We start from the raw sequence: 111,643 nt of genomic DNA, 5'->3' as shown, positions 1-111,643 counted from the left end.
CGAGCTTGCTCGCGAAGGCTGACCGTCATTCCCGAGAGAAAGTGGCTGACTGTCCCGGCCTCTTCGTGAGCAAGCTCACTCCTAAAGGTCCCGCAGCGTGACCAAAATCCCGAGTCGATCACCGATCCCGTGGGAGCGAGCTTGCTCGCGAAGGCTTAATTCCAACCGCTGAAGATCCAGCGGATGTACCGGCCTCTTCGTGAGCAAGCTCACTCCCACAGGTCCCGCAGCATGACCAAGATCCCGAGTCGATCACCGATCCGGTGGGAGCGAGCTTGCTCGCGAAGATTTAATTCCAACCGCTGAAGATCCAGCGGATGTATCGGCCTCTTCGTGAGCAAGCTCACTCCTACAGTTCATCTGCCGGCAGGTGACAGTCTGCGCTGCGCGCTATCGTGGAAACACCAGCCCGAAACAGATCCGCCCCGATGTCGGTTGGTTGACCGTCACTTCGCCGCCATGCAGCTGCATGATCGCGGCGACGATCGCCAGGCCCAGTCCGTTGGAGTCGGAGCTCTGGTGGCGTGAGGCATCGCCGCGGTAGAAGCGGTCGAACAGTTTGCCCAGGGTCGCGTCGTCCAGCGTCGGGCCCTGGTTCTCCACTTCGATGCGGCAGTGCCTGGCACTTTCAACCACACGAACATCGATGACGCTGCCTTCATCGGCGTAGCGAATCGCGTTCGCCACCAGATTACTCAGCGCCCTGCGCAGCAACAGGGGATCAGCCTCAATCCGAGCGTCGCCTTCGGTGTGCAGGGCGATGTCCCGTTCTTCCGCCAGCCCTTCGAAATAGCCCGTAACCCGTTGCATCTCGTCCGCCAGGTCCAGCGTCTGGCGATTGAGCGCGGCTTGCGCTTCATCGGCGCGCGCGAGGAACAGGATGCTTTCCACCATCCGCGAGATGCGTTCCAGCTCCTCCAGATTCGAGGCCAGCAGCGCCTGGTATTCATCCTCTGTGCGCGGTTGCCGCAGCGCCACCTGGCAATGCCCCATCAGCGAACCTACTGGCGTGCGGATTTCATGGGCCAGGTCGGCGGAAAACTGAGTCAGCCGCTGATAGCCATCGGCAAGCCGGTCGAGCATCGCGTTGTACGCCTCGCCCAGTTGCTGCAGCTCGACCGGCGTGTCGCGGTTGTCCATGCGGCTGTCCAGCTGCGCCGGAGTAATGGCCGCAGCGTGGCTGGCCATCCTGCGCAGCGGCCGCAGCCCTCGGCGTAGCAACACATAACCGAGCACCGCCGTGAGCACGAAGGCCAGCGCCACGGCGAACAGGATGCGGTTACGGAAGCCCGCCAGGGTGGCCATTTCCTTGACCGCGATGTGCGCCGCCGTCAGATGCACAGTCTTGCCGCGGGACACGGCTTCAACCGTAGCCGCGCGCATCGGCACCCCTGAGTCCAGCATGCCGCTACGCATGTCGGCCACGCTCAGCGGCCTGTTGGCCTGCACCACCGGCATCTCCGGCAGCGGCGCGTGCAGCGGATTGACCATGATCACCGCCGGCTTGCCCGGCTCGGCGATGATGAAAATGTCGTCCTCGCTGTCGAGCATGTTCTCGAAAAGCTGCGGGCTGCTTTGCAGCGTGGTCAGGGTCAGGTCGTACTGCAGCAGTTTGCGAAAGTGGTCCAGCCGCGCCAGCACCGCATGGTCGCTGCGGGTCATGACCGCGCCCTTCATGGTCTCGTAGAGGTACATGCCGGCGCTGGCGACGGCGAGCATGGCCACCACCGAAAACGCCAGGGTCGCGCGCAGGGTCAGGGATGGCTGGCGTCGGGCTCGCATGGCCGCACCTCGCAGACGTAACCGATGCCGCGCACGGTGTGGATGAGTTTGATCGGGTAGGGCGTGTCGACCTTGCTGCGCAGGCGCTTGATCGCCACGTCGACGACGTTGGTGTCGCTGTCGAAATTCATGTCCCACACTTCCGAAGCGATCTGCGCCCTCGACAGCACGTCACCCTCGCGGCGCAGAAACAGATGCAGCAGCGCGAATTCCTTGTTGGTCAGGGTAATGACCTGTTGCTGGCGCGTGACCCGACGGCGCAGCAGGTCGAGTTCCAAATCGGCCAGATGAAAATGATCGGCCTCGCGCACCACGCCGCGACGCAGGATGGTGCGGATGCGCAAGAGCAATTCAGTGAAGGAAAACGGTTTGACCAGGTAATCGTCGGCGCCCAGTTCCAGGCCCCGAATGCGGTCCTGCAACTGATCCCGGGCGGTGAGAAACAGCACCGGCACATCCTGCTTCGCCCGCAGGATTTCGATGATCTGCCAGCCGTCGATGCCGGGCAGCATGACGTCGAGCACCAGCAAATCGTAGCTGTGCTCAAGGGCCATGTGCAGGCCGTCGGTGCCGTGCTGGGTCCAGTCGACTTTGTAACCGGACTCGGTAAGACCTTTCTTCAGGTACTCGCCGGTCTTGGTGTCGTCTTCGATAAGCAGAATGTGCATCGTCGGTCAGGCTCGCTTCACGTCATTGGCAGCGTCGCCGGCGTGGGGTGTCGGATGATTCATCAGATTGGGTCAGAACAGGCGCGAAGGGCTGCAGGCCGCGCCGGATGTGGAGTGTAACCAACGGATGGCGCGCGGTCGGTTACATTTTTGTCATTGATCGGCGCAGTGACGAACCTGCCGCCCGAATGACAAAAATGTAATCGGGCGGTCATTGTCGGGTGCCGGTTACGGGTACAGGATGGTGGTCATGCAACACATGACGTTCAGCTTCAACTTTCCCAACTGCCTGAAGGAATCCACCGATGAAGATGAAGACAGCCCTGACCACTACGTTCGGCATGCTCATGCTCAGCGCCGCCGTCATGGCCTCTGCCGCCGGCATGGCGGCGGGTGACATGCCTGTGGTCAAGCCACTGCGCGGGACGGTCGACAGCGTCGACAGCAACACCCTGAATTTCACCACCCGTTCCGGCGCCCATCAGAGCATCGGCCTGACCGACAAGACCGGCATCCGTCTGGTCTCCAAGACTGACATCGCATCGATCAAAGCGGACAGCTTCATCGGCTCCGCCGCGACCCCACAGGCCGACGGCACGCTGAAAGCCCTGGAAGTGACGGTGTTCGAACCCAGCCTGAAAGGCAGCGGTGAAGGCCACTACGGTTGGGAAAACGCGGACGGCAGTACCGGCACCATGACCAATGGCACCGTTGGCAAGCTGAGCGGCAAGGCCAACGGTCGTACCTTGAGCGTCGGCTACAAAGGCGGCGAGAAGCAGCTGGTCGTGCCGGAAGACGTGCCCATTGCCTACGTGCAGCCGGGCAAGGTCGATGAGCTGGTCAAGGGCGCGAAAATCGTCGTGTTCCCGGGCGAAGACGGCAAGACCGCACGCGGTGTCGCGGTCGGCAAAGACGGCTTCCAGCCGCCGATGTAAGCGGGTTGCGGCGTCTCACGGCGCCGCTTTCACCGAATCCGTGATGAGTCTCGCCCCATGAAAAAAACCAGAATTCATCCATGGCCCATCCGCCTGACCCACTGGATCAATGCCTTCGGCATGGTCTGCATGTTCATGAGCGGGTGGGGCATCTATAACGCTTCGCCGCTGTTTCGCTTCTCCTTCCCCCGGGATTTCACCCTGGGCGGCTGGCTGGGTGGCGCGCTGGCGTGGCACTTCGCAGTGATGTGGCTGTTGGTGATCAACGGCCTGATCTACGTGCTGTATGGCCTGTTCACGCGGCATTTCAAGCGCGACTTCCTGCCGGTCACCCCCACAGCGGTCAAGCGCGACATGCTTGACGCGCTGCGTTTTCGTCTCAAGCACGAGAAGGGCGTCTACAACGCCGTGCAGCGCCTGATGTATTGGCTGGTGCTGGCCGCCGGCGTGTTGATCGTGCTCACGGGGCTGGCGATCTGGAAGCCGATTCAGTTGCAGGAATTGACCGCTGTGTTCGGCGGATACGACTTCGCCCGTTACGTGCATTTTGCGGCGATGGCGTTCATTGGCGCGTTCGTGGTGGTGCATCTGGCCCTGGTGCTGATGGTGCCGAAAACCCTGATGCCGATGATCACTGGCGGTACGCGTGGGATTGAGAGCGGGAAGGTCGAGCATGATTGAGCCTAAAAAACGCGCCATTGCGCGCATCAAACTGGAGCCAGCCCAGCAGATCCAGCTGGAGAGCCTGCAGCGTCGGCATTTCCTCAAGGGCGGGCTGACCGTGGGCGCGATGGCGATGCTCACCGGTTGCAACCTGCAGGACGGCGATCAGGTGGATAAGGTGCTGTGGAGCATGTCGCGCTGGAACGACCGGGTTCAGGCCTGGCTGTTCAGCGGGCAGAAACTGGCGCCGACGTTCAGCAAGGATCAGGTCCGTAATCCGTTTCCGTTCAATGCGTTTTACAGCGAGGATGATATTCCGGAGCTGGACACGGCGGACTGGAAGCTGGGTGTGTCGGGGCTGGTGCGCGACAAGGCGCCGTGGACGCTGGAGGGGTTGCGCAAGTTGCCCCAGCGCAGCGATATCACGCGCCTGATCTGTGTTGAGGGGTGGAGCGCGATCGGGCAGTGGGGCGGTGTGCCGTTGCGGACGTTTCTGGAGCATGTGGGGGCGGATACGACGGCGAAGTTTGTCGGGTTCAAGTGCGCGGATCGGTATTACTCGAGTCTGGATATGCCGACGGCGTTGCATCCGCAGACGCTGCTGGCGCTGGATTTCGCCGAGGTGGCGTTGCCGCCGGAGTATGGCTACCCGTTGCGGGTGAGGGTGCCGACGAAGCTGGGCTTCAAGAATCCGAAGCATATTGTCGAGATTGTGGTGAGTAATGAGAATCCCGGGGGGTATTGGGAGGATCAGGGGTATAACTGGTTTAGCGGGATATGATCCCGCGTTTTTCAGGATCAAGATCAAAGGCGTCTACCTGGGGGCAGACTGTTTCGCCTTCGGCGAGTTACTTGGAAAAGCACCCCAAGTAACCAAGGGTGCTTGCTCCTGGTTAGGCCCTTCGTTCCTCAGGGTTCCTTCACTCCGGTCTCGCTCCGTGGGCCCGCCGCCATCCGCCATCCATGGCGGGGGGCGGCTCTCGCGGCATCCATGCCGCTCGGCCCACTGCGCGACACCTCCGTTCAGCCTGCACCCAAGTCGCGATTTGTGTCGTCTGCACTTCCTGCATACGAAGATCAAAAGCAGATCAAAAGCGGATCAGAAGCAAATCAGAAGCAGATCAAAAGCGGACCAAGGGTGGATTGCGGGCTAAGGATGCTGGGGACTTGTGGGAGCGAGCTTGCTCGCGAAGGCATTGGTACATCCGCCGAATATTGGGTGTTTGAAATGCAGCATTCGCGAGCAAGCTCGCTCCCACAGGATGGGTGTGCGATCAGCAAAAATGCTGGCGCCTGGGCTGGCCTCTTCCCGGCTGAAGCCGGTCCTACTGAATGCACCGCGTACACCCCGTGGGACCTGCTTTGCTGATCGTGCCCTCGCTCCGCGTGGGTATGCATCCCAGGACGCTCCGCGTCCATTCCCGGCTGAAGCCGGTCCCACTGAATGCACGCCGTGTCCTGTAGGACCTGCTTCAGCAGGGAAGGCGTCGATCGTCACGCCGCAAACTGATTGCGAACAATCCGGCCTCTTCCCGGCTAAAGCCAGTCCTACAAACACCGCGGTCACCGTAGGACCGGCTTCAGCCGGGAAGCCCTTGATCTGCCCTTGATCTGCTCCTGATCTGCTCTTGATCTGCTTTTGATCTTCGGACACAAAAAGCTCAAACACCGCCAATCGCGACTTGGGTGCAGGCTGAACGCAGGTTTCGCGGAGTGGGCCGAGCCGCATGGATGCGGCGAGAGCGCCGTCAGGGCATGGATGCCCGTTCGGCGCGGGCCCACGGAGCGGGACCGGAGTGAAGGAACCCCGACGGAGGAGGGGCCAAACCAGGAGCACGGCCTTTTTGGTTACTTTTTCGGCTGTTGGAAAAAGTGACCCGCCGTAAGGGCGGAACCCTAATTCACGTACACACAAATAATGGATAGAGCGCCATCCAACAACCGGCGTGCCCATGAAAAAGCCCGCCTGCCGATCTCTCGGCAAGCGGGCTCTTGAGTACCTGACGAATCAGTTCAGGCCCAATTTCCCGCGCATCTGCGACAGGTCTTCAGCCAACGTATTGACCGGACCTGCCAACGCCTTGCGATCCTGCTCCTTCACCTTATCGTACGTCTCGTAGCCACCGTCCTTGGTCTTGTACTTCGCCAGGATCTTGTCCACGGTCGCAAAGTTCTTCTCGACCTTCGCCACGAACGCCTTGTCCGACTGCTCCAACTGCGGCTTGAACAGATCAACGATCTTCTTCGAACCGTCAACGTTGCCCTGAAAGTCATACAGATCGGTATGGCTGTAACGATCTTCCTCGCCGGAAAGCTTCGTCGCCGCCACTTCTTCCATCAGCGCAGCAGCACCGCCCACGACTTTCTCTGGCGGGAAGGTGATGCCAGCGATACGCGATTGCAGCTCTTTCACGTCAGCCAGCAGCTTGTCCGCGAATACGCCCTGATCTTTGGTGGTGTTCTGCGAGAACAACGCATATTCCAGACGGTGGAAACCGGTGAAATCGTCGGCCTTCACGCCGTTTTCGTGATCGTCTTCGCGGGAGTCGATCGACGCGTCCAGGTCGCTGAACAGTTCGGCGATCGGCTCGATCGATTCATAGGACAGACGCGTGGTCGGGAACAGCTTTTTCGCCGTCGCCAGGTCGCCCTTCTTGATCGCGTCGGTGAACTTCTGCGTGTCGGCGGCCAGGGTGTCGACGTTTTCGGTCACGTAGATCTTGTAATCCGAAACCGGCGTGACCAGGTCCAGCGGCGCGGTGGCGGCGAACGCGGACATCGATGTCTGCAACAGGCCAAAGGTCAGCAACAAAGCGAGGGGCGACTTTTTCATAGAGCTCTTCCTGTGAGGTAAGGGTTGTCAGGCAGTTTTTGTTGTGTGGGCAGAGGCGGCCAGCAAGGACCGGCCAATGAAATCATTGCTGTCGACCACGCCCGGCAGGGTGAAGAAATACCCGCCGCCCACCGGCTTGAGGTACTCCTCAAGCGGCTCGCCGTTGAGGCGCGTCTGCACAGTAATGAAGCCTTTCTCCAGGTCCGCCTGATAGCAGATGAACAGCAGACCCATGTCCAGCTGACCGTTCTTGTTCACGCCGTTCGAGTAGTTGAACGGGCGACGCAGGATCAGGTTGCGCTGGGTTTCGGCCGTGCGCGGGTTGGCCAGGCGGATGTGGGAGTCCAGCTTGGTGATCTTGCCTTCCGGATCGTTCTGGAAATCCGGGACGTCGGTTTCGGTCTTGCCATGCATCGGCGCGCCAGTGGTTTTGACCCGGCCGATGATCGATTCCTGCTCCTGCAGCGGGGTGCGGTCCCAGCGCTCGACGAAGTTGCGGATGATGCGCACCGCCTGATAGCTGCCGTTGGCGGCCCAGGCCGGTTCGTCGCTGCCCGGTTGCACCCAGACCAGCTCGTTCATGGTCTTCTGGTTGTTCGAATCGGGGTTGGCCGAGCCGTCGCGGAAACCCAGGAAGTTGCGCGCGCTTTCCGGCGGCTGGCCCGGTTTCAGCGGGGCCTGGGCGGGCACGGTGCCTTCCTGTTTCCAGCGCACCAGCAGCAGGTCCGGCAGGTTTTTCACGATGTCGCGCAGGGCGTGAATGTTGCTGTCCGGGGCGTTCGAGCAGAACTGAATGCTCAAGTCGCCGTGGCAGCAATCGGCTTCCAGGGCGTCGTTGGGGAAACCGACCATGCGCTGCAGACGCTTGGGCTTGACGGGTTCCAGACCAAAGCGGTCGTCGAACAGCGAGTCACCCACTGACACGGTAATGGTCAGGTTGTCCGGCGTGACCACCGGGCCGAGGATGCCGGAATCCAGCGGTGGCAGTTTCGGGTCGACCTGGGGCACGGGGCCGCCGGTCATCAGAAACGCAATGCGCTCGTTCAGCGTGCGGAACATGCGCTCAAGATCTTCGCGGTCCTGGGCCAGCACGTCGAAGGAGACCATCATCCCGGCGGTTGGGCGCGGGGTGACGATGCCGCTCTGATGCGGGCCGTGGAACGCGTTGTGGTCCTGGGTTTTTTCGCTTTTCGGTGCTTCGGTGACCTGCGCCGGCGCGGTGGCGGCGAACGCGTTGCCGGTCAGGCTGGCACCGGCCACCGCTGCGCCCGCAGCGCCAAGGCCCAGCAGGACGCGGCGACGGTCAGTGGAGATCGGCGCGTTTTTTGAATCGGAGTCTTTCATGTGAATGCTGTCTTCGCTCTGGTTTCAGGGCCGGGCGGGTGCATGGGGCACCCGCCTGGGCACGCTCACAGGCCTGAGAGGCCGAGGGCCGGATCGATTCCATCGAGTGCGTCGGCCAGTGCCTTGGCCTTGTCTGCTATTTGTTTTCGTTGTTCGGTGCTGACCTGGTCGTACGGCTTGAAGCCGTCGGCGGTCTTGAGCATCAGCAACTGGTCATCCAGGGCGGTGCTCGCGGTGTCGATCTTTTTCAGCACGTCGCCGGAGGACTTGGCCAGCAGCGGACGCAGCAGGTCGATGACCTTGCGCGTGCCTTCCAGGTTGGCGGCAAAGCCGTTCACGTCGAGGTGGCTATAGCGTTCTTCTTCGCCGTTGCTGCGGACTTCGGCGATGCTGCGCATGTTGCGCACGACCATGCTCGCCAGTTGTTCCGGGGCAATGCTCTGGGCCAGCAATTGCTGTTTCAGGCTGGCGATGTCGGTTTGCAGCTTCTGCACGACCGGCGTCAGGCCATCGACGGATTTCTGCGAGAACAGGCCGAATTCCAGGCGGTGGAAGCCGCCGAAGCCCGGGTCCTGTTCGCGTTTTTCGTAGTAATCGGCGCGGGCGTTGATCGCGTTGTCCAGCTCGGACAGGCGCTGGGCCGCAGGGGCGATGCGCTGATAGGCAGCACGGGCCGGCGCGTAGGCTTTCTGCGCTTGGGCCAGATCGCCGCTGTCGATGGCTTGTTGCAGATCGTTGACCGCGCGGATCAGCGCGCTGCTCTGGGTGCTCAGGTAGACGCGGTATTCGGACAGCGGGCCGATGAAGGCGACCATCGACGGACGCGCTTTGGCAGCGGCATCGGATTCAGCGGTCGGCGTCACGTGCAGGGTGCCGCGCGGGTTGCTCAGCAAGCCGCAGGTGATGGCGTAGTCGCCCGGCTGCAGGTTGGCGTTGATGATCTGGCTCAGGCCCGGAACGATGTTTTCGCGTTCTTCCACCACGAGCACGCCGTCGAGGATTTCCCATTCCACGGCGCGATCCGAAGCGTTGACGATGCGGAAAGCGTTCTTTCCGGCCGGCACGGTGATCGAATTCGGCTCGCAGCTTTTAGCGTTGATGGTCACGACGGTTTCATTGCCGCTGTTGGCGATGCGCTTTTGCTGCGCGGCCTGGGAGGCGAAATAAAACATGGCGCCGGCGGCGATCATCAAAATCACCGAGCCTGCAACGGCGAACTGCAAGGCGCGAGGGGGCTTGGCTTTCTTGGGAGGAAGGCCGTTGGCAGTGGAGTTCATGGGAGCCCTTATTTGTTCGTAACTGAATGCGTAACCGAAGAAGTGTGACCGTGTTCATGGGCCGGGCGGGTGGGCAGACTCACCACCCGCGCCTGGGGCTTGAAGAACAGGAACAGCGCAAAGACCAGGTAAGCCAGGTACGCCACCAGCACGCTGACGGTCGGCGCATCCTGATAGCCGAACATTCCGGCCAGCACCGAACCGGTCGGGCCGTCCATCGGCAGGATCGCGCTGATGTCGAACACCACGTCCTGGAAGTGGTTCCAGACCCCGGCTTCGTGCAGCGAACGCACGGAGTTGGCCAGAATGCCCGCCGCGACGACGAGGATGAACAGGCCGGTGTAGCGGAAGAACTTGCTCAGGTTCAGGCGCATGCTGCCTTTATAGATCGCAACGCCGATGCACACCGCGATGATCAGGCCGAACAGCGCACCCAGCGGGCCGGACACGCCTTCGCTCTGCTGGAACACGGCGAGCAGGAAGAACACGGTTTCGAGGCTTTCACGGGCGACGGCGAAGAACACCATGCCGATCAGCGCGTAGGTCTGGTTTCTCGACCCGGCCAGAGCGGCGTCCAGGGACTGGTGCAGGTCATGCTTGACCGAGCGCGCGACTTTTCGCATCCACACGACCATCGAGCTGAGGATGACCACGGCGACGAGGCCGACGATGCCTTCGAACAGTTCCTGCTGCTTTTGCGGGAATTCAGCGCTGACCATCTCCAGACCACCGCCGACGAACAGCGCCAGGGCGACCGCCAGAAACACGCCGATCCACACCGCAGGCATCCACTCGCCGCGGCCGGTCTGTCTCAGGTAACTGGCAATGATGCCAACGATAAGCGCGGCTTCAATCCCTTCGCGCAGCATGATCAAAAAAGGAACGAGCATTTATCACCGGTGCATATCTGATAGGGTGTGCGACGTGAATGCGTCGGGTAGCCATTCGCATTCAGCCACTGTGTAACATAATGATACTCATTATTGAATGCGTGCACTGGTTTTTTTGCAAAACCCTGCTTGTTGTGCAGGTGTTCAGCCGGGGTTCAGGCAGTGAGGGAGCTGGAAGCTTTAAGCGCGCAAGCGGCCAGAGCGTTTTAGCGTTCACAGTGCGGTTTTCAGGGTCTCGACGAAGCGCAGCGCTGCCGGGCTCGGGTCCGATCCAGCACGGGTAATCAGCCCGATCTCCCGACACACGCCAGGATGCTCGACCCGCACCTGCGTCAAATCGCCGCGGCCTTCGTCGGCGGATTCCGGCAGCAGCGTCATCCCCAGGCCCTGCCGCACCAGCGCCATGACCGTCGACATGTAGTTCGCTTCCAGCCCGGGCGTCAGCACAAGCCCTTCTTCGGCAAATAACTGCTCCACTCGCTCACGCACACTGCTGTCAGTCCCTAGACGCAGTATCCACCTGCGTCAACGTGATCCGATAACTTCTTAACTCATCGCCCTCCGTGACATATTCTTTACTGAAGTATCGGTAGACTGCGCCTTCCACTTTTATCCCTACACCATTGGGGGTGTCCTCGATAGAAACGTCGTTTAAGGCACTGTCCGTGATCAGGAATTCACTTGCCTTATTAAGCTGTTTGAGGACTTCCAGGTCATCGCCATCGAGCGGTTTGCTAATAAAAAAACGCAAAGTGTCCACGTCAGTTGCCATCGCGCCATAGCGTGTAATGTATAACCAATCGCCCTGAGGCAGTTGCCTTTTGAGGACTAACTCATCAGCGCCACTGCCGAAGTTAAAAAAATCTCCAAACAATGCATTGATAATCAAAATCACTACAAGAGCCCAGAAGGAGTGCTTATAGGTGAGTCTGAAATTAGTAGCCTTTGGATTTTGCATACAAGATCCCCATCTTTATCCATTTCTGGTCTTTGGGGTCATCCCCGTAGGGAGGCAGCCAGAACCAGTAACCCCACTTGTGATCGGCTTTTTGTGTCTTGGCTGCTTTTTGCGCGTATCCGGCCGCCCTCAGCAACAGCTGTTCGGTAAGTTGCCCAGCAGTGCCAACAGCACCGTAGTGGAAATTGCCAAAGTTTTCCCATTCGGGATTCTGCTGTTTATAGTCCCACGGGGCGCGGTTACGCACTTTGTAGTAGAACCAGCTCATAAATGCACCGGTCGCCGGATCTCGTTTCCATTGATCGTTTGCAAGCTTCATATGGACGTCTACATTGACACCCGGAGGAATAGCTGCTGGCATTTCGTAGTTCATCGCTTTTCCCTGCGAAATTTTGAGTGGTTATGAAAATATCTTATTGCTGATGGCATCCCACCCGCCAGCAATCTGCCCCGCGCTCTGTCCTGTCTTTCGATTTTGTTTGGAATAGATGAGTTGAATTCTTCCATAGTTCAAAGCGATAAGCTCGCTCGGGAAGCTGTTGTCCTGCTCACCATTGCCTGTTAATGAAAATGAACTGATGATCACTTCTTCTAGTTTTATCTCGAGGTACTTAACTTTGGGGTCTCCGGCGCGGAATAGATGCACAGAAACCTGCTTGAAGTGCTTTCCGCTACAGCATGCTTCATGCAGCTTCGGCGTGGCGTTGTCGACAGCTTTTTTGACAAGCATGTCGCTCATGTAAGCTCGACCGGAGCTCGCGCCCCCAGATGAGGTGGAAGTAGCGGAGGCTGTCTGGCTGGCAGAAAGATCGAAGTCTTGCAGTTCAATCCAGTTTTCGTAGGCCTCCGTGAGCGCTTCACCGGGAACCCCTTCAATCTGCAGATATGCTTCGAGTGACATCGTTAATTCCTTTTAATACGATTTTGGGCTCCGGATGGTACACGGAAGCAATTCCTGATGGGAGTCTCGACGCTGACTCGAGACTTCGCTGCCACTGTCACTCTGGCCTGCTGTCTTTGGCGCATACGGCAGCAGTCCTCGTGCAAACCGCTCAAGGTTTTTGCCGTTCCAGCGCGTTTTTCATTGTTTCGACGAATCGCCGGGCTGCGGGGCTCAGGCTCACAGCCGTTCGGGTAATCAGCCCGATCTCCCGACACACGCCAGGATGCTCGACCCGCACCTGCGTCAAATCGCCGCGGCCTTCGTCGGCGGATTCCGGCAGCAAGGTCATCCCCAGGCCGTGCCGCACCAGCGCCATGACCGTCGACATGTAGTCCGCTTCCAGCCCGGGCGTCAGCGCAAGCCCTTCTTCGGCAAATAACTGTTCCACCCGCTCGCGCACACTGCTGTCGCGACCGGTGAGGATGATCGGCTGTCCCGCCAGGGCCTGCAGGGTGACCGAACGCTCCCGTGCCAGCGGATGGTCAGCGGGAACGAACAGGCTCAGCCGGTCGACCATCACCACCTCGAACGCCAGCCCGTGGCCCATGCGCGCCCTCACTCCCAGCCCGAAATCCACTTCGCCCTCGCGCACCAGCGCATCGATCCGCTGCGCGACAACGTCACGCAAGCGCACTTCGACGCCGGGGAACTGCTCGCGGAAGGTTTTCAGAATGGGCGGCAGCGTGCCGGAACACATCGACGGCAGGGCAGCGATGGTCACCACGCCCCGACGCAGCGCGGCCAGATCCCGGGAGCCGCTGACGATGTTGTCCAGGTCCAGCAGCAGTTTCTCCATGGGCCCGCGATTGTTCTGACCCGCAGCGGTCAGGCTGACCTGGCGCGGGCTGCGCTCCAGCAGGGCAACGCCGAGCCATTCTTCCAACTGCTGGATCTGCACGGTCAGGGCGGACGGCGACAGGTTCAGCTCCAGCGCCGCCTTGGCAAAGCTGCCGGTGTGGGCAACGGTCAGGAACGCGCGGATGTGCTGAATCGAGTTCTTCATGGCGCTGATTTCCAATGCTTCTTGTGGTGGCGTCATCCGGTTTTTCCGAACGCAGGGCGCCGAACATTTCAATTTACAAAGTGTACCCCCGTTTCGATACTCGCTGAAAACAACAACAGCTCGTCCCGCCGCCCGCCGGTCAGGGATGACGAAGGATCAAACCATGCTCGCCACCCTTGGTGTCATTACCATCCTCTGCCTGCTCGCCGCTGTCATGAGCAAGCGCCTCTCGCCCCTGGTCGCCCTGATTGCCTTGCCCATCATCGCCGCATTGATCGGCGGATTCGGCCTGCAAACCAGCGGCTTCATCATCACCGGCATCAAGAACGTCGCCCCGGTGGTCGGCATGTTCGTGTTCGCCATTCTGTTCTTCGGCGTGATGACCGACGCCGGCATGCTGGACCCGATCATAGATCGCATCCTGCGCACGGTGGGGACGCGTCCTACACGAATTGTCGTCGGCACCGCGCTGCTGGCGTTGCTGGTGCACCTCGACGGCTCCGGCGCGGTGACCTTTCTGGTGACGATCCCGGCGATGCTGCCGCTGTACACGCGGCTGGGCATCGACCGGCGGATTCTGGCCTGCGTCGCGGCGATGGCGGCGGGGGTGAATTTCCTGCCGTGGACCGGGCCGGTGCTGCGCTCGTCGGCGGCGCTGCATGTGCCGGTGTCAGAGCTGTTCCAGCCGCTGATTCCGGTGCAGATCGTCGGCCTGGCGTTTGTCTTCTTCTGCGCCTGGATGCTCGGGCGGCGTGAGGAAAAGCGCCTGGGGCTGGGCCGCTTTCAAACCACGGCCGAGCACATCGACGTGGTGCCGCAGCGTGTGCTCACCGAGCAGGAAGCGGTGCTGCGCCGGCCGCGTCTGTTCTGGCTCAACCTGGTGCTGACCATTGTGGTCATGGCGGTGATGATTTCCGGCTGGGTCGATCCGGTGGTGATGTTCATGGTCGGCACGGTGCTGGCGCTGTGCATCAACTACCCCAACGTCGACGCCCAGCGCGCGCGCATCGATGCCCACGCCAAGACCGCCCTGACCATGGCCAGCATTCTTCTGGCGGCGGGGGTCTTCACCGGGATCATGCAGGGCACCGGCATGCTCAAGGCCATGGCCGAAGTGGCGGTGGCGCAGATCCCGGCTGGCCACGGCAAGTTGATTCCGATGGTGGTGGGCTTCCTGTCGATGCCGCTGAGCTTGTTGTTTGATCCCGATTCCTTCTATTTCGGCGTGATGCCGGTGATTGCCGAAGTCGGCCGCTCCCTGGGCGTTGATCCGCTGCAAGTGGCCCAGGCCTCGCTGCTGGGCGTGCACACCACCGGTTTCCCGGTCAGCCCGCTGACGCCGGCCACCTTCCTGCTGGTCGGGCTGTGCAAGGTCGAACTGGCCGACCACCAGCGCTTCACCATTCCGTTTCTGTTTGCCGCATCGGTGCTGATGACCCTGACCGCACTGTTGCTGGGAGTGTTTTAAATGAAGACATTACGTATCGGCTCTGGCGCTGGTTATTCCGGTGATCGCATCGAGCCTGCGGTCGAACTGGCCGAGAAGGGCGAGCTGGATTATCTGGTTTTCGAGTGCCTGGCCGAGCGCACCATTGCCCTGGCACAACAAGCGCGGCTCAGCGATCCCGAAGCCGGTTTCGACCCGCTTTTGAGCGAGCGCATGCGTCGCGTGCTGCCGTTTGTGGGGCGTGGACGGGAAGCAGGTCAACGACGGCTTCGGCTGATCAGCAACATGGGCGCGGCCAATCCGCTGGCGGCGGCGCGGGAAGTGCGGCGCATCGCGGTCGAGTTGGGTTTGCATGGGCTGACGGTCGCGGCGGTGACAGGGGATGACGTGCTCGCTGTTCTAAAGGCGAGTCCTGAACAGATGCTGGATAACGGCGCGCCGATTGTTTCGTTGGGTGATCGGTTGATTTCGGCGAATGCCTACCTGGGTGCCGAGGGGATTGTCGAGGCGCTGAAGGCCGATGCCGATGTGGTGATTACGGGCCGTGTGGCAGACCCTTCATTGTTTCTCGCGCCGCAGGTCTTTGAGTTCGGTTGGGCCAACGACGACTGGACGCGGCTGGGACGCGGCACCTTGATCGGCCACTTGCTGGAATGCGCCGGGCAGATCACCGGCGGCTACTTTGCTGATCCGAGGGTTAAGGAGGTGCCGAATCTGGCGCGACTGGGGTTCCCGTTGGCGGAAGTCGACGCCGAGGGCAGGGCAGTGATCAGCAAGGTCGCCGGCTCCGGCGGGCGGATCGACACCGCCACCTGCACCGAGCAAATGATGTATGAAGTGCACGACCCGGCGGCGTACCTGACCCCGGACGTGACGGCGGATTTTTCGGGCGTGTCGTTTAGCGTTGTTGCCTCTGACGAGGTGCGGGCTGAGGGCGCCGATGGCCGCGCGCGACCCGAGACGCTCAAGGTCTCGGTTGGCTATCTCGACGGCTGGATCGGCGAAGGGCAGATTTCCTATGGCGGCCCCGGCGCACTGCCCCGCGCGCAACTGGCGCGGGACGTGGTGCTGGAACGTCTGCAACTGACCGGCGTGGTCTTCGATGACGTGCGCGCCGAGCTGATTGGCGTCGACGCATTGCACGGTGCGGCGCTGGGTTCGCGGACGGCGGCCGAGCCGTGGGAGGTGCGCCTGCGGGTCGCGGCGCGCTGTGCAGACAAGGCCGAAGCCGTGCGCATCGGCAATGAAGTCGAAACCCTCTACACCAACGGGCCTTATGGCGGTGGCGGCGCGACCAAGGGCGTGCGGCAAGTGGTGGCCGTGGCGTCGCTGCTGATGCCGCGGGATGCCGTCAAGGCGCAGGTTCATCTGGAGGACGCACCGTGAGCACCGTGAAATTGCGCGAACTGGCCCATTCCCGGACCGGCGACAAAGGCGACACTTCGAATATTTCGGTCATCGCGTTCAAGGCGGAAGACTACCCGCGATTGTTGGAGGTGCTGACGGTCGAGCGGGTGGCACAGCATTTTGCCGAGTTGCTGGGGAGCGATGCCTCGCGGGTGCTTCGGTATGAACTGCCAAACGTGCACGCGCTGAATTTTGTGCTGCCGGGGATTTTGAAGGGGGGCGTTACACGGTCATTGGCGCTGGATGCCCACGGCAAAGCGCTGGGGGCGGCGTTGCTGGATATTGAGGTTTAGGATCGAGAGTGTTGCTATAGCGGCCGACGCCTTCCCGGCTGAAGCCGGTCCTACGGGGTGCCCGCGAGCCTTTAGTGGGACCGGCTTTAGCCGGGAATGCGTCAGGCGTCACACTGCAGAATGTTCGGTGCTCACACCGGCCTCTTCCCGGCTGAAGCCGGTCCTTGTGAATCGATAAGGCTTGGCCGATGAATAAAATGGCATTTGTGATAGTTAACGAAAAACTTACCATCGGCGACCGAGTAATCGATTTTCCGCATCCTGTAGAAGAGGCGCTTGCTTACCGTGATTCGATCATCGTTCGAGTTGAACCACCGGCCGGCGTCATTTTCAATAGTAACGTTTATGGAGTTAGCCATGAGGGCAAAGTTCTCTGGCAGATAGAAGAAAGCCCCCATGGCACTCAAGAAGACAAGCCGTATGTGAATATCTACATAGGTCAGAATGACGATCTGATTGCAGGTAACTGGAATGGGGTGAGTTATCTGGTGAACCCTGAGAATGGAGAAATTACGGTTGTATCGTTCGACAAATAGTCAGACGGTTGCAGCGTGCGTCCATGACTCCGATCGTTCCCACGCTCTGCGTGGTAACGCCGCTCCGGACGCTCTGCGTCCAGCAGGCGACGCGCATTCAATCTCGAGAAGGTGACGCGGAGCGTGGGGACGATCATTACTGATTGCGTGCATTGAGTTCGTGGGACCGGCTTTAGCCGGGAAGGCGTCAGGCGTCACACTGCAGAATGTTCGGTGCTCACACCGGCGTCTTCCCGGCTGAAGCCGGTCCCACTAGGGGTGATCCTCGTCACCACCCCTTAGAGATCCGTGATCTTCACCGCCCCCGGCGCCAACCGCGCAGGCAGCTTCAATTGCGCGCACAAGCCGCCGCCTTCGCGGTTGCTCAGGGTCAACGTTCCGCCCAGTGCGATGGTCAATTGCTGTGCAATCGCGAGGCCCAGCCCGGTGCCGCCGGTGTCGCGGTTGCGTGAGCTTTCTATGCGGTAGAAGGGTTTGATCACTTCCGGCAATTCCCCTTCGGCAATTCCCGGCCCGCGGTCGAGCACTTGCAGCGACAGGCTCTGGTCGGCGTGGGTGACCACTTGGATTTTTGCCGCGCCTCCGAATTTCAACGCGTTGTCAGTCAGGTTGACCAGCACCCGGCGCAGGGCGTGGGGGCGGGTGTCGATGACGGCGCCGGTCTTGCCGTTCAGCTGCACGTCGCGGCCGACGTCTTGATAGTCGAACACCAGGCTGTCGAGGAATGAATCCATGTCCACACGCCGCGCTGTCTCGGTCGAGGTGTCCATGCTTCGCGCATAAGCCACGCCTTCCTGGACCAAGTGCTGCATCTCGCTCAGGTCGCTCCAAAGTTTGTCTTTCTCGACGCCATCGTCCATGAACTCGGCCCGCAGTTTCATGCGGGTGATGGGGGTTTGCAGGTCGTGGGAGATCGCCGCCAGCAGTTGCATGCGCTCTTTCACGTAGGTCGAAATTCGTTGCTGCATGGTATTGAACGCCACGGCGGCGAAGGCCACTTCGGTCGGTCCGCTTTCATCCAGGCGAATGCCTTCGCCGTTCGGGTCAAGGTTTTCGACCGCATGGGACAGGCGCGTCAGCGGGCGAATGGCCGTGCGTACGGCCAGCCAGGTGCAGACAAACAGCAGCACGAGTTGGCCAATCAACAACAAAGGCAGCCAGGGGGACAGCGGGGTGATCTGCGGGCGTACGTCAATCGTCAGCGGGTTGCCATCCTTCAGCGTCAGATGCGCCTGATAGTGCGGGCGGCTGTCGGCGATGTTATTGAACGTCAGTTCGTAATCGTGACCGAGGCTTTCCTGCATCGAATGCACTGACATCGGCGCCTTGTCCATGTCCACCGGTGTCCCGGTCTGGCCGGCACCGAGGATGTAGCCGTAGGTCGGGTGTTCGAAGCGTGGGAGCCAGGCCTGACGTTCGTCGGCCGGCAGGCGCTCAAGCACGGCGACGGTGGTGCTGAGGTCGCGCTTCATATTGCCGAGCATCGTGGTCATCGCGCTTTCATAGCGCTCATAGAATTGCAGGCCGAACGACAACCCGTGGGCCAGCACCAGGCTGATCAGAAAAATCAGCGAGAGCCGTGACGCCAGGGTGCGCGGCCATCCGACGCTCAGCTTCATGGGCTTTCCCCGAGAATTTCCACGGCGTAGGTGAACACGTAGCCCTCGTTGCGCACGGTCTTGATGTAGGCCGGGTCGCGGGCGTCGTCGGCCAGGCGCTGACGCAGACGGCTGACCAGCAGGTCGATGGAGCGATCGAACAGATCGGCGTCACGGCCCTGGGTCAGGTTCAGCAGCTGATCGCGGCTCAAGACCCGCTGCGGGTGATCGAGGAAGGTGCGCAGCAGGCGGTATTCCGCGCCGCTGAGGGTAACGACCGTGCCTTGGGCGTCGAGCAAGTGGCGGGCGGTGGTGTCCAGTTTCCATTTGCCGAACGCCAGCATGCGACCGGCTTCGGTGACGATCAGGTTCGGCGGCAGCATGCGGGTGCGGCGCAGCACGGCATTGATCCGCGCCAGCAGTTCGCGGGCGGCGAAGGGTTTGACCAGATAATCGTCGGCGCCCATTTCCAGGCCAATGATGCGGTCGGTTTCGTCGCTGCGGGCGGTGAGCATCAGCACGGGGGTGGTCTTGTGCTTGCCGGTGCGCAGCTCGCGGCACAGCAGCAGGCCATCGTCGCCCGGCATCATGATGTCGAGCACGATCAGGTCGACGGGCGTCGATTCCAGAAACGAACGCATCTGCCTGCCATCCGCCACCACGGTGGTGCGCAGACCGTTCTTCTTCAGGTAATTGCCCACCAGCTCTCGAATCTCGCGATCGTCATCGACAATCAGAATGTGATCGACGTGCTCCATTGCCCCAGCTCCCGTATTCATGTTTGTGGCGCATCTTAACCAGTCGCGCGTGACTTGCCTGCCGGGGTTTGTATTCCACTGTATCTGGCGCTGCCGGGCATACATGCGCATGCAAAAGGCGGGGTTTTCAGCGCGAATGTATCGCTGTGTATCTGCAGCGGGCTCTGACACGTAAGGATGATTTTCCGGCCGTTCGCGACACAAGCGAGATACCTGCGGGGCGTTCAATGGGACCCATCGAGACGACAGACACACACCGCCTCGAACCCCAACCGAACAACCTTGGATACCGGAGAACACCATGAACTGGAAGAACCTCAGCATCGCCACCCTGTTTGCCGCCATGAGCCTCGGCGCCCTGACTGCACACGCCCAGCCCGTCGCCCAAGCTCACACTTACATGTACGGCGACCACCTGGACATCGCCAAGGCGCTGTCCACCGAAGTCGACTCAACCCCGACCTGCGGCGTGGTCAATGCCCATCTGCGCTACCTCGATTCCCAGGGTCAGCAACAGACCCTGAACTACCAGACCGTGGCCCAGAACTGCCCGCAGGACAACTGAGTCCAGGCTCGGGCGGGTGACGTGTCACCGGCCGCCCGGTTCGCTCATTACCGTTGAAGATTTCATGAGGATCACACCATGACACCGATCAAGACCACCCTGTCCGCCGTTGCTTTCGCACTCGCCGGTTTCGCCATGCACGCCAACGCAGCGGTGCAGCACACAAGCGCCGACGACCGCGCCTGCTTCCAGCTCGCTCCCAAAGTCGCCGAAAACGGCTCCGACAAAACGCCGCTGGTGATGTGGATCGAAAGCCGCGGACAGATGGTCGCGGAAGGCGGCTCCGAACACACCCGCGCTGGCATGGCGGGTGAGCAGCAGAGCCGGGTGTGAGGCCCGATTCAGGCGGCGGTCTTACGGGCCGTGCGTGGTAACGGCGACACGCAAGTGGGCGGTGATCGGGCGGCAGGAGTAAGCTGTGATCCTTTTTGACTGCCCGCGCCCACGCGCCGCTCAGGACCTGACGCCCGCAATGAGATCACCCGCTGCCTTCGCGCCACCGCCGTCGCTGTTTCTGCCCCTGACCAAAGAGGTGTGCAAGGGCCTGGCCGCTGGCGAATCGCTGGACGATTTCCTGAGTCAAGCCGGCCGGCCGCAACTCGCTGCGCTGATGCTGCTGCTCAATCTCAACGCACTGGTCGCGCAAAACACCGCCGTCGAACAGCTCGAACGCATGCTCGATGATGTCCTGCGCGCGGCCGCTTCCGTCGAAGAAGCGGGCGGTCGATTTGCCGATCTGGTGCGGGGCAGGTTCACCGCCGACCATCTGGCCGCAGGGCTCTCGGTGCTTGAAATTGCCGGCGTCAGTCTGCTCGACGACGCTGATATCGAGCAGCAGGATTACCTCGACGGGGAAGGGCAGTGGGACTTCGGTTTTGGCCTGCGTCATCGCGCCAAACTGGAGCCACTGACCCGCGACATCGTGATGCCGTCCGGCGACGTCCTGCGCCTGAGCGATCAGCAGAGCCGGATCTTCGACGAGTTCAAGGTCTGCAACGAAGAGTCGTTCCACCTGCAGGCCTATGCCGGGGTGGGCAAGACCTACCTGCTGGCGAAGTTCTTTGAGGTCCTGGTCCCGGAAAAGACCTTGCTCATGGCGACCTTTCCGGGTCAGGTGAGCGCGCTTCAGGCGCGGGTGCGCCAGGCCAACCCCGACGCGCGGATCAACGCGTGCACCTTCGGCCATATGGCCAACCTGCTGCTTAACCGCGATCTCACGGCGCGCGGCTGGCGCAACACCGATATACAACGCACCGGCGCCAGCTCGCTGGTCGATGACCGGCAAGTGGCGCAGTGGCTGAATTTGCAGGCGGTGGGCAAGTTGCAGCCCCGTGACGTGGCGCGGGTCTGCCGCAGCACCGTGCACAGTTTCAGCCTGTCGCCGCTGGCGAATATCGAGGCGCGGCACTTGCCGTCGTTGGGCCACGCGGCGAGTCAGGCGGACATCGCTCTGCTGCTGGAATACAGCCGCCTGCTCTGGCGCGAGACGGTCAGGCCGTCGGCGCCGCACATTCGTCTGCCGATCCGCAACAGCCACCGGATCAAGTTTCTGGCGCTGACCAGCGAAGTGATCCCCGAGAATTACAGCCACATCATCATCGACGAAAGCCACGAACTGACGGCGCCGATGGTGCAGATCCTCGACCGCAGCCCCCAGGCGGTCATTACGTTGGGGGACGAATTCCAGCAGCTCAGCGGCAAGACCCCGCGCCACGGCGGCTTCATTCGCCAGCGTTTCATGACCCAGTCCATCCGCGCCGGCAAGCAAATGGCCGACTTGCTCAATCCGATGATTCAATTGCACCCCAGCGACATCAAGGAAGGTTTCGTCGGCCGCGCGCCGCACCCGACGCGGATCATTGGCCACGGCATCATGCCGATTCCGGAAAAACCCACGACGATTCTGGTCGCCAACGAATGGGGCCTGTTTGCATGGTTCAAGCGCCTGACCGAAGCCGGCGCGCGCTTTCAAATGCCCCTGCGCACCTTTGAAAGCCTCACGCTGTTCGTAAAAGGCCTGGACCTGCTCTACCGCGAAGACCTGCGCCCGCAGCACCGGCTGATCTTCCGGTTTGCCTATTGGGACGCGTTGGCCTCGGCCATGGGCGGCAGCCACGAATTCAAGGCGATGCACGAGTGGCTCGGCCAAGGCAACCGCCTGCAGGACTTCATCAACACCGCCCAGCGCTTCTGCAATGACCCGACCGCCATCCTCAAACTGGCGAAAGTCGAAGACGTGAAGAACCAGGAATTCGACTCCGTGCTGCTCTCCCGCGACCTCATGCGGCCACCGCGCGAGGGCTCGACCCATTCACTGGCCAGCGTATGTTCCCTGCTATACACCGCCAGCTCCCGCGCCCGGCACGAACTGCTGTTGCCGGGGAACATGAATGACTGGTTGCAGGATTTGGGGCGTAAGTAGGGGGCGCTTCTGATCCAGACGCCGCGCTGCCCGCTGGAACTGATTTACCTGTGGGAGCGAGCTTGCTCGCGAAGACGGCAGTTCAGGCACTGAAGATGTAACGGCTGTTCCTGCCTCTTCGTGAGCAAGCTCACTCCCACAGTCCCAGCGAACCGACCAAAATATCGAGTGAATCCACTATCCCGTGGGAGCCGAGCTTGCTCGCGAAGGCTTCCTGTCAGTCACCAGATAAGGTGGCTGAATGTCCGGGCCCCTTCATGAGCAAGCTAACTCCCACATCACGGTGCTGTCTGGGAAAACAAGGAAAGCCGGCCGCCAGCGTTTCAAACCCGGCAATCACCCCCACGCCACTGCTTCGGACTCACCCCGAACCATCGTTTAAACGCCCGGGAGAACGCACTGGTTTCCGAGTAGCCGAGCAGCGAGGCGAGCTGGGTGATGCTGAGGTTCTGCTGTTTCAGGTGATTCAGGGCCGAGTCCTGGCGGATCTGGTCGACCAGTTGCGTGAAGCTGAAGCCGTGTTCGCGCAGTTTGCGCTGCAGGGTCCATTCGGACAGGCCGAGGGTGTGGGCGATGTCGTCCAGCGCCGGTTCGCCCAGGTGCAGGATGGCGAGGATGGTCTGGCGGGCGCGGTCGAGGAGCGTGGCCTCGGGGCTGTTGCCCGTGCCGCTGCCGTTATCGCCCAGTTGGCGGATCGCGTCCTTGATCAGCATCAGCAGAATCGGGTCGCTGCCGGGCATGGCTTTGCCCACGACATCGCGCTTGGGGATCAGCAGTGAATTGCAGCTCTGCCCAAAACGCACGTCAGCGCGGAACACGTCGCGGTGTTCGTGCCAGCCCTGGGGTTTGGCGTGTTCGAATGCCACTTGCCGAGGTGCCCAGTCCGGGCCGAGCACGTGCCGCACCAGGTTCAGCGCCATGCCCATGGTCAGCTCGGCGTCCTGGCGGCGTTCGTTGATCGCGCCGTGGCGCACCTGATAATCGAAACGGTAGCACTCGCCTTGATCCACCAATTCGATCAGCGTGCTGTGCTGATGGAACGGGAAGGCGGCGGAGAAATTGATCAGTGCGTCTTCCAGCGTCGCCGAGCACAGGCCGATGTAGCCCAGCAGGCCCAGCGCCTGGGGCCGGAATTGCTGGCCGTAACGCAGGCCGAAATTGTCGCAGCCGGTCTGGCTCGCGGCTTCTTCCAGCACTTTGCAGTAGTTGGTCAGCGGCAGGCTCAGGGTCGGGTGCAGCAGCTGCTCGGGGTCGATGCCGGAGCGGCCGAACACCCGGTCCAGATCACCGCCGTGTTGCACGATAAAGCCATCGAGCCCGTTGGCCGCAGCCGACAGCACGCCGCGATTGCTGGCGGCGGGCGAGTTCGATGCGGCGGCGGGGACGAGGGTCTGGAGCATGGGGGTGAGGGCTCTGACGGTGTGTAGGCCTATCGTGCAAGCAAATGTCGTACCTTGTGTCAGCCACATGCATCGTCGGGGGGAATCAACGGTCCTGTGGGAGGGACCGGGGCAGCGCTCCACCTTGCTCGCGAAGACTGCATTCCAGCCGCTGCATACTCGGCGAATGTACCGACCTCCTCGCGAGCAAGGTGGAGCGCCACCCCGGTCACTCCTACATGGGCACCGGTGCTACTCGACGACTCATCTGCTGCCCAAGCTGTTGGGAAGTCTGGTGCCACTGCGGTCAGCAAACACAGGCATTGCGTGACCCTCAATAAAGCACCGGGCCGTTTTCACGCGCCAGTGTGGCGCACCCCCGGCAGATACCCGGAAAACTTGACCGCAGACGACAGACCGCGCGCCGTACGGTCAAGCCTTGGCCTGTCAGCTGTGACTATGCTCGACGTCAGACAAATACCGTCGCCTGGCTACCGGGGTACACGCTCATGACTGCATCACAACTCAAACCCACCTTGGGAACCCTGCATTTGTGGGGGCTGGCCGTCGGCCTGGTGATTTCCGGCGAATACTTCGGCTGGAGTTACGGCTGGGGCACCGCCGGGACGCTGGGCTTTCTGGTGACCACGCTGATGGTGGCGGTGATGTACACCTGCTTCATCTTCAGTTTCACCGAACTCACCACCGCGATTCCCAACGCAGGCGGGCCGTTTGCCTACAGCCTGCGCGCCTTTGGCGTGACCGGTGGGATGATTGCGGGCCTGGCAACGCTGATCGAGTTCGTCTTCGCCCCGCCCGCCATTGCGATGGCGATCGGCGCTTACCTTAACGTGCAATTCCCGTCCCTTGATCCAAGGGTTGCGGCCATCGGCGCGTATTTCGTGTTCATGACCCTGAACATCCTGGGCGTGAGCATCGCAGCGACCTTCGAACTGGTGGTCACCATTCTGGCGGTGGCCGAACTGCTGGTGTTCATGGGCGTCGTCGCGCCGGGCTTCAGCTTCAGCAATTTCGTCCTCGGCGGCTGGGCCGGTTCCGATACCTTCGGCCTGCCGGCCATCAGCGGCATGTTCGCGGCGATCCCGTTCGCCATCTGGTTCTTCCTCGCCATCGAAGGCGCCGCCATGGCGGCCGAAGAAGCCAAGGACCCGAAACGCACCATTCCGCGCGCTTACGTGGGCGGCATCCTGACGTTGGTGGTGCTGGCGATCGGCGTGATGATCTTCGCCGGTGGCGTGGGCGACTGGCGTACGCTGGCGAACATCAATGACCCGTTGCCCCAGGCGATGAAAGCGGTGGTTGGCGGCAACTCCAACTGGATGCACATGCTGGTGTGGATCGGCCTGTTCGGTCTGGTGGCGAGTTTCCACGGCATCATCCTCGGCTATTCGCGGCAGTTCTTCGCCCTGGCACGGGCGGGCTTTCTGCCACCGAGCCTGGCGAAACTGTCGCGCTTCCAGACGCCCCACCGTGCGATCCTCGCGGGCGGTGTGATCGGCATCATCGCGATCCTCAGCGACGGCGTGATCAACCTGCAGGGCATGACGCTGACCGCCGCGATGATCACCATGTCGGTGTTCGGTGCCATCGTGATGTACATCATCAGCATGCTCAGCCTGTTCAAGTTGCGCCGCAGCGAACCGAACCTTGAGCGCAGCTTCCGCGCGCCGGGCTATCCGATCGTGCCGGGCATCGCCCTGGTGCTGGCGGTGGTGTGTTTGGTCGCCATGGTCTGGTTCAACCTGCTGATCTGCGCCATATTCATCTGCCTGATGGCCGTGGGCGCGGTGTTCTGCAAAATGGTCCGCGGGCGCAGTGCGGCGGTCGCGGTCGCCGGTTAATCACGCGGTTCGATAAAAGAGGTGTGCATGAGTTTTTCCCACAGCATCGGTGGCATGGTCTGGCGCTTCGACAGCCTGCGGGAACTCATGGCCAAGGCCAGCCCCGCACGCTCCGGTGACTTTCTCGCAGAAGTGGCCGCCAGCAGCGATGCCGAACGCGCGGCGGCGCAAATGGCCCTGGCCGACGTGCCGCTCAAGCAATTTCTCACCGAAGCGCTGATTCCCTATGAAGAGGATGAAGTCACCCGCCTGATCGTCGACAGCCATGACCGCGCCGCCTTCGCCCCGGTCAGCCATCTCACGGTCGGCGGCTTTCGCGACTGGCTGCTGGGGGACGACGCCACCGAGACCAGCCTCAAGGCCCTGGCACCGGGCTTGACCCCGGAGATGGCGGCGGCGGTGTCGAAGATCATGCGCGTGCAGGATCTGGTGCTGGTGGCGCAGAAAATTCGTGTCGTCACCCGCTTTCGCAACACCGTCGGCCTGCGCGGGCGCATGTCCACCCGGCTGCAACCCAATCACCCCACCGATGACCCGGCCGGCATCGCCGCCAGCGTGCTCGACGGTTTGCTGTACGGCAACGGCGACGCCATGATCGGCATCAACCCGGCCACCGACAGCGTCAGCGCTATCAGCGAACTGCTGAAGATGCTCGACGGCGTCATTCGTCATTACGAGATTCCCACTCAGTCCTGCGTGCTGACCCACGTCACCTCATCGGTGGCGGCCATCGAAAAAGGTGTGCCGCTGGACCTGGTGTTCCAGTCCATCGCCGGTACCGAAGCGGCCAACAGCGGGTTCGGCATCAGCCTGGAAATCCTTCGCGAAGGCTACGAAGCCGGGCTCAGCCTGAAGCGCGGCCCGCTGGGCGACAACCTGATGTACTTCGAAACCGGGCAGGGCAGCGCCTTGTCGGCCAACGCGCATCACGGCGTCGATCAACAGACCTGCGAGGCCCGGGCCTACGCGGTCGCGCGGCATTTCAATCCGTTTCTAGTGAACACCGTGGTCGGCTTTATCGGCCCGGAATACCTGTACAACGGCAAGCAGATCATTCGCGCCGGGCTTGAAGATCACTTTTGCGGCAAGCTGCTCGGCGTGCCCATGGGCTGCGACATCTGCTACACCAACCATGCCGAAGCCGATCAGGACGACATGGACGTGCTGCTGACCTTGCTCGGCGTCGCGGGCATCAACTTCATCATGGGCATTCCGGGGTCCGACGACGTGATGCTCAACTACCAGACCACCTCGTTTCACGACGCTTTGTATGCACGCAAAACCATCGGCCTGCGCCCGGCGCCGGAGTTCGAGGAATGGCTGACGCGCATGGACATCCTGCGCCAGGACGACGGCGGCGTGCGGCTGGGGCAGGGCGTGCCGCCGTTGTTCCGCAAGGCGCTGGCGCAACTGAATTAGTCGCTGATCAGCAGTTCCAGACAAGGGCTTGAGCCATGAGCGATGACAAGAAATCACCCGCACACGCCGATGCCTGGCAGCAGTTGCGGTCATTGACCTCGGCGCGAATCGCCCTCGGGCATGCGGGCACGAGTTTGCCGACGGCGGCGCAGCTGGATTTCCAGTTTGCCCACGCCCAGGCCCGCGACGCTGTGCACCTGGCGTTCGATCACGGAGCGCTGGCCGAGCAACTGGCGGGTCGGTCCCGCGAGACGCTGACCCTGCAAAGCTCAGCCACCGATCGCCATGTGTACCTGCAACGGCCTGATTTGGGGCGGCGTTTGTCCGAGGGGGCGGCTGCCCAGCTGAAGGATTACGCGGCGGCGCATCCTGACGGATTTGATCTGGCGCTGGTGGTCGCAGACGGCTTGTCTGCGCTGGCGGTGCAACGCCACAGCCCGGCGATGCTGGAGCGCATCGACGAAATGGCAGCGGCGGAAGGTTGGAGCCTGGCGCCGGTGGTGCTGGTGGAACAGGGCCGCGTCGCCGTTGCCGATGAAATCGGCGCACTGCTCAAGGCGCGCATGGTGGTGATCCTGATCGGCGAGCGGCCGGGCCTCAGTTCGCCGGACAGCCTCGGCCTGTACTTTACGTACGCACCGCGCGTGGGCCTGAACGACGCCGCGCGCAACTGCATTTCCAACGTGCGTCTTGAAGGCATGAGTTACGCGATGGCGGCGCACAAGCTGCTGTACCTGATGCGCGAGGCCTGGCGTCGGCAGTTGTCCGGCGTGAGCTTGAAAGACGATGCGCAAGTGCCGGTGCTGGAAGCGGGCGAGGGCACCCGGCCGGGGAATTTTCTGCTGGGACCTTGATCGTGCCCACGCTCCGCGTGGACATGCCTCCGTGACGCTCGGCGTCGCCTTGTGAACGGCTTGAATATTCGGTGTGTTCTTTGACGCCTTCCCGGCTAAAGCCGGTCCCACATTTTAGGTCACCGCCAGTTTGACAGGATGCGCGCGGTGCTTTTAGTGGGACCGGCTTCAGCCGGGAAGAGGCCAGTGCATCCGCTGAATCTCCTGCGGCAGTTACGCCCCCTTCGCGAGCAAGCTCGCTCCCACATAATCGTTGTCGACGCCGGATCTGAGCCAGCCTGCAGAACCTGTGGGAGTGAGCTTGCTCACGAGGAGGCCAGTGCAGCCACTGCATTTCTGACAATAGATACACCGTCTTCCCGGCTAAAGCCGGTCCCACATTTTAGGTCACCGCCAGTTTGACAGGATGCGCGCGGTGCTTTTAGTGGGACCGGCTTCAGCCGGGAAGAGGCCAGTGCATCCGCTGAATCTCCTGCGGCAGTTACGCCCCCTTCGCGAGCAAGCTCGCTCCCACATAATCGTTGTCGACGCCGGATCTGAGCCAGCCTGCAGAACCTGTGGGAGAGAGGTTGCTCACGAAGAGGCCAGTGCAGCCACTGCATTTCTGACAATAGATACACCGTCTTCCCGGCTAAAGCCGGTCCCACATTTCAGGTCACCGCCAGTATGACTGGATGCATGCGGTGCTTTTAGTGGGACCGGCTTCAGCCGGGAAGAGGCCAGTGCATTCGCTGCATCTCCAACGGCAAACACGCGGGCTTCGCCCCCCCTTTTAGACTCTTTTGCTAGGCTGCTCACACCACTCCCGAGAGCGCTGCCCCATGCCGATTGCCCAGTCCGACACTGCCTGCACGCATTTCCTGCGCGAATTCTGGTTGGCCCTCGGCGGGCCGCCTCGCTATCTTGACCATCTCCAGACCATCGGCGAAGGCGCCCTGGCGTCGACATTCCCGGTCACCGATTTCGCCACTGCCGCCGTCGCTGCCGCGCATCTGGCGGTGGGCGAATTGATTGATCAGGCCCACGGCACGTTGCCGCTGGTTACGGTCGATCGGCGCCTGGCCTCGTTCTGGTTCGCAACGTCCCTTCAGCCCCAAGGCTGGTCGCTGCCGGCGCAGTGGGACGCGGTGGCAGGGGATTACCGCGCGGCAGATGGATGGATCCGGTTGCACACCAACGCACCGCACCATCGTCAGGCCGCGCTCGCTGTGCTGAAAACCGCTCCCGAGCGTGATGCCGTCAGCCAGGCGGTGCTGGGCTGGAAGGCCAGTGAGCTGGAAAGCGCGGTGGTCGACCATCACGGTTGTGCCGCCGCCATGCTCAGCGCTTCGGCCTGGCACGAACATCCTCAGGGTCGCGCCGTCGCCGCCGAACCTTTGCTGCATCGTGCGCCGGCCACAGCGGCACCGGCTTCATCGCATCAGTCAAACCCCGCACGACCCGAATGGATCGTCCCGCGTGAACGGCCCTTGCGCGGCATTCGCGTGCTCGACCTCACGCGTATTCTGGCCGGCCCCGTGGCGACGCGGTTTCTCGCCGGGTTCGGCGCCGAGGTGCTGCGCATCGACCCTCTTGGCTGGGACGAGCCCGGCACCGTCCCGGAGGTGGTGCTTGGCAAACGCTGCGCGCGGCTGGATTTGCGCGACCCCGCCGATCGCGCAGTGCTGGAGGGCCTGATCCGCGAAGCAGACGTGATGATCCATGGTTACCGCGCCGACGCCCTCGCGCGACTGGGCCTCAGCGCAGAACGCCGCCGCGCGCTCAATCCGGGTCTGGTGGATGTATCGCTGAACGCCTACGGCTGGACCGGCCCATGGCGGGAGCGACGGGGTTTCGACAGTCTGGTGCAAATGAGTTGCGGCATCGCCAACGCTGGCATGGTCGCAGCGGGCGGTGACCGGCCGGTGCCGTTACCCGTGCAGGCGCTGGATCACGCCACCGGGTATCTGATGGCGGCGGCAGCAGTGCGCGGTCTGACCGAGCGACATATCACCGGACAAGGCGTTCAAGTGCAGGCATCCCTGGCGCGCACCGCGTTATCGCTGATGTCGTTCGCCCAAACCGAGGCCCAGCCTGCAGCGCTGTTGCCGTTGAATCCGAGCGACTACTCCGACGCCATCGAGCACACCGCGTGGGGCCCGGCGCTGCGCCTCAAACCCGCCGGGCAGATCGACGGCACGCCGACCCACTGGGATTTACCAGCGAGCGGACTGGGCAGTGGCGACGCGAGATGGCTGTAACGCGCGTCAGCCACCCGCAATCATCAGATCCAGATTCTGCACCGCCGCCCCGGCCGCGCCCTTGCCCAGATTGTCGAACACGGCGGCCAGCAGTACGTGGCCGTCGTGCTCGAACACCATCAGCCGCAGGTTATCCGTGCCGTTGAGCTGGCGGGGGTCGATCCCGCTCAGCGCGCGCGACTGCTCCATCGGCAGCACTTCGACAAACCCGCTGCCTCGATAATGCTCAGCCAGCGCGGCATGCAGCGTCGTGCCCGTCACGCCGTGGGGCAGCAAGCGCGTTTGCAGCGCGATGGTCAGCACGATGCCCTGACGAAACGCGCCGTAAGCCGGTACGAACACCGGCCGCTCGCTCAGCCCGCTGTACTGCTGGATCTCCGGAACGTGCTTGTGCGCAAGGCTCAGGCCGTAGACCTGAAAAGGCACCGCCTGAGCAGCGTCCGGCCCTTCGAATTCGTCGACCCCCGCGCGGCCTTTGCCCGAATAGCCCGACACCGCATTGATGCTGATCGGGTAATCGCGCGGCAGCAGTCCCGCCTCCAGCAACGGCCGCAACAGACCGATCGCCCCAGTGGGATAGCAGCCTGGATTGCTGACGCGGCGGGCTGTGGCGATGCGTTGTTTCTGTGCTTCGCTCATCTGCGCGAAACCGTAGACCCAGTCGGGATGGGTACGGTGCGCAGAGCTGGCGTCGATCACCCGCACGTCCGGGTTGGTGATGCTCGCCGCTGCGTCGCGGGCGGCCTCGTCGGGCAGGCACAGCACCGCGATGTCGCAGGCGTTGATCGCGGCAGCTCGGCTTTCAGGGTTTTTGCGGTGTTCGGCGGGCAGCGTCACCACCTGCAGGTCGGTGCGGCCTTGCAGGCGCTGGTGTATTTGCAGGCCGGTGGTGCCTTGGTCGCCGTCGATGAACACGATAGGCTGGGGCGCTTGTTTTAAAGACATGGCATTTGAATTCCGCAGAAGGTCGTCAATGCCAGCCATCTTCCAGTCCACTCGTGGATAGAGAAAGTTGAATTTGTTGACGGTACACTTCAGCTTTTCTGAAGGAGGGGCATCAGGGTGCGGGAAATCAGTCTGGATCGTTTGCGCACTCTTGTGGCCATCGCCGACCACGGCTCATTTGCTGAAGCCGCACGGGTGCTCAACCTCGCGCCGCCGACGGTGAGCCTGCACATCGCTGATCTGGAGCAGCGAGTGGGCGGCGTGTTGCTCTCGCGCACGCGGGGCCGGGTTCAGCCCTCGGCCATCGGCGACACCCTGATCGAGCGCGCGCGGCGTCTGTTGGCCGATGCCGAGCAGGCGCTGGAAGACGTCGAGCGCCAGGTTCAGGGACTGGCCGGGCGGGTGCGATTGGGTGCATCAACCGGCGTCATCGCGCAATTGCTGCCCCAGGCGCTGGAAACCCTGGAGCAGTTACACCCGGGCATCGACGTGCAGGTCGCGGTGCTGACGTCGCAACAGACGCTGCAAAAGCTCGCGGACGGCAGCCTGGACATCGGCGTGATTGCGCTGCCTCAAGCGCCGGTGAAGGGCTTGTCGATTCAGCCGTGGCGCCGGGACCCGGTGATGGCGTTTTTGCCGGCGCGCTGGGACTGCCCGTCGGTCATCACCCCGAGTTGGCTGGCGGGTCAGCCGTTGATTCTCAACGACGCCACCACGCGGCTGTCCCGTCAGGTCGCCGAATGGTTTGCCGGCGAGGGGCCGCAGCCGACGCCGCGCATTCAGCTTAATTACAACGACGCGATCAAGAGTCTCGTGGGGGCGGGCTATGGCGCGACCTTGCTGCCCCATGAGGCGTCCACGCCCGCGCCGGAGAGCCGCATTGTCATGCGTCCGTTGCAGCCGGCGCTGTGGCGGGAGTTGGGCATTGCGCACCGGGCCGGAAGCGTCGAACGCTCGACCCGTTATGTGCTGGAGGTGTTGCAGGAGTTGGAAGCGTTGTAGGGCAACGGGAGTTAAAAACAGACGTGTAGCCGACCGGGGCTTGATCCTGTCAGGCGCCCGGTCGGTTACAACGTTGGAGTCATGCCATCAGAATTTGAACGCCTGGCGCCCGATCAGCAGCCAGTGGCCTTTCTGTTTCTGCCAGACCTGAAAGTTTTCGATCTCGGTCGGCACGACCTTGCCGCTGTTCACGGCTTCGGCGGAGAAGTGGTTGCGCACCAGGGCAGTGTCGCCGTTCATGTTGATTGTCTGGTTTTTCATTTCCAGGGTATTGAAGCCGCTGCGACCGGTTTCGATGTCGGCGATGAATTCATCCTTGTTCTGCACCTTGCCGCTGGAGTGCCCGTAGGTGACGTTGTCGGACGTCAACGCTTTAAGGCCGGCGATGTCCTTGTGCAGCATCGCCTGGGTCATGTTGTCGACGGCCTTGGCGACGGCTTGTTCATCGGCAGAAGGGGCGGCGGCCACGAAGCCTGAAAACAGGCACAAGAAGCCGAGGGTCAGTTTGAGTCGGGTCATGAGTGCATCCTTTTTTATTGTTGATGGAAGCGGCATGCAGGGCCATTTTCGTCGAAAAGTGGCTTTGTACGTCGTCGTACAACTGCGCCGCTCAGGCTAGCCCACAACGAGAGAGTTGGAAAGCGCGCCGTGGAAAGATGCTGTTCGACAGCGCGTGATGTGACGCACTCGGCCTAAATACTGCTTTACTGAGGGCTCGCTGCGGCACGTTCAGGCGCTCGGTTCTACGCCTGTGCCCGTTGAACAATCGATGAGGATGCGCACAGATGACCCGTCTCACCGCCAAAGACTTCGCCCCTGAATTGCTTGAGCTTTACGACTATTACGTTCACGGCAAGATCAACCGCCGGGAGTTTCTGGATCGCGCGGCGGTGTTCGCCGTGGGCGGGCTTGCCGCCACGACGATTCTGGCTTCGCTGAGCCCCAATTACGCGCTGGCCGAGCAGGTCAAGTTCACCGACCCGGACATCATCGCCGAGTACATCACCTATCCATCGCCCAAGGGCAATGGCCAGGTGCGCGGGTATCTGGTGCGGCCGGCGAAGGCCGATGCCAAACTCGCGTCGGTGCTGGTGGTGCATGAGAATCGCGGCCTCAATCCCTATATCGAAGACGTCGCCCGGCGTGTGGCCAAGGCCGGTTTTATCGCCCTGGCACCTGACGGTTTGTCTTCGGTCGGGGGCTATCCGGGCAACGATGACCAAGGTCGCGAGCTGCAGGCGAAGGTCGATCCCGAGAAGCTGATGAATGACTTTTTCGCCGGCATCGAGTGGCTGATGGCTCATCACGCTTCCACCGGGAAAGTCGGGATCACCGGGTTTTGTTACGGCGGGGGCGTAGCCAATGCTGCTGCCGTGGCTTATCCGGAGTTGGCGGCGGCGGTGCCGTTTTATGGCCGTCAGCCGAGGGCCGAGGATGTCAGCCGGATCAAGGCGCCGTTGTTGTTGCATTACGCAGAGCTCGACAAGCCGATCACCGATGGCTGGCCGGCGTATGAAGCGGCATTGAAGGCGGCGGGCAAAACGTATGAGGCGCATATTTACAAGGGCGCCAACCATGGTTTTCATAACGATTCGACGCCGCGGTATGACGATGCTGCTGCGACGTTGGCGTGGGACCGGACGGTCGCATGGTTCAAAAAGTATCTGGTTTGAGGTGAGGCTGGCAGAAGGTCAAGAGCGTCTGCCTGGGGGCAGACTGTTTCGCCTTCGGCGAGTTACTTGATAAAGCCCCAAGTAACCAAGGGCTTGTGCTCCTGGTTGGGCCCTTCCTTCGTCAGGGTTCCTTCACTCCGGTCTCGCTCCGTGGGCCCGCGCCGAACGGGCATCCATGCCCTGACGGCGCTCTCGCCGCATCCATGCGGCTCGGCCCACTGCGCGAGACCTGCGTTCAGCCTGCACCCAAGTCGCGATAGGTGTCGTCTGGGCGTTATGTGTTGAAGATCGAGATCGAGATCGAGATCGAGATCAAGATCAAGATCAAGATCAAGATCAAGAGCAAGAGCAAGAGCAAGAGCAGATCAAAGGCTTCCCGTCTAAAGCCGGTCCCACTAGGTGATCGCGGTGTGCGGCGGGCACCAAAACCCTGCACGCCGTTCTTTTTTGTTGCGCACGATTGCTCCTCCAATCATCTGAAAACCACCCGCACCCCCTGCGCACCGGGCCTCCCATCGCCATGGCCCGGCTTTTGCTTCTGTTGAATCCAAACTTGGATACAAGATGGAAGCCTCCCATGCATGACCTCCAACACCCCCATATCGGCTGGACGATCAACGAATGGCTGACGGCCTATCAGGCCGGGCAGTTGTCCCCGGAAGTCCTGCTCACGCTCTCCAGCGCTTACCCGGAAACCGATACCGCGTGGATCGCCCGGGCCAGTCAGGCGCAGGTTAGCGAGCAGCTCGAAGCCCTCGCCGAGCGGCTCGCGGCGTTGAACGGCGATATCAGCCAACTGCCGCTGTACGGCGTGCCGTTCGCGATCAAGGACAATATCGACGCAGCGGGCTGGCCGACGACGGCGGCGTGCCCGGAATTCGCCTACGCCGCGAGCAAGGACGCGACTGTGGTGGCCCGACTGCGCGCAGCCGGGGCGATTTTGATGGGCAAGACCAACCTCGATCAGTTCGCCACCGGCCTGGTCGGCACGCGTTCGCCCTACGGCGCCGTACCCAACAGTTTCAACCCTGATTACGTCAGCGGCGGCTCCAGCTCTGGATCGGCGTCGGTGGTGGCGCGAGGATTGGTGGCGTTTTCGCTGGGCACCGACACCGCAGGCTCTGGCCGGGTGCCGGCGGGCTTCAACAACATCGTCGGCCTGAAACCGACCAAGGGCCGTTTGCCCAACACCGGGCTGGTGCCGGCGTGCAAGACGGTGGACTGCATTTCCATCTTTGCGCTGACCGTGGACGACGCGCAGAAAGTTGCCGATCTCGCTGAAGGCTTCGATGGCGATGACGCCTATTCCCGCCACAACCCTGGCACAGCGCCGGTAGGCTTTCGCGCAGCAATGAAGCTGGCGGTGCCGGATACTCTGGAGTTCTTCGGTGATGCGCAGAATCAAGCCGTGTTCGAACAGGCGCTGCGCCGTTTGAGCGGCATGGGCGCCGAGATCACCCGCATCGACTTCGCCCCGTTCAAGGCCCTGGCGGAGCAGTTGTATTACGGCCCGTGGGTCGCCGAACGCACGGTGGCCCTGACCTCGATGCTGGAAACCAACCCCGACGCCATCAATCCTGTAGTGCGCGGTATTGTCGAAAGCGGCCTGGCTTACAGCGCCTGTGACGCCTACCGCGCCGAGTACCTGCGCGCCACGCTGAGCCGGCAGATCAATGACGCCTTGGCCGGGTTCGACGCACTGGTCGTGCCCACTTCCGCGACCTTGCGCACCCTGGCGGAAATGGCTGTTGAGCCGGTTCTCTACAACTCCCAGTTCGGCTTCTACACCAACTTCACCAACCTGGCGGACCTCTCGGCCCTAGCGTTGCCTGCCGGTATGCGTGCCGATGGCTTGCCGTCGGGCATCACCTTGATTGCACCGGCGTGGCACGACACCGCACTTGCCCGGTTTGGCCAGCGCTGGCAGGAAAGCGTCGGCTTGCCCATGGGCGCAACCGGCCGAGCAATGCCAGCGTCGCCAGCGCCGACACCTTCGCCAGCGACTGCACCGCGCGGCAGTGTGCGGGTTGCCGTGGTGGGCGCGCACCTGACCGGCATGCCGCTGAACGTGCAGCTCACCCGCCGCGATGCCGTACTCGTCGAACAAACCCTGACCGCAGGCGACTACCGGCTCTACGCCTTGCCCGGCACCGTGCCGCCCAAACCAGGGCTGGTGAAATCCCCAGGCGGAGCGTCGATCATCGTCGAGTTGTGGGACATACCGCTGGCGCGCTTTGGTGAGTTCGTGGCCGAGATTCCTGCGCCGCTGGGCATCGGCAACCTGACGCTGAAGGACGGTCGCAGCGTCAAGGGTTTCATCTGCGAGCCTTGGGCGATTGATGGCGCGCTGGACATCACCTCGTTCGGTGGCTGGCGCGCGTACATCGCCAGCCTGAAAAAAGCCTGAGCCGCCGCCTGACGCGGTCCCAGGAAAACCACTGCGTCACGCCCCACCATTTTTCGAAGGAGCACCCAGGCCATCATCCCTTCACAGAAACCCAAACTGCGCCCGGACAATATGGCCGAGCGCATCTATCAGCAGCTCAAGGAAGACATCTTCGAGTTCCGCCTGCTGCCGGGGGATCGCTTCAGCGAAGGCGAGGTGGCCGAGCGCGTGCAGGCCAGCCGCACGCCGGTGCGGCAGGCGCTGTATCGGCTGGAGCGCGAAGGTTATCTGGAGGTGTATTTCCGCAGCGGCTGGCGGGTGAGGGCGTTCGATTTCACTTATTTCGAAGAGCTTTACGACGTGAGGATCGTGCTGGAATGCGCGGCACTGGCGCGTCTAGAGACATTAGATCTGGAGCAACACCCGGTCATCGACGAGCTGAAATGCACTTGGCTCGTCACGCCCCCCGAGCGCCTGCAAGATGCCCAGCAGGTGTCAGCGCTGGATGAGCGTTTCCACTGCGCACTGCTGGAGGCGGCAGGCAACACCGAAATGGCGCGGCTGCACCTGGAGATCACCGAGAAGATACGCATCATTCGCCGCCTGGATTTCACCCAGGCGGCGCGCATCGAGGCGACCTACGATGAGCATGGGCAGATTCTCGACGCCGTGCTCAACGGCCGCACAGGGCAGGCGCAGCAGTTGCTCACGCGGCACATCGAAGTCAGCAAGCAGGAGGTGCGCAAGATTACCCTGCACCGGCTCCATGTCGCCCGGCCTTGAGCTGACGTCTGGACCTCACATCAACGGCAAACGACGAAGCACTCAGCGCGGGTTGCGCCGCTCCGCCACTTCGGCCAATACCGCCAGGTCCATCTCGCCCTGACCATGGTCGATGGCGTCCTGCAAGTGGGCGCGAATCATCTCGGCGCTCGGCATCTCTACCGACACCTGACTGGCCGCCGCCAGCACCAGATCCACATCCTTCAATCCAAGCACCGCCTTGAACGCGGCGGGCTCGTATTTGCGTTCGCCGATCAACGCGCCATAACCGGCGTACACCGGGCCGGGGAAGATCGTCCCCGCCGCCAGTTCCACCAGATCGGCCGATTTCAGGCCGTGGCGGGTGACCAGCACGGCCGCTTCGCTCATCGCCTCGATGGCCGAGACCAGCATGAAGTTCATGGCCAGTTTCATGGCGTTGGCGCTGGAGGGTTTGTCGCCCATGCACCAGGTCTTGCTGCCGATCAGGTCGAACAACGGCTGCACTGTCTCGATGACTTCAGCGGAGCCGGCAGCCATGATGTTCAGCTTCGCGGCGGCAGCCATGTTGGGGCGGCCCATCACCGGCGCGGCGATGTACTCGATGCCCTGCGCGGCGTGCAACTCGGCCAACTCGTCGGCGAAGGTCACGGAAATGGTCGCCATGTTGATGTGGATCAGCGGGCCCTGGAGTGACTTGAGAAGACCGGAATCCAGCAGCACTGCGCGCAAGGCCTTGTCGTCGGCGAGCATGCTGAACACCACGTCGGCGGCGAACGCTTGCGCAGGCTCGGTGACTGCCGTGGCGCCTTGCTCGACCAATGGCTTCGCCGCCTCGGGAGAACGGTTCCAGACCAGCAGTTCATGACCGCCTTTCAACAGATTGCCAGCCACGGCCTGACCCATATTGCCGAGGCCCAAAAAGCCGATTTTCATGGGGATGCGCTCCAGTAGAAGGTGGGGTGTGCGGCGCACACCCGTATCACCCACTTGAGACAGTTGTCTTGGCGAAAACGACGCTATGGGTGACAAACGGCTGCATTGGCCCAGCATTCCAACGCTTGGAGGTCACGCGCCGTTGGGTGGCCTGAAGATCGTCAGGGCTACAGGCGCCGCAAGTCAGTGCCAGGCCCTATCGATTCAGCGCGGGACGAACGTCGCTTTTCCGGGAGGCGCTAATCGTATTTTCCGGTCCTGTGGGTCAGGGCAAGAATGAAGTCCACCAAGTTGGAAAATCCCTTGTGTTCTTTACGCGCAGGGAGGTAGAGCAGGTGGACCTGCAGCGGCGTTGGGCGATGATCGCGTAGCACTTCCACCAAACGGCCGGTGGATAAATCATTGATCACTGATAGTTCGGGCTGCAGTATCAGACCTGCGCCGCCCACTGCGGCCTGACGCAGAGCATGACTGTCGTTGGAAGCAAAGCATCCATCTCCCGTCCAGCAGTAGCCGTCAGCGTTGTGTAACGGCCATTGAATACAGCCATAGACAGACAAGTGTCCAAGACACGAGTGGCGCTCCAGGTCGCGGGGGACCTGCGGCGTGCCCCGTTGCAACAAGTAGTCCGGCGCTCCGCAGATCACCATTTGGTAGGGCGGAAGCCGGCGTGCGACCAGCTCTGAATCGGCCAGCGTCCCTACCCGAACGACTAAGTCAAATTGGTCATCGATCAGGTTCACATAAGCGTTGCTCAGAATGAGTTCGATTTTCACGGCGGGATAGAGGCGTAGATAGCGGGTAACCAACGGAGCAATCCATGTGGCTCCCACGCTGTGTGGCGCGCTGATGCGGATCATGCCTCGCGGATTCGCGTGCATGGATTCAATGGTGTTTTCGGCCAGTTTAATCTGGTTGAGTACCCCGCGAGCTGTCTCGCAATACACCTTGCCCGCCTGGGTCAAGCGTTGGCTGCGAGTGCTTCGTTCCAGCAATCGCATGCCGAGTAACTCCTCCAACTGCCGTACGTGCTTTCCCACCATGACCGCAGACAGACCCAGACGGCGAGCGGCGGCACTGAAGTTGCCCGCGTCTACCACCTCAAGCAGCACCTGCATCGACTGCAATTTGTTCATATTCCTAACCACCCGTTACAGATGCTCGAACGCTACAGCGCTTTTTCCTTCTTAACCAGCGCTCTAATCTTCGGTGCGTCGCCATTGTTGCCGATGATGACCCAGGCACTTTAGCGGCCTGGAACCGAATGCTGCCTCATGGCTAGCCTTAGAAGTGTTGTGCGCAAAAAAAGGAATGGACCTGTGAAAATCGTTATTGCTGGAGTGACTGGTTGGGTCGGGCAAGCTATTTTTCGTGAAGCAATCAAAACGCCTGGCGTTGAGGTAGTGGCAGGTGTCTCTCGCAGCCGTGCCGGTGAAGACATGGGTACTGCTCTCGGTTTACCCCCCACCGGTATTGCCATCGTAGGTACGCTCGATGAAGCGTTGAACCTGCCATCGGATGTGGTCATCGACTACACGAATACCGAAGGTGTTCGTGCTCACGCGCCCGCTGTCATCAGAGCGGGGAGAGCGCTTGTGATCGGGACCAGTGGCCTCGACGAAATCGAGCTCCAGGCGTTGGATGCTTTGGCCCGGCAGCACGGTGTTGGTGTGGTCGCTGCGGGCAACTTTTCCATCAGCGGCACGCTGTTGAAACGCTTCGCGCTCGAAGCGGCGCGCTATCTGGCTGACGTAGAAGTTGTCGAGTACGCCAGCGCGCGTAAACAAGACGTCCCTACGGGCACCGGTCGGGAGCTCGCAGAAGCACTTTCCGCACTGCGCCAGGCGCCCACCACGATCCCGCTCGAAAAATTGAAAGGCTTGGTAGGGGGCAGGGGGGTGCCAATCGGTTCTGGCACTCATGCAGTCCAATTGCACAGCGTGTATCTGCCTTCCTATGTTCTCGCAGTCGAAAGCATCCACGCGACAGAAAGCGAGCGACTTGTCATCCGCCACGAGGCTGGCTCCAGTGCCCTGCCTTATGTCGCCGGCACTCTGCTTGCCGCGCGCGCTGCGCTGACTTTAAAAGGTTTGCTGAGGGGGCTGGAGTCGCTGATTTGATGGGCGACCACGAGCCAGCTGTCGCTTTGATTTGTCGCGATAACGTGATGAGCGATGCGCGGGACCGGCCGTTTCATAACGCCTGCCGCGCCTCGCCGCGTATCACCAGACCGATGCCGACCCCCGAGACCGCCATGCCCAGGGCCATCAGCCACGACAGCGGTTCGTCGAACATGGCCCAGGCCAGCAGCAGCGTCAGCGGCGGGCTGAGGTAAAGGACACTGGCAACCCGCGTTGGCGTGGCACGACGCAGGCACATCCAGTACAGCCCGTAACCGCCGACCGTCGACACCGACGTCCATAGCACACTCATCGCGAAGCCTGAATTGGGGACGGGGGCGAGACTTCCGTGCAGTCCCGCAACGAGGGCAAACACGAAGGTCGAGACGAAGCACTGCAGCCACAGGTTGGGCAGCAGGCCCAGCGCCTTCGGGTCCGGTGAATGTTTTTGCCACAGGGTGGCGACCGCCAGCGACAGCATGCCCAGCACCGGCAGGGCGTAGGCCCATGGGGGTGCGCTGCCCCAGGCCAGCGCGTCGTGGGTCGCCAGCATTACGCCCGCCAGGCCGATGAGCAAACCGATCCATACGCTGCGGGCCAACCGCTGGCGCAGCACCACGGCCGCGAGCACGGCCATGCCGATCGGCAGCAGGTCGGCGAACAGCGCTGCCAGCCCGGCGGGCACGCCAAGGGCAATCCCCTCGGTCACGCCGAACAGATAACCGGCCATGGCCAGCAGGCCGATGCCGGCGTTTTTCAACAGCACCGCCGGCGGCGTCTGGCGCAGTTGCCGGGCGACGAAGGGAAACAGAATCAGCGTGACCAGGAGGCAACGCCAGAACACCACCAGCGAAGCCGGCGCGAAATCGATGGAGAAGCGCGCGCCGATGAAGCCCGAGCTCCAGATGATCACCAGCCCGGCTTCGAGCAGCGGCAAGGGCATTGCCCGGCGTCGCGACGGAAGGGGAAGGCTCACGTTGGTCATGTCGTTTGAAGTGTTCATGGACCCAACGTACCCAACCGACGTAATCTAATAAATCAAAATAAACGACAGCAGTGCTTCGGGATCGGTAAACCATGAGCGCCATTTTGGATATCGAACAGGTCCGCACCTTTCACGCCGTGGCGCGCATTGGCAAGTTCAGCGCGGCGGCGGAACAGCTGCACAAAAGCCCGGCGGCGGTCAGCGTGCACGTGCAGCGGCTGGAAGCGGTGGCGGGCGGGCGACTGCTCAACCGCGACAATCAGTCGGTCTCGCTGACGCCGCTGGGGAAGCGGTTTCTGAGCTCCACCGCTGCGCTGCTGAGCACCCACGATCAAGCGCTGGCCGAGCTGCAGGGCACGCAGCTGGCGGGGCGCATCACCCTTGGCGTGCCGGATGAATACGCCACGCACCTGATTCGCGACGTGCTGCCGATTTTCACCGCCGCGTGGCCGAATATCGTTCTGGAGTTGAAGACCGCGCCCAGCTTCATCTTGCGCGAGCAGGTGCGGCGGGGGCGGCTGCAGGTGGCGGTCATCGCCCTGCCCGAAGGCCAGTTGGGTGCGGACGATCAACTGCTGATGCCGACGACCCCGGTGTGGGTCGGCGCCGCACATCACTCGGGGGATTTACCGGACCCATTGCCGCTGGCCGTGCACGCCGCGCAATGCTCGTACCGGCAAGCGATGATCGAGTCACTCAAGCGCAGCGGCCATCGCATGCGCATCGTGCTGGAGAGTTCGTCCAATCAGGCGGTCAAGGCCTGCGTCGAAGCAGGCTTGGGGATCAGCGTGATCGACCGCGCCCGGGTCACCGACGGCATGCGCATTCTGGACGGCCTGCCGCTGATCGCCGACCACGACATCATCGTCGTGCGCTCGTCTGCTTCCCACGGCGATGACGCGGTGGACCTGCTGCGGCGGGCGATCGGGCAGTATTTCCGCCTCTGACGGCGGCGAAGGTCAGTCCTCGGAGCCCTCGCAGAAACGCAGGCGGTTGCCGAACGGATCGGCGATTTCCATGACCTTGCCCCAGTCGAGGTCCTGAATGCCGGGGCGCGAATAGCCGTAGTTTTTCGCCAGCAGTTCGAGCTGCAATTCAGCGATGTCGCTGACCGGCACGAAGATCGTCGAGCCCGGCGTCGCGTCGCCATGGTGTTCGGTCAGGTGGATGACCAGATTGTCGCGGCGGGCCTGGGCATACAGCGGCAGATCTGGTTCAAAGCGGTGCTCCCAGTCCAGGCTGAAGCCGAGAAACTCGACATAGAACTCTTTCGCCTTGGCTTCGGAAAAAATACGAATCAGCGGTATCGCCGGGGACATCTGCACAGGGGTTCACTCCTTGATGGTCTGAGCGGGCGATTCTAGCCCAGAGTGCAATAATGGTTGGTGTTTACACGGCCCTCTTCCCGGCTAATGCCGGTCCTACTGACGGATTGCGTGTTCCCGTAGGACTGGCTTTAGCCGGGAAGGCGTCAGATGCCACGCTGCAAAATTGAGGGTGTTTACACTGGCCTCTTCACGGCTAAAGCCGGTCCCACTGACGGATTGCGTGTTCCCGTAGGACTGGCTTTAGCCGGGAAGGCGTCGGATGCCACGCTGGAAGATTGATGGTGTTCACACTGCCCTCTTCCCGGCTAAAGCCAGTCCTACTGACTGATCGCATGCACTTGTAGGACTGGCTTCAGCCGGGAAGGCGTCGGATGCCACGCTGCAAGATCGAGGGTGTTCACACTGGCCTCTTCCCGGCTGAAGCCGGTCACTGACGGGAAAGGCGCCAGGCAGAAACAAAAACGGCGCCGTGCTGAAGATCAGCAACGGCGCGCGTCGGAGAAGCGAGGGTTGAAGCGAATTAGCTGCGCAGGTCTTTCTTGATTTCGTCTTCGTCTTTGTGAGGCGCCGCTGTCGGCAGCTCGGGAGGATAGAACTCACCTTTGAGATTCAGTGCGGCAATGCGCGTCTTGAGCTTTTCGATGACCAGGTCGATGTCCTGTTGATCATCAAGGTCGTCCACCCGCAGCCACAGGTGCGGAAGGTTTTCAAAGTACACGCCGTCGATTTCCACATCGGAGGTCATCTCGCGATCCTGGCGCCACAGGCACTTGCGGTGGACCGTCGCCGGGTCTTGTGGCCAGGTTTCTGACGTGGTCAGCCAGACCTCGTGGTAATCCTGCAGATCGATTTCTTCAACTTTGTCCAGTGGGATAAACGTATTCACATATCACCTGTCAGCCAAGGGGACCGGGCGAGGTCGTTGCGCTGCAGACTGCCCCAGGTCCCATACCGTTTCAAAAAGCGCATACCACTATGGCCGCCGTTTGGCGGACGAGTTCAACGCCGCGCGCTATTGCCGCACGGCCAAGCCACGTCAACGCAGCGATATCAATGCAGCGCCGGTTCGCGACTGAACGCGTCAACCGCGCGCACCAGCCCTTTGGCGGCCAGCGCCACCAGTTCTCCACCCTTTTCCGGCGTGGCTAGCGCAGGGTCAGAGCCCATACGCCCGTCGGGGAAGCGCGCGCGAAAATCCTTCGCTTCGCGGATCGGACCGGTCGGGGCAATCTGCGGCGAGTAGTCCGCTGATTTGATCGACTCCGGGTAGGCCCACTGGGTCACCGCGATCTCGGACGGCGTCGCGTGGGAGCCGTGGCCCACCGGGAACTGCCGATGGGCGAGTTCACCAACGCCTTCCAGGTCCCACCAGTTGGTCAGCTTGAGCGCAAAGCCGGCAGACCGTCCGGCGAAACTGGCCTCGGCATACAGCTCGGAAAACGCTGCCTCGATCGACGCGACGTTGCCGCCGTGCCCATTGAGGAAGAGGATTTTTTCGAAGCCATGACCCGCCAGCGAGCGCGCCCAGTCACCAATGGCGGCGATGAACGTCGAGGGGCGCAGCGAGATCGTCCCGGGAAAGCCCAGATGGTGCTGCGCCATACCAATATTGAAGGTCGGCGCGATCAGGATATCGGCGCTCTTCTGCGCTTCGTGGGCGATGATCTGCGGGCACATCCAGTCAGTGCCGAGCAGGCCGGTGGGGCCATGTTGTTCGTTCGAGCCGATGGGCACGACGATCGTGCGGCTGCGTTTGAGAAACTGCTCGATCTCGATCCACGTGGACTGGTGCAGAAGCATGTCAGGTGCTCTCCTCAGGGAAGGGGGCTTCAGAAAACCGGGTGATGGCGAAAAATCAATGTGCAGCGCAGCGCCGCCGGGTGGCCGCGCCGAAATCGGCAATCGGCGCTCAGGCGGGCGGCTCAGAAGGAAAACGCGCGATGAAACAGGTGCCCAGTTCCGCCGATGAGCTCACCGTCAGGATCCCGTCATGGGCAGTGGCGATCTGTGAGGCGATGTACAGCCCTAGTCCCAGGCCTTCCCCGCGACCACCGGCTTCGGATCGGGTGAAGGGCTCGAACAGCAGCGGCATCAACCGTGGCGAAATGGGCGCGCCATAATTCATGACGGAAATGATGACTTGATCGCATTCCTGCCAGACGTGCAGATGGATCGGCGTCGTGGGCGACCCGTGGGTGACGGCGTTGCCCAGCAGGTTGGACAGCAACTGACTGATGCGCAGCGGGTCGCAGTAGACGGTGCCGCTGAGGTCGATGGCCTCGATGAAGCTCGCCTGCGGGTGCGACGCGCGGATCTCGTCCACCGTCGCTGTCAACACCTCGGGAAGTTCGTCGGTGATGTGGCGTTTCACCGGAATCCCGCCGCCCATTCGGCCCCGGGCAAAATCCAGCACGTTCTCGATCAGTACGCCCATGCGGATCGAGCTCTGCCGGATGGCCGCCACCAGCCCCAGCGAGCGCTTGTCTTCGGTTTTGGTCGCCAACAGGTCGGCGCTCATGCGGATCGCACTCAACGGCGTACGCAGGTCGTGGCCCAGCACCGCCATGAACTGTTCGCGCAGCCGGCCGTGTTCGTTGGCGTCGGTCAGCTCGGCGCGGGCGGTCTCCAGGTGACCCTGGGTGTCCAGGCTCATGGCGATCAACTGCGCGAACAGGGTCAGCGTCTTGACGATGGCAGGATCGCCCAGATTGGCCGGCACTGAATCGATCGCGCACAGCGTGCCGAAGAAGCGGCCGTCGGCCAGAACGATGGGGATCGATATGTAGCTTTCCAGCCCGTAGATGTTGGGCGTGTGATGGGTGGCGAACTGCGGGTCGGCGCTGGCGTGGCCGAAGACCACGGGTTTCTGATGCTGCCTGATCTCATGGCAGATGGTCGATTCCAGCACCAACTCGCCGCCCGGCTTGAGGCCGAAATTGATCGAGTCATCGACGGCGCAGGCCACCCAGTTGCTTTCCGTGACCCTGGCGATCGCCGCGAAGCGCATGCCGGTGATGTGCTTGACCATGCTCAGAATGACGGGCACGGCAGGGATCGCACTGATCGCCTCAACATCCAAAGCAAACTCTGGGCGGTTCATCGGATCTGGCTCTGGGGTGGTGGGAGGGCAGCGTAGCTAAAATCGGCCGATATGGCTAACCCCTCGGCCCCGTACGCGACGTGTCGGCGCAGATTATTGAACCCTGAGCCTCGCGCAGTGGTCGTTTTATTGGTGCCCCAAGGGCAAATGTGATTTGCGTCCCATGAGCTGTTTGCTGTCGGTCGACGTGGCGATACTTGTCAGCCTTATGTCTCTTGAAGCGTTTGCTTCTCCCAGCTTCTAATTCTCAAAACAATGGGCCCATGGATGGCCGCCGCGAGGTTGAACGATGATTGCGATGCACCGATTTGCACTGCTGATGACCACTGCTGCGATGCTCAGTGCCTGCGGCGAGACCGCCAAGCTGCCGTTCCAGGCGGGTGTAGGCGCGCAGCCGCAACTGCCCGAGCCGAACAGCACGTTGATTCCGACGGTCAAGGTGTCCAAGGCCATCGGCTGGAAGGGCACCGACACGCCCAAGGCCGCCGAGGGCTTCAAGGTCAGCGCGCTGGCCGAGAACCTCGATCACCCGCGCTGGCTGTACAGCCTGCCCAACGGCGACATCCTGGTGGCCGAGAGCAACAAGCCGCCCAAGCCTGAAGGTGCGACGGACGGCGGGCCGGGCGTGATGGCCTGGATCAAGCGCACCGCCACCGGGATCGTCATGAGCCGGGTGGGCGCCGAAGCCGAGAGCGCCAACCGCATCAGCATCCTGCGCGATGCCGACGGCGATGGCCGCGCGGAAATGAAGAAGGTGTTCATCAGCGGCCTGACTTCGCCGTTCGGCATGGTGCTGGTGGGCAACGAGTTGTTCATCGCCAATGCCGACGCGGTGGTCAAGGTCCCGTACAACGACGGCCAGACCGAAAGCACCGCCAAGCCGGTGAAAGTCACCGACCTGCCGGCGGGCATCAATCACCACTGGACCAAGAACATCATCGCCAACCGCGAAGGCACCAAGCTGTACGTCACCGTTGGCTCGAACAGCAACGTGGGCGAGAACGGTCTGGAAGCCGAAGAAGGTCGCGCGGCGGTCTGGGAAGTTGACGTCAAGACCGGGCAGAAACGCCTGTTCGCCAGCGGCCTGCGCAACCCCAACGGGCTGGCCTGGAAGCCGGGCAGCAACGAGCTGTGGACGGTGGTCAACGAGCGTGACGAAATCGGCAGCGACCTGGTGCCGGATTACCTGACCTCGGTCAAGGACGGCGCGTTCTACGGCTGGCCCTGGAGCTACTACGGCCAACACGTCGACAGCCGCTTGCAGCCGCCGCGCCCGGACATGGTCGCCAAGGCCATCGCCCCGGATTACGCCCTCGGCACCCACGTCGCGCCGCTGGGCCTGACCTGGTCCGACCCGCGCGGCATGCCGGCCAAATTTGCCGACGGCGTGTTTGTCGGCGAGCACGGTTCGTGGAACCGCAATCCCCAGGCCGGCTACAAAGTCGTCTTCGTCGGCTTCAAGGATGGCCGCCCAACCGGCCTGCCGGTGGACGTCCTGACCGGCTTCCTCAACGCCGACGGCGACGCGCAGGGCCGTCCGGTCGGCGTGATCCTCGACAAACAGGGCGCGTTGCTGGTCGCAGACGATGTAGGCAACAAGGTCTGGCGCGTCAGTCAGGCCAAGTGATGGCGCAGCGATGAAATGAAAAATGCCGGTGATGATTACCGGCATTTTTTGTTCGAGGGCATCTTTCTACCTTTCGCCCAAGGGGAGCAAATAAGGTTGAACGTCACCCACGACCTGGCGTCGTATTTTCTATAGGGCGGCGCCTCTATGGGACGCTCAGGCTTTGTTGAAGCATCGGTAAAGGTGTTTCTCACTCCGCCTACCATTCCTGAAATCGATAGTGACCATCACGGTAGGCGAGTTCTCTTTTTCTCGGAAGAGAGGAGGATGGCCCCATACCGAACTTGCTTGAGAAGGACGCCACGCGATGAAAATTTCAACCCTGCTGACCCTCGTCGCCGTGCTGTCCAGCGGTTTCGTCGCTACGGGTTCTGCTGCAGCGGCAGGCTCTCTTTCCGCGGCAGACGCCGAGGCGTGCCATTTGCTGCCGGTGGTTGAAAGCCGTGTGGCGTTGCAGTCTTCTCAAAGCGTTGGTGTGCTCTACAGCGAAAACACCGTCAGCACCCTCGAATACCTTGAGCGTTATCACGCGGTGGCGCTGAAAGGCGTCAAGAATGGCGGGCTGGATTCGCGTATTCGTGAGGCGTTCGTGAGCAGCTCCGATCCGAAACTGGCGATGGACTGGCTGAGAGGTTCTTTGGAGAAACAGTTCGCATCGGTGACCGTGTATGACAATCTCGACGCGCTGATGCAGGCGCGGCCGGACGTGGTGGTCATGCTCGACACCTACAGCCGCCTGGTGTCCCAGCGTAACTCTCAAGTGGAAGCGCGCTTCATCGCGAAGTTCTACGACTCGAACCTGCAATACATCGGCAAGGCTGAAGGCCTCGGCGCCAAAGAGCTGACCTCGGTGTGGGTCCACGATAAGGCCGCTCCGGAGATCGCCGCGCAGATCAACCAGCAGCGCGATCTGCAGATCAACGCTTTGAAGCAGTTCGACGCCTCGCTCAAAGCGCTGGTGACCACCGGTAATTCGGCGGAAGTGGCGAGTAATTGATCGCTGCCTACAAGGTGAACGCGGCTCGATAGTGGGACCGGCTTTAGCCGGGAAGAGGCCGGTGTAATCGCCCTCGATTTTGCAGCGTGACGCCCGACGCCTTCCCGGCTGAAGCCGGTCCCACAAGGTAAAGGCAGTTCCCAAGGTGAATCCGGCCCGAGCCTTTCCCCTGATGCAAAAAAAACCGCTGCGCCCCCTCATCAAGGCGTCAGCGGTTTTTTTTGTGGGAGCGGTTACTTGCTGTCAGGCAACGCGTAGGCAATCACGTAATCACCGCGATCCGCCGACTGACGGGCGCCGCCGGCGGTGATGACGATGTACTGCTTGCCGGTCTTCGGTGACACATACGTCATCGGGCCGCCCTGACTGCCAACGGGCAAGCGGGCTTTCCAGGCTTCTTCGCCGTTGGCGCTGTTGAACGCGCGCAGGTAGTAATCCTGGGTGCCGGCGATGAACACCAACCCGCCCTGGGTCGACAGCGTGCCCCCCAGCGTCGGCATGCCGATCGGCAGCGGCAGGTGCATTTTGATGCCCATCGGGCCAGTGTCCTGAACGGTGCCCACCGGCACTTGCCAGGCAATCTTTTGAGTCTTCATGTCGATGGCGGTCAGCGTGCCAAACGGCGGCGCCTGGCACGGGATGCCGGCCACGGACAGAAAGCGGTTTTTGTTTACGGCGTACGGGGTGCCTTTCAGCGGCACGGCGCCCATGCCGGTGTTCAGCGCTTCACCGCCGGAGGCTGCGATGGCTTCCTTCAACTGCGGCACCATCTGAATCCACAGGCCCAGGCGCATGTCGTTGACGAAGATGAAGCCGTGCACCGGGTCGGTCGACAGGCTGCCCCAGTTCATCCCGCCCAGGGAGCCCGGAAAGCTCAGGGAAATGTCGGTGCCCGGCGCCGTGAACAGGCCCTCGTAGCGCATCTTCTTGAACGAAATCCGGCACAGCAACTGGTCGAACGGTGTGGCGCCCCACATGTCCGATTCGGTCAGGGTCTGCGCGCCGATTTGCGGCATGCCCACGGATTTTGGCTGGGTCGGCGAGTAGGGTTCGTTGGGGATGTTCGACGCCTTGACCGGGACTTCCTTGACCTCGGTCAGCGGCTGGCCCGTGTGACGATCGAGGACGAAAATCTGCCCGGCCTTGGTGCCGATGACCAGCGCCGGCACCTTGCTGCCGTCAGGCTTGGCGAAGTCGATCAGGCTCGGCTGCATCGGCAGGTCGAAATCCCAGAGGTCGTTGTGGACCGTCTGATACACCCACTTCTGCACGCCGGTGGTGGCGTTCAATGCCAGCACCGAGGCGCCGTAGGTGTGGTCGAGCTCGGTGCGCTTGACGCCATAGATGTCGGTGGACGAACTGCCCATCGGCAGGAACAGCGTGTTCATGGCCGGGTCGTAGGACATCGGTGCCCAACTGTTCGGCGTACTGCGCACATAGGTTTTGTCGGCGGCAGGGGCCTGCTTGTCTTCGGGATTGCCCGGATCGAACGCCCAGCGCATCTGCCCGCTGACCACGTCAAAGCCCCGGATCACGCCGCCCGGCATGTCGGCCTGTACGTTGTCGGCCACGCGTCCGCCGACGACCACGGTGGTCCCGGCCATCAGCGGCGCCGATGACAGTTGATAGTAGGAATCGGGCACGTTGCCCAGACCGGCCTTGAGGTCGACCTGGCCGTTGTTGCCGAAGCCCTGGCAGAACTCGCCGGTGTCGGCGTCCACGGCAATCAGGCGCGCGTCGATGGTGTTTGTCAGCAAACGACGCTGGCAGTTGGCGTCGGCAGGCACTGCGACCGGCGCGGCGGGGGTGCTGCCATCGGTGGGTGGCGCAACGGCGGCGCTGGCATCGAAATAGGCCAGCCCGCGGCAGCGTTGCCACACGGCGGACTTGGCGTTGATTTCGTTTTTCCACAGCTGCTTGCCGGTGTCGGCGTCCAGCGCGATGAGGTTGTTGTGGGGCGTGCAGATGAACACCTTGTCGCCGATCTGCAACGGGGTCATCTGGTCTTCGGCGCCATTGCCGTCGCTGATGGCGACGTCGCCGGTGTGGTAGGTCCAGGCCGGCACCAGCTTGCTGACGTTGTCGCGGTTGATCTGGTCCAGCGCCGCAAAACGGCTGCCGCCTTCGTCATTGCCATAATGCGCCCAGTCTTTCTGCGCGTGGGCCGGATCGACTTTGGTCAGCGCCGGACCATCCCCCGTGGGCGACACCGAGGCATGGGGCTGAAACATCCCCCAGAACCCGGCGACCAGCGCCACCGCCAGCACACCACCAACGAGGTAACCGCCGCGACCGGCCGCGAGGCCATTGGCCTTGCGCAGGGAAGGGTAGATCAGTGCGACCAGCAGGCTCAGGACGCCCAGCGCAAACAGGCGGGAAACCAGCGGCCAGAACACCAGCCCGGCGTCCACCAGCGCCCAGATCAGCGTCAGCAGCATCACCGCCGTAAACAGCCACGCGCCTGACAGGCGACGCCGGAACAGCAGGACGGCCGAGATAATCAGGCCCAGACCGGCCAGCAGGAAATACGCACTGCCGCCTAGCGTGACGAGATAGCCGCCGCCCGCTGCGAAGAGTAATCCGAAAACCAGCACGCCCAGCGCGACGACCCGAATGGGCCAGCGGCTGACGGCTGCAGAAGGTTGTGAGTGATTCATGAGGCATTCCTGCTGACGCGAAGAAGGGTCGTGGATGACCGATCAAGTGAGGTGAGGACAAGGGTTTAGAGCGTGATGGCTGCCAGATGGGGTTCTTCCGGCATTATCCGTCGCGTAATTAACCGGTTAGTTAATTCCGGCGACGATAGCAAAAAAACGCCATGCCTGCGTCAATTTGTCTCTGCTTGGGTGAGTCGGGGCGGGCGTTCTTCGGGGCTGGACGTGTCAACGCTACTGATCCATGAACTCACGTAAGCGGTGTTGCAGGCGGTCAACCGCGTTGCCCATCGCAAGAAACGCCTCGACCGTCATCACCTGCCAGCGCTGGCCCTCGTCGCCGAACACCACCTGATCGAACTGGCCGTCAGCCACTTCAGCGACGAAAAACCAGGTGTCGAGCCCATTGATGCCCTGACCCGGGTAGACCCGTTTGTGGATGAAGGAAGCGGGGTCGAGGACGATGCCGAATTCTTCCCTCGTCTCCCGCACGGCGCACTCTTCCGGGGTCTCGTCGCCTTCGCGGCCGCCGCCGGGCAGGTCCCACAGATTCGGCCACGGGATCTCCGGCTTGTCATCGCGTTGGTACGTCAGCAGCGAACCGTTGCACAGAATCGCGACTTTCGCACCGGAGAAGGGAGGGTGGGAGGACATGATTGCGCCTTCATGGAGTCAGTGCGGATAACCTAGCACTTCCTGGCTGAGGCATCTTCTTGCAGCCAGTAGCACTGACACACCGCAGTCATTCAGTAGGACCGCTTCAGCCGGGAAGGCATCAGTCGTCACACTGCAAACGTGATGGTGTTCATGCCGGCCTCTTCCCGGCTAAAGCCAGTCCCACTAAAAGCATCGCCTGTTTGCAGTGGGACTTACATTCATTCGCCCTACCCACCCCGGGAGACACCATGGATCACCAGACACTCAAAGACGCCTACACCGGCTACATCGCCTGCCTCAATCGTCAGGACTGGGCTGCCTTGGGAGACTTCGTCGGCGAGGAGGTGCATTACAACGGCGAGCGCGTCGGCCTGGCCGGCTATCGGCAAATGCTGGAGCGGGATTTCCGCGCCATTCCTGACCTGCGTTTCGTCATCGATCTGCTGATCGCCGAGCCACCGCACATTGCCGCGCGGCTGACGTTCGATTGCACGCCGGTGGGCGAGCTGTTCGAGGTGGCGGTGAACGGGAGGAGGGTGCAGTTTACGGAGAACGTGTTCTACACGTTTGAGGCGGGGCGTATCGTCAACGTCGAGTCGGTGATCGACAAGGCAGCGGTGGCGGCGCAGGTGCCGAAGCCCTGAACCGCCGAATGGCCTGGCAGCGCGGCTGACTCAGAGGAGAATCAGCGGCGCCACCCCTCCATCAATGCAACGCGCTGGCGCGGTTTTTGGCGACGTCTTCGGCTTTGACCTCGCCGTCGCTCTGACCGAACCGACGCAGCACGAAGGTGCTTACGGCCGCCAGTTCAGCGTCGCTGTAACTGCGGGCGAAGTCAGGCATGCGCTGGTCGACCCGAGCAGCGGTTGGCGTGTGACCTTCCAGCAGCGTCGCCATCAGGTTACGGCCTTTGGGGTCGTTGACGGTTTTCAAACCGGCCAACCCACCCGCCGGTGATTGCCGCCCGCTGCCGTCGATCTGGTGACAGGCCACGCAGGTGTCGTTGAACAGCTTCTGGCCGAGCCCCTTTTGCAGCGCGGCGTCGTTCACCGCCATGGTTGGGCGGGGGATGCCTTCGCTTCTCGCCGGCGTGCTCTTGAGGTACACCGCGATGGCTTTCAGGTCCGCTGGATCAAGGTAGCGCAGGCTGTGCTCGACCGCGTCACCCATTGGCCCGCCCGCGCCGCCGAAACCGGCCGCGTAGCCCTTCGACAGGTAGCTGACGATGGCGTCTTCCGGCCAGGCGCCGATGCCGTATTTGGCGTCGGAACTGATGTTGTAGGCCATCCAGTTGCCCAGTTCCGCACCCGCCAGAGAGTTGCCGGTGCTCATCGCCTGGAAGATGTTGCGTGGGGTGTGGCATTCGCCGCAGTGGCCCGGGCCCTGCACCAGATACGCGCCGCGGTTCCATTCAGCCGATTGCTTGCTGTCCGGGACGAAGCGTTCGTTGCCGGCGAAAATCGCGTTCCAGAACATCATTCCCCAGCGCTGATTGAACGGGAACGAAATCTTGTTCTCAGGCGGCATTTGCTTCACCGGTTCGAGGCTGAACAGGTAGCCCTTGATCGCCAGGATGTCTTCCCGGGACATCAGCGTGTAGGAGGTGTAAGGGAAGGCCGGGTAGTAATGCTTGCCGTCCTTGCCCACGCCTTTTTGCAGGGCGTCGACGAATTCGTCGTCGGTCCAGTTGCCGATCCCGGTTTCTTTGTCCGGGGTGATGTTGGGGGAATACAGGCTGCCGAACGGCAATTTGAATTCCAGCCCGCCGGCGTACGGCTTGCCGCCCGGCACGACGTGGCAGGCCACGCAATCAGCGGCGCGGGTCAGGTATTCGCCCTTGCTCATCGCTGGGGTGTCGCTCGCGTAAACGGTGCTGGCCAGCAAACCGGCCACAAGTCCGAGCGCAGTGTTGAAAACGTTCATGACGCGCTCCTCAAACAGTGAAATAGCCAAAGCGGCTCAACGGCAAACGACGCTCACGCACACCGGTCGCGGCGTACACCGCATTGACCAGCGCGGCCGCAGCGGGCACGGCACCGGTTTCACCGACACCGCCAGGGGGCTCGACGCTGTCGACGATGTGCACCTCCACCGGCGGCGCGTCGCTCATGCGGATCTGCCGGTACTCGTGGAAGTTGGTCTGCTGCACTTGGCCTTTCTCGACAAGGATTTCGTTGAACAGCGCGGCCGACAGACCGAACAGCGTGCCGCCTTCCATCTGCGACGCTACAGAGGTCGGGTTGGTTGCGAAGCCGCAGTCGATGACCGTCACCAGCCGCTTGATGCGCAGGCCTTTGTCGCCTTGCTTCTCCAGCTCGACGATGGTCGCAACAAAGCTGCCGAACACCGCCGTCACCGCCACGCCACGGCCGGAACCGGCAGGCAGCGGCTTGTCCCACTCCACCAGTTGCGCCGCTTTGGTCAGCACTGCCTGGGCGCGGGGTTGCGACTGCATCAGCGCCAGGCGGTATTTCACCGGATCGACCTTGGCGTTGTGCGCCAACTCGTCGATGAAGCACTCGATGGCGTAGGTGCTGCGCAGCGGTCCGACGCCACGCCACCACGAGACCGGAATCACTTCCGGGTCGTGACGGATGTAGCGCACCTGCAGGTTGGGCAGGGTGTAGATCGGGTCCTTTGCCACTTCGACGGCATCGCCATCGACGCCGTCAGCCGGCAATGCGCCGATATAGGCCGCGACCACCGAGGCACCGGCGATGCGATGCTCCCAGCCCACCGGACGCAGGTCTTTGTCCAGCGCTGCATTGAGGCGGTCGACGTAATGCGGACGATAGCGGTCGTGGGTCATGTCCTCTTCTCGGCTCCAGATCAGCTTGATCGGGTAGCTCAACTGGCGCGCGATGTCCACGGCCTGGAAGATGAAGTCGGACTCCAGACGACGACCAAAACCGCCGCCGATCAACTGGTTGTGGATCACCACCTTTTCCACCGGCATGCCGCAGACTTTGGCGGCGCCCGCCTGGGCCATCCCCGGCGCCTGACAGCCGACCCACAACTCGCACGCGTCGGCGCGCACATGGGCGACGCAGGTCATCGGCTCCAGTGGGGAGTGAGACAGGAAGGGTTGTTCGTAGATCGCTTCGAAGCGGCTCGAGGCGTTTTTCAACGCCCCGGCGATGTCACCGGACTGGTGCGCGAACACACCGTCGCCAGCGCTCGCCTCGAACAGCGATTGGTCCAGCTGGGCCGAATCAAGACCGGCATGGGGGCCGAGGTCCCAGTCGATGTCCAGCGCCTTGAGCGCTTGCTGGCAGGACCAGAAGTTGCTCGCCGTCACCGCCACCGCGTTGTCCAGACGGACGATATCGCGCACGCCGGGGACCTTGCGCGCAGCGTCTTCATTCTTCACGCCGCGCAGCTTGCCGCCATGAACCGGGCAGGTGAGGGTGGACGCAATCAGCATCCCCGGCACTTGCAGGTCGATAGTGAATTTCGCCGTGCCGTTGACCTTATTCGGGGTGTCCAGTCGCTGAACCGGCTTGCCCAGCAGCTTGAATTCGCTGACGGCTTTGAGGGGGATCTCGGTCGGCAGCGGTAACTTAGCGGCAGCGTCGACCAGCTCGCCGTAACCGGCACTTTGGCCGTTCGGGCCGATGACCCGGCCGTTCTCGGCATGGCACTGGCTCGGCGCGACTTTCCAGCGCATGGCCGCGGCCTGGATCAGCACAATGCGCGCACCGGCGCCGGCCTTGCGCAGGGGCTCCCAGCTGTAGCGGGTGGAGGTCGAACCGCCGGTGGCCTGAAAGCTCAGCAGCGCGTCGGTGTACAGCGCTGCATTGGGCGGCGCCTCGGTGATGGTGATCTGGCTCAATGGCACTTCGAGCTCTTCGGCGACCATCATGGCAATGCCGGTCTGCACGCCCTGGCCCATTTCGATCTTCGGTGAAATCAGCGTGACGGCGCCGCTGTGGTCGATGCGCACGAAGGCGCCATAGCCTTGCTCGGCGTTGTCGCCCAGGCTGGCCCCCTTGACCAGATCAGCGGCGAAGCTGCGGGTGACTGACGCCGGCAGATAGGTGCCGATGACCAGCCCGCCCAGCAGCGCACTGCCTTTGAGCAGCCCGCGACGCGAGAGCATCGCGGCAGATGATTGTGATTCGGACATGATGACTTCCTTCAGGCCTGGCTGACGCTTTTGATGGCGGCGCGAATGCGGGTGTAGGTGGCGCAGCGGCAGAGGTTGCCCGACATGGCGTTGACGATCTGCTCGTCGTTGGCTTTGGGGTGTTCCTGCAGCAGCGCGACGGCGGACATGATCTGCCCCGACTGGCAGTAGCCGCATTGCACGACTTCATGGTCCAGCCAGGCTTTCTGTACCGCCTGACCTACGGCCTGCTCGCCCACCGCTTCGATGGTGGTGACCTTGCGGCCGGCGACGGCGCTCACCGGCAGTACGCATGAGCGCACGGCCTGGCCGTCCAGGTGCACGGTGCACACGCCGCATTGGGCAATGCCGCAACCGTATTTGGTGCCGGTCAGGCCCATCACGTCGCGCAGGACCCACAACAATGGCATGTCGTCGGCGACATCCAGGTCGTGCTCCTGGCCGTTAATCATCAATTTCTGCATCACAACCTCAGACGGTCATCACGGTTGACGCACTGCGCCACGAGCAGGCTCGTGAGGCGGCATCAAGGCTTCGGTTTGTTTTAAAAAAATAGCGCCGTGCCAGTGGCCAGCGCTTTATATAGGTCTGCTCGGACATTTTGGTTCGGGACGAGTCAGCGGGATGAATGGTAGTACGTTCATCATTGGAAATGTTTGATTGCGCTGAAAATATTTCCCGACAGGCAGTTTAATCACCCGCGACAACATGACGCGCACCGCCGTAGAGCAGTCCCTGCATCTGTCGCACTTAACGGGGGGGCTGCGCCAGTCTCACTCGATGTGTTGAAAGTTGTGAGTTAACAGAATACGCAAGGGTCTATTACGGAAATTGATCTAATTAACTCAAGCATCGATGACGGTGATGGGCCTTATCGATTTTAAGTATTTATCATCGGCGCCGATCACGAACAGAATGGCCCCAGAAGCAAACGACAAGCGCTTTGCTCCCTTACTACTTAATGAACTTCTGGAGAACGACCATGAAAGTATTAGCCTTCGCTGCTCTGTCCCTCGTCAGTGTATTTGCCGCTGCCGGCGAACTCCCGGCCACCGGCCAACAGCACTCGGTCCAGGTTGAACAATACAACCGCCACAAAGGTATCGACGTCGCGAAAGTGATCAGCATTAAAAACGCCCAGGACCCACAGAAAGTTGATGGTCCGGTGCAATCCACCATGGTTTATGTTGACCACGCCGGCGTGACCCACAGCCTTGACTACACCATCATGGGTTACGGTCGTCAAAATGGTTGATCGCCAGTGCCCTGGCGGCTTCAACTACAAACGCTATAAAAGAAACGCTGCATTGAATGCAGCGTTTTTTTTGCCTGATTATCTAGCTGCAACATCCTGCGGGCTAGTTCGACCGTGAACTTGCAGTTATTTATTTAAAATATCTGGTCAGTTCTGTGCACGGACAAGCATCACGCCATCCGCTGGATGAAGTCCAGGAAGGCTCTCAACGGTGATGGCACATAGCGCCGCCCCGGGTAATACAGAAACGGCCCGCTGAAGCTTGGCCACCAGGGTTCGAGCACCGGTTCCAGCGCGCCGCTGTCCAGATGGGGGCGCAACCAGTCTTCGAACAGCGAGACGATGCCCAGGCCGTCGATGGCGGTTTGCACGGCAAGGTCGACGGCGCCGCCGATCCGCACGGTCAACGGGCCGGTAGGGTCGACACGCACATTTTCGCCGTCCCGCTCGTATTCCCATAAAGGTATTGAACCGCTCGGAAATTTGCCCCGCAGGCAGCTGTGGTTGAGCAGATCCCTTGGATGTTCAGGGCGGCCCCGGGCATCGAGGTACGCCGGCGATGCGGCGGTCGCGAAACGCTGAACACGCGGGCCGATGGGCACGGCGATCATGTCCTGTTCAAGGCGATCGTCGTAGCGAATGCCCGCGTCACAGCCGGCGGCAATCATGTCGACGAAGCTTTCTTCAGTGACCACTTCCATCCGGATGTCCGGGTGCGCCTGCAGGAACGGGGTGATGATCTGCGGCAATATCAGGCGGGCGGCGCTGACGGGCACGTTGAGCCTGAGTGTGCCGGAAGGGCGGTCGCGGAAATCATTGACTACGTCCAGTGCCGATTCGACTTCGCCGAGTGCGGGGACAATCCGTTCCATCAGCCGCGCGCCGGCTTCGGTCGGGACGACGCTGCGGGTGGTGCGGTTGAGCAGGCGCACGCCCAGGCGAGACTCCATGCGTCGAACAGCATCGCTGAGGCTGGACGCCGACTTGCCACTCAGCCGTGCGCCTTCACGAAAACCGCCTGCGTTGACCACGGCCACGAAGGCCAGCAAATCCTGAATGTCTGTCGCCATTGTCCGCTCACTCGTACAGCCCGTGCCGATTGCACCTGATTATCAGCGCAGCGGTCAACGCCTATAGTCAGCCCACCACTTGAGCCATCCCACATTCTTGATCACGAGGCGTCACCCATGAGCCAGGCCAGCAAGGCAGGACACTTTTCATTCGGCGGTCGCACCGTCAACCGCATGGGTTACGGCGCCATGCAGCTGGCAGGGCCCGGCGTTTACGGACCGCCGAAAGATCACGCGGCTGCCATCGCCGTTCTGCGTGAAGCGGCTGATTCCGGCGTCAACCATATCGACACGGCCGACTTCTATGGTCCCCATGTCACCAACCGCCTGATCCGCGAGGCCCTGCATCCTTATGCCGACGAGCTGCTGATCGTCACCAAGGTTGGCGCCTCCCGAGGCACCGACGCTTCATGGAATCCCGCCAACAGCCCGGCGGAACTGGTGAGCGCGGTGCACGACAACCTGCGCAATCTCGGCGTGGAAGCGCTGCACGTGGTGAACTTCAGGGCGTGGGGCACCGGGCATTCGCCGGATGAAGCGTCGATAGCCGAGCAGTTCAGTGCGCTGGCTGAATTGCAGCGTCAGGGGCTGATTCAGCATCTGGGCCTGAGCAACGTCAGTGCGAAACAGGTTGCCGAGGCGCAGGGCATTGCCCAGGTGGTTTGCGTGCAGAACCATTACAACCTGGCCCACCGAGATGACGAGCAGCTGATCGCAGAACTCGGCAAGCAGGGCATCGCCTACGTGCCGTTCTTCCCGCTGGGCGGTTTCACGCCGTTGCAGTCCCAGACCCTGTCGGACGTCGCCACACGCCTCGACACCTCGCCAATGTGCGTGGCACTGGCATGGCTGCTGCAACGTGCGCCTAATCTGCTGCTGATTCCGGGCACCTCCTCGGTGGCGCATCTGCACGAAAACCTGACGGCCGCCGAGCTGGTGATCCCCCAGGACATGCTCGCCGAACTCGACGGGCAGGGCGCCTGAAGCTGTCTCGGCTTGCGCCGGCCCTACGTCTGGCGCATGGGGTGCCACTGGAGGAATGCATGCTTTCAGTGGGACTGGCTTTAGCCGGGAAGAGGCCGGTGTGAGCACCATCAATTTGCGGTATGACCCTCGACGTCTTCCCGGCTGAAGCCGGTCCCACATTTAGAACACGCGGTGCAGCTGGATGGATGCGGTGTTCTCGTGGGACCGGCTTTAGCCGGGAAGAGGCCGGTGTGAACACCAACAATTTTGCGGTGTGACGACCGACGCCTTCCCGGCTGAAGCCGGTCCTACATTTAGACCACGCGGTGCAACTGGATGGATGCGGTGTTCTCGTGGGACTGGCTTTAGCTGGGAAGAGGCCGGTGTGAGCACCAACAATTTTGCGGTGTGACGACCGACGCTTTCCCGGCTGAAGCCGGTCCTACAGGGATCCGTGTTGTGTCAGTGAGAGTGGAGAAATCCTCACTGACCGCCGGGAATTGCCTCAATCCAGATCCGACGCATCATGCCGTTCCGGCACTTGAGTGGCTTCATCGCCCCAGATCCGGTTGACGCGCATGCCGCGGATCACTGCCGGCCGTTGCGCAATGGTTTCGGCCCAGCGCTGCACGTGGGTGTATTCGTGGGCGGCGAGGAATTCAGCGGCGCCGTATACGGTGTTGCGCACCACTTGCCCGTACCACGACCACACGGCGATGTCGGCGATGGTGTAGCTGTCGCCGGCCAGATAAGCGCTTTCGCTGAGGCGCCGATTCAACACGTCCAACTGACGCTTGGCTTCCATGGTGAAGCGGTCGATCGCGTACTCAAACTTCTCCGGCGCGTACACATAAAAGTGCCCGAAGCCCCCACCCAGATACGGCGCAGCGCCCATCTGCCAGAACAGCCAGTTCAGGGTTTCGGTGCGGCCCGCCAGATCCTTGGGCAGCAACTCGCCAAACTTCTCCGCCAGATACAGCAGGATCGAACCGGACTCGAACACGCGAAGGTTGGGTTCGATGCTGCGATCCAGCAGTGCGGGGATTTTCGAATTGGGGTTGATTTCGACGAAGCCGCTGCCGAACTGATCACCCTCGTTGATACGGATCAGCCAGGCGTCGTACTCGGCGCCGCTGTGGCCGAGGGCAAGCAGCTCCTCAAGCAGAATCGTCACCTTGACGCCGTTGGGCGTGGCCAGTGAATACAGCTGCAGCGGGTGTTTGCCGACCGGCAGGGCCTTTTCATGGGTCGGCCCGGCCGTCGGGCGGTTGATGCTGGCGAACTGGCCGCCGGAGGGCGCTTCGTGTTTCCACACGGTAGGCGGGACATAAGGTGCCTTGCTCATTGAACACTTCTCCTGAGGGTCAGTTTTAGCGGGAAGGATCGAGGCGCGCTGGCCCCGACCCTTTAACACTGTTTATCGAGCAGAAGACAACGGCGGCGTGCGCGGCGGAATCTGGCGCTTGCTGCCGATGGATTCGAACGCCGAAGCGAAGCGCAGCAGGGCGGAATCGTCGTAAGCGCGGCCGGCGAAGGTCAGGCCCACGGGCATGCCAATGTCGGCCATCACGCCCATCGGCACCGTGACGGTGGGCACGCCGAGGTGGCGGATCGCGAGGTTGCCGTTGGCGACCCAGACGCCGTTGCTCCAGGCGATGTCCGCCGAGGCCGGGTTGACGTCAGCATTCGCCGGGGCCACGTCGGCCACGGTCGGGAACAGCACCGCGTCCAGCCCGAGCCGCTGCATCCAGTCTTCGAGGTCAATGCGGCGGGTATGTTCCAGCCCGCGCAGGCCGTCCGGCAAGGTGTCGATCTGGTCCCACGGCGTGATGCCGCGTTGGGCCATCTTCACGTACTCGTCCATGCCGGCAGCGAGATCGCCCTCGCGGTTGGGCAGAGTGCCGGGGTCGTGGGGGAAAATCAGCGGTCCGTTGACGTCGGCCAGGGGGTTCAGTTTCGGGTCGCCGTTGGCTTGTAGAAAGTCATCGAACGCCCAGGCGGTGAGGTCCCACAATTCGTGGTGCAAAAATTCCTTGGAAACGATACCGCGGTTGTACACCGTCGGCGCGCCGGGACGATCGCCCTCGCAGTTGGAGACCAGCGGGAAATCCACTTCGATGACTTCGGCGCCCTGGGCTTCGAGTGCCTGGCGCGCCTGTTCCCACAGGTCGATCACCGAGGCGCGGGTGATGATGCGCTGGCCGGTGGGGCCGCCAATGCCGGGTGCTTCGCAGGTACCGGCTTCAGGGTCGGCGTTGATGTACATGCGCGGCACACCGAAGCGTTTGCCGGCCAGAGTCTGCGGGCTGGCGGCGAGGTCGGCGTAGGACGCCGGGCGCACCGAGTCGACCGAGGGAATCGGCACCCACGGCTGCAAGCGCCACAGGTCGCCGCGGGTGTCGGGGTCTTCGGCGACCACCACGTCCAGCACTTCGAGCAGGTCGGCCATGGTTCGGGCGAAGGGCACGACCACGTCCATGGTCGGCGTCAGCGGCCAGTTGCCGCGCACCGAAATCACCCCGCGTGACGGCGTGTAGGCGCACAGGCCGTTGTTCGAGGCAGGGCCGCGGCCGCTCGACCAGGTTTCTTCGGCCAGCCCGAATGCCGCGAAACTCGCGGCCGTTGCAGTGCCGGCGCCGTTGGATGACCCGGACGCAAACGGCGCCGTCAGGAAATCCTCGTTATAAGGGCTTTCAGCGCGGCCATAGACGCCGCGCTGCATGCCGCCATTGGCCATCGGCGGCATGTTGGTCTTGCCCAGACAGATCGCGCCGGCCCCACGCAACCGCTCGATGGTGAACGCATCACGGTGAGCGACCAGTTCGGCAAACGCCGGGCTGCCCGATGCGGCCGTGAGGCCTTTGACCAGATAGCTGTCTTTGGCGGTGTAGGGAATGCCGTCGAGGGGGCCGAGGGTTTCGCCTCGCGCGCGACGGTCATCGGAAGCTTGCGCTTCGTCGAGGGCCTGGGGATTGCGCACGACCACGGCGTTGAGCGCGGTGGCGGTGTCGGTGCCGTCATAGGCGTCGATTCTGGCGAGGTACGCCTGGACCAGTTCGACGGCGGTGGTCTGGCCCGCTTCAAGGGCTGCGCGCAACTGCGCGATGGAGACTTCGGTGACTTCGATCATGACTGCGACGACCGTGAGCCGGGGAGTAGAGGGCAGGATGTCTGAACAAGAATGGGCATATCGCTTCCCGTTGCGCGGCAGGGCCGGGCTGGTTTGAAACCGACTGAGACGTGGGTGGGCAACGCGGCTCAGTTCGGCGGGCGTATTCGTGTGGCGCACATTATGCCTCCGCCATGCCTTTGTCGCGAGGCTTGCGCAGGTGCTCTTAATGCGGAGCGTCAGAGGCCGCCGCCCACGCGGTATAGCGAAAGGCTTACACGCTGTGGAGCAATGTCGCCCTGTACAGCGAAGCGCCACTAGCGCAACCTTGGATCCATCAACCGAGGCGCTGGATGTGCTTCGCAGGTCATGGATGATCCACCTTTTGCCGGGACGGCTACTGACAGGATGTTGGAATGGTGTTGATAGAAAAGAACCCGCTCAGGCGGGTTTTTTATTGCCCGCGATAAAGTGCCGGCGCCGCTTGGGCAAGCTGCGCGGGCGCCTGGGCCGAGTTCTGTGGTTAACTCCTGCGCATCATTTTCTGTGGCAGGTTTTGCAATGACCCCCCATCACGGCGCGCACCGGCAAGTCATCGGCATGTGGTTGATGGCAGGCGTGGCGCTGACGTTCGCCAGTCATGACGCGATTTCCAAGACGCTGATCTATTCCCTGCCGGTGATCTTCGTCGCGTGGGCCCGCTACCTGGTTCACTCGACGCTGGTGACCACCGTGCTGCTGCGCAACGGCGGCGCAAACGTCTTCCACACCCGGCGGCCCTGGCTGCATCTGCTGCGCGCGGTGGTCCTGCTCGCCGACAGCCTGTCTTTCCTGTTCGGCCTGACCCACGTCCCCATCGCCGAATCCACGGCGCTGGTCTTCCTGGCCCCTGCTTTTGTAACGATCCTGTCGCCGCTGATCTTCGGCATCAAGGCGGATCGCTGGCAGTGGCTGTCGGTGGTGCTGGGCTTCATCGGCGTGCTGGTGATCATCAACCCGGCGAGCGACGCCTTCTCGCTGTGGATGCTGTTTCCCCTCGCGACCGCGCTGTTCTTCGCGCTGTACCAATTGCTCACGCAACTGGCGGGGGAGACCGACAGCCCGTCGGTGTGCAGCTTCTACGTTGGCGTGTTCTGCACCCTGATCCTCAGCGCCATCGTGCCGTTTTACTGGGCCGAACCTGACTGGTTGCAGATGGGGTTGCTGCTGGTGCTGGGCGGTCTGGGGCTGTGCGCGCATTTTTTGATGGCCAAGTCCTATCGTTACGCGTCCTCCTCCGTGCTCGCACCGTTGGGTTACCTGCAAATCATCTTCGCGGTGGCTTACGGGGTTCTGCTGTTCGGCAACTTCCCGGCCACCGCCTCGCTGTTTGGCATCGGACTTATCCTCCTCAGCGGCCTGATGGTTTACGCCAGACGCCAACCCGTGGCGCCTGTCAGTCAGGTCTGATCAGGGCCTATCTGAGTGTCAGGCGTTTTCATTGCCCGGACGGGTGAAGGAAAAACGGTGGATATCAACCCGTAATTGCCAGCCCTGGTTCGCCCAATAGGTCGCTGCGGCCGGGTTGGTCTTGAGCACGTCGATATGGCATTTGTGAATGCCTTCCGCCTCCAGACTGACCAGACACCGCTCCACCAACGCCTTTCCGGTTCCCTGCCGCCGATACTCAGGCAGCACCAGCAAATGCTGCAGATACCCGCGCCGGCCATCATGGCCCGACATCACACACCCGCAGATGAGTGAACCGTCCTCCGCCACAAAACTCAGTCCGGGGTTGCGCAGCAGATACCGCTCGGTGGACTCGCGGGAGTCCGCGTCACGCAAGGAAATACCCGGCGTGTCGCGCATGAGTTGGGTGATGGCGTCGTAATCGTCCAGGGTCATGGGGCGGATGGTGGGCATGGTTGGCGCCTAAGTGGAGAGAGGGCAGGGAGCGTAGCAGCGCGATTGGTGGGGTGTCATGTCAGCCGCAAGGTGACGCGGAGCGTCATGGGATGCATTCCCACGCGGAGCCTGGGAACGATCGGACATCTTGTGACGCTCATGCCGGCCTCTTCCCGGCTGAAGCCGGTCCCACTAACAGCACGCGGTGTTTAGTAGGACCGGCTTCAGCCGGGAAGCTTTTGATCTTCGTACGCAAAAAGCTCAAGCACCGCAGAACGCGACTTGGGTGCAGGCCGAACGCAGACGACGCGGAGTGGGCCGAGCGGCATGGATGCCGCGAGAGCGCCGTCAGGACATGGATGTCCGTTCGGCGCGCGCCCACGGAGCGTCGTCGGAGTGAGGGAACCCTGACGAAGGAAGGGCCCAACCAGGAGCACAAGCCCTTGGTTACTTGGGGCTTTATCAAGTAACTCGCCGAAGGCGAAACGATCTGCCGTTAGGCAGATGCTCTTGATCTAGCCATCTGACACCACCCATCTGATCCGTATTTATAAGCCTTACCTGAATCTGTACTGAAACAGCCGCAACCCCCAAGATCACTTCACTCCCGGCAGACCGATCGAGCCCGACCGGTCCCCATCACCCGGCTCGAAACCCCTAGTACTTCATACTTGCGTAGGAGAACCCCATGGCCAAGCTCGCCATCTTCCTGTTCGGCTTTCTCGCCCTGACCCTCATGATCGGCGCCCTCGCCACAATCTCCCCGACCTGATCCCGACCTGACCCCCCCGCGCTCCCCGCAACCTGACGGCAGACACACGCTCTGCCGTTTCCGCGTTCCCCTGAGAAACGTGAAACCTCAAACGCCCAAACGCCCAAACGCCATTCATCCGCCAACCCCTATCCCCACCCTTGACGCTTATTTGTAACGGGACAATACTCGACACAGATTCATATAGATGACTACATAACTACAACAGCGAAGCGCCTCCATGAACCGACTTTCCAGCGATGTCCGCTTGCCGCTCTACCAACGCCTGCGAGACCAACTCGCCGAACAGATCGCCAACAACCGCTGGCGCCCGGGCGAAGCTATTCCCACCGAAGCCGCGCTGTCCAGCGAGTACTGCCTGTCCACCGGCACCGTGCGCAAGGCCATCGACATGCTGGTCAACGAAAACATTCTCGAACGCCAACAGGGCCGCGGCACCTTCATTCGCCGGCCGCAGTTCCAGTCCTCGCTGTTCCGCTTCTTCCGCTTTCAAAGCGTCTCCGGCGAACGCCAGGTGCCTGAAAGCCGCATCCTCTCCATCGAAGCCGTCACCGCGCCCTCGGCCGTTTCTCACGCCCTCGGTCTGCCGCTGGACGCGCCGGTGATTCGCCTGATCCGCCTGCGTCTGCTCGACGCTCAGCCCGTGCTCGCCGAAGAAATCTGGTTGCCTCAGGTGCAGTTTCAGACCCTGCTGGAAATCGACCTCAGCCGCCAGGGCCCGCTGCTCTATCCGATCTACGAAGAGCAATGCGGCCAGGTCGTGGCCTACGCCGAAGAAACCCTGACCGCCGAAGCCATCAACGACACCCACGCCCGCTTGCTGCAAGTGCCGGTCAACAGCCCGGTGGTGGTGATCGAGCGTCTGGCGCGCAACTACGCCGGACAACCGCTGGAATGGCGCCGTTCGCGCGGCCATGCCAGCCACTTCCGCTACAGTGTCGACATCCGCTGAAGCGCCGCTGAGAAATCCGAATTCTGCACCCAAGCCCGTCACTCAGAACGGGCTCTACAGCACCTGCTGCTTCACACTTATAAGGACAAAAACCATGTTCAACTGGTATCGCCACGTCACTCCTCGGGAGCGCAAAACGTTCTGGGCCTGCTTCGGCGGATGGTCGCTGGACGCCCTGGAAGTTCAGATGTTCGGCCTGGCGATCCCGGCGCTAATCGCCGCCTTCGCGTTGACCAAGGGTGACGCCGGCCTGATCAGTGGCGTGACGCTGATCACCTCGGCCCTCGGCGGCTGGGTCGGTGGCACGCTGTCCGACCGCTACGGCCGGGTGCGCACGCTGCAGTGGATGATCCTCTGGTTCTCGTTTTTCACCTTTCTGTCGGCGTTCGTCACCGGCTTCAGCTCGCTGCTGATCGTCAAGGGGCTGCAGGGTTTCGGCATCGGTGGCGAGTGGGCCGCAGGCGCGGTGTTGATGGCCGAAACTATCAACCCGAAATACCGTGGCAAGGTCATGGGCACCGTGCAGAGCGCGTGGGCGGTGGGCTGGGGCCTGGCCGTCGGTGTGTTTACCTTGATCTATTCGTTCGTGCCTCAAGACATGGCCTGGCGGGTGATGTTTCTGGTAGGCCTGCTGCCGTCGCTGCTGATCATCTGGGTGCGCCGCAACGTCGAGGAGCCGGACAGCTTTCAGCGCCTGCAAAAAGACAACGCCATCCCGCAGAGCTTCTTCAAATCCCTGGCCGGCATCTTCCGCCCGGAACTGATCCGCGTGACGCTGCTCGGCGGCTTGCTCGGCCTCGGCGCCCACGGCGGTTATCACGCGGTGATGACCTGGCTGCCGACGTTCCTGAAAACCGAACGCAATCTGTCGGTGCTCAACTCCGGCGGTTACCTGGCAGTCATCATCGTGGCCTTCTGGTGCGGCTGCATTGCCAGCGGCTTTCTCATCGACCGCATCGGCCGCCGACTGAACATCGTGCTGTTCGCCCTGTGCTGTGTCGTCACTGTGCAGTGCTATGTGTTCCTGCCGCTGACGAACACACAAATGCTGTTCCTCGGTTTCCCGCTGGGCTTCTTCGCCGCCGGCATTCCGGCCAGCCTTGGCGCGCTGTTCAACGAGCTGTATCCGGCTGACGTGCGCGGGGCAGGGGTGGGCTTTTGCTACAACTTCGGCCGTGTGCTGTCCTCGGTCTTCCCGTTCCTGGTGGGCCACATGAGCGAATCGATGTCGCTGGGTTCCGCCATCGGCATCGACGCCGGGATCGCCTATGGCGTCGCCGTGATTGCCGCGTTGTGCCTGCCGGAAACCCGCGGTCGCAGCCTGGAAGCCAGCCCTACTGCCGGCGCCGTCGCAGACACTCGCAGCGAAACCGCTCGCGCCTGATTTCCCCTTCCGCGCGGCGCCTGTTGCGTCGCGCATTTTTTGATAGATGAGATCCATGTCCGACCTCTTTTCCGTCTCCCCCGCGTCGATCCTTGGCATCGACGGCCACGCACACGTCTTCAGCAGGGAGCTGGACCTGACATCGGCACGACGCTATTCACCCGAATACGACGCCACGCTGGCGATGTACCGAGATCAACTTCACCAGCACGGCCTGAGCCATGGCGTGCTGGTGCAACCGAGTTTCCTCGGGACCGATAACCGTTACTTGCTCGACGCCCTTCAACAGGCGCCGGATCAACTGCGTGGCGTGGTGGTGGTCGACCGCGACATTAGCCGTGCCGCGTTGGACGAGATGGACCGGCTGGGCGTCGTTGGCGTGCGTCTGAACCTGATGGCCAAGGCGCTGCCGGACTTTTCCGAACCGCAGTGGCAGGTGTTCTTCGGGCACATCGCCGTGCTCGACTGGCATGTAGAAGTGCACCGCCACGTCGCCGATATGCCTGCGCTGCTGGCCGGGCTGATGCCGTTCGGCATGAAGATCGTGATTGATCACTTTGGTCGGCCCGACGCCCGCCTGGGCCTCAATCAACCGGGCTTTCCCCAGATGCTGGAGCTGGGCCGGAGCGGGCAACTGTGGATGAAAGTCTCGGGCATTTACCGGCTGGAGGGCAGCGCGCAAGAGAACCTCGATTTCGCCCGTGCCGCGCTGTCGTTGCTGGTCGACGCTTTCGGTCAGCAGCGGCTGGTCTGGGGCAGTGATTGGCCCCATACCCAGCATGAAAACAGTGTCAGCTATAGCTCTGTGGTCGAGCAGCTGCAGGCGCTGGGCTGCTCCGCGCCATTGATGCGCTCGTTGCTCATCGACGCACCTCAGGTGCTGTTTGATTTCCCGACGACCGAGGCCTTCCGGCTGACGCCGCGCGTATCTCTCCGTTGATCAGGGCCGGCTGATGTGCGGCCGGTCGGGATCGTCCCCGGGGCTGTGAATGCTGATCCGGCGGGCCTTGGCCCCTTGGGGTTCGACCCGCAGCAGGAAGACGATCAGCAAACCATTCTTGAAGGTCGCGCCCTGTACCTCGATGTGATCGGCCAGATGGAAGACCAGCCGGAACGGCCCATGGGCGATGCCCTGGTGCAGGTACGTCACGCCGCCATCGGTGTGGGCTTCAGCCCCGCAAACGGTGAGCACGTTTCTTTCCAGGGTCAGGTCAAGGTCAGCAGCGGCAAGCCCGGCTGTGGCGATCACGATTCGGTAATGATCGGTGCCGTATCGTTCGACGTTGTGAGGGGGGCCGCTGGCGTTTATTTCGCTGTGCAAGGCAGATTCAAAAAAATCGTTGAAGCGATCAAAGCCCACTGATTGCCGGAACAATGGGGCCAGTGAAGCGGTGGTGGCCATGCCTGAATCTCCTGGAGATTGCCACGGTGATCAAGACGCCGGTCGACGCCGGCTCTGCACTTGATGCTGTTGTTAGAGTTGAGCTCAAGCGCCAGAAAATACAAGCACCTCCGTTAAATACTCCGCCAACAGAACCACTCTATCGTCGCCCAAACATTTGCCTATTAGACGGCTGGCCTGAGTCGTCTAGTCTTGTGCGAGTGCTAGCCTGGGCTGTCTCGCTGATGGCCGAAAAAGTAAAAAGTAAACAAGAAGGTGAATAGACCATGTCGACCGAATCGAAATGTCCGATCAACCACGCAGCCGGGGGCGGAACCACAAACCGTGACTGGTGGCCGAACCAGCTGAACCTCAAGATCCTGCACCAGCACTCGCCATTGACTGACCCGATGGGCGAGGGCTTCGACTACGCCAAAGAATTCAAGAGCCTCGATTTCGCAGCGGTCAAACGCGACCTGCTGGAAGTGATGACTCAATCCCAGGAGTGGTGGCCGGCCGACTTCGGTCACTACGGTCCGCTGTTCATTCGCATGGCCTGGCACAGCGCCGGGACCTACCGCACCGCTGACGGCCGTGGCGGCGCAGGGGCCGGGCAGCAGCGCTTCGCACCGCTCAACAGCTGGCCGGACAACGTCAACCTCGACAAGGCGCGCCGGCTGATCTGGCCAGTGAAGCAAAAGTACGGCAGCAAGATTTCCTGGGCGGACCTGATCGTGCTCACCGGCAACGTCGCGCTGGAATCCATGGGCTTCAAGACCTTCGGTTTTTCCGGTGGGCGTGCCGATGTCTGGGAACCGGACGAAGCTGTTTACTGGGGCGCTGAAACCACTTGGCTGGGCGGTGAAGACCGTTACGGCGCTCACAAGGACATGCAGCAGCCGGGCGAGGGCACGCTGGTTGCCGAACCCGAGCACCACAGCGAAGAACAGACCCGCACCGCCAACGGCGAGCGCAATCTCGAAAACCCATTGGCCGCCGTGCAGATGGGCTTGATCTATGTAAACCCGGAAGGGCCGGAAGGTGTGCCTGATCCGGCGGCCTCGGCTCGAGACATCCGCGAGACCTTCGGCCGTATGGCCATGAACGACGAAGAAACCGTCGCCCTGATCGCTGGCGGCCACGCCTTCGGCAAGACCCACGGTGCCGGTCCCGCTGACAACGTCGGCCCTGAACCGGAAGCTGCAGGCCTTGAAGCACAAGGGCTGGGCTGGCGCAGCACCTATGGCTCCGGCAAGGCCGGCGATGCCATCACAAGCGGGCTTGAAGTGACCTGGACCTCCACCCCAACCCAGTGGAGCAACGAGTACCTGGAAAACCTGTTCGGCTTCGAGTGGGAGCTGACCAAGAGCCCGGCCGGCGCCCATCAGTGGAGACCGAAGAATGGCGAGGGCGCGGGCAAAATCCCCCATGCCTTCGACCCTGCCAAACGCCAGGAACCGCGCATGCTGACGTCCGATCTGGCGCTGCGCGTGGACCCTGCCTACGAGCAGGTCTCCCGACGCTTCCTGGAAAACCCTGACCAATTGGCCGATGCCTTCGCCCGCGCCTGGTTCAAGTTGACCCACCGGGACATGGGCCCGCTCGCCCGTTACCTCGGCCCGGAAATGCCAGGGGAAGAGCTGCTGTGGCAGGACCCGATTCCCGAGGTCAACCACCCGCTGGTGGACGCCAATGATGTAGCTGCGCTGAAGGAAAAAATCCTGGCGTCCGGGCTGTCGGTCTCGCAGCTGGTCGGCACGGCCTGGGCGGCGGCGTCCACCTTCCGTGGTTCCGACAAACGCGGCGGCGCCAACGGCGGTCGTCTGCGTCTGGCCCCGCAGAAAGACTGGGCGGTCAACCAACCGGCCAATCTGGCGGGCGTGCTGCAAACCCTGGAGCGCGTCCGCGACGAATTCAACGGCGCCCAGTCCGGCGGCAAGCAGATTTCGCTGGCTGATTTGATCGTTCTCGGCGGCAGCGCAGGTATCGAACAGGCGGCAAAAAAAGACGGCCACCACGTCACAGTGCCGTTCACCCCGGGCCGCATGGACGCTTCCCAGGAACAGACCGACGTCGAGTCGTTCGGCTTCCTTGAACCCATCGCCGACGGTTTCCGCAATTACCTCAAGGGCCATTACCGCGTCTCGGCAGAGAAGCTGCTGGTCGACAAGGCGCAGTTGCTGAACCTGACGGCACCGCAGATGACCGTCCTGATCGGCGGCTTGCGCGTTCTGGATATCAATGCCGGGCACAGCCAGCACGGCGTCCTGACCGAAAGACCGGGCACGCTGAGCAACGACTTCTTCAAAAACCTTTTGGACATGGGCGTCGAATGGAAAGGCGTGTCGGGCGGCGACCAGCTGTTCGAAGCCCGCGACCGCAACACCGGCGCCGTCAAATGGACCGGCACCCGGGTCGACCTGGTGTTCAGTTCACACGCTCAATTGCGGGCCGTGGCGGAGGTCTACGCCAGTGCTGACGGGGAAGAGAGGTTCATCCAGGACTTCGTCGCCGCGTGGACCAAAGTGATGGAGCTGGACCGCTTTGATCTTGCCTGAGGTGCGTGCTTCATAGCCCTCGACCTGTAAGACCCAACGCCTCCCTTGTGGAGGCGTTGTTGTTTGCGCGGCCGGGTGCATCCGCGTTGGATGAACAGGACATAGCGTGAAATACACCCTCAAAGGCATGGCTCATGAAGCGGCTACCGTGGTTTGTGCATCCACAGTCGAGGTAGTCAGCATGGTCACGAAAGCGCGTTCGCGCAGCTTGCGCATAGGGCGGTATTCCGAAATGGGGAGGATCTATCTGGTTACCTCCCGGCTTGACCGTATGAGAGATGATTTTAGTGATTGGCGGGTGGGTCGGCTGCTCGTAAAGGAAATGAGAGAGGTGCACGAGTGCGGATTTGCAAAAACGCTGGCGTGGGTTGTGATGCCTGACCATTTTCACTGGTTAGTGAAGCTTCATCATGGCTCGCTTGCGGGCATTGTTCAGCGAGTCAAGTCGAAGACCGCCATTGCAGTGAACAGGGTCACCGGCCATCAGGGGCGACTGTGGCAGCCTGGATATCACGATGCAGCCGCACGCCATGAGGATGATCTGATTCACTTCGCCCGCTATATCGTGGCCAATCCTCTCCGGGCCGGGTTAGTCAGCCGGGTCGGAGATTATCCACTATGGGACTCCATTGGATTGCCAGGTTCAGGGGTGGAGTTCGGAGAGTCCGGGAGTGAGTTTCTTAAGCTTTTATTAGGAATCAACAATGATCTGCCTGAGTCATTGCCCATCAATGAGTCTTCGTGAACAAGGTGGGCCGCCACCCCGGTCACTCCCACAGGTCCCCCGAACTGGCCGAAATATCGAGCCGAACCACCATCCCGTGGGAGTCGAGCTTGCTCGCGAAGGCTTACTTTCAGCCGGCAGAGTAAGTGGCTGAATGTTCCGGCCCCTTCGTGAGCAAGCTCACTCCCACAAGTTTTGCAGCAACCTGAGATTCCGATGCGCACCACCATCCCGTGGGAGTCGAGCTTGCTCGCGAAGACTGACTTTCAGGCCCAAAGAAGGTGACTGAATGCCCCGGCCCCTTCGTGAGCAAGCTCACTCCCACAAGTTTTGCAGCAACCTGAGATTCCGAGGCGCACCACCATCCCGTGGGAGTCGAGCTTGCTCGCGAAGACTTACTTTCAGTCACCAGAAAAAGTGGCTGAATGTCCAGGCCCCTTCGTGAGCAAGCTCACTCCCACAGGTCCCCCGAACTGGCCGAAATATCGAGCCGAACCACCATCCCGTGGGAGTCGAGCTTGCTCGCGAAGACTGACTTTCAGGCCCAAAGAAGGTGGCTCAATGTACTGGCCTCTTCGTGAGCAAGCTCACTCCCACAAGTTTTGCAGCAACCTGAGATTCCGAGGCGAACCACCATCCCGTGGGAGTCGAGCTTGCTGGCGAAGGCTCACTTTCAGCCACCAGAGGAAGCGGCCGAATGCCCAGGCTTCTTGGTGAACAAGGCGAAGCCAACCCCGGTCACTCCCACGTGTCCCGGGATCTTTCAGCGGGAAGATCAGCGCCGGCGCCGACAAACTCACCCGCTTTTCCACCCCCCACCCAACGCCGCCATCAGTCCGACACTGGCCTGCAATCTGCTGGTCTCAACCACCTGCAAACGCCGTTGTGCCTGAAGCACTGCGGTCTGCGCGGTCACCACGTCCAGATAGCTCGCGGCCCCGGCCTGGTAGCTGCTCATCGCCATCTGTTCGGCGTTTTGTGCGGCGTCGACGGCCGCGTGCTGGTCCTCGGATTCGCGCTGCAGATCGCGCAACTGACCCAGATTGTCTTCCACCTCGCGCACCGCTTTGAGCACCTGGCTGTGGTACTGCGCGGCGGCTTCTTCGAATTCGGCCTTGGCTTGCCGCTCGTTGGCGCTGCGGCGGCCGCCGTCGAAAATCGGCAGGTCGACCAGCGGCCCCAGCGCCCAGTAACGATTGGCTGCCGCCAGCAGATTGCCGCTGCCCTGGGTTTGCCCGCCGAGCAGGCCAGTCAGGCTGAAGTCCGGGTACCACGCCGCTTTCGCCACGCCGATGTTGGCGTTGGCGGCGAACACGCGGCGCTCTGCGGCGGCGACGTCGGGGCGTTGTTGCAACAGGCTGCCGGGCAAGGCGTGGGGGATGCCGGGCAGTTTCAGCGCTTGCGCGTTCTGGGCCAGATGAACGTCTCCGGGCATCGCGCCCACCAGTTCGGCGATGGCGTGTTCGCCGAGGTCGCGCTGGGCGTTGACGTCATCGAGTTGCGCACGGGCTTCGGCGAGCTGGCTTTGCGCACGGGTCAGGTCCAGTGCCGACGCGATCTTGCCCTCGTAGCGATCGCGGGTCAGTTGCAGGGCCTGGGTGTAATCGTCCAGCGAGGTCTGCAGGATGCGGCTCTGCGCGTCCAGCCCGCGCACCTGCACATACAGCGTCGCCAACTGGCGCTGCAGGCTCAGGCGCGCGACCGCCAGATCGTCCGCCGAGGCTTGGGCCTGGGCGTCGCCGGCCGCCACCTGGTTGCGGATCTTGCCCCACAGGTCCGGATCGAAATTCAGGCTGAACCCGGCGGTGTCACTGTTGTAGATCGAGGGCTGCGTGCCGCTGCGCAGTGGCCGTCGATCCGACTGCCGCTGACGAACCGGGCTCAGGCTGGCGTTGACCTGAGGCATCAGGCCCGCGTGCAACTGACCCGCATACGCCAGCGCGGCGTCGTAATGCGCCAGCGCGGCCGTCAAATCCGGGTTGGCATGGAGCAGCCGTTGTTGCAGGTCATCCAGTTGCGCGTCCTCGAACGCTTTCCACCATTGAGCTTGCACCGTATCGGCAGGCTGCGCCGGGTGCCAGGGGCCGGCGTCCTCGGCGAAATGCGCGGGCAGTTGAACCGCCGGCGCCTGATAAACCGGTGCGAGCGAACAGCCCTGCAGCGTCACGGCGATGGCCAGCGCCAGCGCTTCAAGCCTTGTGCGCATGGTCACCTCCGGCGTCGGCCAGTTGCACGGCATCGTTCTCCCGCAGCGCATCGGGCGGGTTATCGATGACGTGATCGGCCGGTTTGAGGCCTTGATCGATAATCAGCCGGTCCCCCAGATCCATCGCGATGTGGATGTCGCGCAGGTGCACATGGCCGGCGCCATCGAGGGTGGCAACCTGAGTGCCTTTGGCGCGGAAGATCAGCGCGCTGGCCGGAATGCTCAGCCCGCCGCTGGCGCTGTTTACCGGCAGCGTGGCGTCGGCGTAGTCGCCGGGCATCAGCGCGCCGTCCGGGTTGTCAGCGATGAACTGGGCCAGCAGGGTGCCGGAACGCGGATCCACCGCCGTGGAATCCCCGAGCAACGTGGCGGTGTAGGTCTGCCCCGGATGCTCGGGCACGCTCAGTTGCACCCGCATGCCGGGGCGGACCACGCTGGCGTAGTTCTGCGGGATCGGCACGTACAGCCGCACGCGATGGGTGTCGGCGAGGCTGAACAGCGGGCGAGCGCCGCCGTCATCGGCTTTGATTAACTGACCGATGTCGGTGTTGCGCGCGGTCACGGTCCCACTGAATGGCGCGCGAATGGTCTTGTATTCCTCCAGCGCCACGATCCGTTGATAGTCGGCGTCTGCCGCCTGCACATCGGCATTGGCAGCCGTGGCGGTGGAGACTTTTTCATCCACTTCCTGTTGCGACACCGAGTGGGTGGTCAGCAGGTGCTGCCAGCGTGCCGCCGTGGTCTGGGCAATGCGCGCGTTGGCGTGTTGCTGGGCCAGACGCGCCCGCGCCTGAGCCAGTTGCTGGTCGAGCTCGGGGCTGTCGATGTGGGCCAGTACCTGACCGGCCTGCACATGGCTACCGATGTCGGCGTCCCAGTCTTTCAGGTAACCGCTGACCCGCGCGTTGATCGCCGCATTGCTCCAGGCCTCGAGGCGCGCGGGCAGGCGCAAGGTGTTGCCTTGGGCGCTTTGGGTCGGCACGACAACGCTGACAACGGGCACCGATTGCCGCTCGGTCCAGGCGTCGACGGCGTGTGCCTCGCGGGTGCGTGCGGCGAGGCCATTGGCGACCAGCAGCGCCGCCAGGGTCAGGCCGCCAATGCCGAGCAACATCAGGCGCTTGCGCGAAGGGGCGTGTTCAGACGACATGGGGTGTTTCTCCATCAAGGGCATTCGCAGGCAAGGGTGTTGAGTGGCGGTGGACGAGGCTGAAGACCACCGGCACGAACAGCAGGGTCGCGGTGGTGGCGAGGATCAGGCCGCCGATCACCGCACGGCCGAGCGGCGCGTTCTGTTCCTGGGAAATCGCCAGCGGTAGCATGCCGATGATCATCGCCAGCGCGGTCATGCACACCGGGCGGAAGCGCGTGTAGCCAGCCTCCATTGCGGCGAGCAGGGCATCGCCGTGTTCGGCCAGACGCTCGCGGCAGAAACTCACCACCAGAATCGAGTTGGCCGTGGCCACGCCCATGCAGAGGATCGCCCCGGTCAGCGCCGGGACCGACAGCGACGTGCCGCTGAGGAACAGCATCCAGACAATGCCGGCCAGCGCGGCGGGGAGGGCGGTGATGATCACGAACGGGTCGATCCACGATTGAAAGTTGACCACGATCAGCAAGTAGATCAGCACCACGGCGCCAAGCAGCCCCAGGCTCAGGCCGCTGAAGGCTTCATGCAACGCGTCGATCTGGCCGTGCAGGCTGACCGTCGCGCCTTTGGGCCGCAGGTGCGCGGTGTCGTCGATGACCTTCTGGATGTCCGCCGCCACTCCGCCGAGGTCGCGGCCCTGCACGTTGGCGAACAGGTCCAGGGTCGGCTGAATGTTGTAGTGGGTGACCACCGCCGGGCTGTCGACGCGGCTGATGGTCGCCAGGCCGCCGAGGATCTGCGACTGCCCGTTGCTGCCGGTAATCGGCAGGGCTTCGAGGCTCGGCAGGCTGTCGAGACGGTACTGCGGCGTCGCCGCGACCACTGAATAGGAGACGCCGTTTTTCGGGTTCAGCCAGTACGTCGGCGCCACCTGGGAGGTGCCGGCCAGGGAAGCGCCGAGGCTGGTGGTCACGTCTTTTTCGGTGATCCCCAGTTGCTTGGCGCGCAGCCGATCAACGTTCACCTGCAACGACGGGTAACCGGTGGATTGCTGGATGCGCAGGTCGGCGATGCCCGGCACATGCTGCAAACGGCGCTGCAGTTCCAGTGCGTAGGCGCGGTTGGCGTCGCCGTTGGGGCCGGAGATTTTCAGGTCCAGCGGCGCGGGTGCGCCGAAGTTGAGGATCTGGCTGCTGATGTCGGCGGGCATGAAGGCGAACTGGCTGCCGGGGAAGCTTTGCGGCAGGGCTTCGCGCAGACGTTTGACGTAATCGGCGGTTGGCGCGTGATCGGCCTTGAGGGTGACCTGAATGTCGCCATCCTGCGGCCCGATGGTGCCGCTGCTGCTGTAGGCCATGTCGATGCCGCTCAGGGGGATGCCGATGTTGTCGATCACCGTGTCCAGTTCATCGGCCGGGATGATCTCGCGGATGCGCTGCTCGATGCGGTCGAACGCCGCCGCGCTTTCCTCGATGCGCGTGCCCAGCGGCAGGCGCACGTGCATCGACAGCGCGCCGGCGTCGGTGGCGGGGAAGAAGTCTTCGCCCAGGCTCGGCAGCAGCGCAAAACTGGCGAGCACGCAGGCGAGAAAGCCCATGAGGAATGACTTGCGCCGCTTCAGCGCCAGGCCCAGCAGGCCGTGGTAGGTGTCGCGGATCGCTGAGAAACGTGCCTCGAAACCCTGCTGAAAGGTCAGCGCGCTACGCAGGATCAGGTTGCGCTGCCGACCATGCTGATCACCTTCGTGGTGATTGATGAACGGGTCTTCCGGGTGATGGCCCGGGCCGGCTTCCAGCACGTGGGTTTTGAGCAGAAACATCGCCAGGGTCGGCACCAGGGTGCGCGACAGCAGGAACGAGCTGGCCATGGCGAAGATCACCGCCAGCGCCATGGGCCGGAACAAATAACCGGCGATCCCTTGCAGCATGAACATCGGCACGAAGACGATGCAGATGCACAGCAGCGACACGAACGCGGGGCCGACGATCTGCCGCGCGCCATCCATGATCGCGTCCTTCACCGCCTTGCCCTGTTCCAGGTGCCAGTTGATGTTCTCGATGGTTACCGTTGCGTCGTCCACCAGGATCCCCACGGCCAGCGCCAAGCCGCCGAGGGTCATCACGTTCAAGGTTTGTCCGGTCACGGAAAGCAGCGCGATGGCCGAGAGCACGGCCAGGGGAATCGACGCCGCGATAATCAGCGTCGAGCGCCAACTGCCGAGGAACAGCAGGATCATCACGCTGGTCAGCAAGGCGGCAATGATGCCTTCGCGGGCCACACTCCCCACCGACGCTTTGACGAACACCGAGGCGTCGCCCAGCAGCGAGGTTTTCAGCGCTGGCGGCAGCGTCTCGTTGATCAGCGGCAGCATGTTGCGGATGTTGTCGACGATGGACAGGGTCGAGATATTGCCGTTCTTCAGCGCCGGCATCAGCACGGCGCGACGGCCGTCAACGCGCACGATGTTGGTCTGCGGCGGCGAACCGTCGCGCACGTGGGCCACCTGGCCGATGGTGATCAGCGCGCCGTCGACGGTCTTGATCGGCAGGTCATTGAGTTCGTCGATGGCCTTGGGGCTGTTGTTGAGCAGCACGGTGTATTCGTCGCCGCCCATCTTCGCCGTGCCCACCGGAATGATCTGGTTGCCGGCGGCCAACGCGTTGCCGACGTCTTGCGCGGACAGGCCTTTGGCGGCCAGCGCCTGCGGGTCGAGGTCCAGGGTGATCTGCCGCTGCTTGCCGCCCATGGGCGTCGGCATCGCCAGCCCCGGCACCGCACTCAGCGGCAGGCGGACGCTGTTCTGCACCAGGTCGCGAATCTTCGCTTCCGACAGCGTCGGGCTGGAAAAGGCCATCTGCAGGATCGGCACGGTCGAGGCGCTGTAGTTGAGGATCAGCGGCGGTGTGATGCCCGCCGGCATTTGCTTGAGCACGGTCTGTGAGACCGCGGTCACTTGCGCGTTGGCGGTGCGGATATCCACGCCCGGCTGGAAGAAAATCTTGACGATGCCCATGCCGGGCAGCGACTGCGACTCGATGTGTTCGATGTCGTTGACCGTGGTGCTCAGCGAGCGCTCGTAGGTGTAGATCACCCGACCGGCCATGGCATCCGGCGACAGCCCGGCGTATTGCCAGACCACCGCGACCACCGGAATGCCGATGTCCGGAAACACATCAGTGGGCGTTTTGACGGCCGCCATCGGCCCGACAATACAGATGAAAATCGCCAGCACGATAAACGTGTACGGCTTTAGCAATGCAGTCCTGACCAGCCCGAGCATGCCGGAAACCTCCCATTTCGAATGGGCGCAGTGTTGGTGGACGTACCTAACACGCGGCTTTCAGCCAGATGAACAAAACGTTAGTGCGGCGAGCAGGTTGCTTTCATGCTGGATTCATTTGTTGTTCATCCGCGGCCAACGCACCCTGCGCCCCTCGACATTCCACCCTGCACATCAGGGTTTTTTTCAACTGCCGAGGTCGTGCCATGAAAGCCAAATCGTTATTGCTGGTTCCTATGTTCAGTCTGGTCGTGTTGCTCTCCGCCTGCGCCGGTCCCATGCCCAAAGCCGACCCGAGCGAGGCGTGGATCAGCTTGCAGGAACAGCCCGCCGACGTGCTGATGGCCGAGGCCCTGGATGGCAAGCGCCTGAATGACGGGCGCTTCTTCGAAGTCAAACCCGGCGCCCACACCCTCGACGTCAACCTGATCGTGGAGCGCAGCGGCGACAACGGTGAGATGAACTGCGAGACCGGCATCCAATACGGCCAGTTTCAGGCGGGTGAGCATTACAAGCTGGTGGAGTCCAGCCTGGGCGAGGAATACCGGGTGAAACTTGAAGATGCGAAAGGTAGTTCGCTTGGGCACAGCGTGGACTTCACGTGCATGCCGGGGTGATGGGAAGACTGCTTTGTGGTTCGGGTGATGTCGCGCACTGTCACGCGGCACACCTGATCCATGTGTGAGCTTGCTCACGAAGACGGCATTCCGGCTGCCGGATAATGAGCGGCTTTACCGGCCTATTCGCGAGCAAGCTCGCTCCCACAGGATTCGTGTTTCCTGCGTGGCAGTGTGCACGAATCCACATCCGTGAATGCTCACCAGCGCGGCCTGTTTCGTTTTGTGACGTCGGATAGGCGCAGTCGAAGCGCCCGTGAATACTGCGCGGCGCTGGACTGTCGCGACTTCATAAAAGGATGGGTGACTGTGGATACGGATGATCGACGGATATCAGAAGAGGCTGTTGTTTTTGCCAAGGCGAACAGGAAGGAGATTGCGAGGAGGCTGACGGATCCATTGGTTTACGTGCCTGATGACTGTCCCGTCTCAATCTTCATGGCGGGATCCCCGGGTGCAGGAAAGACGGAGACATCCATCGAATTCATGAACAGATTCGAGTCTTCTACCGTGCGGATTGACCCTGATCTTCTGAGGGCAGAGATTCCGACGTATACAGGTGGAAATGCCTACCTTTTTCAACATGCGGTTTCAGTGCTGGTCGAGAAACTTCACGACCAGGCACTGAAGCAAAAGCAGTCATTTCTACTGGATGGGACGTCAGCGAATTTCGATATTGTCGCGCGGAACATCCGTAGGTCCGTTGGGCGCGGAAGATTTGTGCTCATCATCTACGTGTATCAGGACCCTGCACTGGCCTGGATATTCGTCACCGCAAGAGAGCAAGTCGAGGGGCGCAACATCCCTCTAAGCGAATTTGTCAGGCAATACTTCAGCGCAAGGGACGCAGTAAACCGCCTCAAAAGCGAGTTCGGTCATGCGGTCACCGTTGATGTGCTTCTCAAAAATGACAAGGGCGGGAGTCGGTTGTATCAGGAAAATGTTCAGCGTGTTGACGACCACATCCCTGAAAACTACGATCCAGCGTCACTACTCAGGATGCTGAATGCACACGAGGGATTGAAATGAGTTCGCCTGACAAGCCTTTACCAAAACTGAAAAGGACCCTTTCCGACTTCGTCCGCAACGCCACCTTCGAGGAGAAGGAACGGGTTTATCTGGAGGTCATGGAGAAAGCCTGGGCGCGGCAGGAAAAGATCATCGAGCAAGCCCGGAAAATGTAACGCCCCCCAATAACAAAGCCGCCCTTGAGGCGGCTTTGTCGATTTTGCTTGCAGCTTGCAGCTTGCAGCTTGCAGCTTGCAGCCCAAAGCCCCACCCCTTCACCCCAACGCCAGCACCCGTCGGCATTCCAGCACCAGACTCGCGCCCCCGGACGGGCTGCTGCCGATGCGCAGTTTAAAGCCGTGCAGATTCACGATCGCAGCGACGATCGACAGCCCCAGGCCGAAGCCGCTTTGCTGATTGCCGTTCTCGCTGCGGTAGAAACGCTTGAATACCGCTTCGCGTTCGGCATCGGGGATGCCGGGGCCGGTGTCCTGAACTTCGATGAAGGTGGTTTCCCCTTCGGCGCGGGCGATGAGCAGGACTTGCCCGCCCGGCGGGGTGAACTTGATCGAGTTGCTCAGCAGGTTCGACAGCGCCTCGAACAGCAGCGCGCGGTCACCCACCAGCGGCGGCAGGTGCTCGGCGACTTTCAGCTGCAGAGAGACGCGGCCTTCTTCGGCCAGCGGCAGGTAAAAATCGTGCAACTCCTGCAACAGCGGTTGGGGATCGAGCTGACCGAACGCCGAACGCCGCTGGTGATCTTCCAGCTCTGAAATCCGCAGCAGCCCGCGAAAGCGCGCCATCAGCGTGTCGGCGTCGGCGATCACCTGGGCCATTTGCTCGCCCAGCGCCGAATCTTCCGGCGACTGCTGCTGAATCCGGTACAGCTGCGCGCGCAGCCGGGTCAGCGGGGTACGCAGGTCGTGGGCGATGTTGTCGCAGACGCCCTTGACCTCGTTCATCAGGCGCTCGATGCGGTCGAGCATGGCGTTGACGATGTCGGCGAGCATGTCCAGCTCGTCGCGGCGGTCCGACACCGGCAGGCGGCGGGCCAGATCACCGGTGACGATGGCCTCGGCGCTGGCCTGAATCGCCCGGATGCGTTGCAGCGGCCGGCGTCCCAGCAAGTGCCAGCCAGCGATACCCGGAATGATCGTCAGCGAAATGCCCCACAGCAGCGCGCGCAGAATCAGCGTGGTCACGGCGAACAGCGAACCGTTGTCGCGCACCAGAATCAGCCAGCGATCATCCAGCGTGTGAATCGCCACGGCGTCGCAGCCCGAGCTGGGCAGGTCTGGGTCGTCGGAGTCGATGCAGGTGGCCAGTTCCTGGATTTCCCCGGTCAGCTTGAGGCCGTCGGGAATGCTCTGGATCGGGCCACTGATGGGATTCATGTCCTTGTCGAACAGCCCGTAGGCGTCGACCGAACGCATGTCGAATTTGTCGCTGGTGCGTAACGCATCGTCCAGCTGCGCGCCTTCGAATCGCGAGAACAACTGCTGGCGCTGCATCAATGAGTGGCGGGCGAGGGTGTTGAGGTAACTGGTGACTTCCCAGTACAGCACCCCCATGAGGATGCTGCTCCAGGCCACAAACAGGAAACTGTACAGCGCCAGCAGCCGGCTGCTGGAGGAGCGCCAGCCCTTAGACGGGTTCGGCAATGACATAACCTGAGCCTCGAACGGTACGTATCAGCGGCGTCAGGGTAGGGGGATCGATTTTCTTGCGCAAGCGACCGATGTGCACGTCGATCAGGTTGGTGCCGGGGTCGAAGTGATAACCCCAGACTTCTTCGAAAATCATCATGCGGGTGATGATCTGCCCGCTGTTGCGCATCAGGAATTCCAGCAGCTTGTATTCGGTGGGCAGCAGGTTCAGCGGCTGCCCGGCGCGGCTGGCTTCACGGGTGATCAGATTGAGTTCGAGGTCGGCGACCTTGAGCATGGTCTCGGCCTGAGTCCCCGGATTGCTGCGGCGCAGCAAGACTTCCACACGGGCGGCCATTTCGTCGGAGGCGAAGGGTTTGGACAGGTAATCATCCCCACCCGCGCGCAACCCGCGCACCCGCTCATCTACATCGGACAGCGCGCTGATCATCAGAATCGGCGTGGCGATACCCAGGGCGCGCATGGTGGTGACAATCGCCAGACCGTCGACTTCCGGCAGCATGCGATCGAGGGTGATCAGGTCGTAATCGCCGCTGACCGCGCGGACCAGGCCCTCGCGACCGTTGTCGACCCAGTCCACCTGCAGGCCGTGGCTGCTCAGTTCGGCAACGATTTCCTTCGCGGTGACGGCATCGTCTTCGATTGTCAGAATTCGCGTCATGTGAGATCAGGGCCACGTGAGAGGACAGAAGGCTGCATTTTGCCTTTAAACGTAGTCGGGATTTCTTAAAAATAATTTAAGAAGGGCATGAGGGGCGTTTTGGTGCTAGCCAGCGCGCCGGGGGGAGTGGGCAGGCGCTCGATTCCTGACAGGTCAGCGATCAGTGTGGGAGCGACCGGGGTGGCGCTCCACCTTGCTCGCGAGTGCGTTGTATCAGGCGACCCTTGACTGTCAGGTCCGACGCCTTCGTGAGCAAGCTCACTCCCACATGACCTGTGTCAGACTCAGGTACACCGGTCACCCCCACATGACCAGTGTCAGACCCAGGCACAACGGTCACTGTCACATTTCCTACCGCTTCAAGCGCCTTTCCGATCGGATTCAGCTTTGGGCTGACGCAGTTCTTGCTTCAGCTTTTCGTCCAGCGCTTTCTTCTGGCCTTTCTTGTCCGGCGTTTCGCCTTCGCTGCGGATCTGCGCATGGCTGATCAACGCGAAGATGAAGCTGCCGCCAATGATATTGCCACCCAGCGTCGGGCCTGCGAATGTCAGCCAGAAATCCTTCCACGGCAGCTCGCCGGCGAACACCAGATACGAGACCTCGGCGGAGCCAACGACGATGTGGGTGAAATCCCCCAGCGCCATCAGGTAGGTGATCATCACGATGATGGCGACCTTGGCCGATTCCATGGACGGGATCATCCACACCATGGTGGCGATCATCCAGCCGGAAATAATGCCTTTGGCGAACATTTGCCCGCTGTCGTTCTCCATCACCTTGCGGCCGATTTCGAGGAAAGCCTGGTCGGTCTTGGTGTCGAAGATCGGCAGGTGCAGCATGACGTAGGCCACCAGCAGCGTGCCGCACAGGTTACCTACCAGCACTACGGTCCACAGCCGCAACAGGCGGACGACGTTTTTCAGCGTCGGCTTGCTCATCACCGGCAGCACGGCGGTCAGGGTGTTTTCGGTGAACAGCTGCTGACGGGCGAGGATCACCGCCAGAAAGCCTGCGCAGTAGCCGAAGCTGGCGATAACTTTGAAGCCTTCGGCATCGGGCAGGCGAGAGTTCAACAAGCCCATCGCCATCAGCGACAGGCCCATGGTCAGCCCGGCCGCGAGGGCCGACCAGAACAGCGCGGCGACGTTGCGCTCCAGTTCCTGATCGCCCTGCATGCGGATCGTTTCGTGGAGGACGGCAGCGCGGGGCGGCTGGTTTTCGTCGATGTCGCGTTCTTCTTCCGCCGTGAGGCCGGGGGTCTTGCCGTCTGGTTCGTGTTCCATGGCGATCCTTTGGATGATTCAGTGCTCTTGGGCAGAGCATTCTGCTTTCGATGTTCGAGGGAGGCGGCGGCTGGCGTGCACGTGCTTGCTGCGCGGCGCTGCTGCTTGAGACACAATCCGTCACCCGTCGTTCGCCAACGGCGGCAGCCTTTTCACTGACCCGGGAGCCCCCCTTTGAGCCTTCACATCCGCGATGCCACCCGTGACGACGCCGCCGTCATCCTGGGCTTTATCACCGAGCTTGCGATCTACGAAAAAGCCGAGCACGAGGTCAAGGCCAGCGTCGCTGACATTGAGCGCAGCCTGTTCGACGAAGCTTCGCCGGCCAAGGCGCTGATCTGCCTGCTGGACGGCCAGCCCATTGGTTTCGCAGTGTACTTCCTGAGCTATTCCACCTGGCTGGGCCGCAAGGGCCTGTACCTTGAGGATCTGTACGTGTCCGCTGCGCATCGGGGCGCCGGTGCCGGCAAGAAACTGCTGCGCCATCTGGCCCGGATCGCCCATGACAGCGGCTGCGGTCGTCTGGAGTGGAGCGTGCTGGACTGGAACCAGCCGGCGATCAACTTCTACAAATCAATCGGCGCCGAGCCCCAGGACGAGTGGGTGCGTTACCGGATGGAGGGGGAAGGGTTGAAACGCTTTGCCTTGGGAGAAGGTTAAGACCTCCTGTTGTGGGAGCGCCACCCCGGCCACCCCCGCAGGTTTTGCAGCAACCGGAAATCCCTGGCCGAACCACCATCCCGTGGGAGTCGAGCTTGCTCGCGAAGACTGACTTTCAGCCGCCGGAGAAAGTGGCTGAATGTCCCGGCCTCTTCGTGAGCAAGCTCACTCCCACAGGTTTTGCAGCAACCGGAAATCCCTGGCCGAACCACTATCCCGTGGGAGTCGAGCTTGCTCGCGAAGACTGACTTTCAGCCGCCAGAGAAGGTGGCTGAATGTCCCGGCCTCTTCGTGAGCAAGCTCACTCCCACAGGTTTTGCAGCAACCGGAAATCCCTGGCCGAACCACCATCCCGTGGGAGTCGAGCTTGCTCGCGAAGACTGACTTTCGGCCGCCAAAGAAAGTGGCTGAATGTCCCAGCCTCTTCGTGAACAACCTCACTCCCACAGGGGGCTGTGTGTTTATTCAGTGAGCTCTGCGCTGTCGATCCGGTTGACGCCCGCCAGGGCCATGTCTTTCCAGGCCTGGTCCAGCGAGCCGTTCAGGTCGATGGCCTTGCACGCGTCGGCGATCACCCAGGTGTTGAAACCAGCCGCCCGGGCGTCCAGCGCGGTCCAGGCCACGCAGAAGTCCAGCGCCAGACCGACCACGAACACGCTGTCGATACCACGCTCGCTCAGATACCCGGCCAGCCCGGTGCGTGTTGTGCGGTCGGCTTCGACGAACGCGGAATAGCTGTCGATGCCGGCGTTGCAGCCCTTGCGCAGGATCAACTGCGCGTGGGTGATATTCAGATCCGCATGCAATGCAGCGCCGTGGCTGCCTTGCACGCAGTGATCGGGCCACAGCGTCTGCGCGCCGTAGGGCAGGGTGATGCTTTCAAATGGCGCGCGACCGGCATGGCTGGACGCAAACGACACATGCCCGCGCGGGTGCCAGTCTTGGGCCATGACCACATTGCGAAACTGCGCGCCGAGGCGGTTGATCAGCGGCACCAGCGCATCGCCCTCGGCCACGGCCAGCGCGCCGCCGGGCATGAAGTCGTATTGCATGTCGATCACCAGCAACGCGGCGCGGGGGTCGGAGGGCAATCGGGAAAGCGGCGTGGTCATCATCTGAGTCCTTGATGCAGTGAGTCTTGAGGCTGGGTCTTGAGGCGATGAGTGAAGAGCGCGGTCAGGCAAACACGCGGATCGGCGCGCCAGCGTGCCAGGCCTGAATGTCCTCGATCATCTGGCTGAAGAACATCCGGTAGTTGTTTTCAGTGACGTAACCCACGTGAGGCGTGGCCAGGACGTTGGGCAGCGTGCGGAACGGATGATCGGCCGGCAACGGCTCGACGCTGTAAACGTCCAGCGCGGCGCCGGCGATTTTCTTCTGCCTGAGCACCTCGACCAGCGCGTCTTCGTCGACGATCGGCCCGCGGGCGGTGTTCACCAGATACGCCGTCGGCTTCATGCGCTTCAGCGACTCGGCATCCACCAGCCCGCGACTGCGCTCGCTGAGCACCAGGTTCACCGACACCACGTCCGCTTGCTCGAACAGTGCCTGCTTGCTGACGTACGTCACGCCATGCTCGGCGGCGCGTTCGGCTGTCAGGTTCTCGCTCCAGGCAATGACTTTCATGTCGAAGGCCTTGCCGTAGCGGGCGATCTTTTGGCCGATGCTGCCCAGGCCGACGATGCCCAGGGTCTTGCCATACAGGTCGCTGCCGATGCCGATCTGCCAGTCGCCCGCGCGCAGGGAGTTGGCTTCGGCGACCAGGTTGCGGGTCACGCCCATGATCAGCGCCCAGGTCAGTTCCGGCGCCGCGTACTTGTAGCTGTCGGTGCCAACCACGGTGATGCCCAGGCGTGCGGCGGCCTTCAGGTCCAGCGCCGCGTTGCGCATGCCGCCGGTGACCAGCAGTTTCAGGTTGGGTAGCTGACTGAGCAGGGCTTCATCGAAAATCGTGCGCTCGCGCATCACGCAGAGGATCTGGAAGTCCTTGAGGCGGGCGACCATGGCATTAGTTTCGGCCGGGTAGTCATGCAGAAAACTGACCTCGCCGATCGGCTTCAATACGGTCCAGTCCACAACGTTTTCAGCGACCGATTGCCAGTCGTCGAGTACGGCAATCTTCAACCCGGAATCCTGAGTCATTGAGCGAGGCCTCGTTCAGCAGCGATGTTGGATTTTGTGGCGCTCACAGTACGCTTGCCTGCACGGCTCTGGAAGCCCGAAACCGCTTGGAATGGGCTTCTTTGTGGGAGCGACCGGCGTGGCACAGATCCCGAGTCAACCCGGATCCTGTGGGAGCGAGCTTGCTCGCGAAAATGCCAGTACCTGCGCTAAATGTCAGTTAAACAACCCGGCCGCGATGTTGATCGAGAACCCCAGAATCGAGGTGTTGAACACAAAGCCGATCAGCGACTGCGCCAGGACTACCTTGCGCAAGCCGCGGGTGGCGACGCCGACGTCGGAAGTCTGCACGGCGACGCTCAAGGTGAAGGAGAAATACAGAAAATCCCAGTAGTCCGGGTTCTCCTCGCCATCGGCAAAGCGCAGCGCCGGCTTGTCGCCGCGCCAGGTGTAGAACACCCGGGCGTAATGCAGGCTGAAGACCACGCCGATCAGCAGCCATGAGCCAAGGATGGTGAAGCCGGTGAAGGCGTAATGCAGCGCTTTGTCGGCGTCCTTCATGTCCTGAATGCCGGCCAGCTCCAGGATGATCGCCGCCAGGCTGGCAATCGCCGCCACGCAGACGACGAACAGGACCACGCCGGCGTTCTCGTCCTCGATTTCCGCGACCCGGCGCACGTCATCCGCGCTGGATTTGAAGGTGCGGCGCATGATCATCGCCATGTACAGCCAGCCGGCGACGTTCCAGCCGATCAGGCATTTGCTGATCACTGAAATATCCGGGGCGATGAACGCGCTTGCAATACCGGCGGCGACGCCGACGAGGGTGGCAATGGTCAGGCGAGGGTGGGTCTTGGCAAGGCGGGACATAGAGGACTTCACGGCAGTGAGATGCGCAAACAGTAGCACGCGGCCGCTATGGGAGATGATGAAGAAAAACGGCGCGCAAGGGGTTACGCGCCGGTCGCCATTTGGCAATTTAGGTGATTCTGTCCGGTCGCCGCTGTTCAGCCGCAGGGGGGCCGGCTCGGGTCAGTCGATCAGCGCACCAGGCACGGCTGCTTGTTGTTGAACGTCCAGTTCGGCACCAGGAACTGCATGGCGACGCTGTCATCCCGCGCACCAAGGCCCATGCCTTTGTACAGCTCGTGGGCCTTGGCCACCTGGTCCATGTCTATCTCCACACCCAGCCCGGGCTTCTTCGGCACCTGCACATTGCCGCCGATGATCTGCAGCGGTGCCTTGGTCAGGCGCTGGCCGTCCTGCCAGATCCAGTGGGTGTCGATGGCGGTGATGTTGCCCGGCGCAGCGGCGGCGGCGTGGGTGAACATCGCCAGGGAAATATCGAAGTGGTTATTGGAGTGCGAACCCCAGGTCAGGCCCCATTCGTTGCACATCTGCGCGACGCGCACCGAACCCTGCATGGTCCAGAAGTGCGGGTCGGCCAGGGGGATGTCCACCGATTGAAGCTGGATGGCATGACCCATTTCGCGCCAGTCGGTGGCGATCATGTTGGTGGCGGTGCGCAGGCCGGTGGCGCGACGGAATTCAGCCATGACTTCGCGGCCCGAGTAACCGTTCTCGGCGCCACACGGGTCTTCGGCATAGGCCAGCACTTTGTGCTGATCGCGGCACAGACGCACCGCTTCTTTCAGCGACCAGGCGCCGTTCGGGTCGAGGGTAATGCGCGCTTTCGGGAAGCGTTCGGCCAGTGCCGTGACGGCTTCGATTTCCGCATCGCCGCTGAGCACGCCGCCCTTGAGTTTGAAGTCCTCGAAACCGTATTGCGCATAAGCCGCCTCGGCCAGACGCACCACCGCGTCCGGGGTCAGTGCTTCTTCGTGACGAACGCGAAACCACGCATTGTCAGCATCGGCTTCGGTGCGATAGGGCAGGTTGGTTTTGGTCTGGTCACCGACGTAAAACAGGTAGCCCAGCATCTTCACTTCATCACGCTGCTGTCCTTCGCCGAGCAGTGCGGCGACCGGCACTTCAAGGTGCTGACCTAGCAAATCCAGCACCGCCGCTTCAATGCCGGTCACCGCGTGGATGGTGATGCGCAGGTCGAAGGTCTGCAGGCCGCGACCGCCGGCATCGCGCTCGGCAAAGGTGCGGCGCACGTCGTTGAGGATCTTCTGGTAGTTGCCGATGCTGCTGCCGACCACCAACGTGCGTGCGTCTTCGAGGGTCTGGCGGATTTTCTCGCCGCCGGGGATTTCACCCACGCCAGTGTTGCCGGCGTTGTCCTTGAGGATGACGATGTTACGGGTGAAATACGGGCCGTGGGCGCCGCTGAGGTTGAGCAGCATGTCATCGTGGCCAGCCACCGGAATGACCTGCATGTCGGTGATGACGGGGGTGCTGCCGGAAGTCTGTGTGTTCATCGCTAAATCCTTGGTAATACCGAGCGCGGCGTGGCGCTTTCTTTAAGAGGTTCAGAACGTCGAGTTCAGCGCTTGGAGCGCCTGACTCAGGTGTGGCTGGGCGTCACGTCGACCTTGGCCACCGGCACCGCGCCGGGCTTGGGCGTCGTGCGCACGGTGAACACCAGAATCGCGGCGATGATCGAGGTGACAGTCAGGCCATACAGGCCGCCCTGGATCGAACCGGTCTGCTGTTCGAGGATGCCGAAGGTGGTCGGCGCAACGAAACCGCCCAGGTTGCCCACGGAGTTGATCAGCGCGATGACCCCCGCGGCGATCCGTGCATCCAGATAGCCCTGGGGGATCGGCCAGAACAGCGACGACGCCGACTTGAAGCCCATCGCCGCGAAGCAGATCGCAACAAAGGCAAACACCGGACCGCCCGTGGTCGACATGAACATCCCTGCTGCCGCGATCAACAACGCGACGGCCACCCACGCTTGCTGGTGCTTCCACTTGGCCGACAGCGAGGCGAAGCCGTACATGCAGACGATGGCGATAAACCACGGGATCGAGTTGAACAGGCCGACCTGGAAGTCGGTGAGGTCGCCCATCTTCTTGATGATGCTCGGCAGCCAGAACGTCGCCGCGTAGATGGTCAGCTGGATGAAGAAGTACATCAGGCAGAACAGGATGATCTGCGGGTCCTTGAGCAGCTTGCCGATGGACAGCTTGACCGGGTTGGCCGCTTCGCGAGCCTTCTGTTCAGCGTCGATGGTGTTGACCAGCGCGTCCTTCTCGGCCTCGGTCAGCCATTTGGCGTCGTGGGGTTTGGAGTCGAGCCAGAACCAGACGAAGAAGCACAGGCCGACGGAGAACATGCCTTCGATGAAGTACATCCACTGCCAGCCGTGGTAGCCCAGCGCGTCGATCTGCAGCAACAGGCCGGAGAGCGGGCCGGAGATCACCGACGCGAAGGCCGAGCCGCTGAGGAAGATGGCGATGGCCTTGCCACGCTCGACGCCGGGCAACCAGCGGGTGAAGTAGTAGATCACGCCCGGGAAGAACCCGGCTTCGGCCACGCCCAGCAGGAAGCGCAGGATGTAGAAGTGGGTTTCGGTCTGAATGAACGCCATGCAGGCGGCGACGATGCCCCAGGTGAGCATGATGCGGGTCAGCCAGATGCGCGCGCCGACTTTCTGCAGAAGGATGTTGGAGGGGACTTCGAACATCGCATACGCGATGAAGAACAGGCCGGCACCGAAACCGTAGGCGGCCGCGCCGATACCCAGGTCATGTTCCATGTGACTACGCACGAAGCCGATGTTGACCCGGTCGATGTAGTTGACGATGAACATGATGACGAACAGCGGCAGGATGTGTCGTTTGACTTTCGAGACCGCCGATTGCAGGACGGAATCGGAGGCGTCATCCGCCCGTGTTGAGGATGTGTTCACTCTGGTAACTCCCACTGATTATTTTTATGCGGGTGGTCAAGCACGTTGTGTGTGACAAGGTGTGTAGCCTTGTTGCCAGTCATCATACAAGTAATGATGGCCTTGGCAACCGGATTTACGGGGGTTGCAAGAAGTATTTCGTCGGGCTAGGCTCGCCTGTCTGACAAGTGGAATGAGTTGCTGGGCGCTGCTGTTTGGCGCTGTTTTCGGGGTTCCTGGCCGTTTCGCGATGAGTTTCCGGCGAGTGGCTGAGTGCGTGCATCGAGCGCGGGTGGTCAGGAAAATACAAGTGGATGGCAGGCCTCTGCGGCCGCCGTTCTTTTCGGCACTTATAGGACGACTTTATTTGAACAGCACCGGACCCTTGCCACCCAAGCGTCGCCAGCACAGCCTGGCGACGGACCTGGTCACCGACCTGAGTCAGCGGATCCTGATGGGCACCATTGCGCCGGGTGCGAAGTTGCCGTCGGAGAGCGAGATCGTCCGCGAGCATGGCGTGAGCCGCACCGTCGTGCGCGAGGCGATTTCCAAATTGCAGGCGTCCGGGCTGGTCGAGACCCATCAGGGCAAAGGCACCTACGTGCTGGCGCGTTCGGAGCAGAGCGGGCTGCACCTGAAGGTGGAAACCGCGTTCAGCGTGCGGCACATCATCGAACTGCGCATGGGCCTGGAAACCCAGGCCGTCGCCCTGGCCGCGCAACGCCGCAGTCAATCACAGCTAACGGCGATGCGCGCCGCGCTGGATGATTATCAGGACCTGCTGGCCAAGGAAGACAGCTGCGTCGAAGCGGACCGACGCTTTCATCTGCTGATCGCCGAGGCCACCGGCAATCCGTATTTCGTGGAGATCCTGCAGAACCTCGGCATCGCCGTTATCCCGCGCAGCCGCATCGCCACCAGCGAACGTGCCGGGGCGAGCCTCACCCACAGTGCGTATCTGGCCAACCTCGAACACGAAGCCATCCTCGCCGCCATCCGCCGCCAGGACCCCGACGCCGCCCGCGCCGCAATGTGGACTCACCTGAGCAATAGCCGGGAGCGCCTGGCGCCGGTGGAGTGATGGCGCGGGATTGATGGGAATGCAGTAAGTGAGAGTGACTGCGGCCAATAGTGGGACTGGCTTTAGCCGGGAAGGCGTCGGGTGTCACACCGCGAGATGTGTGTTGCTCTCACTGGCCTCTTCCCGGCTGAAGCCGGTCCCACTATTTGAACGCGGTCTTCCTGTAGGACTGGCTTTAGCCGGGAAGGCGTCGGGTGTCACACCGCGAAATGTGTGTTGCTCTCACTGGCCTCTTCCCGGCTGAAGCCGGTCCCACTATGGGGACGCCAGAACCTCCATCATCACCCCCGACTGCCACTCGAAATACGGATTGAACGTCAGCCGCGCGAAGGCTTTGCCCGGTTCACGATGGCCCCAATCCGAATACCACACCGGCTCGCCATTCAGGCATTTCTGCATGTCGGCGGATGACTGGCCGTTCCAGCAGATCCGCTGACGGCCATTCACCCCGTACAACGGGTTTGCAGGTGAGAACATCAACCCCATGTGCGAGAACTGGGCGATGCGGTATTCCGGCAGGAGATCGCTGCGCACCCGCACCTTCGGGTTTTTCTGCGCCGCAGCCGGGTCGTTGCCGTACCAGATCAGCCGGCTGAGCGGATGGGTGAAGCGCGCGTTGAAGCTGTCCAGCACGTAACCGGTATCCAGCACCGAGTCGTGCTCGGTAATGGCGACGAACACCGGCTTGTCGTAGGCCCCTTTGTCGAGGTGCTTCTGCGCCAGCAGCGCGCTGCGGTAGAACTGGGCGAAACCGTTGGTGGGCACGTTCAGGTAGCGGACCGGCGTCTGCATCGGGCGCACGCCATTATCCGGTTTCGCCAGCCAGGGGCGAAGCCAGCCGATGTATTGAGTGACCCAGGCGTAGGTGTTCGCAGGTTTAAACGCCGGAGAGAACAGCACCAGGCCAGCGATATTCGGGTGCTCGTAGGCGTAATCCAGCACCAGATTCGCACCTGTCGAAAACCCGCCCAGATACACCGTCGGCACCTCCCGCTCAAGAAGCTGCGTCTGCTCGCGCACCACCTGCTGCCACTGACTGAGCGTCACATCCAGCATGTCCGCCGGCTTGCTGCCATGCCCCGGCAGCAACACCGTGCGCACCAGAAACCCCTGCGCCGCGAGCGCCTCGCCGACGTCATTGAACGACCACGGCGAGTCGCCGAGGCCATGGACCAACAAAATCCCCCGCGTGGCTGGCGCTTTGGGCCGCCATTCCCGAGGTGCATTCCACTCGATCTCGGTAGGGTGATCAGGCGTCTGAAAGGTCCGGTTCTGTTCCATCCAGGCGATGGTCTGCTGGCGATATTCGGCAAAACTCGCCTGCCCCAGGGGCACCTCGGTGGAGGCGCAGGCCTGAAGGGTCAGGGCGGAGAGGAGGAGGGTGAGACGGTGCAGGGCCAAATTGAGTTCTCGCGTGTTCAGATGTCCAGTTGATCGGGCCGGATGCCGAACGCCTGGGCGATTCTTTCTCGAGTCTGCTTGCGGGGACGCGCCACCGATTCCTGCTGGGCGTAGGCGGGTTGGGAGATACCGAGTCGTCCGGCGACAAGCTCCTGGGTCAGATCCAGATACTCGCGCCACGCCCGAATTGGCGTTGAGCCGTCGACAATCCGGCTGACGACTTCGTGGGGGATCAGATCTTCCCCACCGTGCTGGCTGACGTACTCTTCATAGGGGATGACCACGAAGGCGGGTTTGCCGTCGGGGCCGTTGATGATCTGGATGTTATTAGTAGGTGCGCTCATCGTTGTTATCCGATCAACCATGCTTTGGCGTCCTTATAAGACTTCCATAAGTCTGGCGTGGATATTACTTATAGTTGAAATCCCATGCTAGGGGCCAATCGCGCCTGGACCAAGATTCAGGCAGACTCCCACCACCCACAAAAACAAGACCTGATGTGTATGAACCCTCAACTCCTTTGCTGCGCAGACACCCCTCATGTTCGCCCTTGACCACGCCCTGGCCCAGGACATCGTCGACCGGACGATGGCGATTTTGCCGTGCAACGTCAACGTCATGGATTACCTGGGGATCATCATTGGTAGCGGCGAGGCCAAGCGGTTGTATACACGGCATGAAGGGGCGCAGCTGGTCCTCGCCAACAGCCGCGTGGTGGAGATCGATTCGCACACCGCCCGGCAGCTCGACGGCGTGCGCCCGGGGGTGAATCTGCCGCTCATGCTGGATCAGAAACTGATCGGCGTGCTCGGCATCACCGGCGAGCCGGATGATGTGCGGGTCTACGCGGAGCTGGTGAAGATGACCGCCGAGATGCTCATGGAGCATCGACGCCAGCAGGCCGATCAGCAATGGCGGCATCAGCGCAGTGAAGATTTGCTGTCGCGGCTCTTGCTCGGCGACAGCGCTGCCCATCTGGTCGCCGAAGCTGAACAGCTGGGTTTGCAGCCGCAGTTGCCGCGCCAGGCCGTGTTGCTCGAACTGCCTGAAGGCGCGACCTATGCCGGTGCGATGAGTGCGTGGCTGTTGGGGCGTTACGCCAACAGCTGGTGCCTGCCGTGCGAGCCAGGTTTGATCTACTGGTGCCGCGCGGTGGGCAAGGACCGCGACGACGCCTTGCTGCTGGCGCTTTTCGACGAACAGGGCTGGCCCGTGCAACGCATGGCGACCGTCGAACCCTCGGCGGACCTGGCCTCCCTGCGCGCCGCCTGCACCGCCGCCCGCGACCTGCTCGATTACGCGCGCCACTTGCGGCCGACCGTAAAACTGCTGCGACTGGCCAGCCATCGCGTCGCGCTGCTGTTCTGGCGCAACCGCCACGACTGGTTGGCCGAAGGCATCGCCGAGCCGATCAAGCACCTGCTCGATAACCCGCAATTGCTCGACACCCTGCGCGCCTGGTTCGACTACAGCGGCGAGAGCCAGGCCTGCGCTGACGCACTGGGCATCCATCGCAACAGCCTGCGCTACCGGCTGGAGAAAATCGCCGAACTGACCGGCTGCGATCCCTATCGGACTGAGGACCTGCTGCGCCTTTATCTCGGCGCGCAGATGGTGGTCAACTAAGGCGCTGTCGCAGCGTTGTTCGTATGAACAACCGAGCGAGCCACCTGTTGTGCAAGCGTAAGGCGGTAAAGTCGCGTCAGGGTGCGAAGATCGGCCATCAGACAAGGAGAACAACATGAAAATCGTCATCGCCCCGGACTCGTTCAAAGACAGCGTCAGCGCCCAAAGTGTCGCCCACGCCATCGCTGCCGGGCTCATCGACGTCTGGCCTGACGCCGAACTGGTCGAGTGCCCGATGGCCGATGGCGGGGAGGGCACCATCGAAGCGGTCTTGGCGGCGTGCGACGGTGAGTGGATGAGCAATCAGGTCAGCGGACCGCTTGCGCAGCCCGTGCAGGCGCAGTGGGGCTGGCTGGCGGACACGCGCACGGCGATCATCGAAATGGCCATGGCCAGCGGTCTGCAACTGTTAAGCCTGGACCAGCGCGACGCGACCATCACCAGCACGTTTGGCACTGGCGAACTGATCAAGGCCGCGCTGGATGCCGGCGCCGAGCGGGTAATCCTGGCCATCGGCGGCAGCGCGACCAATGATGCCGGCACCGGCATGCTGTCGGCGCTGGGTGCGCGCTTCCTCGACCGGGACGACCAGCCCCTCGCTCCCGGTGGCCTGGCCCTGGCACAACTCGCGCGTATCGACCTGACCGGGCTCGACCCGCGCCTGAGCAGTGTGCAGTTCGAGGTCGCTGCCGACGTCAACAATCCCCTGTGCGGGGTGCAAGGCGCGTCGCACATCTTCGGCCCGCAGAAGGGCGCCTCCCCTGAGCAGGTGCTGGCGCTGGACGCAGCGCTGGGGCATTTCGCCAAGCACTCGGCTCAGACACTGGGTCGGGACGAGAGCGAACATCCGGGAAGCGGCGCAGCAGGCGGCATGGGCTTCGCGGCCAAGGCCTATTTGAACGCGTCGTTCCGCCCCGGTGTGGAAGTGGTGGCCGACCTGACCGGCTTGGCCGCCGCATTGGCGGGCGCCGACCTGGTGATCACCGGAGAAGGCCGTTTTGACGCCCAGACCCTGCGCGGCAAAACCCCCTTCGGCGTCGCCCGGATGGCTCAGCGCAAAAATGTGCCGGTGATCGTGCTGGCCGGGACACTGGGGGAGGGCTACGCCGACCTGTATGCCCACGGCGTCAGCGCCGCCTTCGCCGTGACCAGCGGGCCGATGACGCTGGAGTTCGCCTGCGCCAACGCGGCGACCTTGCTCCATGACCGCGCGCGGGATATCGCCCGGGTGTGGGCCCTCGCAGCCCGTTAACGCTTCGCCTGAGCGGTCGCCTCGATCAGGCGGTTTTCAGGTGCATCAGCGGAATGGGTCTGCGCATCAAGGTGCCCACCAGCACCGCGGCCAACAGGGCGATCAGGCCCGCAACCCACAACACCGAGCCGAAGCCCGAGACAAAGGCGTCCCGGGCCAGCGGCTGAATCATTCCCCGCGCGCTTGCATCGACGGTTTGCAGCGCCGCGTTCATGTCCCCGGCCACCACCCGTGAGGCGATGTGCTCGGCCTGATCGAGGAGTTGGGGCGAGGCGGTCGCCAGTGTGTCCTTCAGCGATCCGAGCGTGTGACTGGCGAGCAGCGCGCCATAGACGCCGATCGCCAGCATGATCGAGCTGAACCGCATGGTCGTGCTCATTCCCGACGCCATGCCGGTGCGTTCGCGGGGCACGCAGGCCATGATGTTTTTTTGCGTGTCACCGTTGAGCAAGCCTGCGCCCGCCCCAGTCACGGCCATCGCCGCGGCGAATGCCGGGTAGCCGCCAATCCCGGTGGCCCAGGCGCACAGCAGGTTGCCGACGCCCACAAGGGTCAGGCCCAGCGCCATCATGGCGGCCGGCGACAGGTGCCGTGACAGCGTCGGCCCGAAGCGCGGCAACAGCAGCATGGTGAACGCGAACGGCAGCATCCCCAGCCCCGAATCAATGGCGCTGAAGCCTAGGCCGTTCTGCAGGTAAAACGGCAGCAACGTCATCATCACCTGGGCGCAGCCGGCGTAGGCGAACATGCCGAGCAGGGCGCCGATGAAGCGCGGGTAGTTGAAAAGCTGCAAATCGACCATCGGCCGACGCTGCAGGCGCTCGGCGATGACGAACAGCACGAGCAGCACCGCCCCCGCTGCCAAGCGCATGGACGTGAGAGGGTGGTCCCAGCCGATTCGGTTGGCTTCGATCAGGCCCCAGATCAGGCTCAGCAGGCTGGCGCTGAAAAACAGACTGCCCCAGGGATCGAGACGCGCCGACTGCTCGTTGCGTGACTCTTGAATGTTACGCATGACCATCACCAGCAGCCCAATACCCACCGGCAGGTTGAGGTAGAAAATCCAGCGCCAGCCGATCAGCTCGGCAATCAACCCGCCGATTGTAGGGGCGGCGGTCATGGCCACACCCATGCACGCGCCCCAGAACGCCCAGGCCTTGGCGCGCTCGGCTTCGTCGTGGAAAAAGTGGCCGATGGTCGCCAGAGCAGAGGTGAGCAGCAGCGCCGCGCCCACGCCCTTGATCGCCCGGGCAATGTCGAGGAACAGAATGTCCGGCGCCGCGCCACAACCCAGCGATGCCAGGATGAACAGCACCAGCCCTGTGATCAGCATGCGCTTGCGGCCAAAGCGATCGGCCAGGCTGCCCGCTGGCAGCAACAGCGCGGCGAAGGCCAGCATGTAGGCGCTGACCACCCATTCGATGTCAGCAAAACCTGCGCCCAGATCACGCGCGATGCTCGGCAGGGTGACCGCGACAATGTTGGTGTCGAGCACAATCAACGCGCACACGCCGGAGGCCGTGAGCAGGGTCATGCGGGGGCTGGGTCGAGACATGTATGGGGGCTCCGGACGCTGTTAGGTGCTGACTAACGCAGGTCGATATGAAAGGGTTCGTCACCTGAACAGAGTAAGGGGATATGCCCTATGCTCTGTTACCCGCTCCCCGCTTTTTCATTACCTCTCAGGTAACGCTCCATGGAAATCCGTCATTTTCGCTACTTTCTGGCCGTTGCCCGCCATCGGCATTTCACGCGCGCCGCCGAGCAACTGGGCATCGCGCCGCCCACGCTCACACGGCAGATTCAGGACCTGGAGAACGCGCTGGGCACCCGACTGTTTTTGCGGGAACAGCGGGAGGTGAGGCTGACGGAAGCGGGGCGCGCGCTGCAGATCGAGGCCGAACTGGCGGTGCGTCAGTTTGAAACCGCGCAGTACAACGTCCAGCGCGCCGGCCGTGGCGAGGCCGGCAGGATCGAGTTGGGCTACGTCGCCTCAGCGGTGTTTTCCGGGGTACTGCAGCGCCACGTCAGCCAGTTTCGTGAGCGCTACGCCGACGTCGAATTCAGCATCAACGAGCACCTGATGCCGACGCTGCCGCGGCTCATAGAGGAGGGGCGGCTGGACGTGGGTTTCATCCGCTCTCCCATGCAGTTGCCCGATTCCGTAAGCGCGGTGCAGTTGCTGACGGAGGGGTTTGCCCTCGCGCTGCAGGACAGTTCGTGGCTGTGCAAGCTGAAGGTTATCCATGGGGTGAACCTGCAGAACGAGACGTTCATCCTGCCTGAGCAGATTTCCGGCACCCTGGAGGTGGCGGCCCACGGCGGTTTCGCGCCGACCCTGGGTCCGCAGCCGGGCGGGCTGGTGTCGGTGATTGCGCTGGTGAGTCTTGGTCAGGGCGTGGCGGTGGTGCCGGAGTCGGTGGTGGATCACATTCGTCTGCCGAATGTGGTGTATCGGCGGATTGAGGATTGCCAGCCGAGCTCGTCGTTGTCGCTGATCCACCGACGCCACGAAAAGGCCCCGGCGGTGATCAGGTTTGTTGAGTACGTCAAAGGCGCGCGCGCGCCTTAGACTCAATCTCGCCCGATTGCGTGGTGCTGCTTAGAGAAGATCAAGGGCGTCTGCCTGGGGGCAGACTGTTTCGCCTTCGGCGAGTTACTTGGAAAAGCACCCCAAGTAACCAAGGGTGCTTGCTCCTGGTTAGGCCCTTCGTTCCTCAGGGTTCCTTCACTCCGGTCTCGCTCCGTGGGCCCGCCGCCATCCGCCATCCATGGCGGGGGGCGGCTCTCGCGGCATCCATGCCGCTCGGCCCACGGAGAGAGACCTGCGTTCAGCCTGCACCCAAGTCGCGATGGGCGGTGACTGAGCTTCTTGTGTATGAAGATCAAGATCAAAGGCTTCCCGGCTGAAGCCGGTCCTACGGTCGAGGTCGCCGCCGCTGTTTCTGATCGTTCCCACGCTCCGCGTGGTAACGCCCCTCCGGACGCTCCGCGTCCCTTAGACGACGCCCATTCGGGCCTGGGGAAATGACGCGGAGCGTCACGGGATGCATTCCCACGCGGAGCGTGGGAACGATCAAACGGCGGGTACTCGTAGGACCGGCTTTAGCCGGGAAGCTCTTGATCTGCTTCTGATCTGCTCTTGCTCTTCATACGCAAAAAGCTCAAACACCGCAGAACGCGACTTTGGTGCAGGCCGAACGCAGACGACGCGCAGTGGGCCGAGCGGCATGGATGCCGCGAGAGCGCCGCTAGGACATGGATGTCCGTTCGGCGCGGGCCCACGGAGCGTCGTCGGAGTGAGGGAACCCGACGAAGTCGGGCCAAACCGAGAGCAAGCACCCTTGGTTACTTGGGGTGCTTTTCCAAGTAACTCGGCGAAGCCGAAACGGTCTGCCCCCAGGCAGACGCTCTTGATTTTGACCTTCGTACGCAACCCCGCGGGTCTAGCGGTGGACCTGCGAAACGCCTAAATCTTGGCTGCTTCAGGCACCCGCCCATACACATCGGTAAACCGAACGATATCGTCTTCCCCCAGATACTCCCCGCTCTGCACCTCGATCATCACCAGATCAATCACCCCCGGATTGACCAACCGATGAGTGTGCCCGGGTTTGATGAAGGTAGACTCATTGGTGTCGAGCATGAACTCCTTCTCCCCATTGGTAACCCGCGCCATGCCGCTGACCACAATCCAGTGCTCGCTGCGGTGATGATGCATCTGCAACGACAACGACGCCTGCGGCTTGACCACAATGCGCTTGATCTTGAAACGCTTGCCTTCCTCCAGCACCGTGTAAGTCCCCCACGGCCGGGTCACGGTGTTGTGCAGCAAGTACGCCGGATGCCCCTGACGCTTGAGCGCCTGCGCGATAACCTTGACCTCCTGACTGCGATCGGCGTCGGCAATCAGCAACGCATCCGGCGTGTCGATGATGATCAGGTTGTCCAGACCCACCGCACCCACCAGCCGCTTCTTCGAGTCGATGTAGCAGTTGGTCACGTCGTGCAGCACCACCTCGCCGTTGCATCGATTGCCATGTTCATCGGCCGGACTCAGCTCGCGAATGGCCTGCCACGAACCGATGTCGCTCCAGCCCATCTCGCACGGCACCACCGCCACCTTCTGCGAATGCTCCATCAATGCGTAATCGATGGAAATGTCCGGCGCCAGGGCGAAGGTCGTGCTGTCCAGCTCGATCTGCAACTCGTTGCGGCCTTCCTTGCTGTTGCACTGCGCCAGGCAATGGCGCACGGCGGTCAGCACGTCGGGCGCGTGAACTTCCAGCTCGGCCAGCAGCACATCGACGCGCATGCAGAACATCCCGGCGTTCCACAAATGCAGACCGCCCGCGAGATAGTCCTGGGCGGTCACGGCATCGGGTTTCTCGACGAAGCGCGCGACCTGATAGGCCTCGCTGCTGAGGGCCTGGCCTTTCTCGATGTAGCCAAAACCGGTTTCGGCGCGGGAGGGGATCAGACCGAACGTCACCAGCCAGCCCTCGTCGGCCAGTTTGCGTGCGCTCTGCACGGCGGCCTCGAACGCGGCAACGTCAGTGATCAACTGGTCCGCCGGCAGAATCAACAGCTGCGCGTCGTCGCCATAGCGCTCCTGAACGTGCAGCGCCGCGGCGGCGATGGCCGGCGCGGTGTTGCGGCCGAACGGCTCGAGCAGAAACTCGAGCGCCAACTGGTGCGTGTTCAGCAGCCGGTAGTCATCGACGGTGCGGAAATACACTTCCCGATTAGTGACGGTGAGGACGCTTTCGACGCCGTCCAGCTGGCTGGCGCGATTGAAGGTCTTCTGCAGCAGGCTTTCGCCGTCCGGCAGGCGCATGAAGGGTTTGGGCATCGCCTCCCGTGAAACAGGCCACAGCCGGGTGCCGGCGCCGCCAGCGATAATGCAGGGAATCAGTTGCATGGGGTTTCTCGCCTCTTCGATCCATGAATCAATGACTGGGGCTGCACTCCCGATCATTCCGAGAAAAGTCAATTTAATGACTTTATCGTAGTATTCGGGCGAATTAGCCAATTATTTGTCGATTAGGCGCTTTCCGCCCGCGCATTTCAAGGGGCTGTAACGCGGAATTAACGCCTCTCGTCCCCTATTTACGGGGCGTAAACCCCGGCAACTCGGCGTTGCCCGTAGGTGAACCCAGAGCGGTGGCAAGGCCGGCGCGCGTAAGTCCCTGCCATTCAAGGCTTTTTGCCATCACTGAGCGGGCTGACATCCAACTTCAGCCGTGTCCGGGTGAATGCCAAAGCGTGTCTTGTCGAGGACGCCGGGTTAAAAGATTTTTCATCCACCGGGCTTTTTTTGCAGCACGCGCGGTCAACACATCACGCATCAACTCGAACACGCAAAAGGAAGGGACATGGCAGCGCGCAGGGCATTACTGATTCTTCACGGCAAGCAGGCGCTCAATGAGGATGTCCGCGAGGCGGTGGCGCGCAAGCGCAAACACGGCTGGGAACTGGACGTGCGCGTGACCTGGGAAGCGGGCGATGCCCAGCGCCTGGTACGTGAGGGTCTGGAGGCCGGTCATCGGCAGATCATCGCCGGTGGCGGCGATGGCACATTGCGCGACGTGGCGGAGGCGCTGGCGCTGTCTGAAGTCGACGCCAGTCTGGTGATCATGCCTCTGGGCACGGCCAATGATTTCGCCCGTTCGGCGGGTGTGCCGCTGGAACCCGACCAGGCCCTCGACCTGCTGGATGTCCCGGCGCGTGCGGTTGATATGGGTGCGGTGGGCGGTCAGATGTTCCTCAACATGGCCACCGGCGGCTTTGGCAGCCAGGTCACCGCCAACACCTCCGAAGACCTGAAAAAGATCCTCGGTGGTGCGGCGTATCTGTTCACCGGCCTTACGCGTTTCAGCGAGTTGAAAGCGGCTTATGGCGAATTTACCGGCCCGGACTTTCACTGGAAGGGCGAGATGCTGGCGCTGGGGATCGGCAACGGTCGTCAGGCGGGCGGCGGCCATCCGTTGTGCCCGGAAGCCCTCGCCGATGACGGCCTGCTGGACATCAGCATTCTGCCAGCGCCCCAGGAGGTGGTAAGCACGCTGAAGAGCCTGCTCGAAGGCGGTCTGGGCCTCGACAACATGTTCGTCCGCGCGCGGCTGCCGTGGGTCGAGCTCAAGTCGGCGCAGGGGCTGAACATCAATCTCGACGGCGAACCGCTGAGCGGCGAAGCAACCCGTTTCGAGGCACGAGCAGGCGCGTTGCGTGTGCACCTGCCGTCGCATTCGCCGTTGCTGGGGCAGACGCGGCAACTCGCCTGAGCATCAACAACCGCCAGATGAGCCGCGACCGCACGCTCATCTGACGCCATCAGTCATCCAGGCTGATGATTCGCTCCCTCACACAGAACAGCACCAGTCCGGGCACGTCGTAGATGTGCAGCCGTTTCATGATCTGCGCGCGATGGGTTTCCACTGTCTTGACGCTCAGGCCGAGGCCGCCGGCGATCTCGCGGGTTGAGGTGCCCCTTACCACCAGCCGCAGGATTTCCAGCTGGCGGGCGGTGAGGTTATGACCTTCCGCAGGTTCGACGGGCGTCATCTGGCTGTTGACCAATGCCTGGCTGATCACCGTGTGAGCGATGGCCGGGCTCAGGTAGCGTTCTCCGTCACGCAGGGCGTTCAGCGCGTGTTCGATCTCGCTGGCGGTTGCATCTTTGAGGAGGTAACCGTGGGCGCCGCACGCCAGCGCACGCATGATCAGGCACGGCTCGGTGTGCATCGACAGAATCAGCACCTTGCTGTCCGGCAGCGTCTGACGCAGGCGTTGCAAGGCGTCCAGCCCGTCGCTGTCGCCCATGGAGATGTCGAGCAGAATGATGTCGGGTTCCAGCTGCAGGCTCATTTCCAGCAATTGATGGCCATTGCTGGCCTCGCCGATAACAGCGTAACCCGGGATGTCCGACACCAGCGCGCGGACACCGGCGCGGATCAGCGCGTGATCATCCACCAGCAGTACGTTGCAGACACTCACGGCTTGCTGCCTTCAGCGCGTCCGCGGACACGCGGCGCCCACGGAAATAACGCCTGAATACAAGTGCCTTGCCCGGGCTCGCTGGCGACGTTCAATTCACCGCCCAACAGGCTCGCGCGCTCGGCCATGCCCGCCATACCGCGCTGCCCCTGACCGGCGGGGCTCAGCGCAGGAGCGAATCCCTGACCATCATCACGAATGTTCAGCCACAACCCTTCCGGTCGGCGCTGCAGTTGCACGCGCAGGTTTTGCGCCTGGGCGTGGCGCAGCATATTGGTCACGGCTTCCTGGGTAATACGGAATGCCGCCACCGCGATCTCTTCGGGAATACCGTCCAGGCGCTGCTGGCATTCCAGGCTCCACTGCACGGAAGTGGCTGACAGCGTGCGCAGCAAATGCGCGCGCAGGCTGGCTTCCAGTCCCAGGCTGGTGAGCTGTCGGGGGTTGAGAATGGCGGACAGGTCGCGAACCTTCGCCAGGGTTTCATCAAGGGTGTTGATGAGCATCGTGCACTGCGCGTGCAGCTCCTGCGGGGCGCGGCGCTGCAGCCAGTCGCTCTGCATCTTTGCTGCCGTGAGCATCTGGCCGATGTCGTCGTGCAGCTCGCGGCTCAGGCGATGACGTTCGGTTTCCTGAACCTGCAGCATGTGATCGGCGAGTTCCTTGGGCTGGAACTGAATGGTCCGGTTTGGGCGGGTCATGCTGTAACAGAGGCCTGCAAATGCCAGCCCGTTGACGATGGCCAGCTCCAGCGGCAGGGTGCCGCTCGCCAGGTACGCGATCACATTGCAGCCCGTCGTCGCCAGGCACAGCAGGCCTGCCCAGCGAACGGTGCTGCCGGGGTTCATTCGCAGAAAGCCAGGGAATTTGCTGCTGCCATGCATAGCGGATGAAGCCATCGATAATGGATGTCTACACCTGACGGATCTGCCAGGCCATTTGAAAGGGCATTGCTAAAAACACAATGCTGTACTTCCTCTGTATGGGTACAGCGTGTTCGAACGACTCGTCGAATGGACAGAAAAAGTGCTGGTTGAAGCGCTCTTTCGAGCGCGCCGATAGTACCTTAATTGTCGGCGTTATTAAGGGCTGAGGTTGAAACCCGACTCACACCAACAACAGAGCCGGTTGTCCGTTCAGTCAGCTTTCAAGTCCGTAAGGCGAGTGCGTGTTCAGGAAATCAGCAGCCATTCATCGCGTTTCACTGTGATCGGCGTGCCTGGCGGCGAGCACGTCGCGCTGCCCGGGATTGACCGACCAGCCCGGATTGGCGGCGACGTTATTGTCCGGCTTGCCCACCCCGCACTGGCAGGCGAATGCGTTCAGCAAACCGCGCTGCTCACTGTCGTCCAGCGCCAGCGATCCGGTGTGGGGGTCGATGAGTTCAAGCTGCCAGGCCATCAGCTCAAAGCAGCGTTTGAGCGTGGGCAATGCCTCTGGCTGCAAATGGCCGGCCGCGCTGGCGAAGTAAAGGAGATAACGCAACTGCCGTGCGAAACCGCAGACCGTTTCCACGCGATGGGTGTCTGCCTTGCCGGCAAGGTGGTGCAATGTGGTGAGCAGACATTCCATCGCGTCACCATCATCGCTGATCAATTCCAGATGGCTGAGGCATTCATCGGCGCGGCACATGAGTGTCTGGGTATCGCTGAGAAACTCTGCGTGCAACTGCTGCCATTCATTGCCGTTCAGCATGTGCAATCTCCACTCTTCACAAATGGCGACGTCAGGTCGCGTGGGGCGAGTGGCCCAAAGTTAATGTTGAAGGCACTGGAAAGTCTGTAGGGCGTTTCTGATTGTTGCGAATGGTCGGGCAGGGTGGCGTGATCAGCATGAACGCGTGAAACGATCATCTGCACACAGGCCTCAAGAGAAGGGTCCTTCGCAAGGGTTCCGGCGAGTAGTGGGGAAACTTCCGCGAGCGCAACCGCATGCCTGACTCCATTCATTTACGAGAAGGGCGTCACAGTAATGGCTATTGGAAAAGCCGAATATCAGGTTCGCCCCGATTGCCCTTAGGGGTTACCCCTACTCGCGGTGGCAGGTTGCACTGAGTGGTCATCGGGCCGCGCATCTGAAAGCCGCGCCGTTCGCCGGTCTGCCAGCGCTCGGGTCTGTCGATGGGGTTGCAGTGATGTTATTGTGATATCAAAGGCGCGACGCGCGTTTCTATCCCGATTAAGGTCTGTCATGGGGCTGCCGATACAGGGTAGGCGGACTTACTTGAACCCTGCTCCAGGAGCAACAGATGGCTGGCATTCTCGACACAGTAGACCAACGTACACAGCTGGTAGGTGAGAACCGCCTGGAAATCCTTATGTTCCGCCTGGCCGGCCGACAGTTGTTCGCGATCAACGTATTCAAGGTGCAGGAAGTCCTGCAACTGCCCAAGCTGACACTGATGCCCCAGCGTCATCCGTTCGTGTGCGGCGTGGTCAACCTGCGCGGGCAGACCCTGCCGGTCATTGACCTGTCCCAGGCCATTGGCATGCGTCCGCTGGTGCCGGGGCCTTCGAGCACAATCATCGTCACCGAATACAACCGCTCGGTTCAGGCATTCCTGGTGGGCGGCGTCGACCGTATCGTCAACATGAACTGGGAGGCGATTCTGCCGCCACCGACCAGCGCCGGGCGTCAGCATTACCTGACCGCCATCAGCAAGGTCGATGACCAGTTGGTGGAGATCATCGACGTGGAGAAAGTCCTCGCCGAGATCGTGCCGTACAGTGCCAAGGTCTCCCGCGACAAGCTGGAAGATCCGGTCCTCGCCCGGGCCATTGGCCGCGAAGTGCTGTTGGTGGACGATTCCAATGTGGCGCTCTCGCAGTTGCGTGACACCCTGGGTCAGCTCGGCGTGAAGATGCACGTTGCCCGCGACGGGTTGAAAGCCCTGAACATGCTCAAGGGCTGGGCAGACACCGGCGAAGTCATGACCGACAAGCTGTTGATGGTCTTCACCGACGCCGAAATGCCGGAAATGGACGGCTACCGCCTGACCACGGAAATCCGTAACGACCCACGCTTGCGCGGCCTCTATGTCGTGCTGCACACCTCGCTGTCCGGGAGCTTCAACGAGTCCATGGTCAAGAAGGTTGGCTGCGATAACTTCCTCTCCAAATTCCAGCCGGACAAGCTGGTCGACGTGGTCCGCGAGCGGCTCATGCTCGACAACTGATCCGTTCCTGTTTCAAGCCCCTTGCTGTATGGAGGGGCTTTTTTGCATCTGTACCGCTTGGTTTTCCGGCGTCTCGTATAGAGTGGTGGCTTTCCGCTCTGGCAAAAGGACGCGTACATGTTTCACCTCAGCGCACTGTATCGGTACCCCCTCAAATCCTGCATGGCCGAGACGTTGCAGCAGGCCCGTTTCGATGAGTTGGGCATGAGTGGCGATCGTCGCTGGATGCTGGTGGACGAAGCCAGTGGGCGCTTTTACAGCCAGCGCGCGCTGCCGCAGATGTCGCAGCTCTCGGTGCTGTGGAAGGGCGATGGGGTGACGCTGTCGGCGCCGGGCCTGGGCAGTCTGGATGTGCCGGTGCCGGTCGATGAAGAAGCCAATCTGCGCGGTATCACGATCTGGCGCGACACTTTTCGGGTGCCGGACGCGGGCGAGGACGCGGCGCGTTGGGTCAGCGCCTTGGTGGGCAAGCCGACGCGGCTGGTGCACGTGCCGAAAGAGCGCGCTCGCTGGCTGCCTTCAGGCTACGGGACGGTGGAAGACAGGGTCGGGTTCGCTGACGGTTTTCCGCTGTTGCTGATCGGGCAGTCTTCACTGGACGATTTGTCGCAGAAGGTGGGTCGCCCGCTGGAAATGTTGCGCTTTCGTCCGAATCTGGTGGTGTCCGGCGCGGAACCGTTCGCCGAGGATGGCTGGAAGCGGATTCGAATCGGCGGCGTTGAACTGCGGGTGCTAAAGCCGTGCTCGCGGTGCATCCTGACGACGATCGACCCTGCTACCGGTGAGCGCAGCGCGGATCGCGAACCGATGACCACACTGAAGACCTATCGCGAGCGAGAAGGGGAGATCTGGTTTGGCCAGAACCTGGTGAGTGATGGCCCAGGGCTGGTCGAGGTCGGGATGGAGGTTGAGGTGCTCGAGTGATTGAGCGCTTGCCCTTACGCTTTCCCGGCTAAAGCCGGTCCTACAAAATGCACTCGATTCGCACTGTAGGACCGGCTTTAGCCGGGAAGAGGCCAGGCGTCACACCGCGAATCTCCGCCGTGCAGCCGAGGTCTTCCCGGCTAAAGCCGGTCCTACGACCGCAGAGCCTCACAAATCATCAAAGAACCGTTCATGCCAGTCCACCAGCGGCTGCGGGGAATTGAGCTTCTGGCCGTAGATCACCGCATACGACAGCACGTTCTGCACATACTGGCGGGTCTCGTCGAACGGAATGCTCTCGACCCAGACGTCGAAGGCCAGGTGATTGGCGCCCCTCAACCACTGACGTACACGTCCCGGACCTGCGTTGTACGCCGCCGAAGCCAGTACCCGGTTGCCGTTGAACTGCGCATGGACCTGACTCAAATAAGCGGCGCCGAGCTGGATGTTCTTGTCCGGATCGAGCACCTGGGCCGGCGAGGCCAGGGGAATGCTGAATTTGCGCGCGGTCTCTTTGGCGGTCGCAGGCATCAGTTGCATCAGGCCTGCGGCACCGACGCCAGAGCGGGCGTCATCCATGAACGCGCTTTCCTGACGGGTGATCGCAAACACCCAGCTTGAATGCAGCCCGCGAACCTGCGCTTCACGCACCAGGGTGTCGCGGTGGGCCATCGGGAAGCGAATATCTAGATCGTCCCAGTACTGCGCCTGACTGATGGTGCGAATGGCCGGGAAATACCAGTGCATGTCGTACGCCAGTTTGGCCTGGGCGACCATTTCGTCCCGGCTGAAACGCCGGGTGACGTGGTACCACTCGCGACGGCCGTCGACGATCTGCCCGCGATCATAGAACTCCAGCGCGCGGCGCACGCCCGGTGTGTTGCGCACCTTGGTCATGAGCGCCTGGCTCATCACCAGCGGCTTGTTGTTGAGCATGTACGGCGTCTGGGTGCGGTCGGCGGCAAGGAAGCCGTAGAAATCACGCTCCTTCGCGACCGCCTTGTACAGCCCCGGAAGCAACGGGCTGTTGGGCTGAGCAAGCTCGAGAGAGCGGGCCTGCCAGTAACGCCAGCGGTTCGTGGTCGCGAGGTCTTGGGGCAGGCGACGGGTCAGCTCGTACGCATCGCTCCAGCGACCGAGCCGCAGCAACAGGCGCAGGCGCCATTCGGTGACGGTGTTGTCGCGCAGGTCCGGGTCGTACTTGGTCATGACCTCAAGGGCGCGGCCGTCATAACTGCGAGCCAGGGTCAGGCCGATTTCCTTGGCGATCTGCACCTGTTCCTCGTGGGAGAAATGCAGCACCGGCGCGTAGCTGTCGAGCAGCTCCATGGCCCGCTGCGGGTCCTGCTTGGCCAGGCGACGCAGCCCCAGCCCGACCACATCGGACATCGCCTCGTCGGCTGGCATGAACTGGCCCTGGTTGTTGACCATTTCCGGCTTCTGCGCGACGGCGATCAGCAAACGGCCCTGGGGCGCGAGGGTGGTCATGCTGTTGACCAGTTGATTGGCCAGCGCGTAGTTGCGCACCTGCGCGGCGAGCTTGGCGCGCTGCCAGCGTTTCTGCTCGGTCAACTGCCCCTCGACCGCCCACTGGGTGAAGAACGTATCGCAGGCTGCCGGCAGCGTCTTGCCGGTCATCCAGGTCTTCTCGGCGTTGGCATAGCCTTCCGAGCGCTGGTTGTGGCTGAGCTGATACGAGCCATACAAACAGTCGAGCTCGACGAAATTCAGCTTGGGGTCGTAATACTTGACGAAGGGCTGCCAGTCACCGCGCGAAGCCAGCAGCCGCAGCCAGCGCAGCTTCATGTAGTTGGCTTGCGGCAGGTCGCCATGCTCGGCGAAGAACTTCTCGATTTCCTCGTTGCTCGCGCTGTTCAGGCGGGCGGTGAGTTCGTCGTAGGCCAGGTAGGGTTCGAGGGGGTAATCCGCCAACGCAGCGGCGTACGTACGATAAGGGCCGCCGTCGCCCTTGGCCAAAGCCCGTTTGGCTTCATCGTAATATTGGCGTTGGGTGGTGAGATCGACCGCTTGGACGGACTGGGCAGCGGTGGCCGACAGAAGCAGGCAGGACAAAAGGCTGAAGAAACGACTGCGCATGAGACTTCCGTGCAGATGCATCGTGAAAAGTGCGGCTAGCTTAGCCTGTTGCCCGCGCGGGTTGAAGCGCTGCCTCGTCCGTCGTGATAGATGGAAACAAACCCCGGCCTGCAATCGGCCGACCACCGGGTCCGGACGACGTCCTGTCATCGATTAGCCGCCCATCTGCCGGGTTATCTCAGGTAGAATGCGCGCCCGGTTTTTGGAGAAGCTCATGACCCTGCTCAAATTCAGCGATGTGTCCCTTGCGTTCGGCGCCATGCCGTTGTTGGACAAGGTGTCCTGGCAGATCGCCCGTGGTGAGCGGGTCTGCATCATTGGCCGCAACGGCACCGGCAAGTCCAGCATGTTGAAGCTCGTCAAGGGCATTCAGATGCCCGACGACGGCAATGTCTGGCGCGCGCCGGGCCTCAAGATCGGCGAGCTGCCCCAGGAGTTGCCGGTCGCTGACGGCCGTACCGTATTTGACGTGGTTGCCGAAGGCCTCGATGGCGTCGGCGAGTTGCTCGCCCAGTATCACCACCTCAGCCAGAACATCGTCACCGCCGAAGACCTCGACAAGCTGATGCACGTGCAGTCGGACCTCGAAGCCCGTGACGGCTGGCGCCTGCAGCAGTTGGTGGACAGCACCCTCAGCCGTCTGCAACTGCCGGCCGACAAGACCCTCGCCGAACTGTCCGGCGGCTGGCGTCGTCGCGTGTTGCTGGCCCAGGCGCTGGTCTCCGAGCCTGATCTGCTCATGCTCGACGAACCGACCAACCACCTCGACATCGGCGCCATCGCCTGGCTTGAAGAAGCACTGAGGGAATTCCAGGGCGCGGTGTTGTTCATCACCCACGACCGGTCCTTCCTGCAAAACCTTGCCACGCGCATTCTTGAACTCGACCGTGGCGGCCTGATCGACTGGGACGGCGACTACGCCAGCTTCCTGGTGCACAAGGAAGCCATGCTCGCGGCGGAAGAAACCGCCAACGCGCTGTTCGACAAGCGTCTGGCCCAGGAAGAAGTATGGATTCGTCAGGGCATCAAGGCCCGTCGTACCCGTAACGAAGGCCGCGTACGCGCCCTGAAGGCATTGCGCGTTGAACGCAGCGACCGTCGCGAACGCACCGGCAAGGCCAACATCCAGCTCGACACGGCAGACAAATCCGGCAAGCAGGTGATGGTGCTCGACAACGTCAGCTTCGCTCACCCGGGCGGCCCGATGCTGATCAAGGACTTCTCTATGGTCCTGCAGCGCGAAGACCGCATCGGTCTGCTCGGCGCCAACGGTACCGGCAAGACGACGCTGCTCAAGCTGATGCTCGACAACCTCCAGCCCACCAGCGGCAAAGTGGAAGTCGGCACCCGTCTGGATGTCGCCTACTTCGACCAGTTGCGTCACCAGCTCGATCTGGAAAAAACCGTGATCGACAACGTGGCCGAAGGCCGCGACTTCATCGACATCGACGGCCAGAGCCGCCATGTCCTCAGCTACCTGGGCGATTTCCTGTTCAGCCCGCAGCGGGCGCGGACGCCGGTCAAGGCGTTGTCCGGCGGTGAGCGCGCGCGTCTGCTGCTCGCCAAACTGTTCAGCAAACCGGCCAACCTGCTGGTCCTCGACGAACCGACCAACGATCTGGACGTCGAGACCCTCGAGCTGCTTGAAGAAGTGCTGTTGACCTTCAAGGGCACCGTGCTGATGGTCAGCCACGACCGGGCATTCCTCGATAACGTCGTCACCAGCACCCTGGTGTTCGAAGGCGAGGGCAAGGTCCGCGAATTCGTCGGTGGCTATCAGGACTGGATTCGCCAGGGCGGCTCGCCGCGTCTGCTGGGCGTCACCGACAGCAAGTCCGGCAAGTCCGAGCTGGCCACTGCCGTGGTTCAGGCAGCACCGGTCGCGGCGGCCGAAATGCCGGTCGCCAAAAAGAAGCTCAGCTATAAACTGCAACGCGAGCTGGAAGCCCTGCCTGCGCAAATTGACGCTGTAGAAGCGCAAATGGCTGCGCTCAGTGCCGAGATGGCCGAGGCCGGTTTCTATCAGCGTCCTGCGGAGCAAACCACAGCCGTGATGGCGCAGCTGGAAAGCCTGCAAGGCGAACTGGACGGACTCCTTGAGCGTTGGGCCGAGCTGGACGAGTGATCGCTAAGCTGTAGCAATAAAAAAGCCCGGCCCTTTTTCAAGGACCGGGCTTTTGCATTGGCGCGCTTATTTCTCCGGGCGCTTGATCAGGCGCACTGCCAGCACGTCACACGGCGCACCGTGCAGCACGTCGTTGGCAGTAGAACCGAGCAGCAGGGACAGGCCATGACGGCCGTGGCTGCCGACAACGATCAGATCAACGTGGTGTTCCTTCGCCAGGTTGTGGATTTCCTGACGCGGCTGGCCGTAGGTCAAATGGCTGTCGCCGGTCTTTACGTCGGGGTATTTGCGTTTCAGCGCTTCCAGCTTTTCCTTGGCCTGATCGAACTGCTGTTGCTGCAGCTGCGACAGGTCCATCGGGACATCGCCACCGAACGCCATGGCCATAGGTTCGACGATGTGCACCAGCGAAAGCTTGGAGTGGCCGGCCAACGCCAGCGCCATGGCTTTTTTGATAACCGGATCGCACTCTTCAGTGAGGTCCACGGCTACCAGGATATGTTCATAGGACATGGGGTGTTCCTTCTGAGGTTTGCGATGGTTTTGATTATGGCTCTTTTCACGCGCCTCTGGCACGCCGATGTGGTTCGCCAGCAGCTAGCCGCCGCGGGGGGCGTACAAATATGACGGTGTGGATCATCCTGTCAATCATTGCGGTGGTTTTAAGTCCGCTGGTCTGGCTGCGCCCCTCGCGCTCGCAGAGCGGCAGAATGGCCATGCGCATGCAGGCGCGGCGCATGGGGTTGGCCATGCAGCTGATTCCCCAGGAGTGGCCGCATTGGTTGCCGACCGAGCCGCCGAGCCCGTGCCCGCAGTATCACCGGCCACGTGCCGCGCGGGCGCCCGATGTCTGGGTGTACTGGCAGATGGAGCCGGGCGTGTGGGTCAACCAGTGGCGCGAGCCGTGTGAAGATCCGCGCCTGCTCGAGCCGTTCAAGACGCTGCCGGCGGACGTCTACAAAGTGGAGGCGGGCAAGCAGCTAATTGCCCTGTATTGGGCCGAGCGCGGCGAGCCCGAAGTATTGCAGCACATTGCAGCGGTGCTGAAGGCCTTGGCGTAAGCCGTCCCGATGCCCGAATCGCGGGCATTAAAAAGCCCGATAACAACATCGGGCCGGGGTTGGCCAGGCAGGCCGTAATTCTTG

General features: G+C 62.2%; 96 protein-coding genes and 2 pseudogenes. 45 read left to right on the top strand and 53 right to left on the bottom strand.

Translation table 11 applies throughout. From position 1 onward, the window contains the following. Window positions 1-390 precede the first annotated feature (390 nt). Window positions 391-1,782 carry a heavy metal sensor histidine kinase gene (locus tag IFT47_RS09125; protein WP_192175099.1) on the bottom strand — a complete coding sequence of 464 codons (1,392 nt, stop codon included), beginning with the start codon at window positions 1,780-1,782 and terminating at the stop codon, window positions 391-393. After that, window positions 1,755-2,450 carry a heavy metal response regulator transcription factor gene (locus IFT47_RS09120; RefSeq protein ID WP_065988665.1) on the bottom strand — a complete coding sequence of 232 codons (696 nt, stop codon included), beginning with the start codon at window positions 2,448-2,450 and terminating at the stop codon, window positions 1,755-1,757. The genes IFT47_RS09125 and IFT47_RS09120 overlap by 28 nt, the downstream gene beginning before the upstream one ends. A 311-nt stretch (window positions 2,451-2,761) precedes the next feature. Between IFT47_RS09120 and IFT47_RS09115 the strand changes: the two genes are divergently transcribed. Genes IFT47_RS09115 through IFT47_RS09105 form a run of 3 tightly spaced genes read left to right on the top strand, consistent with a single transcriptional unit; the run spans window position 2,762 to window position 4,829 of the window. Then, window positions 2,762-3,385, top strand: coding sequence for a hypothetical protein (locus IFT47_RS09115; RefSeq protein WP_133775968.1), 624 nt, complete (start codon window positions 2,762-2,764; stop codon window positions 3,383-3,385). 57 nt (window positions 3,386-3,442) lie between these two features. Beyond that, window positions 3,443-4,066, top strand: coding sequence for a cytochrome b/b6 domain-containing protein (locus IFT47_RS09110; RefSeq protein ID WP_122622694.1), 624 nt, complete (start codon window positions 3,443-3,445; stop codon window positions 4,064-4,066). Further along, a complete protein-coding gene (locus IFT47_RS09105; protein ID WP_074889123.1) occupies window positions 4,059-4,829 on the top strand; it encodes a molybdopterin-dependent oxidoreductase in 771 nt (256 codons plus the stop codon). The genes IFT47_RS09110 and IFT47_RS09105 overlap by 8 nt, the downstream gene beginning before the upstream one ends. 1,227 nt (window positions 4,830-6,056) lie before the next feature. Here the strand turns inward: IFT47_RS09105 and efeO (IFT47_RS09100) are convergent. The 9 genes and pseudogenes from efeO (IFT47_RS09100) to IFT47_RS09060 form a co-directional block, all read right to left on the bottom strand. Then, window positions 6,057-6,881, bottom strand: coding sequence for an iron uptake system protein EfeO (gene efeO, locus IFT47_RS09100; RefSeq protein ID WP_192175100.1), 825 nt, complete (start codon window positions 6,879-6,881; stop codon window positions 6,057-6,059). 27 nt (window positions 6,882-6,908) lie between these two features. Further along, complete coding sequence (gene efeB / locus IFT47_RS09095) at window positions 6,909-8,225, bottom strand: iron uptake transporter deferrochelatase/peroxidase subunit (protein WP_192175101.1); 1,317 nt, start codon at window positions 8,223-8,225, stop codon at window positions 6,909-6,911. Between the two features lie 65 nt (window positions 8,226-8,290). Beyond that, window positions 8,291-9,502: an iron uptake system protein EfeO gene (efeO, locus tag IFT47_RS09090; RefSeq protein WP_192175102.1), complete on the bottom strand. Its 1,212-nt coding sequence runs from the start codon at window positions 9,500-9,502 to the stop codon at window positions 8,291-8,293. Between the two features lie 8 nt (window positions 9,503-9,510). Beyond that, window positions 9,511-10,392: an iron uptake transporter permease EfeU gene (efeU, locus tag IFT47_RS09085; RefSeq protein WP_192175103.1), complete on the bottom strand. Its 882-nt coding sequence runs from the start codon at window positions 10,390-10,392 to the stop codon at window positions 9,511-9,513. A gap of 213 nt (window positions 10,393-10,605) precedes the next feature. Continuing rightward, window positions 10,606-10,908: pseudogene (locus IFT47_RS09080) on the bottom strand (LysR substrate-binding domain-containing protein); the annotation flags it as partial. After that, the gene (locus IFT47_RS09075; RefSeq protein ID WP_192175104.1) at window positions 10,889-11,350 is read right to left on the bottom strand and encodes a hypothetical protein; all 462 of its coding nucleotides are present in this window, start codon (window positions 11,348-11,350) and stop codon (window positions 10,889-10,891) included. The pseudogene IFT47_RS09080 and the gene IFT47_RS09075, both read right to left, overlap by 20 nt. Next, the gene (locus IFT47_RS09070) at window positions 11,328-11,723 is read right to left on the bottom strand and encodes a polymorphic toxin type 44 domain-containing protein (RefSeq protein WP_192175105.1); all 396 of its coding nucleotides are present in this window, start codon (window positions 11,721-11,723) and stop codon (window positions 11,328-11,330) included. Before IFT47_RS09070 ends, IFT47_RS09075 begins: the two co-directional genes overlap by 23 nt. A gap of 27 nt (window positions 11,724-11,750) precedes the next feature. Then, window positions 11,751-12,251, bottom strand: a complete 501-nt coding sequence (locus IFT47_RS09065) for an Hcp family type VI secretion system effector (RefSeq protein WP_192175106.1) — start codon at window positions 12,249-12,251, stop codon at window positions 11,751-11,753. Between the two features lie 151 nt (window positions 12,252-12,402). Beyond that, complete coding sequence (locus IFT47_RS09060) at window positions 12,403-13,296, bottom strand: LysR family transcriptional regulator (protein WP_192175120.1); 894 nt, start codon at window positions 13,294-13,296, stop codon at window positions 12,403-12,405. A gap of 145 nt (window positions 13,297-13,441) precedes the next feature. Between IFT47_RS09060 and IFT47_RS09055 the strand changes: the two genes are divergently transcribed. From IFT47_RS09055 to IFT47_RS09040, 4 genes are all read left to right on the top strand, one after another. Further along, a complete protein-coding gene (locus IFT47_RS09055; protein ID WP_407073272.1) occupies window positions 13,442-14,764 on the top strand; it encodes a CitMHS family transporter in 1,323 nt (440 codons plus the stop codon). Next, window positions 14,765-16,129: an acyclic terpene utilization AtuA family protein gene (locus IFT47_RS09050; RefSeq protein WP_192175108.1), complete on the top strand. Its 1,365-nt coding sequence runs from the start codon at window positions 14,765-14,767 to the stop codon at window positions 16,127-16,129. Continuing rightward, window positions 16,126-16,443, top strand: a complete 318-nt coding sequence (locus IFT47_RS09045; RefSeq protein ID WP_192175109.1) for an AtuA-related protein — start codon at window positions 16,126-16,128, stop codon at window positions 16,441-16,443. The genes IFT47_RS09050 and IFT47_RS09045 overlap by 4 nt, the downstream gene beginning before the upstream one ends. A 188-nt stretch (window positions 16,444-16,631) precedes the next feature. Beyond that, a complete protein-coding gene (locus IFT47_RS09040) occupies window positions 16,632-16,979 on the top strand; it encodes a hypothetical protein (protein ID WP_244656094.1) in 348 nt (115 codons plus the stop codon). Window positions 16,980-17,257: 278 nt separating this feature from the next. On the opposite strand, the gene IFT47_RS09035 is transcribed toward IFT47_RS09040, so the two are convergent. Together IFT47_RS09035 and IFT47_RS09030 are read right to left on the bottom strand one after the other, a co-directional pair. After that, window positions 17,258-18,598 carry an ATP-binding protein gene (locus tag IFT47_RS09035; RefSeq protein ID WP_192175110.1) on the bottom strand — a complete coding sequence of 447 codons (1,341 nt, stop codon included), beginning with the start codon at window positions 18,596-18,598 and terminating at the stop codon, window positions 17,258-17,260. Then, window positions 18,595-19,335: a response regulator gene (locus IFT47_RS09030; RefSeq protein ID WP_192175111.1), complete on the bottom strand. Its 741-nt coding sequence runs from the start codon at window positions 19,333-19,335 to the stop codon at window positions 18,595-18,597. The genes IFT47_RS09035 and IFT47_RS09030 overlap by 4 nt, the downstream gene beginning before the upstream one ends. Window positions 19,336-19,636: 301 nt before the next feature. Between IFT47_RS09030 and IFT47_RS09025 the strand changes: the two genes are divergently transcribed. The 3 genes from IFT47_RS09025 (at window position 19,637) to IFT47_RS09015 (ending at window position 22,322) form a co-directional block, all read left to right on the top strand. Continuing rightward, complete coding sequence (locus IFT47_RS09025) at window positions 19,637-19,900, top strand: DUF2790 domain-containing protein (RefSeq protein ID WP_192175112.1); 264 nt, start codon at window positions 19,637-19,639, stop codon at window positions 19,898-19,900. A gap of 78 nt (window positions 19,901-19,978) precedes the next feature. Beyond that, window positions 19,979-20,233, top strand: coding sequence for a hypothetical protein (locus IFT47_RS09020; protein ID WP_192175113.1), 255 nt, complete (start codon window positions 19,979-19,981; stop codon window positions 20,231-20,233). Between the two features lie 139 nt (window positions 20,234-20,372). After that, entirely contained in the window at window positions 20,373-22,322 is a 1,950-nt protein-coding gene (locus tag IFT47_RS09015; protein WP_192175114.1) for an AAA family ATPase, read from the top strand. 323 nt (window positions 22,323-22,645) lie between these two features. On the opposite strand, the gene qhpR is transcribed toward IFT47_RS09015, so the two are convergent. After that, a complete protein-coding gene (qhpR, locus tag IFT47_RS09010; RefSeq protein ID WP_192175115.1) occupies window positions 22,646-23,722 on the bottom strand; it encodes an AraC-like transcriptional regulator QhpR in 1,077 nt (358 codons plus the stop codon). A 488-nt stretch (window positions 23,723-24,210) separates the two neighbouring features. Between qhpR and eat the strand changes: the two genes are divergently transcribed. The 4 genes from eat to IFT47_RS08990 all read left to right on the top strand — a co-directional run bounded on the left by eat (window position 24,211) and on the right by IFT47_RS08990 (window position 30,076). After that, window positions 24,211-25,563, top strand: a complete 1,353-nt coding sequence (gene eat / locus IFT47_RS09005) for an ethanolamine permease (RefSeq protein ID WP_192175116.1) — start codon at window positions 24,211-24,213, stop codon at window positions 25,561-25,563. 27 nt (window positions 25,564-25,590) lie between these two features. Continuing rightward, window positions 25,591-26,982, top strand: coding sequence for an ethanolamine ammonia-lyase subunit EutB (locus tag IFT47_RS09000; protein WP_192175117.1), 1,392 nt, complete (start codon window positions 25,591-25,593; stop codon window positions 26,980-26,982). Between the two features lie 35 nt (window positions 26,983-27,017). Next, entirely contained in the window at window positions 27,018-27,836 is an 819-nt protein-coding gene (gene eutC / locus IFT47_RS08995; protein ID WP_192175118.1) for an ethanolamine ammonia-lyase subunit EutC, read from the top strand. Between the two features lie 821 nt (window positions 27,837-28,657). Then, window positions 28,658-30,076: a CoA transferase gene (locus tag IFT47_RS08990; RefSeq protein WP_192172302.1), complete on the top strand. Its 1,419-nt coding sequence runs from the start codon at window positions 28,658-28,660 to the stop codon at window positions 30,074-30,076. A gap of 6 nt (window positions 30,077-30,082) precedes the next feature. Here IFT47_RS08990 and argC read toward each other — a convergent pair whose 3' ends face one another. Beyond that, on the bottom strand, window positions 30,083-31,021 hold the full coding sequence (gene argC / locus IFT47_RS08985; protein WP_192172303.1) for an N-acetyl-gamma-glutamyl-phosphate reductase: 939 nt from the start codon (window positions 31,019-31,021) through the stop codon (window positions 30,083-30,085). Window positions 31,022-31,138: 117 nt separating this feature from the next. On the opposite strand from argC, the gene IFT47_RS08980 reads away from it, so the two are divergent. Further along, entirely contained in the window at window positions 31,139-32,023 is an 885-nt protein-coding gene (locus tag IFT47_RS08980) for a LysR substrate-binding domain-containing protein (RefSeq protein ID WP_192172304.1), read from the top strand. 87 nt (window positions 32,024-32,110) lie between these two features. Here the strand turns inward: IFT47_RS08980 and IFT47_RS08975 are convergent, their stop codons facing one another. Continuing rightward, window positions 32,111-32,542 (bottom strand): nuclear transport factor 2 family protein, encoded by a 432-nt coding sequence (locus IFT47_RS08975; RefSeq protein ID WP_192172305.1) that lies wholly within the window; start codon window positions 32,540-32,542, stop codon window positions 32,111-32,113. 266 nt (window positions 32,543-32,808) lie between these two features. Here IFT47_RS08975 and yghX point away from each other — a divergent pair, with 266 nt between their 5' ends. The 4 genes from yghX (at window position 32,809) to IFT47_RS08955 (ending at window position 36,865) form a co-directional block, all read left to right on the top strand. Then, on the top strand, window positions 32,809-33,696 hold the full coding sequence (yghX, locus tag IFT47_RS08970) for a YghX family hydrolase (protein ID WP_192172306.1): 888 nt from the start codon (window positions 32,809-32,811) through the stop codon (window positions 33,694-33,696). A 281-nt stretch (window positions 33,697-33,977) separates the two neighbouring features. Then, window positions 33,978-34,241, top strand: coding sequence for a hypothetical protein (locus tag IFT47_RS08965; RefSeq protein ID WP_192172307.1), 264 nt, complete (start codon window positions 33,978-33,980; stop codon window positions 34,239-34,241). Between the two features lie 32 nt (window positions 34,242-34,273). Continuing rightward, window positions 34,274-36,103: an allophanate hydrolase gene (gene atzF / locus IFT47_RS08960; RefSeq protein WP_192172308.1), complete on the top strand. Its 1,830-nt coding sequence runs from the start codon at window positions 34,274-34,276 to the stop codon at window positions 36,101-36,103. Between the two features lie 111 nt (window positions 36,104-36,214). Next, complete coding sequence (locus IFT47_RS08955; RefSeq protein WP_192172309.1) at window positions 36,215-36,865, top strand: GntR family transcriptional regulator; 651 nt, start codon at window positions 36,215-36,217, stop codon at window positions 36,863-36,865. Window positions 36,866-36,907: 42 nt separating this feature from the next. Here the strand turns inward: IFT47_RS08955 and IFT47_RS08950 are convergent, their stop codons facing one another. Together IFT47_RS08950 and IFT47_RS08945 are read right to left on the bottom strand one after the other, a co-directional pair. Beyond that, window positions 36,908-37,780, bottom strand: coding sequence for an NAD(P)-dependent oxidoreductase (locus IFT47_RS08950; protein ID WP_192172310.1), 873 nt, complete (start codon window positions 37,778-37,780; stop codon window positions 36,908-36,910). A 239-nt stretch (window positions 37,781-38,019) separates the two neighbouring features. After that, window positions 38,020-38,916 carry a LysR substrate-binding domain-containing protein gene (locus IFT47_RS08945; protein ID WP_192172311.1) on the bottom strand — a complete coding sequence of 299 codons (897 nt, stop codon included), beginning with the start codon at window positions 38,914-38,916 and terminating at the stop codon, window positions 38,020-38,022. Window positions 38,917-39,099: 183 nt separating this feature from the next. Between IFT47_RS08945 and dapB the strand changes: the two genes are divergently transcribed. Further along, complete coding sequence (gene dapB / locus IFT47_RS08940; protein WP_197983796.1) at window positions 39,100-39,900, top strand: 4-hydroxy-tetrahydrodipicolinate reductase; 801 nt, start codon at window positions 39,100-39,102, stop codon at window positions 39,898-39,900. A 73-nt stretch (window positions 39,901-39,973) separates the two neighbouring features. On the opposite strand, the gene IFT47_RS08935 is transcribed toward dapB, so the two are convergent. Continuing rightward, a complete protein-coding gene (locus tag IFT47_RS08935) occupies window positions 39,974-40,903 on the bottom strand; it encodes a DMT family transporter (protein WP_244655907.1) in 930 nt (309 codons plus the stop codon). A gap of 74 nt (window positions 40,904-40,977) precedes the next feature. Here IFT47_RS08935 and IFT47_RS08930 point away from each other — a divergent pair, with 74 nt between their 5' ends. Beyond that, a complete protein-coding gene (locus tag IFT47_RS08930; RefSeq protein WP_192172313.1) occupies window positions 40,978-41,832 on the top strand; it encodes a LysR family transcriptional regulator in 855 nt (284 codons plus the stop codon). Window positions 41,833-41,844: 12 nt separating this feature from the next. Here IFT47_RS08930 and IFT47_RS08925 read toward each other — a convergent pair whose 3' ends face one another. The 4 genes from IFT47_RS08925 to IFT47_RS08910 all read right to left on the bottom strand — a co-directional run bounded on the left by IFT47_RS08925 (window position 41,845) and on the right by IFT47_RS08910 (window position 45,313). After that, the gene (locus tag IFT47_RS08925) at window positions 41,845-42,210 is read right to left on the bottom strand and encodes a glyoxalase superfamily protein (protein WP_192172314.1); all 366 of its coding nucleotides are present in this window, start codon (window positions 42,208-42,210) and stop codon (window positions 41,845-41,847) included. 523 nt (window positions 42,211-42,733) lie between these two features. Next, window positions 42,734-43,099, bottom strand: a complete 366-nt coding sequence (locus IFT47_RS08920) for a hypothetical protein (protein WP_192172315.1) — start codon at window positions 43,097-43,099, stop codon at window positions 42,734-42,736. Window positions 43,100-43,263: 164 nt separating this feature from the next. After that, window positions 43,264-44,013: a creatininase family protein gene (locus tag IFT47_RS08915; RefSeq protein ID WP_192130134.1), complete on the bottom strand. Its 750-nt coding sequence runs from the start codon at window positions 44,011-44,013 to the stop codon at window positions 43,264-43,266. Window positions 44,014-44,122: 109 nt separating this feature from the next. Continuing rightward, the gene (locus IFT47_RS08910) at window positions 44,123-45,313 is read right to left on the bottom strand and encodes a GAF domain-containing sensor histidine kinase (protein ID WP_244655908.1); all 1,191 of its coding nucleotides are present in this window, start codon (window positions 45,311-45,313) and stop codon (window positions 44,123-44,125) included. Between the two features lie 289 nt (window positions 45,314-45,602). Here IFT47_RS08910 and IFT47_RS08905 point away from each other — a divergent pair, with 289 nt between their 5' ends. Continuing rightward, complete coding sequence (locus tag IFT47_RS08905) at window positions 45,603-46,940, top strand: PQQ-dependent sugar dehydrogenase (RefSeq protein WP_192172316.1); 1,338 nt, start codon at window positions 45,603-45,605, stop codon at window positions 46,938-46,940. 307 nt (window positions 46,941-47,247) lie between these two features. Further along, complete coding sequence (locus IFT47_RS08900; protein ID WP_192172317.1) at window positions 47,248-47,937, top strand: ATPase; 690 nt, start codon at window positions 47,248-47,250, stop codon at window positions 47,935-47,937. A gap of 233 nt (window positions 47,938-48,170) precedes the next feature. Here the strand turns inward: IFT47_RS08900 and IFT47_RS08895 are convergent, their stop codons facing one another. Beyond that, entirely contained in the window at window positions 48,171-50,594 is a 2,424-nt protein-coding gene (locus IFT47_RS08895) for a glucose/quinate/shikimate family membrane-bound PQQ-dependent dehydrogenase (protein WP_192172318.1), read from the bottom strand. 231 nt (window positions 50,595-50,825) lie between these two features. Then, window positions 50,826-51,245 (bottom strand): NUDIX hydrolase, encoded by a 420-nt coding sequence (locus IFT47_RS08890; protein WP_192172319.1) that lies wholly within the window; start codon window positions 51,243-51,245, stop codon window positions 50,826-50,828. 251 nt (window positions 51,246-51,496) lie between these two features. Here IFT47_RS08890 and IFT47_RS08885 point away from each other — a divergent pair, with 251 nt between their 5' ends. Further along, window positions 51,497-51,892, top strand: a complete 396-nt coding sequence (locus IFT47_RS08885; protein WP_192172320.1) for an ester cyclase — start codon at window positions 51,497-51,499, stop codon at window positions 51,890-51,892. 61 nt (window positions 51,893-51,953) lie between these two features. Here IFT47_RS08885 and IFT47_RS08880 read toward each other — a convergent pair whose 3' ends face one another. The 3 genes from IFT47_RS08880 to IFT47_RS08870 are packed head-to-tail and all read right to left on the bottom strand — an operon-like array spanning window position 51,954 to window position 55,838. Further along, on the bottom strand, window positions 51,954-53,171 hold the full coding sequence (locus tag IFT47_RS08880) for a c-type cytochrome (protein WP_192172321.1): 1,218 nt from the start codon (window positions 53,169-53,171) through the stop codon (window positions 51,954-51,956). Window positions 53,172-53,181: 10 nt separating this feature from the next. Continuing rightward, window positions 53,182-55,374: a xanthine dehydrogenase family protein molybdopterin-binding subunit gene (locus IFT47_RS08875; protein ID WP_192172322.1), complete on the bottom strand. Its 2,193-nt coding sequence runs from the start codon at window positions 55,372-55,374 to the stop codon at window positions 53,182-53,184. A gap of 11 nt (window positions 55,375-55,385) precedes the next feature. Beyond that, the gene (locus tag IFT47_RS08870) at window positions 55,386-55,838 is read right to left on the bottom strand and encodes a (2Fe-2S)-binding protein (RefSeq protein ID WP_074893339.1); all 453 of its coding nucleotides are present in this window, start codon (window positions 55,836-55,838) and stop codon (window positions 55,386-55,388) included. Between the two features lie 518 nt (window positions 55,839-56,356). Between IFT47_RS08870 and IFT47_RS08865 the strand changes: the two genes are divergently transcribed. Continuing rightward, complete coding sequence (locus IFT47_RS08865; RefSeq protein WP_192172323.1) at window positions 56,357-56,629, top strand: DUF2790 domain-containing protein; 273 nt, start codon at window positions 56,357-56,359, stop codon at window positions 56,627-56,629. A 170-nt stretch (window positions 56,630-56,799) separates the two neighbouring features. On the opposite strand, the gene IFT47_RS08860 is transcribed toward IFT47_RS08865, so the two are convergent. Then, window positions 56,800-57,699, bottom strand: coding sequence for a LysR family transcriptional regulator (locus IFT47_RS08860; protein ID WP_192172324.1), 900 nt, complete (start codon window positions 57,697-57,699; stop codon window positions 56,800-56,802). Between the two features lie 117 nt (window positions 57,700-57,816). Here IFT47_RS08860 and IFT47_RS08855 point away from each other — a divergent pair, with 117 nt between their 5' ends. Beyond that, window positions 57,817-58,683 (top strand): aldo/keto reductase family oxidoreductase, encoded by an 867-nt coding sequence (locus IFT47_RS08855; RefSeq protein ID WP_192172325.1) that lies wholly within the window; start codon window positions 57,817-57,819, stop codon window positions 58,681-58,683. 487 nt (window positions 58,684-59,170) lie between these two features. Here IFT47_RS08855 and yghU read toward each other — a convergent pair whose 3' ends face one another. Further along, window positions 59,171-60,010 (bottom strand): glutathione-dependent disulfide-bond oxidoreductase, encoded by an 840-nt coding sequence (yghU, locus tag IFT47_RS08850; protein WP_192172326.1) that lies wholly within the window; start codon window positions 60,008-60,010, stop codon window positions 59,171-59,173. A gap of 72 nt (window positions 60,011-60,082) precedes the next feature. Beyond that, entirely contained in the window at window positions 60,083-61,795 is a 1,713-nt protein-coding gene (locus IFT47_RS08845; RefSeq protein WP_192172327.1) for an amidase, read from the bottom strand. A gap of 540 nt (window positions 61,796-62,335) precedes the next feature. Between IFT47_RS08845 and IFT47_RS08840 the strand changes: the two genes are divergently transcribed. After that, window positions 62,336-63,223, top strand: a complete 888-nt coding sequence (locus tag IFT47_RS08840) for a DMT family transporter (protein WP_192172328.1) — start codon at window positions 62,336-62,338, stop codon at window positions 63,221-63,223. An 18-nt stretch (window positions 63,224-63,241) separates the two neighbouring features. Here IFT47_RS08840 and IFT47_RS08835 read toward each other — a convergent pair whose 3' ends face one another. Further along, a complete protein-coding gene (locus tag IFT47_RS08835) occupies window positions 63,242-63,676 on the bottom strand; it encodes a GNAT family N-acetyltransferase (RefSeq protein WP_192172329.1) in 435 nt (144 codons plus the stop codon). A gap of 974 nt (window positions 63,677-64,650) precedes the next feature. On the opposite strand from IFT47_RS08835, the gene IFT47_RS08830 reads away from it, so the two are divergent. From IFT47_RS08830 to IFT47_RS08820, 3 genes are read left to right on the top strand one after another with little or no spacing between them, the layout of a single operon-like run. Then, window positions 64,651-65,382 carry a GntR family transcriptional regulator gene (locus tag IFT47_RS08830; protein ID WP_192172330.1) on the top strand — a complete coding sequence of 244 codons (732 nt, stop codon included), beginning with the start codon at window positions 64,651-64,653 and terminating at the stop codon, window positions 65,380-65,382. Continuing rightward, entirely contained in the window at window positions 65,345-66,766 is a 1,422-nt protein-coding gene (locus IFT47_RS08825; RefSeq protein WP_274598099.1) for an MFS transporter, read from the top strand. Before IFT47_RS08830 ends, IFT47_RS08825 begins: the two co-directional genes overlap by 38 nt. A gap of 55 nt (window positions 66,767-66,821) precedes the next feature. Further along, window positions 66,822-67,706, top strand: a complete 885-nt coding sequence (locus tag IFT47_RS08820; protein ID WP_192172332.1) for an amidohydrolase family protein — start codon at window positions 66,822-66,824, stop codon at window positions 67,704-67,706. Here the strand turns inward: IFT47_RS08820 and IFT47_RS08815 are convergent, their stop codons facing one another. Continuing rightward, a complete protein-coding gene (locus IFT47_RS08815; protein WP_192172333.1) occupies window positions 67,707-68,168 on the bottom strand; it encodes an Hsp20 family protein in 462 nt (153 codons plus the stop codon). Between the two features lie 266 nt (window positions 68,169-68,434). On the opposite strand from IFT47_RS08815, the gene katG reads away from it, so the two are divergent. Together katG and IFT47_RS08805 are read left to right on the top strand one after the other, a co-directional pair. Then, a complete protein-coding gene (katG, locus tag IFT47_RS08810) occupies window positions 68,435-70,705 on the top strand; it encodes a catalase/peroxidase HPI (protein WP_192172334.1) in 2,271 nt (756 codons plus the stop codon). A gap of 181 nt (window positions 70,706-70,886) precedes the next feature. Next, window positions 70,887-71,342 (top strand): annotated as a pseudogene (locus IFT47_RS08805) (REP-associated tyrosine transposase); the annotation flags it as partial. A gap of 883 nt (window positions 71,343-72,225) precedes the next feature. Here IFT47_RS08805 and IFT47_RS08800 read toward each other — a convergent pair. From IFT47_RS08800 to IFT47_RS08790, 3 genes are read right to left on the bottom strand one after another with little or no spacing between them, the layout of a single operon-like run. Further along, window positions 72,226-73,635, bottom strand: coding sequence for an efflux transporter outer membrane subunit (locus IFT47_RS08800; protein ID WP_192172335.1), 1,410 nt, complete (start codon window positions 73,633-73,635; stop codon window positions 72,226-72,228). Then, a complete protein-coding gene (locus IFT47_RS08795; RefSeq protein WP_192172336.1) occupies window positions 73,619-74,785 on the bottom strand; it encodes an efflux RND transporter periplasmic adaptor subunit in 1,167 nt (388 codons plus the stop codon). The genes IFT47_RS08800 and IFT47_RS08795 overlap by 17 nt, the downstream gene beginning before the upstream one ends. Then, complete coding sequence (locus IFT47_RS08790) at window positions 74,775-78,005, bottom strand: efflux RND transporter permease subunit (protein WP_192172337.1); 3,231 nt, start codon at window positions 78,003-78,005, stop codon at window positions 74,775-74,777. Before IFT47_RS08790 ends, IFT47_RS08795 begins: the two co-directional genes overlap by 11 nt. A gap of 206 nt (window positions 78,006-78,211) precedes the next feature. Between IFT47_RS08790 and IFT47_RS08785 the strand changes: the two genes are divergently transcribed. The 3 genes from IFT47_RS08785 to IFT47_RS08775 all read left to right on the top strand — a co-directional run bounded on the left by IFT47_RS08785 (window position 78,212) and on the right by IFT47_RS08775 (window position 79,806). Beyond that, window positions 78,212-78,622: a PA0061/PA0062 family lipoprotein gene (locus IFT47_RS08785; RefSeq protein WP_192172338.1), complete on the top strand. Its 411-nt coding sequence runs from the start codon at window positions 78,212-78,214 to the stop codon at window positions 78,620-78,622. 309 nt (window positions 78,623-78,931) lie between these two features. Further along, entirely contained in the window at window positions 78,932-79,651 is a 720-nt protein-coding gene (locus tag IFT47_RS08780) for a zeta toxin family protein (protein ID WP_342345367.1), read from the top strand. After that, a complete protein-coding gene (locus tag IFT47_RS08775; protein ID WP_192172339.1) occupies window positions 79,648-79,806 on the top strand; it encodes a hypothetical protein in 159 nt (52 codons plus the stop codon). Before IFT47_RS08780 ends, IFT47_RS08775 begins: the two co-directional genes overlap by 4 nt. A gap of 99 nt (window positions 79,807-79,905) precedes the next feature. Here IFT47_RS08775 and IFT47_RS08770 read toward each other — a convergent pair whose 3' ends face one another. The 3 genes from IFT47_RS08770 to IFT47_RS08760 form a co-directional block, all read right to left on the bottom strand. After that, window positions 79,906-81,297 (bottom strand): sensor histidine kinase, encoded by a 1,392-nt coding sequence (locus IFT47_RS08770; RefSeq protein WP_192172340.1) that lies wholly within the window; start codon window positions 81,295-81,297, stop codon window positions 79,906-79,908. Continuing rightward, complete coding sequence (locus IFT47_RS08765) at window positions 81,275-81,958, bottom strand: response regulator transcription factor (protein ID WP_062387311.1); 684 nt, start codon at window positions 81,956-81,958, stop codon at window positions 81,275-81,277. The genes IFT47_RS08770 and IFT47_RS08765 overlap by 23 nt, the downstream gene beginning before the upstream one ends. A 359-nt stretch (window positions 81,959-82,317) precedes the next feature. Continuing rightward, entirely contained in the window at window positions 82,318-83,241 is a 924-nt protein-coding gene (locus IFT47_RS08760) for a formate/nitrite transporter family protein (RefSeq protein WP_192172341.1), read from the bottom strand. Between the two features lie 174 nt (window positions 83,242-83,415). Between IFT47_RS08760 and IFT47_RS08755 the strand changes: the two genes are divergently transcribed. Beyond that, window positions 83,416-83,901 carry a GNAT family N-acetyltransferase gene (locus IFT47_RS08755; protein WP_192172342.1) on the top strand — a complete coding sequence of 162 codons (486 nt, stop codon included), beginning with the start codon at window positions 83,416-83,418 and terminating at the stop codon, window positions 83,899-83,901. Window positions 83,902-84,362: 461 nt separating this feature from the next. Here the strand turns inward: IFT47_RS08755 and pncA are convergent, their stop codons facing one another. From pncA to IFT47_RS08730, 5 genes are all read right to left on the bottom strand, one after another. Continuing rightward, entirely contained in the window at window positions 84,363-85,013 is a 651-nt protein-coding gene (gene pncA, locus IFT47_RS08750) for a bifunctional nicotinamidase/pyrazinamidase (protein ID WP_192172343.1), read from the bottom strand. Window positions 85,014-85,077: 64 nt separating this feature from the next. Then, window positions 85,078-86,043, bottom strand: coding sequence for a D-2-hydroxyacid dehydrogenase family protein (locus IFT47_RS08745; RefSeq protein WP_192172344.1), 966 nt, complete (start codon window positions 86,041-86,043; stop codon window positions 85,078-85,080). A 195-nt stretch (window positions 86,044-86,238) separates the two neighbouring features. Continuing rightward, window positions 86,239-86,892 carry a DUF1345 domain-containing protein gene (locus IFT47_RS08740; protein ID WP_192172345.1) on the bottom strand — a complete coding sequence of 218 codons (654 nt, stop codon included), beginning with the start codon at window positions 86,890-86,892 and terminating at the stop codon, window positions 86,239-86,241. Between the two features lie 170 nt (window positions 86,893-87,062). Further along, a complete protein-coding gene (gene gudD, locus IFT47_RS08735) occupies window positions 87,063-88,406 on the bottom strand; it encodes a glucarate dehydratase (protein ID WP_192172346.1) in 1,344 nt (447 codons plus the stop codon). A gap of 86 nt (window positions 88,407-88,492) precedes the next feature. Next, window positions 88,493-89,842, bottom strand: a complete 1,350-nt coding sequence (locus tag IFT47_RS08730; protein ID WP_192172347.1) for an MFS transporter — start codon at window positions 89,840-89,842, stop codon at window positions 88,493-88,495. Window positions 89,843-90,188: 346 nt separating this feature from the next. On the opposite strand from IFT47_RS08730, the gene IFT47_RS08725 reads away from it, so the two are divergent. Then, complete coding sequence (locus IFT47_RS08725; protein WP_244655909.1) at window positions 90,189-90,902, top strand: FadR/GntR family transcriptional regulator; 714 nt, start codon at window positions 90,189-90,191, stop codon at window positions 90,900-90,902. A gap of 255 nt (window positions 90,903-91,157) precedes the next feature. Here IFT47_RS08725 and IFT47_RS08720 read toward each other — a convergent pair whose 3' ends face one another. Both IFT47_RS08720 and IFT47_RS08715 read right to left on the bottom strand, forming a co-directional pair. Next, entirely contained in the window at window positions 91,158-92,303 is a 1,146-nt protein-coding gene (locus IFT47_RS08720; RefSeq protein ID WP_192172349.1) for an alpha/beta fold hydrolase, read from the bottom strand. Between the two features lie 17 nt (window positions 92,304-92,320). Continuing rightward, window positions 92,321-92,647 carry a helix-turn-helix domain-containing protein gene (locus tag IFT47_RS08715; RefSeq protein WP_192172350.1) on the bottom strand — a complete coding sequence of 109 codons (327 nt, stop codon included), beginning with the start codon at window positions 92,645-92,647 and terminating at the stop codon, window positions 92,321-92,323. A 196-nt stretch (window positions 92,648-92,843) separates the two neighbouring features. Between IFT47_RS08715 and IFT47_RS08710 the strand changes: the two genes are divergently transcribed. Together IFT47_RS08710 and IFT47_RS08705 are read left to right on the top strand one after the other, a co-directional pair. Next, window positions 92,844-93,929 (top strand): CdaR family transcriptional regulator, encoded by a 1,086-nt coding sequence (locus IFT47_RS08710; protein WP_192172351.1) that lies wholly within the window; start codon window positions 92,844-92,846, stop codon window positions 93,927-93,929. Between the two features lie 115 nt (window positions 93,930-94,044). Beyond that, complete coding sequence (locus IFT47_RS08705; RefSeq protein ID WP_192172352.1) at window positions 94,045-95,181, top strand: glycerate kinase; 1,137 nt, start codon at window positions 94,045-94,047, stop codon at window positions 95,179-95,181. A 25-nt stretch (window positions 95,182-95,206) separates the two neighbouring features. Here IFT47_RS08705 and IFT47_RS08700 read toward each other — a convergent pair whose 3' ends face one another. Beyond that, window positions 95,207-96,736, bottom strand: coding sequence for an MFS transporter (locus IFT47_RS08700; RefSeq protein ID WP_192172353.1), 1,530 nt, complete (start codon window positions 96,734-96,736; stop codon window positions 95,207-95,209). Window positions 96,737-96,877: 141 nt separating this feature from the next. On the opposite strand from IFT47_RS08700, the gene IFT47_RS08695 reads away from it, so the two are divergent. Beyond that, on the top strand, window positions 96,878-97,753 hold the full coding sequence (locus IFT47_RS08695) for a LysR family transcriptional regulator (protein ID WP_192172354.1): 876 nt from the start codon (window positions 96,878-96,880) through the stop codon (window positions 97,751-97,753). A gap of 897 nt (window positions 97,754-98,650) precedes the next feature. Here IFT47_RS08695 and IFT47_RS08690 read toward each other — a convergent pair. After that, entirely contained in the window at window positions 98,651-100,102 is a 1,452-nt protein-coding gene (locus tag IFT47_RS08690) for a mannose-1-phosphate guanylyltransferase/mannose-6-phosphate isomerase (RefSeq protein WP_192172355.1), read from the bottom strand. Between the two features lie 454 nt (window positions 100,103-100,556). On the opposite strand from IFT47_RS08690, the gene yegS reads away from it, so the two are divergent. After that, the gene (gene yegS / locus IFT47_RS08685) at window positions 100,557-101,465 is read left to right on the top strand and encodes a lipid kinase YegS (RefSeq protein WP_192172356.1); all 909 of its coding nucleotides are present in this window, start codon (window positions 100,557-100,559) and stop codon (window positions 101,463-101,465) included. 49 nt (window positions 101,466-101,514) lie between these two features. On the opposite strand, the gene IFT47_RS08680 is transcribed toward yegS, so the two are convergent. The 3 genes from IFT47_RS08680 to IFT47_RS08670 form a co-directional block, all read right to left on the bottom strand. Further along, window positions 101,515-102,177, bottom strand: a complete 663-nt coding sequence (locus IFT47_RS08680; protein ID WP_342345368.1) for a response regulator transcription factor — start codon at window positions 102,175-102,177, stop codon at window positions 101,515-101,517. Continuing rightward, window positions 102,174-103,025 carry a sensor histidine kinase gene (locus IFT47_RS08675; RefSeq protein ID WP_244655910.1) on the bottom strand — a complete coding sequence of 284 codons (852 nt, stop codon included), beginning with the start codon at window positions 103,023-103,025 and terminating at the stop codon, window positions 102,174-102,176. The genes IFT47_RS08680 and IFT47_RS08675 overlap by 4 nt, the downstream gene beginning before the upstream one ends. Window positions 103,026-103,368: 343 nt before the next feature. Beyond that, window positions 103,369-103,872: a hypothetical protein gene (locus IFT47_RS08670; RefSeq protein ID WP_192172358.1), complete on the bottom strand. Its 504-nt coding sequence runs from the start codon at window positions 103,870-103,872 to the stop codon at window positions 103,369-103,371. A gap of 553 nt (window positions 103,873-104,425) precedes the next feature. Between IFT47_RS08670 and IFT47_RS08665 the strand changes: the two genes are divergently transcribed. Beyond that, on the top strand, window positions 104,426-105,352 hold the full coding sequence (locus IFT47_RS08665) for a chemotaxis protein CheV (RefSeq protein WP_192172359.1): 927 nt from the start codon (window positions 104,426-104,428) through the stop codon (window positions 105,350-105,352). A gap of 117 nt (window positions 105,353-105,469) precedes the next feature. After that, window positions 105,470-106,276 (top strand): MOSC domain-containing protein, encoded by an 807-nt coding sequence (locus IFT47_RS08660; RefSeq protein WP_192172360.1) that lies wholly within the window; start codon window positions 105,470-105,472, stop codon window positions 106,274-106,276. 168 nt (window positions 106,277-106,444) lie between these two features. On the opposite strand, the gene IFT47_RS08655 is transcribed toward IFT47_RS08660, so the two are convergent. Further along, complete coding sequence (locus IFT47_RS08655) at window positions 106,445-108,373, bottom strand: transglycosylase SLT domain-containing protein (RefSeq protein WP_192172361.1); 1,929 nt, start codon at window positions 108,371-108,373, stop codon at window positions 106,445-106,447. Between the two features lie 214 nt (window positions 108,374-108,587). Between IFT47_RS08655 and IFT47_RS08650 the strand changes: the two genes are divergently transcribed. Then, entirely contained in the window at window positions 108,588-110,498 is a 1,911-nt protein-coding gene (locus IFT47_RS08650) for an ATP-binding cassette domain-containing protein (RefSeq protein WP_192172362.1), read from the top strand. A 66-nt stretch (window positions 110,499-110,564) separates the two neighbouring features. Here the strand turns inward: IFT47_RS08650 and IFT47_RS08645 are convergent, their stop codons facing one another. Then, entirely contained in the window at window positions 110,565-111,011 is a 447-nt protein-coding gene (locus tag IFT47_RS08645) for a universal stress protein (RefSeq protein ID WP_192172363.1), read from the bottom strand. A gap of 110 nt (window positions 111,012-111,121) precedes the next feature. Between IFT47_RS08645 and IFT47_RS08640 the strand changes: the two genes are divergently transcribed. Continuing rightward, window positions 111,122-111,559 (top strand): hypothetical protein, encoded by a 438-nt coding sequence (locus IFT47_RS08640; RefSeq protein ID WP_192172364.1) that lies wholly within the window; start codon window positions 111,122-111,124, stop codon window positions 111,557-111,559. Window positions 111,560-111,643: the final 84 nt, after the last annotated feature.

Origin of the sequence: Pseudomonas sp. CFBP 13711 (assembly GCF_014842265.1) — a bacterium.
Taxonomy (GTDB): domain Bacteria; phylum Pseudomonadota; class Gammaproteobacteria; order Pseudomonadales; family Pseudomonadaceae; genus Aquipseudomonas.
Note: the sequence above shows the minus strand (reverse complement) of the source record. Positions and strands in the feature narration are given on the sequence as shown.

Excerpts from the sequence above, each read along its gene's own strand:
- IFT47_RS09125 (WP_192175099.1), bottom strand. The coding sequence starts at position 1,782 with ATGCGAGCCCGACGCCAGCCATCCCTGACCCTGCGCGCGACCCTGGCG.
- IFT47_RS09120 (WP_065988665.1), bottom strand. The coding sequence starts at position 2,450 with ATGCACATTCTGCTTATCGAAGACGACACCAAGACCGGCGAGTACCTG.
- IFT47_RS09115 (WP_133775968.1), top strand. The coding sequence starts at position 2,762 with ATGAAGACAGCCCTGACCACTACGTTCGGCATGCTCATGCTCAGCGCC.
- IFT47_RS09110 (WP_122622694.1), top strand. The coding sequence starts at position 3,443 with ATGAAAAAAACCAGAATTCATCCATGGCCCATCCGCCTGACCCACTGG.
- IFT47_RS09105 (WP_074889123.1), top strand. The coding sequence starts at position 4,059 with ATGATTGAGCCTAAAAAACGCGCCATTGCGCGCATCAAACTGGAGCCA.
- efeO (WP_192175100.1), bottom strand. The coding sequence starts at position 6,881 with ATGAAAAAGTCGCCCCTCGCTTTGTTGCTGACCTTTGGCCTGTTGCAG.
- efeB (WP_192175101.1), bottom strand. The coding sequence starts at position 8,225 with ATGAAAGACTCCGATTCAAAAAACGCGCCGATCTCCACTGACCGTCGC.
- efeO (WP_192175102.1), bottom strand. The coding sequence starts at position 9,502 with ATGAACTCCACTGCCAACGGCCTTCCTCCCAAGAAAGCCAAGCCCCCT.
- efeU (WP_192175103.1), bottom strand. The coding sequence starts at position 10,392 with ATGCTCGTTCCTTTTTTGATCATGCTGCGCGAAGGGATTGAAGCCGCG.
- IFT47_RS09075 (WP_192175104.1), bottom strand. The coding sequence starts at position 11,350 with ATGCAAAATCCAAAGGCTACTAATTTCAGACTCACCTATAAGCACTCC.
- IFT47_RS09070 (WP_192175105.1), bottom strand. The coding sequence starts at position 11,723 with ATGAACTACGAAATGCCAGCAGCTATTCCTCCGGGTGTCAATGTAGAC.
- IFT47_RS09065 (WP_192175106.1), bottom strand. The coding sequence starts at position 12,251 with ATGTCACTCGAAGCATATCTGCAGATTGAAGGGGTTCCCGGTGAAGCG.
- IFT47_RS09060 (WP_192175120.1), bottom strand. The coding sequence starts at position 13,296 with ATGAAGAACTCGATTCAGCACATCCGCGCGTTCCTGACCGTTGCCCAC.
- IFT47_RS09055 (WP_407073272.1), top strand. The coding sequence starts at position 13,442 with ATGACGAAGGATCAAACCATGCTCGCCACCCTTGGTGTCATTACCATC.
- IFT47_RS09050 (WP_192175108.1), top strand. The coding sequence starts at position 14,765 with ATGAAGACATTACGTATCGGCTCTGGCGCTGGTTATTCCGGTGATCGC.
- IFT47_RS09040 (WP_244656094.1), top strand. The coding sequence starts at position 16,632 with ATGAATAAAATGGCATTTGTGATAGTTAACGAAAAACTTACCATCGGC.
- IFT47_RS09035 (WP_192175110.1), bottom strand. The coding sequence starts at position 18,598 with ATGAAGCTGAGCGTCGGATGGCCGCGCACCCTGGCGTCACGGCTCTCG.
- IFT47_RS09030 (WP_192175111.1), bottom strand. The coding sequence starts at position 19,335 with ATGGAGCACGTCGATCACATTCTGATTGTCGATGACGATCGCGAGATT.
- IFT47_RS09025 (WP_192175112.1), top strand. The coding sequence starts at position 19,637 with ATGAACTGGAAGAACCTCAGCATCGCCACCCTGTTTGCCGCCATGAGC.
- IFT47_RS09020 (WP_192175113.1), top strand. The coding sequence starts at position 19,979 with ATGACACCGATCAAGACCACCCTGTCCGCCGTTGCTTTCGCACTCGCC.
- IFT47_RS09015 (WP_192175114.1), top strand. The coding sequence starts at position 20,373 with ATGAGATCACCCGCTGCCTTCGCGCCACCGCCGTCGCTGTTTCTGCCC.
- qhpR (WP_192175115.1), bottom strand. The coding sequence starts at position 23,722 with ATGCTCCAGACCCTCGTCCCCGCCGCCGCATCGAACTCGCCCGCCGCC.
- eat (WP_192175116.1), top strand. The coding sequence starts at position 24,211 with ATGACTGCATCACAACTCAAACCCACCTTGGGAACCCTGCATTTGTGG.
- IFT47_RS09000 (WP_192175117.1), top strand. The coding sequence starts at position 25,591 with ATGAGTTTTTCCCACAGCATCGGTGGCATGGTCTGGCGCTTCGACAGC.
- eutC (WP_192175118.1), top strand. The coding sequence starts at position 27,018 with ATGAGCGATGACAAGAAATCACCCGCACACGCCGATGCCTGGCAGCAG.
- IFT47_RS08990 (WP_192172302.1), top strand. The coding sequence starts at position 28,658 with ATGCCGATTGCCCAGTCCGACACTGCCTGCACGCATTTCCTGCGCGAA.
- argC (WP_192172303.1), bottom strand. The coding sequence starts at position 31,021 with ATGTCTTTAAAACAAGCGCCCCAGCCTATCGTGTTCATCGACGGCGAC.
- IFT47_RS08975 (WP_192172305.1), bottom strand. The coding sequence starts at position 32,542 with ATGACCCGACTCAAACTGACCCTCGGCTTCTTGTGCCTGTTTTCAGGC.
- yghX (WP_192172306.1), top strand. The coding sequence starts at position 32,809 with ATGACCCGTCTCACCGCCAAAGACTTCGCCCCTGAATTGCTTGAGCTT.
- atzF (WP_192172308.1), top strand. The coding sequence starts at position 34,274 with ATGCATGACCTCCAACACCCCCATATCGGCTGGACGATCAACGAATGG.
- IFT47_RS08955 (WP_192172309.1), top strand. The coding sequence starts at position 36,215 with ATGGCCGAGCGCATCTATCAGCAGCTCAAGGAAGACATCTTCGAGTTC.
- IFT47_RS08950 (WP_192172310.1), bottom strand. The coding sequence starts at position 37,780 with ATGAAAATCGGCTTTTTGGGCCTCGGCAATATGGGTCAGGCCGTGGCT.
- IFT47_RS08945 (WP_192172311.1), bottom strand. The coding sequence starts at position 38,916 with ATGAACAAATTGCAGTCGATGCAGGTGCTGCTTGAGGTGGTAGACGCG.
- IFT47_RS08935 (WP_244655907.1), bottom strand. The coding sequence starts at position 40,903 with ATGAACACTTCAAACGACATGACCAACGTGAGCCTTCCCCTTCCGTCG.
- IFT47_RS08930 (WP_192172313.1), top strand. The coding sequence starts at position 40,978 with ATGAGCGCCATTTTGGATATCGAACAGGTCCGCACCTTTCACGCCGTG.
- IFT47_RS08915 (WP_192130134.1), bottom strand. The coding sequence starts at position 44,013 with ATGCTTCTGCACCAGTCCACGTGGATCGAGATCGAGCAGTTTCTCAAA.
- IFT47_RS08910 (WP_244655908.1), bottom strand. The coding sequence starts at position 45,313 with ATGAACCGCCCAGAGTTTGCTTTGGATGTTGAGGCGATCAGTGCGATC.
- IFT47_RS08905 (WP_192172316.1), top strand. The coding sequence starts at position 45,603 with ATGATTGCGATGCACCGATTTGCACTGCTGATGACCACTGCTGCGATG.
- IFT47_RS08900 (WP_192172317.1), top strand. The coding sequence starts at position 47,248 with ATGAAAATTTCAACCCTGCTGACCCTCGTCGCCGTGCTGTCCAGCGGT.
- IFT47_RS08895 (WP_192172318.1), bottom strand. The coding sequence starts at position 50,594 with ATGAATCACTCACAACCTTCTGCAGCCGTCAGCCGCTGGCCCATTCGG.
- IFT47_RS08890 (WP_192172319.1), bottom strand. The coding sequence starts at position 51,245 with ATGTCCTCCCACCCTCCCTTCTCCGGTGCGAAAGTCGCGATTCTGTGC.
- IFT47_RS08885 (WP_192172320.1), top strand. The coding sequence starts at position 51,497 with ATGGATCACCAGACACTCAAAGACGCCTACACCGGCTACATCGCCTGC.
- IFT47_RS08880 (WP_192172321.1), bottom strand. The coding sequence starts at position 53,171 with ATGAACGTTTTCAACACTGCGCTCGGACTTGTGGCCGGTTTGCTGGCC.
- IFT47_RS08875 (WP_192172322.1), bottom strand. The coding sequence starts at position 55,374 with ATGTCCGAATCACAATCATCTGCCGCGATGCTCTCGCGTCGCGGGCTG.
- IFT47_RS08870 (WP_074893339.1), bottom strand. The coding sequence starts at position 55,838 with ATGCAGAAATTGATGATTAACGGCCAGGAGCACGACCTGGATGTCGCC.
- IFT47_RS08865 (WP_192172323.1), top strand. The coding sequence starts at position 56,357 with ATGAAAGTATTAGCCTTCGCTGCTCTGTCCCTCGTCAGTGTATTTGCC.
- IFT47_RS08860 (WP_192172324.1), bottom strand. The coding sequence starts at position 57,699 with ATGGCGACAGACATTCAGGATTTGCTGGCCTTCGTGGCCGTGGTCAAC.
- IFT47_RS08855 (WP_192172325.1), top strand. The coding sequence starts at position 57,817 with ATGAGCCAGGCCAGCAAGGCAGGACACTTTTCATTCGGCGGTCGCACC.
- yghU (WP_192172326.1), bottom strand. The coding sequence starts at position 60,010 with ATGAGCAAGGCACCTTATGTCCCGCCTACCGTGTGGAAACACGAAGCG.
- IFT47_RS08845 (WP_192172327.1), bottom strand. The coding sequence starts at position 61,795 with ATGATCGAAGTCACCGAAGTCTCCATCGCGCAGTTGCGCGCAGCCCTT.
- IFT47_RS08840 (WP_192172328.1), top strand. The coding sequence starts at position 62,336 with ATGACCCCCCATCACGGCGCGCACCGGCAAGTCATCGGCATGTGGTTG.
- IFT47_RS08835 (WP_192172329.1), bottom strand. The coding sequence starts at position 63,676 with ATGCCCACCATCCGCCCCATGACCCTGGACGATTACGACGCCATCACC.
- IFT47_RS08830 (WP_192172330.1), top strand. The coding sequence starts at position 64,651 with ATGAACCGACTTTCCAGCGATGTCCGCTTGCCGCTCTACCAACGCCTG.
- IFT47_RS08825 (WP_274598099.1), top strand. The coding sequence starts at position 65,345 with ATGCCAGCCACTTCCGCTACAGTGTCGACATCCGCTGAAGCGCCGCTG.
- IFT47_RS08820 (WP_192172332.1), top strand. The coding sequence starts at position 66,822 with ATGTCCGACCTCTTTTCCGTCTCCCCCGCGTCGATCCTTGGCATCGAC.
- IFT47_RS08815 (WP_192172333.1), bottom strand. The coding sequence starts at position 68,168 with ATGGCCACCACCGCTTCACTGGCCCCATTGTTCCGGCAATCAGTGGGC.
- katG (WP_192172334.1), top strand. The coding sequence starts at position 68,435 with ATGTCGACCGAATCGAAATGTCCGATCAACCACGCAGCCGGGGGCGGA.
- IFT47_RS08800 (WP_192172335.1), bottom strand. The coding sequence starts at position 73,635 with ATGCGCACAAGGCTTGAAGCGCTGGCGCTGGCCATCGCCGTGACGCTG.
- IFT47_RS08795 (WP_192172336.1), bottom strand. The coding sequence starts at position 74,785 with ATGTCGTCTGAACACGCCCCTTCGCGCAAGCGCCTGATGTTGCTCGGC.
- IFT47_RS08790 (WP_192172337.1), bottom strand. The coding sequence starts at position 78,005 with ATGCTCGGGCTGGTCAGGACTGCATTGCTAAAGCCGTACACGTTTATC.
- IFT47_RS08785 (WP_192172338.1), top strand. The coding sequence starts at position 78,212 with ATGAAAGCCAAATCGTTATTGCTGGTTCCTATGTTCAGTCTGGTCGTG.
- IFT47_RS08775 (WP_192172339.1), top strand. The coding sequence starts at position 79,648 with ATGAGTTCGCCTGACAAGCCTTTACCAAAACTGAAAAGGACCCTTTCC.
- IFT47_RS08770 (WP_192172340.1), bottom strand. The coding sequence starts at position 81,297 with ATGTCATTGCCGAACCCGTCTAAGGGCTGGCGCTCCTCCAGCAGCCGG.
- IFT47_RS08765 (WP_062387311.1), bottom strand. The coding sequence starts at position 81,958 with ATGACGCGAATTCTGACAATCGAAGACGATGCCGTCACCGCGAAGGAA.
- IFT47_RS08760 (WP_192172341.1), bottom strand. The coding sequence starts at position 83,241 with ATGGAACACGAACCAGACGGCAAGACCCCCGGCCTCACGGCGGAAGAA.
- pncA (WP_192172343.1), bottom strand. The coding sequence starts at position 85,013 with ATGACCACGCCGCTTTCCCGATTGCCCTCCGACCCCCGCGCCGCGTTG.
- IFT47_RS08745 (WP_192172344.1), bottom strand. The coding sequence starts at position 86,043 with ATGACTCAGGATTCCGGGTTGAAGATTGCCGTACTCGACGACTGGCAA.
- IFT47_RS08740 (WP_192172345.1), bottom strand. The coding sequence starts at position 86,892 with ATGTCCCGCCTTGCCAAGACCCACCCTCGCCTGACCATTGCCACCCTC.
- gudD (WP_192172346.1), bottom strand. The coding sequence starts at position 88,406 with ATGAACACACAGACTTCCGGCAGCACCCCCGTCATCACCGACATGCAG.
- IFT47_RS08715 (WP_192172350.1), bottom strand. The coding sequence starts at position 92,647 with ATGAGCGCACCTACTAATAACATCCAGATCATCAACGGCCCCGACGGC.
- IFT47_RS08710 (WP_192172351.1), top strand. The coding sequence starts at position 92,844 with ATGTTCGCCCTTGACCACGCCCTGGCCCAGGACATCGTCGACCGGACG.
- IFT47_RS08705 (WP_192172352.1), top strand. The coding sequence starts at position 94,045 with ATGAAAATCGTCATCGCCCCGGACTCGTTCAAAGACAGCGTCAGCGCC.
- IFT47_RS08700 (WP_192172353.1), bottom strand. The coding sequence starts at position 96,736 with ATGTCTCGACCCAGCCCCCGCATGACCCTGCTCACGGCCTCCGGCGTG.
- IFT47_RS08695 (WP_192172354.1), top strand. The coding sequence starts at position 96,878 with ATGGAAATCCGTCATTTTCGCTACTTTCTGGCCGTTGCCCGCCATCGG.
- IFT47_RS08690 (WP_192172355.1), bottom strand. The coding sequence starts at position 100,102 with ATGCAACTGATTCCCTGCATTATCGCTGGCGGCGCCGGCACCCGGCTG.
- yegS (WP_192172356.1), top strand. The coding sequence starts at position 100,557 with ATGGCAGCGCGCAGGGCATTACTGATTCTTCACGGCAAGCAGGCGCTC.
- IFT47_RS08675 (WP_244655910.1), bottom strand. The coding sequence starts at position 103,025 with ATGAACCCCGGCAGCACCGTTCGCTGGGCAGGCCTGCTGTGCCTGGCG.
- IFT47_RS08670 (WP_192172358.1), bottom strand. The coding sequence starts at position 103,872 with ATGCTGAACGGCAATGAATGGCAGCAGTTGCACGCAGAGTTTCTCAGC.
- IFT47_RS08665 (WP_192172359.1), top strand. The coding sequence starts at position 104,426 with ATGGCTGGCATTCTCGACACAGTAGACCAACGTACACAGCTGGTAGGT.
- IFT47_RS08660 (WP_192172360.1), top strand. The coding sequence starts at position 105,470 with ATGTTTCACCTCAGCGCACTGTATCGGTACCCCCTCAAATCCTGCATG.
- IFT47_RS08655 (WP_192172361.1), bottom strand. The coding sequence starts at position 108,373 with ATGCGCAGTCGTTTCTTCAGCCTTTTGTCCTGCCTGCTTCTGTCGGCC.
- IFT47_RS08650 (WP_192172362.1), top strand. The coding sequence starts at position 108,588 with ATGACCCTGCTCAAATTCAGCGATGTGTCCCTTGCGTTCGGCGCCATG.
- IFT47_RS08645 (WP_192172363.1), bottom strand. The coding sequence starts at position 111,011 with ATGTCCTATGAACATATCCTGGTAGCCGTGGACCTCACTGAAGAGTGC.
- IFT47_RS08640 (WP_192172364.1), top strand. The coding sequence starts at position 111,122 with ATGACGGTGTGGATCATCCTGTCAATCATTGCGGTGGTTTTAAGTCCG.